The sequence below is a fragment of the Hymenobacter sp. 5317J-9 genome (assembly GCF_022921075.1).
Lineage (GTDB): Bacteria > Bacteroidota > Bacteroidia > Cytophagales > Hymenobacteraceae > Hymenobacter.
The window spans coordinates 3,656,063-3,771,405 of record NZ_CP095050.1; the positions used below are offsets into that span (position 1 = coordinate 3,656,063).

At 63.5% G+C, this 115,343-nt stretch carries 88 protein-coding genes (2 of these 88 running past the window's edge); 62 read left to right on the forward strand and 26 right to left on the reverse strand.

Annotated features, from left to right (window positions below; genetic code table 11):
* The 9 genes from MUN81_RS15535 to MUN81_RS15575 form a co-directional block, all read left to right on the forward strand.
* Nucleotides 1-491, forward strand: partial view of a helix-turn-helix domain-containing protein gene (locus tag MUN81_RS15535; RefSeq protein WP_245111874.1) — the 3' portion only. 100 nt of this gene lie to the left of the window's left edge; the window shows 491 of its 591 coding nt (coding positions 101-591); the start codon falls outside the window, past its left edge; the stop codon is at nt 489-491.
* Entirely contained in the window at nt 491-1,285 is a 795-nt protein-coding gene (locus MUN81_RS15540) for a DUF4468 domain-containing protein (protein WP_245111875.1), read from the forward strand. The genes MUN81_RS15535 and MUN81_RS15540 overlap by 1 nt, the downstream gene beginning before the upstream one ends.
* 143 nt (nt 1,286-1,428) lie before the next feature.
* Nucleotides 1,429-1,656 carry a hypothetical protein gene (locus MUN81_RS15545; protein ID WP_245111877.1) on the forward strand — a complete coding sequence of 76 codons (228 nt, stop codon included), beginning with the start codon at nt 1,429-1,431 and terminating at the stop codon, nt 1,654-1,656.
* A 252-nt stretch (nt 1,657-1,908) separates the two neighbouring features.
* Nucleotides 1,909-3,342 (forward strand): hypothetical protein, encoded by a 1,434-nt coding sequence (locus MUN81_RS15550; protein WP_245111878.1) that lies wholly within the window; start codon nt 1,909-1,911, stop codon nt 3,340-3,342.
* Nucleotides 3,343-3,364: 22 nt separating this feature from the next.
* Entirely contained in the window at nt 3,365-3,604 is a 240-nt protein-coding gene (locus MUN81_RS15555; protein ID WP_245111880.1) for a DUF3606 domain-containing protein, read from the forward strand.
* Nucleotides 3,605-3,653: 49 nt separating this feature from the next.
* Nucleotides 3,654-4,073 (forward strand): hypothetical protein, encoded by a 420-nt coding sequence (locus MUN81_RS15560; RefSeq protein WP_245111882.1) that lies wholly within the window; start codon nt 3,654-3,656, stop codon nt 4,071-4,073.
* 27 nt (nt 4,074-4,100) lie between these two features.
* Nucleotides 4,101-4,559, forward strand: coding sequence for a helix-turn-helix transcriptional regulator (locus tag MUN81_RS15565; RefSeq protein WP_245111891.1), 459 nt, complete (start codon nt 4,101-4,103; stop codon nt 4,557-4,559).
* Entirely contained in the window at nt 4,552-5,085 is a 534-nt protein-coding gene (locus tag MUN81_RS15570; protein WP_245111892.1) for a hypothetical protein, read from the forward strand. Before MUN81_RS15565 ends, MUN81_RS15570 begins: the two co-directional genes overlap by 8 nt.
* 49 nt (nt 5,086-5,134) lie before the next feature.
* The gene (locus MUN81_RS15575) at nt 5,135-6,481 is read left to right on the forward strand and encodes a site-specific integrase (RefSeq protein ID WP_245111894.1); all 1,347 of its coding nucleotides are present in this window, start codon (nt 5,135-5,137) and stop codon (nt 6,479-6,481) included.
* Between the two features lie 506 nt (nt 6,482-6,987).
* Here the strand turns inward: MUN81_RS15575 and MUN81_RS22830 are convergent.
* Entirely contained in the window at nt 6,988-7,191 is a 204-nt protein-coding gene (locus MUN81_RS22830) for a chromate transporter (RefSeq protein ID WP_348533177.1), read from the reverse strand.
* Nucleotides 7,192-7,460: 269 nt separating this feature from the next.
* On the opposite strand from MUN81_RS22830, the gene MUN81_RS15585 reads away from it, so the two are divergent.
* From MUN81_RS15585 to MUN81_RS15635, 11 genes are all read left to right on the forward strand, one after another.
* Complete coding sequence (locus MUN81_RS15585; protein ID WP_245111897.1) at nt 7,461-7,784, forward strand: metalloregulator ArsR/SmtB family transcription factor; 324 nt, start codon at nt 7,461-7,463, stop codon at nt 7,782-7,784.
* Between the two features lie 64 nt (nt 7,785-7,848).
* Entirely contained in the window at nt 7,849-8,667 is an 819-nt protein-coding gene (locus tag MUN81_RS15590; RefSeq protein ID WP_245111899.1) for a sulfite exporter TauE/SafE family protein, read from the forward strand.
* Nucleotides 8,668-8,725: 58 nt separating this feature from the next.
* Nucleotides 8,726-10,081 (forward strand): rhodanese-like domain-containing protein, encoded by a 1,356-nt coding sequence (locus tag MUN81_RS15595; RefSeq protein WP_245111901.1) that lies wholly within the window; start codon nt 8,726-8,728, stop codon nt 10,079-10,081.
* Between the two features lie 63 nt (nt 10,082-10,144).
* Nucleotides 10,145-10,525, forward strand: a complete 381-nt coding sequence (locus MUN81_RS15600; RefSeq protein WP_245111902.1) for a rhodanese-like domain-containing protein — start codon at nt 10,145-10,147, stop codon at nt 10,523-10,525.
* Between the two features lie 28 nt (nt 10,526-10,553).
* Nucleotides 10,554-11,114 (forward strand): YeeE/YedE thiosulfate transporter family protein, encoded by a 561-nt coding sequence (locus MUN81_RS15605; RefSeq protein WP_245111904.1) that lies wholly within the window; start codon nt 10,554-10,556, stop codon nt 11,112-11,114.
* A gap of 9 nt (nt 11,115-11,123) precedes the next feature.
* Entirely contained in the window at nt 11,124-11,534 is a 411-nt protein-coding gene (locus MUN81_RS15610; RefSeq protein ID WP_245111906.1) for a DUF6691 family protein, read from the forward strand.
* A gap of 27 nt (nt 11,535-11,561) precedes the next feature.
* Nucleotides 11,562-12,617 (forward strand): c-type cytochrome, encoded by a 1,056-nt coding sequence (locus MUN81_RS15615; RefSeq protein ID WP_245111908.1) that lies wholly within the window; start codon nt 11,562-11,564, stop codon nt 12,615-12,617.
* Between the two features lie 11 nt (nt 12,618-12,628).
* Complete coding sequence (locus tag MUN81_RS15620) at nt 12,629-14,083, forward strand: OprD family outer membrane porin (protein ID WP_245111910.1); 1,455 nt, start codon at nt 12,629-12,631, stop codon at nt 14,081-14,083.
* Nucleotides 14,084-14,370: 287 nt separating this feature from the next.
* Complete coding sequence (locus MUN81_RS15625; protein WP_245111911.1) at nt 14,371-14,649, forward strand: DsrE family protein; 279 nt, start codon at nt 14,371-14,373, stop codon at nt 14,647-14,649.
* Nucleotides 14,650-14,701: 52 nt separating this feature from the next.
* Entirely contained in the window at nt 14,702-15,934 is a 1,233-nt protein-coding gene (locus tag MUN81_RS15630; RefSeq protein WP_348533140.1) for an MFS transporter, read from the forward strand.
* Nucleotides 15,935-16,492: 558 nt separating this feature from the next.
* Nucleotides 16,493-19,165, forward strand: coding sequence for a PAS domain-containing hybrid sensor histidine kinase/response regulator (locus MUN81_RS15635; RefSeq protein WP_245111913.1), 2,673 nt, complete (start codon nt 16,493-16,495; stop codon nt 19,163-19,165).
* Here MUN81_RS15635 and MUN81_RS15640 read toward each other — a convergent pair.
* Nucleotides 19,149-19,901, reverse strand: a complete 753-nt coding sequence (locus tag MUN81_RS15640) for a LytTR family DNA-binding domain-containing protein (protein WP_245111915.1) — start codon at nt 19,899-19,901, stop codon at nt 19,149-19,151. The genes MUN81_RS15635 and MUN81_RS15640 overlap by 17 nt on opposite strands.
* Before the next feature lie 336 nt (nt 19,902-20,237).
* Between MUN81_RS15640 and MUN81_RS15645 the strand changes: the two genes are divergently transcribed.
* The 24 genes from MUN81_RS15645 to MUN81_RS15760 all read left to right on the forward strand — a co-directional run bounded on the left by MUN81_RS15645 (nt 20,238) and on the right by MUN81_RS15760 (nt 55,708).
* A complete protein-coding gene (locus MUN81_RS15645; protein ID WP_245111917.1) occupies nt 20,238-21,020 on the forward strand; it encodes a polysaccharide biosynthesis/export family protein in 783 nt (260 codons plus the stop codon).
* Between the two features lie 49 nt (nt 21,021-21,069).
* Nucleotides 21,070-23,460, forward strand: coding sequence for a polysaccharide biosynthesis tyrosine autokinase (locus tag MUN81_RS15650; protein ID WP_245111919.1), 2,391 nt, complete (start codon nt 21,070-21,072; stop codon nt 23,458-23,460).
* A gap of 12 nt (nt 23,461-23,472) precedes the next feature.
* On the forward strand, nt 23,473-25,059 hold the full coding sequence (locus MUN81_RS15655) for a lipopolysaccharide biosynthesis protein (protein WP_245111920.1): 1,587 nt from the start codon (nt 23,473-23,475) through the stop codon (nt 25,057-25,059).
* Nucleotides 25,056-26,258, forward strand: coding sequence for a glycosyltransferase family 4 protein (locus MUN81_RS15660; RefSeq protein ID WP_245111922.1), 1,203 nt, complete (start codon nt 25,056-25,058; stop codon nt 26,256-26,258). The genes MUN81_RS15655 and MUN81_RS15660 overlap by 4 nt, the downstream gene beginning before the upstream one ends.
* A gap of 16 nt (nt 26,259-26,274) precedes the next feature.
* Nucleotides 26,275-27,642, forward strand: a complete 1,368-nt coding sequence (locus tag MUN81_RS15665; protein ID WP_245111924.1) for an O-antigen ligase family protein — start codon at nt 26,275-26,277, stop codon at nt 27,640-27,642.
* Complete coding sequence (locus tag MUN81_RS15670; protein WP_245111926.1) at nt 27,639-28,892, forward strand: glycosyltransferase family 4 protein; 1,254 nt, start codon at nt 27,639-27,641, stop codon at nt 28,890-28,892. The genes MUN81_RS15665 and MUN81_RS15670 overlap by 4 nt, the downstream gene beginning before the upstream one ends.
* Nucleotides 28,893-28,929: 37 nt before the next feature.
* Entirely contained in the window at nt 28,930-29,907 is a 978-nt protein-coding gene (locus tag MUN81_RS15675; RefSeq protein WP_245111927.1) for a nucleotide-diphospho-sugar transferase, read from the forward strand.
* Nucleotides 29,904-31,190, forward strand: a complete 1,287-nt coding sequence (locus MUN81_RS15680) for a glycosyltransferase family 4 protein (RefSeq protein WP_245111929.1) — start codon at nt 29,904-29,906, stop codon at nt 31,188-31,190. Before MUN81_RS15675 ends, MUN81_RS15680 begins: the two co-directional genes overlap by 4 nt.
* Nucleotides 31,191-31,235: 45 nt before the next feature.
* Nucleotides 31,236-32,087 (forward strand): glycosyltransferase family 2 protein, encoded by an 852-nt coding sequence (locus tag MUN81_RS15685; RefSeq protein ID WP_245111931.1) that lies wholly within the window; start codon nt 31,236-31,238, stop codon nt 32,085-32,087.
* 130 nt (nt 32,088-32,217) lie between these two features.
* Nucleotides 32,218-33,117 carry a hypothetical protein gene (locus MUN81_RS15690; RefSeq protein WP_245111932.1) on the forward strand — a complete coding sequence of 300 codons (900 nt, stop codon included), beginning with the start codon at nt 32,218-32,220 and terminating at the stop codon, nt 33,115-33,117.
* A 701-nt stretch (nt 33,118-33,818) separates the two neighbouring features.
* Nucleotides 33,819-36,848 (forward strand): Ig-like domain-containing protein, encoded by a 3,030-nt coding sequence (locus MUN81_RS15695; protein WP_245111933.1) that lies wholly within the window; start codon nt 33,819-33,821, stop codon nt 36,846-36,848.
* A gap of 438 nt (nt 36,849-37,286) precedes the next feature.
* Nucleotides 37,287-38,684 carry an exopolysaccharide biosynthesis polyprenyl glycosylphosphotransferase gene (locus tag MUN81_RS15700; RefSeq protein ID WP_245111941.1) on the forward strand — a complete coding sequence of 466 codons (1,398 nt, stop codon included), beginning with the start codon at nt 37,287-37,289 and terminating at the stop codon, nt 38,682-38,684.
* A gap of 160 nt (nt 38,685-38,844) precedes the next feature.
* Nucleotides 38,845-39,711: a WecB/TagA/CpsF family glycosyltransferase gene (locus MUN81_RS15705; RefSeq protein ID WP_245111943.1), complete on the forward strand. Its 867-nt coding sequence runs from the start codon at nt 38,845-38,847 to the stop codon at nt 39,709-39,711.
* 10 nt (nt 39,712-39,721) lie between these two features.
* Complete coding sequence (gene rfbF / locus MUN81_RS15710; protein WP_348533141.1) at nt 39,722-40,642, forward strand: glucose-1-phosphate cytidylyltransferase; 921 nt, start codon at nt 39,722-39,724, stop codon at nt 40,640-40,642.
* Nucleotides 40,643-40,704: 62 nt separating this feature from the next.
* The gene (locus MUN81_RS15715; protein ID WP_245111945.1) at nt 40,705-41,805 is read left to right on the forward strand and encodes an SDR family oxidoreductase; all 1,101 of its coding nucleotides are present in this window, start codon (nt 40,705-40,707) and stop codon (nt 41,803-41,805) included.
* 67 nt (nt 41,806-41,872) lie between these two features.
* The gene (rfbC, locus tag MUN81_RS15720) at nt 41,873-42,457 is read left to right on the forward strand and encodes a dTDP-4-dehydrorhamnose 3,5-epimerase (protein WP_245111946.1); all 585 of its coding nucleotides are present in this window, start codon (nt 41,873-41,875) and stop codon (nt 42,455-42,457) included.
* Between the two features lie 60 nt (nt 42,458-42,517).
* The gene (locus MUN81_RS15725) at nt 42,518-43,168 is read left to right on the forward strand and encodes a hypothetical protein (protein WP_245111948.1); all 651 of its coding nucleotides are present in this window, start codon (nt 42,518-42,520) and stop codon (nt 43,166-43,168) included.
* Nucleotides 43,169-43,224: 56 nt separating this feature from the next.
* Nucleotides 43,225-44,547 carry a class I SAM-dependent methyltransferase gene (locus tag MUN81_RS15730; protein ID WP_245111950.1) on the forward strand — a complete coding sequence of 441 codons (1,323 nt, stop codon included), beginning with the start codon at nt 43,225-43,227 and terminating at the stop codon, nt 44,545-44,547.
* Nucleotides 44,548-44,594: 47 nt separating this feature from the next.
* Nucleotides 44,595-45,938, forward strand: a complete 1,344-nt coding sequence (locus MUN81_RS15735; RefSeq protein WP_245111952.1) for a DUF4910 domain-containing protein — start codon at nt 44,595-44,597, stop codon at nt 45,936-45,938.
* Nucleotides 45,935-47,308, forward strand: coding sequence for a glutamate-1-semialdehyde 2,1-aminomutase (locus tag MUN81_RS15740; protein ID WP_245111953.1), 1,374 nt, complete (start codon nt 45,935-45,937; stop codon nt 47,306-47,308). The genes MUN81_RS15735 and MUN81_RS15740 overlap by 4 nt, the downstream gene beginning before the upstream one ends.
* Before the next feature lie 15 nt (nt 47,309-47,323).
* Nucleotides 47,324-48,178 (forward strand): class I SAM-dependent methyltransferase, encoded by an 855-nt coding sequence (locus MUN81_RS15745; RefSeq protein WP_245111960.1) that lies wholly within the window; start codon nt 47,324-47,326, stop codon nt 48,176-48,178.
* Nucleotides 48,179-48,350: 172 nt separating this feature from the next.
* On the forward strand, nt 48,351-49,460 hold the full coding sequence (locus MUN81_RS15750; protein ID WP_245111962.1) for an ATP-grasp domain-containing protein: 1,110 nt from the start codon (nt 48,351-48,353) through the stop codon (nt 49,458-49,460).
* A 292-nt stretch (nt 49,461-49,752) separates the two neighbouring features.
* Nucleotides 49,753-54,192 (forward strand): PQQ-dependent sugar dehydrogenase, encoded by a 4,440-nt coding sequence (locus MUN81_RS15755; RefSeq protein ID WP_245111964.1) that lies wholly within the window; start codon nt 49,753-49,755, stop codon nt 54,190-54,192.
* Nucleotides 54,193-54,250: 58 nt separating this feature from the next.
* On the forward strand, nt 54,251-55,708 hold the full coding sequence (locus tag MUN81_RS15760; RefSeq protein WP_245111966.1) for a DUF4886 domain-containing protein: 1,458 nt from the start codon (nt 54,251-54,253) through the stop codon (nt 55,706-55,708).
* A gap of 5 nt (nt 55,709-55,713) precedes the next feature.
* On the opposite strand, the gene MUN81_RS15765 is transcribed toward MUN81_RS15760, so the two are convergent.
* The 3 genes from MUN81_RS15765 to MUN81_RS15775 all read right to left on the reverse strand — a co-directional run bounded on the left by MUN81_RS15765 (nt 55,714) and on the right by MUN81_RS15775 (nt 59,495).
* Nucleotides 55,714-57,066 (reverse strand): T9SS type A sorting domain-containing protein, encoded by a 1,353-nt coding sequence (locus MUN81_RS15765; RefSeq protein WP_245111968.1) that lies wholly within the window; start codon nt 57,064-57,066, stop codon nt 55,714-55,716.
* Nucleotides 57,067-57,215: 149 nt separating this feature from the next.
* The gene (locus MUN81_RS15770) at nt 57,216-58,226 is read right to left on the reverse strand and encodes a glycosyltransferase (RefSeq protein ID WP_245111969.1); all 1,011 of its coding nucleotides are present in this window, start codon (nt 58,224-58,226) and stop codon (nt 57,216-57,218) included.
* A gap of 27 nt (nt 58,227-58,253) precedes the next feature.
* The gene (locus MUN81_RS15775) at nt 58,254-59,495 is read right to left on the reverse strand and encodes a glycosyltransferase family 61 protein (RefSeq protein ID WP_245111971.1); all 1,242 of its coding nucleotides are present in this window, start codon (nt 59,493-59,495) and stop codon (nt 58,254-58,256) included.
* Between the two features lie 270 nt (nt 59,496-59,765).
* Between MUN81_RS15775 and MUN81_RS15780 the strand changes: the two genes are divergently transcribed.
* Nucleotides 59,766-59,924 carry a hypothetical protein gene (locus tag MUN81_RS15780; protein WP_245111972.1) on the forward strand — a complete coding sequence of 53 codons (159 nt, stop codon included), beginning with the start codon at nt 59,766-59,768 and terminating at the stop codon, nt 59,922-59,924.
* A 141-nt stretch (nt 59,925-60,065) separates the two neighbouring features.
* Here the strand turns inward: MUN81_RS15780 and MUN81_RS15785 are convergent, their stop codons facing one another.
* Nucleotides 60,066-60,812 (reverse strand): LuxR C-terminal-related transcriptional regulator, encoded by a 747-nt coding sequence (locus MUN81_RS15785; RefSeq protein ID WP_245111974.1) that lies wholly within the window; start codon nt 60,810-60,812, stop codon nt 60,066-60,068.
* Nucleotides 60,813-61,127: 315 nt separating this feature from the next.
* Here MUN81_RS15785 and MUN81_RS15790 point away from each other — a divergent pair, with 315 nt between their 5' ends.
* Nucleotides 61,128-61,886 (forward strand): universal stress protein, encoded by a 759-nt coding sequence (locus MUN81_RS15790; RefSeq protein WP_245111976.1) that lies wholly within the window; start codon nt 61,128-61,130, stop codon nt 61,884-61,886.
* An 8-nt stretch (nt 61,887-61,894) separates the two neighbouring features.
* On the opposite strand, the gene MUN81_RS15795 is transcribed toward MUN81_RS15790, so the two are convergent.
* The 5 genes from MUN81_RS15795 to MUN81_RS15815 all read right to left on the reverse strand — a co-directional run bounded on the left by MUN81_RS15795 (nt 61,895) and on the right by MUN81_RS15815 (nt 66,955).
* Nucleotides 61,895-62,602 (reverse strand): Crp/Fnr family transcriptional regulator, encoded by a 708-nt coding sequence (locus MUN81_RS15795; protein WP_245111978.1) that lies wholly within the window; start codon nt 62,600-62,602, stop codon nt 61,895-61,897.
* Nucleotides 62,603-62,674: 72 nt separating this feature from the next.
* Nucleotides 62,675-62,911, reverse strand: coding sequence for a hypothetical protein (locus MUN81_RS15800; protein WP_245111979.1), 237 nt, complete (start codon nt 62,909-62,911; stop codon nt 62,675-62,677).
* A 342-nt stretch (nt 62,912-63,253) separates the two neighbouring features.
* A complete protein-coding gene (locus MUN81_RS15805) occupies nt 63,254-63,724 on the reverse strand; it encodes a hypothetical protein (RefSeq protein ID WP_245111981.1) in 471 nt (156 codons plus the stop codon).
* A 387-nt stretch (nt 63,725-64,111) separates the two neighbouring features.
* On the reverse strand, nt 64,112-65,224 hold the full coding sequence (gene gmd, locus MUN81_RS15810) for a GDP-mannose 4,6-dehydratase (protein WP_245111983.1): 1,113 nt from the start codon (nt 65,222-65,224) through the stop codon (nt 64,112-64,114).
* Nucleotides 65,225-65,395: 171 nt separating this feature from the next.
* Nucleotides 65,396-66,955, reverse strand: a complete 1,560-nt coding sequence (locus tag MUN81_RS15815) for a glycoside hydrolase 43 family protein (protein WP_245111984.1) — start codon at nt 66,953-66,955, stop codon at nt 65,396-65,398.
* A gap of 330 nt (nt 66,956-67,285) precedes the next feature.
* On the opposite strand from MUN81_RS15815, the gene MUN81_RS15820 reads away from it, so the two are divergent.
* Nucleotides 67,286-68,299, forward strand: a complete 1,014-nt coding sequence (locus MUN81_RS15820) for a pectinesterase family protein (RefSeq protein WP_245111992.1) — start codon at nt 67,286-67,288, stop codon at nt 68,297-68,299.
* 24 nt (nt 68,300-68,323) lie between these two features.
* On the opposite strand, the gene MUN81_RS15825 is transcribed toward MUN81_RS15820, so the two are convergent.
* From MUN81_RS15825 to MUN81_RS15895, 15 genes are all read right to left on the reverse strand, one after another.
* Nucleotides 68,324-69,241, reverse strand: a complete 918-nt coding sequence (locus MUN81_RS15825) for an alpha/beta hydrolase (protein WP_245111993.1) — start codon at nt 69,239-69,241, stop codon at nt 68,324-68,326.
* 253 nt (nt 69,242-69,494) lie between these two features.
* A complete protein-coding gene (locus MUN81_RS15830) occupies nt 69,495-70,250 on the reverse strand; it encodes an SH3 domain-containing protein (RefSeq protein ID WP_245112003.1) in 756 nt (251 codons plus the stop codon).
* Nucleotides 70,210-71,676 (reverse strand): hypothetical protein, encoded by a 1,467-nt coding sequence (locus tag MUN81_RS15835; protein WP_245112004.1) that lies wholly within the window; start codon nt 71,674-71,676, stop codon nt 70,210-70,212. The genes MUN81_RS15830 and MUN81_RS15835 overlap by 41 nt, the downstream gene beginning before the upstream one ends.
* A 10-nt stretch (nt 71,677-71,686) precedes the next feature.
* Complete coding sequence (locus tag MUN81_RS15840) at nt 71,687-72,403, reverse strand: tetratricopeptide repeat protein (RefSeq protein WP_245112006.1); 717 nt, start codon at nt 72,401-72,403, stop codon at nt 71,687-71,689.
* Nucleotides 72,404-72,406: 3 nt separating this feature from the next.
* On the reverse strand, nt 72,407-73,390 hold the full coding sequence (locus tag MUN81_RS15845) for a VWA domain-containing protein (RefSeq protein ID WP_245112007.1): 984 nt from the start codon (nt 73,388-73,390) through the stop codon (nt 72,407-72,409).
* The gene (locus MUN81_RS15850) at nt 73,391-74,386 is read right to left on the reverse strand and encodes a VWA domain-containing protein (RefSeq protein WP_245112018.1); all 996 of its coding nucleotides are present in this window, start codon (nt 74,384-74,386) and stop codon (nt 73,391-73,393) included.
* On the reverse strand, nt 74,383-75,309 hold the full coding sequence (locus MUN81_RS15855) for a cytochrome c-type biogenesis protein CcmH (protein WP_245112021.1): 927 nt from the start codon (nt 75,307-75,309) through the stop codon (nt 74,383-74,385). The genes MUN81_RS15850 and MUN81_RS15855 overlap by 4 nt, the downstream gene beginning before the upstream one ends.
* Nucleotides 75,306-76,178: a DUF58 domain-containing protein gene (locus MUN81_RS15860; RefSeq protein WP_245112023.1), complete on the reverse strand. Its 873-nt coding sequence runs from the start codon at nt 76,176-76,178 to the stop codon at nt 75,306-75,308. Before MUN81_RS15860 ends, MUN81_RS15855 begins: the two co-directional genes overlap by 4 nt.
* A gap of 22 nt (nt 76,179-76,200) precedes the next feature.
* Nucleotides 76,201-77,205, reverse strand: coding sequence for a MoxR family ATPase (locus MUN81_RS15865; RefSeq protein ID WP_245112025.1), 1,005 nt, complete (start codon nt 77,203-77,205; stop codon nt 76,201-76,203).
* Between the two features lie 59 nt (nt 77,206-77,264).
* The gene (locus tag MUN81_RS15870; protein ID WP_245112027.1) at nt 77,265-80,234 is read right to left on the reverse strand and encodes a tetratricopeptide repeat protein; all 2,970 of its coding nucleotides are present in this window, start codon (nt 80,232-80,234) and stop codon (nt 77,265-77,267) included.
* Nucleotides 80,235-80,256: 22 nt separating this feature from the next.
* Nucleotides 80,257-81,072: a hypothetical protein gene (locus MUN81_RS15875; RefSeq protein WP_245112028.1), complete on the reverse strand. Its 816-nt coding sequence runs from the start codon at nt 81,070-81,072 to the stop codon at nt 80,257-80,259.
* 79 nt (nt 81,073-81,151) lie between these two features.
* Nucleotides 81,152-82,291, reverse strand: a complete 1,140-nt coding sequence (locus MUN81_RS15880) for a hypothetical protein (protein WP_245112041.1) — start codon at nt 82,289-82,291, stop codon at nt 81,152-81,154.
* A gap of 80 nt (nt 82,292-82,371) precedes the next feature.
* Nucleotides 82,372-82,989, reverse strand: a complete 618-nt coding sequence (locus tag MUN81_RS15885; RefSeq protein ID WP_245112043.1) for a hypothetical protein — start codon at nt 82,987-82,989, stop codon at nt 82,372-82,374.
* A 226-nt stretch (nt 82,990-83,215) separates the two neighbouring features.
* Complete coding sequence (locus tag MUN81_RS15890) at nt 83,216-84,520, reverse strand: hypothetical protein (protein WP_245112045.1); 1,305 nt, start codon at nt 84,518-84,520, stop codon at nt 83,216-83,218.
* Between the two features lie 5 nt (nt 84,521-84,525).
* A complete protein-coding gene (locus MUN81_RS15895) occupies nt 84,526-87,414 on the reverse strand; it encodes a hypothetical protein (RefSeq protein WP_245112046.1) in 2,889 nt (962 codons plus the stop codon).
* Between the two features lie 417 nt (nt 87,415-87,831).
* On the opposite strand from MUN81_RS15895, the gene MUN81_RS15900 reads away from it, so the two are divergent.
* The 15 genes from MUN81_RS15900 to MUN81_RS15970 all read left to right on the forward strand — a co-directional run.
* Nucleotides 87,832-88,971, forward strand: a complete 1,140-nt coding sequence (locus tag MUN81_RS15900) for a hypothetical protein (RefSeq protein ID WP_245112048.1) — start codon at nt 87,832-87,834, stop codon at nt 88,969-88,971.
* Nucleotides 88,972-89,408: 437 nt separating this feature from the next.
* On the forward strand, nt 89,409-92,141 hold the full coding sequence (locus MUN81_RS15905; RefSeq protein WP_245112050.1) for a family 78 glycoside hydrolase catalytic domain: 2,733 nt from the start codon (nt 89,409-89,411) through the stop codon (nt 92,139-92,141).
* Between the two features lie 4 nt (nt 92,142-92,145).
* Entirely contained in the window at nt 92,146-93,279 is a 1,134-nt protein-coding gene (locus MUN81_RS15910) for a glycosylase (RefSeq protein WP_245112053.1), read from the forward strand.
* A 125-nt stretch (nt 93,280-93,404) separates the two neighbouring features.
* Complete coding sequence (galB, locus tag MUN81_RS15915; RefSeq protein ID WP_245112054.1) at nt 93,405-95,819, forward strand: beta-galactosidase GalB; 2,415 nt, start codon at nt 93,405-93,407, stop codon at nt 95,817-95,819.
* Nucleotides 95,820-95,923: 104 nt separating this feature from the next.
* A complete protein-coding gene (locus MUN81_RS15920; protein WP_245112058.1) occupies nt 95,924-99,292 on the forward strand; it encodes a glycoside hydrolase family 2 TIM barrel-domain containing protein in 3,369 nt (1,122 codons plus the stop codon).
* A 74-nt stretch (nt 99,293-99,366) separates the two neighbouring features.
* Complete coding sequence (locus MUN81_RS15925) at nt 99,367-100,527, forward strand: extracellular solute-binding protein (protein ID WP_245112059.1); 1,161 nt, start codon at nt 99,367-99,369, stop codon at nt 100,525-100,527.
* A 161-nt stretch (nt 100,528-100,688) separates the two neighbouring features.
* Nucleotides 100,689-103,070 carry a CaiB/BaiF CoA-transferase family protein gene (locus MUN81_RS15930; protein WP_245112061.1) on the forward strand — a complete coding sequence of 794 codons (2,382 nt, stop codon included), beginning with the start codon at nt 100,689-100,691 and terminating at the stop codon, nt 103,068-103,070.
* Between the two features lie 52 nt (nt 103,071-103,122).
* Entirely contained in the window at nt 103,123-104,301 is a 1,179-nt protein-coding gene (locus tag MUN81_RS15935) for a sugar ABC transporter substrate-binding protein (RefSeq protein WP_245112063.1), read from the forward strand.
* Nucleotides 104,294-105,370: a Gfo/Idh/MocA family oxidoreductase gene (locus MUN81_RS15940; RefSeq protein WP_245112065.1), complete on the forward strand. Its 1,077-nt coding sequence runs from the start codon at nt 104,294-104,296 to the stop codon at nt 105,368-105,370. The genes MUN81_RS15935 and MUN81_RS15940 overlap by 8 nt, the downstream gene beginning before the upstream one ends.
* Nucleotides 105,371-105,528: 158 nt before the next feature.
* A complete protein-coding gene (locus MUN81_RS15945; protein WP_245112067.1) occupies nt 105,529-105,984 on the forward strand; it encodes a MaoC/PaaZ C-terminal domain-containing protein in 456 nt (151 codons plus the stop codon).
* Between the two features lie 134 nt (nt 105,985-106,118).
* Nucleotides 106,119-107,423: an L-fucose:H+ symporter permease gene (gene fucP, locus MUN81_RS15950; RefSeq protein ID WP_245112070.1), complete on the forward strand. Its 1,305-nt coding sequence runs from the start codon at nt 106,119-106,121 to the stop codon at nt 107,421-107,423.
* Between the two features lie 145 nt (nt 107,424-107,568).
* Nucleotides 107,569-111,090, forward strand: a complete 3,522-nt coding sequence (locus tag MUN81_RS15955) for a glycosyl hydrolase (RefSeq protein WP_245112072.1) — start codon at nt 107,569-107,571, stop codon at nt 111,088-111,090.
* A 6-nt stretch (nt 111,091-111,096) separates the two neighbouring features.
* The gene (locus MUN81_RS15960; RefSeq protein WP_245112074.1) at nt 111,097-113,148 is read left to right on the forward strand and encodes a glycoside hydrolase family 127 protein; all 2,052 of its coding nucleotides are present in this window, start codon (nt 111,097-111,099) and stop codon (nt 113,146-113,148) included.
* A 152-nt stretch (nt 113,149-113,300) separates the two neighbouring features.
* Nucleotides 113,301-114,737: a sialate O-acetylesterase gene (locus tag MUN81_RS15965; protein ID WP_245112076.1), complete on the forward strand. Its 1,437-nt coding sequence runs from the start codon at nt 113,301-113,303 to the stop codon at nt 114,735-114,737.
* Nucleotides 114,738-114,886: 149 nt separating this feature from the next.
* Nucleotides 114,887-115,343, forward strand: the 5' end (the start) of a protein-coding gene (locus tag MUN81_RS15970) for a DUF5703 domain-containing protein (RefSeq protein WP_245112079.1). It continues 635 nt past the right edge of the window; 457 of the gene's 1,092 nt are visible here — the first part of the coding sequence; the start codon lies at nt 114,887-114,889; the stop codon falls past the right edge of the window.

A 115,343-nucleotide genomic window follows, 5' to 3' on the forward strand; every position in this document is an offset into this window, starting at 1 on the left:
GTAAGTTTTCTACCAAAAAAGATTTCAAAGTGCAGCAACATCCTATAAATGAGCGAATAAGTTTTTTGCTCAAATCGTTAAAACTTAGTGCTCGCGCATTCAGTGAAATGATTGGGGAGAAGCCCACAATCACTCAGAACTACGTTGGCTCAAGAAACTCAATGCCTGGCGCTGACTACTTAGAGAAGGTACTGAAGCACTTTGAAAGCATCAATCCGGCATGGCTTCTCACGGGCGAGGGTGAACCCTTCCTGCCAGGCACGCAGCCTACACAAAATATTTCAACCACAAAAGGCAAAGGCAACATCATAGGCCAGGCCATTGGCACAGCTATTGGCAATATTAACCTCGATGACTGCAAGCGTGAACTGGCCTCCTCCCAAAAGGAACTTGAGCACCTGCGACAGCAACTGGAGCTGAAGGATGCGCTGCTGGCGGCCAAAGACGAAATGCTCACGCTGCTGCGAGGCAGCCACAATAGACCCAATTAATGAAAGCAGCAGTTCTACCCATTGCACTCCTAATTTCTGCCTCTGCGTGTGCCCAAACGCTACTTGCCAACGACCCGCCCAAAACTTATAAAGTTGGGCCAGAGAAGGCTTTCCTATACCGTAGCCCTGCCGACACGGCAAAGCAGTCAAGCAATCAGTATCTCGCGTCCAATTCCGAAGTGACAGTAGTAGGGCGATATTCGCCACGTTGGCTGGTAGTGAAGCGTACTGGATACTTGTATTTAGCACCCAGTGCCAAGCTCACATCACCTGATGCACCTTTCGCGCCGGTCAAGCTACTGGATGGCACTCCCCTGCCCTTTGATGAGCAAACCCACCGCATCTCTTACCAAGGAGTAGTAGAAGTACCCGGTGCCACCAAAGACCAACTGTATGTACGGGCAAACGAATGGGTAGCTAAAGCATACCACTCAGCCAACGCCGTGATTCAGATGCAGGATAAGGAGGCCGGGCGGTTAGTTGTAAAGGGCCTAACGCGTGTGACCCTACACGTAATGGGCATGAATGCGGACGCTGGCGTGATACGCCACACCTTGACTATCTACGTCAAGGATGGCCGCTACAAGTACATACTCAGCGACTTCACCCATGAGGACGTACGCCCCAAAGCCACTTCGGTCGGGCCGCTGGAAGGCCAAGTGCTGCCTTTCGGGATGGGTAAAAAGCAATGGGATGAATTGCGCCGCGAAGCTGACGAAGATGCCAAGCGCCTCATTGCCGAGCTACAGGCGGCCCTGAATGTGAAGGGCGGCAAAGACCCGAGTGACTTCTAATCCAACACATATGGAAGCCAGTGGGGCGCATTGAAGCGTTGCTGGCTGTCTAGCATAACTAATTCTATGCAGAAATGATGTATAGATGCTAAGGATAAGTGTTAACAACCAGTACTGAACAAAATCTGAAATAATCTTACCTCATGGCAAAGCCCACTACCAATACCAAAGGCTTTATTCGGCTCACACTGATGAGTAATAGTGAGCAATTATTTATCGGCATCCATAACATTTCGACTGTTCGGCAAGCAGGCAGTAGCAGCCTGGTCTTGTTGACAAACTCACCCCATATCGCTCACATGGGTTCTCATGAAATACATGCACAGGAAGAGTACGAAGAAGTAATTAGACGCATCAACGAAGCTCAATAACAATGGCAAAACCAGTCAACACTCTAAGGGGGTTCATTGAGATTAAAGTCCGTGAAGCCTCTAATCCAGTGCTCTTACCGCTTCATAATATTGCTGGCGTTAGCCAGAGCAATGGTATTGCGAGGATTACGCTAATGAAGGCTCTGAGCGGATTTGATGTGCATACCAACGCAGCCTATGTGGAGCAGACATATGAAGAAATATTAAAACTCATCAAGGAATCGTCTTACTAGCCTGACTTATATAGCAACCATGACAATCGAAGAAAGAGAACTGTGCATTGTAGCAGGCAACCAAATATTGGCAACTGATTTAGAAAAAGTATCGGCTAATATGTTTCCGGATTTGGAATTACAATCGGTAGTGGTTGGTGGCATTGAACTGCCTTGGTTGTTGACTACCCTTAAAAGAGCTGCCAAACAACTTGTAGCTGAACTCAAAAGCGATAACTGGAGATTTTTGCCTAATGCAGTCAACGACCCTGACACAAACTTAACTGAAGCCCGCAATGGCACTGTGTTATTAACTAGACAAGTAAACTATATCATCCGAGCAATTGAAGATAAAGACCCTTTCGAAAACTGGTTGCCTGAAACGCTCTTCCTTGTCAGATATGAGATGTATTATGGATTCTGGGAACGTTCAAAAACACGCGTACATAATCCAGAAGACCTGAATCTCGCTAAGTCTCGAACGGAAATTGATTTATTAGCCCAGTCCTTGGCTAAGTCGCTTGAAGAAACGGAAAAGACTCGTAAGGTGCTTGCGACTAACATTGAGGAGCTTGATGAATTTGCGACATCGAAGGAACAGCAATTTGCAAGCTTGGAGAAAACGTTAGAATCTGCATTTCAGTCATTGGCTAGTGTCCGCGATTCAGAGAAAGAAGCATCGACTAGCAATGGTAAGATTTCAACCTTGCTTGACCAAACTAATAAGACATTAGATGAATCTCGTAAAAAGATAAGCCAAGACCGCAAAACGTTTGAAGAACTGCGAGGTGAAATTGCCTCAACCCGAAAACAGGTATCCGACGAATTTGACTTGCTTTCTGAGCACCGGAAGGAGTTTGATAACTTAGTTGTTTCAGCCCGCACTGCCGAGTCACATATTTTAGACCAACAAGAGGAGATTATGCGGCTCATCGGCCATGCAGCAGATGGAAGGTTAGCTACTGCTTTTAATGACCGTGAAAAGGCTCTAAGTAGTAGTGTAATGTGGTGGCGCTGGGCGAGCTTAGCAGCAGTATTCGTTGCCATTGGTTGGATTATATTCATATTTTACAAGAATCCCTCCCAAGATGGAATCAGCATTAACTGGCTTATCCTATTAGCCAATGTAATTCGTACCTCACCAGCTTTTCTGCTTGTATTTTTCTGCCAGTCTCAATATACCAAGGAGCGTAACATTCAAGAAGAATATGCATTTAAAGCAGCTGTCTCGAGAACAGTTACAGCTTATGCTGACATGATTGGTACTGGCGAAATAAACGAGCGCGTAAGGATGCTAATGGAGACTATTCAGCGAATCTACATTCCGCCAGTACTTGGCAAACCAATGAAACCTATTTCCTTTCGCACAAAAGATTTAGCAGAGGCAGCTAAGAGCTTAGCAGAAACCACCCAAAATATGAAGTCTGCTGTCACTGATTTTCTAAAATCATCTAAATCAACACCTAACACTTGATGGTGCATCGTGAAATAGGGTTATGAAAATCACCCGCCAGCAGCGCCTCGATACCCTGGCCGCTGACGGCACGGCCCTTATCCCAAATTCTACCATGCCCCTCACTTCAACACCCGCCGACCCCGCCCGCATCAGCCTCCTCTCCACCATCGAGGTGAACTACTGGTGCCAGACCCTGAACTGCACCGAAACCCGCCTGCGCAACGCCATCCACGCCGTGGGCCCGCTCTCGGCCGACGTGCGCGGCTACCTCAGCCGCTGAGGCAACATTGCTGACGATTCCACCGTTGTTTAGCTTGAACTAAACTTTTATGCCTAGATTTGCCTTGAGTGAGTTGGATGGACTTGACCGGCTACCCAATGTTCGCTTCCCCATCTACAAGCTTGAGACAAATGGCACCTGTGAATACGACCAGTGGCGGGAAACCATTAAGGCAGAAGGCACCTATGCCGCCGAACTAAAGACCCTAGACACGCTTATACTTATGCATGCGCAGATGCAACGCCTCTCGCCCAGCAAGTATAAGGAGCTCAGCGGCGGAGGTGACATCAAGGAATTTGAGTTTCGCAGCCGCAACCTACGTATTTACGGTTTCAAGCTTCCCGGTGGCCCTGGCCAGCAGGGCAAGGTCATCTTCATCGGTGGCCACAACGACAAGACGCAGCAGAAGCACGATATAGCTCGTATGCGCCGTACCAAGAAGGAATACTACGACTCGCAATCGAAGTAATCGCCCCTCCCCCACTTCTCTATCCCCATGACTCCTTTCGCAGAACTCGCCGCCAGCCGAGAATATTGGCTCACCAAAACGCAGAATGAGCTTTACGACAACGTAGAGCAGTTTCTTGAGCGAAAAGGCTGGAACAGAAGCCAACTTGCCGAACACCTAGGCGTGACCAAAGGCTATGTGAGCCAAATCCTCAACGGGGATTTTGACCACAAGCTTTCCAAACTGATTGACTTATCGCTGGCCGTCGGTGTAGCACCTAATATCAAGTTTCAACCAGTTGACGAATATGTAGCCGATTATTTAAGTGGCTATGACCATTGTATCAATCAAGATAAAGTCACTGTAAATATTAGCATACAAAATACAGCGGATGCTTACAGAGTAAGCTCTTCCCATGGTGCTATTCAAGTTGACACTAATCATCTTGTTGACGCGGAAAGCTTTATTTCCTATCATCCTTCCCAATCAAAGCTTGTTTATGCCTGAGCTTAAAGTTGACCTTCGCCTTCATAGCATCAAGGAGGACAGATTCTTCATTCAGGCTCTTGGGGGCCTGAATGAAGAATCTGTCCAAACAGCGACTACTTATCACATCCAGTCTACGATTAGCGTAGATTCGGAGACAAATCTTGTAAACGTTCTTTTCGACTTTAAACTTCAGTTGAAAGAACCTGCACAATCAAAAAATGTCCTTCTTCATCTGATTGCGGTCACCACCTTTGAAGTCGTTAACCATTCCGAGGTATTCAAGCCAGTTACAAAAAAGGGCGATGCTGAAGTAAGAGGTATTCCTACAGAGTTAGCCAGCATGCTGACCAGCACTGCCTATTCAACATGCCGGGGGATATTGTATGCTCGCTGTGCAGGCCACGTATTCCAAGCTGCCGTTTTGCCGCTACTAGCGGACCCCTCAGTGTTTCTTCCAAAAGCAGAACCGGTTAAGACTGCTCAAAACGCTGTTAAATCGGCTACTATCAACCACCCTGGTGCCGATTCTATGCCTCGGGGTTAACTAGGAAGCTCATCTATCAATCAGTTGTCTTTATTCTCGGCAACTATCCATGAAAATCACCCGCCAGCTCCGCCTCGATGCCCTGGCCGCTGACGGCACGGCCCCCATCCAGCTCACCATCACCTGGGAGGGCAACCGCCTGCGCGTGGGCACCGGGTCCGTGGTAAAGCCCGAGCACTGGGACGAGAAGCAGCACCAGGTGAAGGTGCAGAAGGGCACCCCGCACGAAACCATCAACCCGCGCCTGAACCGCGCCAGCGAGGCGGCCAGCGACGCCCAGGCCGGGGCCACCCGGCAGGGCCGCCGGCTGCCCAAGGACGAGCTCAAAGCGGCTGTGGAAGCGGCCCTGCGCCTGGAGCCGGTCGTGGCCCCGCCTCCCCCCGGCCCTGAAGGCACGGCCAGCGATGCGGTCAGTGACTTTGAGCGCCTGCAGCGCCAGTGGCTGGCCGAGACCCTGCACCGCCCGCGCAGCGGCTCGGGCAAGCCCATGGCCCAGACCACGCAGGCCGGCTTCGAGGCCACGCTCCAGCGCCTGCTCCAGTACGCCGGGAGCCGCGGCATTGCCCTGGACGTGGAGCGGCTGGATTTGGCCTTCTACCAGGACTTCCGCACCTACGTGCTCGACGAGCTGGGCCAGGGCCTCAACACCTTCGGCAAGCACATCACCCGGCTGAAAACCTTCCTGGCCTGGGTCGAGCTCGAGCTCGACGTGCCCGTGCACCGCCACTACCGCAAGTTCGTGGCCCCGCGCAAGCGCGGCCGCGTCGATGCCCTGACCGAACCCGAGCTGCACCTCCTTGCCGGCCTCAACTTTCAGGACGCCGAAACCCGCGAGCGCCTGCTGGCCCTGCGCGGGCTGGACCACGCGCAGAGCAACCGCCGCGAAGACTGGAGCGCCGAGCGGTGGATAGCCCACGTTGAGCTGGCCCGCGACAAGTTTCTGGAGTGCTGCTACACCGGCCTACGCATTAGCGACGCCAACCGCGCCGCCTGGCAGCACGTGCGCGGCAACCTGCTCGTGCTCGACGGCACGGCCAAGAACGAGGCCACGGTCTACATCCCCTTCTACGACGACGAACTGTTCAAGCCCGTGGCCCTGGCCGCTCGCTACGAGCACCGCTCCCCGCAGGATTTGCTCGTGCCCGACTGCTACCGGGCCAACGAGTTTCTGCGCGTCGTGCAGCGCCTGGCCGGCATCACCCGGCTCAAGCTCACCACCAAGATTGGGCGCAAAACCTTCGTCACCCTCAAGCTCTACCAGGGCGTGCCGGCCCGGCTCATCATGCAGGCCACCGGGCACCAGACCGAGGAAGCCTTCAACCACTACGTGGGCGTGGACGAGCTGCGTCTGGTCGAGGAGTTCATGCGCAAGTCCACCCGGCGGCGGGCGGCGTAGTGTGGCAGAATCTGCGGCAGTTTTTTGGCTATTGGGTGTCAAGCCAGGCTAGGCCCTGCAAGCCAAAACCCGCCTACAGCGCAATCAGGCCACATCCACCGGCCTCCCCTACCCTGGCGTAGCACCCATTTAGTCCCCTACGGACTACACAAAAGGTCCTCACAGCAATGTGAGGACCTTTTTTCATTTGTTGGTGTCAGTTCAAAACGACGAAAGCCGCCACCACTTACTCCTAGTCGATAGGTCTAAAACTTGTACCCAGGTAGATGTGGTAAGGACAGAAGGTCCGTCCAGACCACTACCATTTGCGAAAAAGGTCATTTTCTCCAAGGGAATGGCCTTTTTCCTTTTTAAGCGGGAGAAAGCACTGTTATTTGGGAGGTACAAGACTAGTTGGCTGCGCCCCAAGGTGGAAACTGGACCCCAACTGGCCGGGCTTTTTGGCCACGGATGCGTAGGTCACAATATCGCACAAAACAGAGCAGGAGGGTCTGTCAGTATCTCAGTCACCCAACCTCCTCTATTTTATGAATACAACCGTTACGCACCGCCTCCGCGCCCACCAGCGTGAGCAGGACCGGCGGCACTTGCTTATGGGCCAGCGTGGGCCAATTGCGGCGGCGCACCACTTCCTCTTCCATGAGGGCAACGTGGGCCGCGGGCCCGCCAAAGGCCGTGGAACCCAGGCACAGAAACAGTAGCGCCGGCAGCGGCGTAGGGGTTGGCGACCTCGGGAGGGTTAGCGTGCTAAGGAAGGCCGCAAGGTAGAGGCCGCCCGCCGGTTCGCGGCGTGGCCTCTACCCGCCAAGCTTGCCATTCGCCCTGATGGACGTTACCTTTTGAATAGCAACAGAATTGGCTTAAAAGGCGCCGTGACGCCTCTATGCTTGGACTCCCATGAGAAATTTGTCATGCTCCGGAACCAAAGCAAGAAACGAACTTGTACAAATGAACAACTGTTCATAAGTTTGCACTCGTTATGACATCCACCGCCCCCCCCGCCGCCGTTGACATGGGCCTCTCCGTTGAGAAGATGGAGAAGGTGGCTTTTATTCTCAAGACCACGGCGCACCCTACCCGCATCGCCATCGTGCAGCTGCTGGCCGCCCAGGAAAGCCTGTCGGTTACCGATATCAGCGAGAAGCTGAACGTGGAGCAGAGCCTGCTCTCGCATCACCTCTCGGGCATGAAGCTCAAGGGCATTCTGAGCAGCACCCGCGACGGCAAAAATATCTACTACGCCCTGAAAATGCGCGAAGTCATCGACGTGATTCAGTGCCTGGCCGCGTGCACGTTCCTGTAGGCAGCGCGGCTTTTTTTGCCGCAATACATGAACAACCATTCATAATTTCATACGTTTTTTCCTCATGTTTCACTCCCTTGGCTACTTCGCTGCCATCTTCATTGGCCTTTCGCTCGGCATCATGGGCGGGGGCGGTTCCATCCTCACGGTGCCCGTGCTGGTGTACCTGATGGGCGTGAGCCCGGTGCTGAGCACGGCCTACTCGCTGTTTGTGGTGGGCAGCACCTCGGTGGTGGGGGCTTCGGGCTACTTCCGCAAGGGGCTGGTGTCGCTGAAAACCGCCATCGTGTTTCTGATTCCTTCGCTGCTGGCCGTGTTTGCCGTTCGCAAGGTGCTCATGCCCGCTATTCCGCACGAGTTGTTCACGATGGGCAGCATCGTCTTCACCAAGGATTTGCTGGTGCTGGTGGCCTTTGCGGTGCTGATGGTGGCGGCGGCTACTTCGATGATTCGCAGCAAGCAGGCCGAGGAAGTGCTTGATGAAGAGCTGCACCATAAGCACACATTCAACTATCCGCTCATTCTCACCATCGGCCTAGTGGTGGGCATCCTCACGGGCTTCGTGGGCGCGGGCGGCGGCTTTCTCATCATTCCGGCGCTGGTGCTGGGCGCGCGCCTGCCCATGAAGCTGGCCGTGGGCACCTCCCTGGCCATCATCGCCCTGAATTCGCTCATCGGCTTCAGCGGTGACCTGAGCGCGGGCACGCCCATTGCCTGGTCGTTTCTGCTGGGTTTCCTGGCCTTCGCGCTCGGCGGCATCGTGCTGGGCACCTACCTGGCCCGCTTCATTCCGGGGGCCAAGCTCAAGCCGGCCTTCGGCTGGTTCACGCTCGCTATGGGCACTTTCATTCTTGCCAAGGAGCTGCTGTTCCACCACGCTTAACCAACCACTTCCCGCTTTTCTGCCCCCGTTTCCTTCACCCGTTTTTTCGTTGACAATCATGAAAATCGAACAGTTTGAAGACAAGGGCCTGGCCCACTTCTCCTATGCCGTCCTCAGCGAGTGCGCCCGCGAAATCGTCCTCATCGACCCGGCCCGCAACCCGCAGCCCTACTACGACTACGCCCAGGCCCACGACGCCAACATCGTGGCCGTCATTGAAACGCACCCCCACGCCGACTTCGTCTCGTCGCACCTTGAAATCGCGCAGACTACCGGGGCCGTTATCCGCGTGAGCAAGCTGCTCGGGGCCGACTACGCCCACGAGGGATTCGACGAAGGCCAGGAGTTCACCGTGGGCAAGCTCACGTTCCGCGCGCTGAATACGCCCGGCCACTCGCCGGATTCCATCAGCATTGTGCTCAGTCGCGAGGGCCGGGACGTGGCCGTGTTCACCGGCGACACGCTCTTCATCGGCGACGTGGGCCGGCCCGACCTGCGCGAAAAGGCCGGCAAGCTGACTGCCAAACGCGAAGAGCTGGCCAAGCAGCTGTACCACTCGCTGCGCGAGAAGCTGATGCCGCTGGCCGCCGACGTGCTGGTGTATCCCGCTCACGGCGCGGGCTCGCTCTGCGGCAAGGCCCTGGCCGGGGCCAACAGCAGCAGCATCGGCGCCGAAAAAATTGGCAACCCCATGCTGCGGGATATGAGCGAAGAAGTCTTTGTAAAAGAGCTGCTGGCCGACCAGCCCTTCATTCCCAAATACTTCGGCTACGACGTGGCTCTGAACAAAGCCGGCGCGCCCGCCTACGCCCCGAGCGTGCAGCAGGTGCTGCGCCTGGCCTCCGGCGCAACGCTGGAAGCCAGCGCGGTCATCATCGACACCCGCCCCGAAGCCGAGTTCAAAAAAGGCCACGCAGACGGCGCCATCAACATCCAGCATGGCGGCAAGTTCGAAACCTGGCTGGGCTCTATTGTAGGACCGGAAGAACGGTTCTACCTCCTCGCCGCCGACGAAGCGACGCTGGAAGACCTGATTCAGAAAACCGCCAAAATCGGCTATGAGCCGCTGATAAAGGGCGCGTTGGTGGGCACGCCTTCCACAGAGGCCACCCTGCCCGTGCTCGACGTGCCGGCCTTCCGCGAGCACCCGGAGAACTACACCATCGTGGACATCCGCAACCCGGTGGAGTACCGCGACGAGCCGATTTTCGACGGCGCTATTAACATTCCGCTGCCCGAGCTGCGTGAGCGGGCCGGCGAGATTCCCACGGACAAGCCGGTGGTAGTACACTGCGCCGGCGGCTACCGTTCGGCCGCCGGCAGCAGCATCGTGGCCGATGCCCTGTCCGGCACCGAAGTGCTGGATTTGAGCGAGGCCGTGAAATCGTTTCAGTCGGCCACGGCGGCGCACTAGTTTTTCATTCGGGAAGCGCCGGCCGCTGATTCAGGCGGTGCTTCACCTTCATTTTCTGCTTGCATGATGTTCCCTTCCACTTTCCTACTTCTCATTTTCGCCATGTTTGGTCTGTTTCAAAACCCCGCACCCGCTTATAAGAACCTTACCCCGGCCCAGTTTGCCGCCGCCGTGCGTCAGTCGGGCACGGTGTTGCTGGACGTGCGCCGCCCCGACGAGTTTGCTGCCGGCCACCTGCCCGGGGCCGTCAACATCGACGTGACCGCGCCCGACTTCGGCCAGCGCATCGCGCAGCTCGACAAAACCAAGCCCACCTACGTGTACTGCCGCAGCGGCGCCCGCTCGGCCCGGGCTGCGCAGCAGCTCACGTCCGCGGGCTTCGGGCAGGTATCGAATATGCTGGGTGGCGTGCTCGATTGGAAGGACCCGCTGACTACCAAGTAAATAAACTGTCCTTTCGACTGCTGTTCTCATGTTTGAACTCCTGCAACAACCCTGGCCTTGGTACGTGGCCGGACCCCTCATCGGCCTCACGGTACCGGCGCTGCTGCTCGTGGGCAACAAGGCGCTGGGCATCAGCTCGGCGCTGCGCCACGTGTGCGCGGCCTGCGTGCCGGCCGGCATCCAGTTTCTGACTTACAACTGGCGGGCCGAAATCTGGAACCTGGTGTTCGTGCTCGGCATTGCGCTGGGCGGCTTCATCGGCTACCGGCTCATGGGCCACCCCGACGTCGTCGGCATCTCGGCCGCCACCGTGCGCGACCTCAAAGCCGAGATGCACCTGACCGACTTCACCGGCCTGCTGCCCCGCGAGCTGTTCGCCCTCGACAACCTGGCCAACTGGAAAGGCTGGGTGTTCCTGGTGCTGGGCGGCTTTCTGGTGGGCTTCGGCACGCGCTACGCGGGCGGCTGCACCTCGGGCCACGCCATTTCGGGCCTCTCCAACCTGCAATGGGTGTCGCTGGTGGCCGTCATCGGCTTCTTCGCCGGCGGCCTGCTCATGACCTGGGTCATTTACCCCCTGATGTTTTAATCCGCTGCCATGAAATACCTCAAATATTTGGTGCTGGGCACGTTGTTCGGCATCATCCTCACCAAAAGCGAAGTCATCAGCTGGTTTCGGATTCAGGAGATGTTTCGGTTTCAGGCCTTCCATATGTACGGCGTGATTGGCTCGGCCATTGTGGTGGGCATGCTTTCGATTCAGCTCATCAAGCGCAATCGCCTCAAGTCGATTGACGGGGAGGAAATCAAGCTGGTCGACAAGAAATTCAACCACGGCGTCTGGATTGGGGGCCTCATCTTCGGACTGGGGTGGGCACTGACCGGGGCCTGCCCCGGCCCGCTGTTTGCGCAGCTGGGCAGCGGCATAGGCTCGGCGGCAGTCCTCATTCTGGCGGCCCTGGCCGGCACCTGGACCTACAGCGCCCTGCGCGAAAAGCTTCCTCACTAACCGTTTCACTTGTAACGCCTCCCCGCCATGGAACCCACCGACGAACGGGTGCAGCAGCTGCCACACCTGGCGCGCCTGCTGATGCTGCTGACGGCAGCCGTGGTGCTGGCGCTGGTGGTCGTGGTCACGCAGCTTTATGGGCCGCCGGCCCCGCCTGCACCCGTGGCGGAGGAGGACGAAGCCACGCAGGGGCCGCCCCCGGCCGGCAGCTACCACCGCCCGGCCACTCCGGCCCCCGACACGGCCACCCTGCCGCGCACGGCCGCCGGCCGCCGGATTCGCTACGGACGGGAGCTGATTGCCCACACGGCCCGCTACCTGGGCCCTAACGGCTCGGTGGCCCACCTAACCAACGGCATGAACTGCCAAAATTGCCACCTGCAGGCCGGTACGCAGGGCTTCGCCAATAACTACCTGGCCGTGGCCGCCACCTATCCCAAACTGCGCGCCCGCTCGGGCACGGTGGAAGGCATCGAGAAGCGCGTGGCTGACTGCATGGAGCGCAGCCTGAACGGCCGCGCCGTGCCCGACAGCAGCCGCGAGATGCGCGCCATCGTGGCCTACATCAAGTGGTTGGGCCAGGGCATTCCCAAAGGCAAAAAGGTGTACGGTACGGGCTTCGTGAAGCTGACCTACCTCGACCGGGCGGCCGACCCGGTGATTGGCAAGGCCGTGTTCGCGGCCAAGTGCCAGAGCTGCCACGGCCCCGAGGGACAGGGGCAGCCGCTGGCCGACCATACCGTCTATCAGTACCCTCCGCTGTGGGGACCGCACAGCTACAACGATGGCGCGGGCCTGTTTCGGGTGTCGAATTTTGCCAAATACGTGAAGGCGGCCATGCCCTTCGGGGCCACCTTCGACCACCCGCAGCTCACCGACAAACAGGCCTGGGACGTGGCCGCGTTCGTGAATTCGCAGCCCCGCCCGCACCTAGCCACGCCCCGCGACTGGCCCGACCTCAGCAAAAAGCCGGTGGACCATCCCTTCGGTCCCTACGCTGATGGCTTCTCCGAAAAGCAGCACAAGTACGGGCCCTTTCAGCCCATCGAGGACGCGCACCCGCAGCCCGCCAAAGGCAAGTAACTCCTTCTCTCATGTCTCGCTTCGCCCGATTGCTTGGGGTTGGCTTGCTGCTGGCCCCGGCCGCCGCGTGGGCGCAACAGGCCGAACCGGCCCTGACGCGCCCCGTCACCGGCCGCACTCAGCTCGCGCCCTATCCCGCCCCCGCATCGGCCGATACCGTGCGGGCGCGCACCCTAGCCGAAGCGTTGGGCCGTGGCCGCTGGTACGGTCGTCTGCGCAACAACACCATGGCCACTTGGAACCGGGGCCACGGCCCCGACTATTTTGCCAACGGGCTGGGCACGGGTTTGCGCTTCGAAACGGCCCCGTGGCACGGCGTGCAGGTGGGCGCAGGCGGCTTCGCCTGGGCGAGCGTGGGCTCCGACAACCTGCTGACGGCCGACGCAGCCACCGGGGCCGTGAGCCGCTACGAAGTGGGCTTGTTCGACGTGACCAACCCCAGCCGGCGCCAGCTCGCCGGGCGGGCCGAGGAGTTGTTTGTGCGCTATCGGTTCCGGCAATCGGTCCTCACCTTCGGCCGGCAGCTGCTCAACACCCCGCTGCTCAACGCCCACGACGGCCGCCTGAGTCCCGGCTACGCGCAGGGCCTGTGGCTGGAGTTTCGGGAGCTGCCGGGCACTACCATTACCGGCGGCTGGCTCACGCACATCGGGCCGCGGTCCACGGCCGGCTGGTACTCGGTGGCCAACTCCGTCGGGCTCTACCCGATGGGAGTGACCGACGCCGGCCTGCGCGCCAGCTATGCCGGCCACCTGCGCAGCCGGGGCCTAGGCGTGCTGGCCGTGAGCCGGCAGTGGGGCCCGCGCACCACCGCGCAGGCCTGGAACTACTACGCCGACAACCTCTTCAACGCCGCCTTCGCCGAGCTGACCACCGGCCGGGCCGTGGGCGCGGGCCGGCTCAGCCTGGGCGCGCAGGTCCACTACCAGCGCACGGTGGGCACCGGCGGCAACCCCAACCCACACCTAGCCTACAGCGCCCCCGGCCGCCAGGCCCAGGCCCTGAGCGCCCGCCTGGGCTACCAGCGCGGCCCCTGGAATTTGAGCGCCAACTATACCCGCATCAGCCGCAGCGGGCGCTTCCTGTTTCCGCGCGAGTGGGGCCGCGAGCCGTTCTACACCTTCCTGCCCCGCGAGCGCACCGAGGGCCTGGGCGGCCTGGACGCTGCCGCGCTGCTGGGAAGCTATACCTTCGCCCGGGTGCCGGGCCTGAAGGCGGAAGTGGGCTACGGCCACTACTACCTGCCCGACGTGCGCGACACCCGCCTCAACAAGTACGGCCTGCCCTCCTACCAGCAGCTCAACGCCTCGCTCACCTATCCCTTCGCCGGCTGGGCCCGGGGCCTGCGCGGGCAGCTGCTCTACGTGTACAAGGGGGCGCTGGGCGAAACCTACGGCGAGGCCCGCTACGTGGTGAACAAGGTGGATTTTCAGCAGCTCAACCTCATTCTGAACTACGAATTTTAGGGCTGCCGGCCCACCGCAATTCATATTCAACCCTCCTTCCCCATGACGATTATTCGCCCTCTGCTCACCGCGCTGCTGCTCGCCGGCGCGGCCCTCACCGCCACCGCCCAAACCACGCCCGCCGCCATGCCGACCACGCCCGCCGCCCCGCACTCACGCCTCCCAACGCCGCCTTCGCCGCCAAAGCGGCCAGCTTTACGGGCGCGCCCGCCACGCAGAAGCACTACCGGGCCGTGTATCAGCTCGATAGCAGCGACCCTAAGCTCATCAATCAGACCTTGCACAACATGAAAAACGCCCTCGAAGACCCGCGCCTGAAGGGCAAGCTGGAACTGGAGCTGGTGGTGTTCAGCGGCGGCACGGTCGTCTTCAAAAAGGACCAGCCCTATGAGGCCGACGTGCTGGCGTTGCAGCAGGCGGGAGTCATCCTGGCCCAGTGCGCCAACTCGCTGAAAGCCCACAAGCTAACCAAGGATGACATGCTGCCTTACATCTCGGTGGTGCCTACCGGCAACGGCGAGCTGATTATTCGCCAGACCGAGGGGTGGGTGCTGGTGCACCCCTAGCCCCGACCCGGCCGCCGCTTCCACCCACTTCACTCAGTTCTTCTTCTCCACCATGACGCCTCAACTTGGCTTGCGCGCAAACTGGCGGCAGTTCAGCCTGCTGGTCCTTATCAACGCCTTCGTGGGCGGCATGGTGGGGTTGGAGCGCAGCATTCTGCCCCGGCTGGCTGAGCAGGAATTTCACGTGGTGGCCCGCTCGGCCATTCTCTCGTTCATCGTCGTGTTTGGCCTCACCAGAGCGGTGGCCAACTATTATGCCGGGGCCTGGGCTACCAAGCTTGGGCGCCGCAACCTGCTGCTCATCGGCTGGCTGTTTGGCCTGCCCGTGCCACTCTTGCTGCTCTGGGCCCCGAGCTGGGGCTGGGTTATCGCGGCCAACGTGCTGCTGGGCCTCAACCAAGGCGTGGCCTGGTCGAGCACGGTGGTGATGAAAATTGACCTGGTGGGCCCCAGGCAGCGCGGGCTGGCGATGGGTTTGAACGAGTCGGCCGGCTACCTGGCCGTGGCCGCCACGGCCTTCGCCTCCGGCTGGCTGGCCACCGAATACGGCCTGCGGCCCTACCCGTTTTACCTCGGCATCGGTCTGGCGGGGCTGGGCCTGTTGGGCTCGCTGCTGGTGCGCGACACCCGCCACCACGTAGCCCTAGAAGCCGCGCAGGCCCCGGCTACACCCGCCAGCCCGCCGCTTTCCTTCTGGGACGTGACGTGGCGGCACCCCAACCTGGGCGCCGTCACGCAGGCCGGCCTCGTCAACAACCTCAACGACGGCCTGGTGTGGGGCCTGCTGCCGCTCCTGCTGGCCAGTAAAGGCTTTTCGCTCACGCAAATTGGTACTGTGGCCGCCGTATATCCGGCCGTATGGGGCCTGGGCCAACTCGTCACCGGCCCGTTAGCCGATAAGCTGTGCAAGAAAGACCTGCTGTTTTGGGGCATGTTGCTACAAGGCGCGGTCCTGTTGGCTATGCTGTTTACCTCCACTTACCCGGCGTTTGTGCTGCTGGCGGCGTTGTTGGGGGCCGGCACGGCGCTGGTATACCCCACATTTCTGGCCGCCGTGGCCGAGTACTCGCCCCTGACGCAGCGGGCGCACAGCGTAGGCATCTTCCGCTTCTGGCGCGACGCGGGCTACGCCTTCGGGGCGTTGCTCACCGGTGTGCTGGCTGATGCCTTCGGGCTGGGCGCCGCGCTGGCGGCTATTTGGAGGGGTTACGGTGCTCTCGGCACTCGTGGTACGGTGGCGTATGCATTGCCTGCCAGACACTGCAGAGTCCTGCACTCAGATTGATGGTTCTCACCAGTTGAGGAACTGGTCCAGCAGCTCCAGCCCCTACGGACTACACAAAAGGCGCCTCCAAAGGGCGCCTTTTTCTTTTGCCTCAAGCGGTTATACCCAAGGCGGTGCGGCAGCCTTCCTGATAGAAATCAGGTAACGAGCTGATTGATTTCATAGCACAAATCCGCTCCGCAGCCGAATTTGGCGCTGCAGCCGATGCTCCTGCACAAATTTCGCGCAATTGCACCCGCGGGTGGCGGCGGCGACGTGCTTGGATGCCTTCTGGTGGCGCTGCCGCTTTTGGGCAGTGCCAGCTCTTTCCGGCCATTAGCTCACTGCTTCCGCTTCGCAACCGCCTCCGCCGTTGATTAAACCCACAAGCAAGCCTGAAGTCAAAAGATATATTATTTACTATATTTGTTTTAAGTAGTTATTCTCTGCCATGCGCTCTAAGTAATTAGTCTTTCCGATTAGCAGCATGCTCTTGGCGCCCGCAGTGCCAGTTGTTGGCCCTCGAGCGACGCTGTCGGCGCATCTTTTCGTGCGCTTCACTTCTCAGCACGCATCAGCATGTTCGAAAGCACCACCGACACTACTGCCCTGGACATCCAAACTGAAGTTCGCCCTCCCGACCTGGCGCTTCCGGCGGCCCTCCTCGACCACAACCCGCATCCGGTGCTGTGCTTCGACGCGCACGGCCGGCTGCAGTACGCCAACCCCGCCGCCTGCCGCGTCCGGCAGGCCTTTCAGGACAGCAGCCCCACGGCGTTGTGGCAGGCCCTGTGTGACGCCGTGGAGTGGCTGCGCACGCAGCCCACCGATGAGCCAGCTATACTGGAAGCTGGCGGCCGGTGCTGGCAGGTGAGCAGTGCCAGCGCCGCCAACCAGGAGCGCACGTTTTTTTACCTGGTCGACGTTACTGAATGGCGGGCCACCGAGCAGCAGCTGCGCCACCAGCAGGATTTCCGGCAGCTCATGCTCGACACCAGCTCCACGCTGTTTACGGTGTACGACACGGCCGACCGGCTCGTCTTTTACAACCGGGCCGTGCGCGAGCTGCTGCAGCACCTGCAAGTGTACAGCGGGCCGGCGCACCACGACCCGGCCACCCGCGCCTACCTCGAACGCCGGCGGCGCACCGAAATCAACGAGCAGGTGCGGCAGACCAACGGCGAGGTGCGGGAAGAAATGACGCTGACCCTCGACTCGGGGGAGCGGCGCTGGTACCAAACCGTGCGCTGCCCCCTGCGCAACCCCGACGGCACGGTGTTCGTGCTGGGCGTGACCACCGACATCAGCGACCTCAAGCGCCACGAGCAGACGCTGGCCCTGCGCGAAAAGCAGTACCACGACCTGCTGCGCCACACCCAAACCCTGATTTGCACCCACGACCTGACCGGCCGCCTGCTCACGGTGAACCCGGCCCTGGCCGCGCTGCTACAGCTCCCCGAAGCCGAGCTGGTGGGCCAGCCCCTGGGCCAGCTGCTGCAGCCGGAGCAGCAGGGGGCGCTGGGCCGGTACCTGGCCCGGGTGGCCGCGGCGGGCAGCGCCACGGGCGTGCTGCGGCTGCGGGTGCCCGCGGCGCCCGCACAGGTGCACTACCTGCTGTTTCACAACACCCTGGTGCAGGAACCCGACCAGCCGGCCTACGTCATTGGGCATTCGCACGACATCACGGCGCGCATCGAGGCCGAGCGCGAAGCCCGACGCAGCCGCCAGCAGGCAGCGGCCAGCGCCCGGGCCCGCGAAGTGTTTCTGGCCAGCATCAGCCACGAGGTGCGCACGCCCATTCACGGCATGCTGGGGCTGGCGGCGCAGCTGGGCAAAACTGCCCTGACCGAGCGGCAGCGGCATTTGCTCAACAGCATGCGCCAGGCCGGCGCGCACCTGACCGGCCTGCTCAACGACGTGCTCGACTTGAGCCGCCTCAACAGCGGGGCCATTGAGCTCGAAACCGTGCCGTTTGTGCTGGGCGAATCGGTAGAAGACGTATTGCGGCCGCTGGCGGCGCAGGCCCGGGAGAAGGGGCTGCGGTTTCGGGGGTCCACGGCGGGGCGGCCGTTTCCGCGGCGCTGGGTGCTGGGCGACCCGCTCCGCCTCAACCAGATACTTCTCAACTTGGTGAGCAACGCCCTGAAATTCACCGAGCGCGGCAGCGTGCGCGTGAGCTGCCGGGTGCTGGCCGAGAGCGATGCCAGCCTGCGGGTGCAGTTTCGGGTGGCCGATACCGGCATTGGCATTGCGCCGGAGATGCTGGCCAGCGTGTTCGACGACTTCACCCAGGCCCACACGGCCTCCGGCCGGCACTACGGCGGCGCCGGGCTGGGCCTGAGCATCAGCCGGCGCCTGGCCCGGCAAATGGGCGGCACGCTCGGCGTGACCAGCCAGCCGGGCCGGGGCAGCTGCTTCACGCTGGAGCTGCCCCTGCCCAAAGCCCCGGCCGGAGCCCGGCCGGCGCCGGCCGCAGAGCCGCTGCCCGTGCCCGCCCGCCTGACGGGCCTGCGCGTGCTGCTGGCCGACGACAACGAGATGAACCGCGAGGTGACGCGCCTGACGCTGGCCGACTGGGGCATTCGGCCCACCGAAGCCGCCAGCGGCGCCGAGGCCCTGCGCCTGCTGGCGGCGCAGGACTTCGACGTGGCCCTGCTCGACATTCAGATGCCGGACCTGAGCGGGCTGGAGGTGGTGCGCCGCCTGCGGGCCCTGCCCCACCCGGCGCGGGCCACTACCCCGGTCATTGCCTTCACGGCGGCCGCGCTGCCGCACCCCGACGACTACTACCGGCGCCAGGGCATCATCGGCCGGCTGGCCAAGCCCTTCAGCGAAAACGAGTTGTGCCGGCAGCTGCTGGCCCTGCCCCGGCCCGCGCCTCCCTACAGCCTGGCCAGCCTGCAGCGCTTTGCCAAAGGCGACCACACGCTGGTCGACAAAGTGGTGGCGTCGTTTTTAAACAACGCCCCGGCTGCCCTGGCCAAGCTGGGCGCGGCGGCGGCGGCGGGCGACTGGTGCAGCGCGGCCCAGCAGGTGCACTACCTGCACTTCAATTTGAAGACGCTGGACGTGGGCGGGCTGGAAAGCTGCACCACCACCCTGCTGGCGCCCATTCACGGGCGGGGGCGCGGCCCGGCGGCGGTGGACCCGGCGGCCTTCCGGGCGGCGGCGCAGCAATTCGTGGCCACCGTGGAAGAAGTGGCGCAGGCCCTGCGCCGCGACGCGGACACCCGCCCTACAGGCTCCGAATAGAGCGAAACAGCACATCCTGGTAAGATTTGGCCAGCGGCACTTCGTAGGGCCCCACCACCAGCATGTTGTCCTCGATGCTGTCGATGAGGCGGGTGTTGACGATGTAGGAACGGTGCACGCGCTGGAAGTGCGCAAACGGCAGCCGCTCGGCCAGCTGCTTGAGCGTGGCGTGCACGATGTACTTGTGGTTGGCCATGACCAGCACCGAGTACATCGACATGGCTTCGATGTAGAGCACTTCGTCGAAATTGAGCTTGACGAGTCGGTTGTTGACCTTCACAAACAGTTCCGACCACTCTTCCAGCGCGTCTTTGCGGGTGGCCACGGGCAGCGCGGCGGCGGCTTCGTGGGCCAGCGCGGCCCGCCGGCGGCGCACGGCCACGTCCACGGCCCGCCGAAACCTGGCGAAGTCCAGAGGCTTCACAATGTAGTCGGTGACGTGCAGCGCGAAGGCTTCGATGGCAAAGTCGGTATGCGTGCTGATGAGGATGATTTCGGGATGGGGCTCGGGCAGCAGCTCGACGAGGGCCAGGCCGGTGAGCTCGGGCATTTCGATGTCGAGGAACAGGATGTCGACCGGCGGGTTGGTTTGCAGGAAGCTCAGGGCCTGCACGCCGTCGGGCAGGCTGGCCACCAGCTCCAGCGAATGGGTGAGTCCCACCATGTGCGCCAGCATCAGGCGGCTGGCTTCGTTATCGTCCACGATGAGACAGCGGAAAAGTGCAGGGTCAGCCATGGGAGGGCACTTACAAGCAATGAGGCAGTGACGTCGGCGCGGCGTGTTGAACCCGGCTGACGCCACTGCAATATAGTTAATACAATATATTAACAAGCGTTACGCATGGGTTAATTGGCAATAAGGCCATTGCCGCTGCGGCGCGCAAGTGAGCATCCTCAATTCGGAAATTGATGCTCCTCATTTCGATGGCTGGGGCCGGCGACGAGTTTTGTCAGGCTACTCCCACCGGCTGCTGGCCGGTGCGCAGCGAGAACCCACCACTGCGCCAGCCCCTTCCACCAGCCAGCTCAGGGGACACCACTGCCTGCTCTGACCGCCACTGCTTCCCTTGCCATGCCGTCTCTCCCCTCCTTCTGCTTGCGGTGGCTGCTGCCGGCCCTGACGCTGCTGAGCAGCTGCGTGGCCCAGCGGCAGCTGCCTTACCTGCAAAGCCCCGGCTACTCCACGGCCACGGCCGTGGCCGTGGCCAACACCCGGCCCAGCTACCGCATTCAGCCCAACGACGTGCTGTCCATTCGGGTGCAGAGCCCGCAGCCCGAGTTCAACGAGCTGTTTAACGTGGCCGACGCGCGGGCCATGTTGAACAGCGACCCCGGCGCCATGTTCCTGAGCGGCTACTCCGTGGGCGAGGACGGCCAAATCACCCTGCCTACGGTGGGCGCGCTAAAAGTAGCAGGCCTGGACGTGCCCGCCGCCCAGGCCCTGGTGCAGCAGCGCGTGGCCGGCTTCGTGCGCGGGGCCAACGTGGTGGTGAAGCTGCTGAGCTTCCGGCTGACGGTGCTGGGCGAAGTACGCAACCCCGGCCACTACTTCGTGTACAACGGCCAGGCCACCGTGCTGCAGGGCCTGGGCCTGGCCGGCGACCTCACCGAGTACGGCAACCGCCAGAACGTGAAGCTCATTCGCCAGACGCCCACGGGCTCGCAGGTGGTGCTGCTCGACCTCACCGACCCCGCCCTGCTGGGCTCGCCCTACTACTTCCTGCTGCCCAACGACGCCCTCTACGTGGAGCCGTTGCGGGCCCGCGCCGCCCGCGCCAACGCCAACAACCTCGGCCTGGCCTTCGCGGGCATTTCGGCCGTGGTGCTGCTGCTCAGCTTTCTGAAATCCAACTAACCGCGGACCTGGCGGCGGCTGTGGGCCGCTGCCGGGCCCGCCCCGCCGCATGAAAACCCCTCCCGAACCGGCCGCCGACGAACTGGACCTGAGCCAGCTGTTTTTTAAGCTGCGGCGGCGCTGGCCGCTGTTTGCGGGCGCGCTGCTGCTGGCCGGGGCGCTGGCCTGGGTGTACCTGCAGCTCACGCCGCCGGTGTACGGGCTGCGGGCCACGCTGCTGCTCGGCGACCAGGCCACGGGCTCGAAGCGGGCCCAGGAGTTGCTGCAGATTCTGGAAGTGCACGACAAAGGCCTGAAAATGGAGGACGAAATCGGCCTCATCACCTCGGGGGCCACCGTGCGGCAGGCCGTGCGCCGCCTGCCCTACGCCGTGGCCTACTTCCGCGAGCCCGCCTCCTGGCTAAACCGGCTGCGGCCATTGCTGAAGCGCGAGCAGCCCGCCGACGCCATGCCCTTTCGGGTGCTGCCCAACCTGGCCGTGCCCCAGCTCGCCGACGTGAAAATCTACGTGAGCCCGGCCGGGCCGGGGCGCTACCGCCTGCAAGCCACCGCGCCGCGCGGCCACCTCACCGACCTGCCCACCGGCCAGCCCGTGCGCGAAACCTGGAACGTGCGCCTCGACACCACCCTGACGGCCGGCGACACCCTGCGCCACCCGCTGCTGCAGCTGGCGGTGCTGCCCGTGGCGGGCGTGCCGTGGGAGGCCGGCGCCGGGCGCTACTTCTTCACGCTGCGCGACGTGGACGGGGCCGCCGGCAGCTACGCCGACGGCCTGGCCGTGCGCCCCATCGACCACGACTCGCGCATTGTGGAGCTGCGCCTCAAAAACAGCGTGCCCTCGCAAGGACAGGCTTTTCTCGACACGCTGATGGCCGTGTACATCGCCGCCGACCTGCGCGCCAAAAACCAGACCGGCCGCAAAAGCCTGGCTTTTCTCGATGAGGAAATTGCCAAATTGGCCCGGACGCGGCAGCAGGCCGCGGGGGCGCTGTCGGCGTTCCGGGCCACGCGGGGCGTGGTGGACGTGCAGGCGCAGTCGTCGTCGGAGATTGGCCGGCTGGCCGACCTGGAGGCCGCCCGCGCCCGCGCCGCTACTACGCGCCGCTATTGCGAGAGCCTGCTCGCCTACCTGCAGGCCAACCGCGGCGGCGGCCAGATGGCCTCGCCCAGCAGCGCGGGCATCGACGACGGCGTGCTCAACAGCCTCATCCTGCAGCTCAACGAGCTGAACAGCCGCCGCGCCGCCCTGAGCGTGAACGGCAGCGACGCCAACCCCCTGCTGGTGGTGACCGACGAGCGCATTCGCAGCACCAAGGAAGCCCTCATTCAGACCCTGACCAACATGAGCCGCACCGCCGGCATCGGCCTGCGCGACCTCGACACTCAACTGGCCCGGGTGCGCGGCCAAATCAGCCGCATGCCGGAAAATGAGCGCCAGTTGGCCTCGCTGAAGGGCGAGAGCGACTTCAACGAAAAGAACTACAATTTCCTGGTGGAGAAGCGCAACGAGGCCGCCCTGGCCCTGGCCACCAACACCACCGACAAGCGCGTGGTGGACCGCACCCAGCGCACCAGCCTGGGCCCCGACTCGCCCAACCCCAAGCTGGTGGGACTCATTGCGCTGCTGGCCGGCCTGCTGCTACCCGCCGGCCTGGTGCTGCTGCTGGATAAGGCCAACCAGACCGTGCAGGGCCAGAACGACCTGGCCCGCATGACCAACATTCCGGTGCTAGGCGTGGTGGCCCACGGCACCCCGACCGACGTGAAAGACCTGGCCCATCGCAGCAAAGGCCCCATCGCCGAGTCGTTTCGCTCCATTCGGGTAAACCTGCAGTACCTCACGGCGGGGCCCGACAAGAAGGTACTGGGCGTGACCTCCACGGTGCCCGGCGAGGGCAAAACCTTCTGCGCCGTGAACCTGGCCACGGAGCTGGCCCACTCGGGCCGCCGCGTGATTTTGGTAGAAACCGACCTGCGCCGCCCCACCGTGGCGGCTTACTTCCCGCTGGCGCCCGGCTCACTGCACGGCCTGGCCAGCTACCTCAATGAAGACAGCACCCTCGACGAATGCCGCCACCCCAGCGGCGTGCCCGGCCTCGACCTGATAACCTGCGGCCCCATTCCGGCCCGGCCCACGCAACTGCTCGAAAGCCCACGCATGGCCGCGCTGATGCGGCAGCTGCGCGCCGAATACGATTACGTGGTGCTCGACACGCCGCCGGTGGGTTTTGTGGCCGAATACTTCGTGCTGGTGCAGCACCTCGACGCCACGGTATACGTGGTGCGCCACAACTACACCGACCGCGACCTGGTGGGCCGCATCAACGAGCTGTACCAGGACGAAAAAATCCGGCAGGTGTACCTGCTCATCAACGACGTGCGCTTTGCCGGCAGCTACGAGCACCGGCACCAGCGCCACGCCTACGCCTACTACAAATAAGGCCCTGCCCCTATGGCTTCTGCAAAAAACCTGACTACTTCCACGCTGCACAGCATCAGCTGGAGCACGGCCGCCACGGTGGTGACGGCCGTGCTCCAGCTGGGCTACACCGGCGTGATGGCCCGGCTGCTCACGCCAGCAGCCTTCGGGCTGGTGGCGCTGGCGGGCGTGGTCATTCGCTTCGGTACGTACTTTTCGCAGATTGGGCTGGAGCACGCCTTGGTGCAAAAGCCCGACATGACCGACGAAGACGTGCGCGCGGCTTTCACCTCGGCGGCGCTGCTGGGCGGGGTGTGCGCGCTGGCGCTGGCCGTGGGCGCCCCGCTGGCGCGGCTGGTGTTCGACGAGCCGGCCGTGGTGCCGCTGGTGCGCCTCATGGGCCTGGGCTTGCTCTTCAACGGGCTGTCGGCCACGGCGCTGAGCATTTTGCGGCGCCGCATGGCCTTCCGCGCCCTGGCCATCATCGAAACCAGCGCTTACGTGCTGGCCTACGGCGTGCTGGGCATTGGCATGGCCTGGCGCGGCTGGGGCGTGTGGAGCCTGGTGGTGGCCAACCTGGCCCAGGGCCTGCTGGTGGCGCTGCTGGCCTACGCCGTGACCCGGCACAGTCTGCGGCTGTACTTCCGCTGGGCGCACTACCGGCCGCTGCTGGCCTACGGCACGCGCATCACCTTCACCAGCTTCATCGAATTCATCACCAGCTCGCTCGACACGCTGCTGATTGGGCGGCTGCTGGGCGCCGCGCTGCTCGGCATCTACAACCGGGCTTCGATGCTAATTACGCTGCCCTTGTACTTGCTCACGCGCAGCGTATCGCGGGTCATTTTCCCGGCCTTCAGCCAGGTGCAGGCCGACCGCGCCAAGCTGGGCGGCGTGTACCTGGGCAGCATCACGCTGGTGGCGGCGGGCATTCTGCCGCTGGGGGCGGGCGTGGCGGTGGCCGCGCCGGTGCTGGTGCGCGCCGTGCTGGGGCCAGGCTGGGAGGCCGCCGTGCCGGTGCTGCGCATTCTGTGCGCCGCCGTGCCGCTGAGTCTGATTACCATGTTTGCCGGCATTGTGTGCGATGCGCGGGCGGCCCTCACGGCCAAAATCAACGCCAACCTACTGGCCCTTTGCAGCTTGGTATTGTTCTTCTTTTTTCTGCGTGGCTACGGCCTGGCGGGCTTCGCCGGCGCTCTGGTATTGAATGAGCTGGTGCGCACGGCCTTGTTCCTACGGCTGATGCACCACGAGTTGGCCCTGCCCTACCCGCGTCTGCTGGCCGCCTACGGGCCGGGCTTGTTCCACGCGGCGGCGCTGGGCGCCTTGCTGGGCCTGCTGCACCTGGCGCTGCGCCCGCTGGGCTGGCCCGCCCCCGCCGCCCTGACGCTGCTGATGCTGGCCGGCGCCCTGGGCCTGGGTGGGCTGATGCTGCTGCGCCCGCGCCCGTCCCTGCGCGAGGAACTGCTCCGCTTTTTGGGGCGCTTGCGGCCGGGCAATTCGGCTAGCACCGGGGCCCGATTCCTGGCCGGCTACCTGCGTTTTTTGGAGCGGCAGGTGCCGCTTACGTCGTCCTACACGCCCGGCTTCGGGCCGCAGCCATCGCCGCTTCAGCCATGAACATTCTGCTGGTCTCGTTTCTGAAGCCCGACGCGCCCTCCGGGGTGCGGGTGCACTACGTGCGTCTGGCCGAGCAGCTGCGCCAGCGCGGCCACCGCGTCGACGTAGTGACGCCCGCCACCCTCACGGGCGCGCGGCGGCACCTAGTGGCGGGGCTGCGCCACCTGCTGCGGCGCCTAGGTCCGGTGCCCCGCGCCCTGGCCAACACCGTAGCCTACTACCTGCACATTCGCTGGGGCATAGCCCCCGACCAGCACTATGATGTGGTAAACGCCCAGGACCTGGGCAGCGGCGTAGCCGCCCGCCACGCCCTGGGCGGCCGCGTGCCGGTGGTGGTGACGGGCCACTTCAACGCCCACCCGGCCGCCGACGAGCTGCGCCAAAAGCCGCGCGGCCCGGCCGCGGCCCGGGCCATCGAGCGCTGGTACGCCTACCTGCTGGCCCGTACCAACTACTTCATCGGCGTGTCGCGCTTCGGCCTGGAGGCGGTGCGGGCCGCGCTGCCGCCCCACTGCGAGCGCCGCGTGGTGCCCAACGGCATCGACCTAGCCGCCGGACACGCCGCCGCGCCCGACGCCGAGCTGCACCGGCGCGCGGCCGGCCGCCACGTGCTGCTCAACATCGGCCACCTCGAAAGCCGCAAAAACCAGCTGCTGCTGGTGCGCGCCGCCCACGCGCTGCGCCAGTTCCGGCAGGATTTTGTGGTGGGCCTGGTGGGCAAAGGCGAAGACGAACCGCTGCTGCGCCAGCACATTGCCGAGCTGGGGCTGGAAGACGTGGTGCTGCTGCTGGGCTACCGCGAGCAGGAGCAAGTGCTGCCATTGCTGCGCGCCGCCGCCCTGTACGTGCACGTGGCCACGCACGAAACCTTCGGGCTGGTGCTGGTGGAGGCCATGGCGGCCGGCGTGCCCGCGCTGGCTCTGGGCGTGGGCGGCGTGCCCGAGGTGCTGCGCGCCACTCCCGCGGCCCTGCTGCCGCCCGACATTACCCCCGCCGGCCTGGCCGCCGTGCTGCACAGCTGGCTGAACGCCCCGGCCCTGCGCCGGCAGCTCAGCCGCGAGCAGGCCGCCTACGCCGCCGCCCACTTCGCCGTGGAGCAGATGGTGGACGCCACCCTCGACTTCTACGACCACGCCCGGCAGCACTTCCGGGCGCCCCAGGCCGCGGCCTTGGCTGAACTCGTGCTGACCATGCCCTAAAGAGCTTTCGCGCGCCATGAAACTCAACCTGCGCTTTCTGTACCTGCTGCCGCTGCTGGCGGTGCTGTTCACCAACCCGGCCTTCAACGCCTTCTTTTTTGGGAAGGCCGACGAGGCAGGGCTGGGTCTGCGCTACGAGTACGCCCTGACGGGGCTGGCGCTGCTGGCCGCGGTGCGCTACTACCGCTACTTCCAGCCCGTGGTGCAGGTGTGGCTGTGGGTGCTGCTGGGCAGCATGGTGGGGTTGGCGCTGGAATCGTACGCGCTGTGGCATTCCTGGGCCAAGTACCCGCACGTGTTCAGTAAGCTCACGGCGGTGCTGCCGCTGTTTGGGGTGTATGCGTTTTACCGGCGCTTTCCGGCGCCGCCCTACCGGCCGCTGGCCAGCCTGATGCTGGTGACGCTGCTGCTGAGCCTGGTCATTGTGTACCCCGAGGCGCTGACGCTGGGCTCTTTTCTGGAAACCGAGCGGGGGTTTAGCGTCACATCGGCCTACCTGCTGCTGCCGGTGCTGCTGCTCTGCCTCAACTTTTATATCTCCTCCAACAACCTTGTCTATGGGTTGGCTAGCCTGCTGTGTTTGGCCCTGATAGTGTTTTTGCAGCACCGCACGGTGTGGGTCTGTACTTCATTGGCGCTGGCCATCGACCTGGGTTTGCTGGCCCTGCGAGTTCCGCAGGCGCGGGCCTGGGGCACCCGGCTGAGTGTGCTGGCGGCCCTAGGTGTGGGGCTGGCGCTGGCCAGCGGCCTGGCCGTGGTGCTCGACAACCCGGACGTGGTGCAGAAGCTGGCCAAAAGCATCAGCGACATCCAACACCCCACCACGCAGGGCACCGGCACGTTCCGCATGCAGCAGTACGAGGCCTACCTGCCGCTGGTGCGCGAGCGGCCCCTGGCGGGCTGGCGGCTGCAGGGCTTCGAGGTACCCATTCAGTTTTACAGCGACGACTCCGGCAAACCGGTGTGGCCCGACTTCACCGGCCACCATTTCCACAGCTTCTACCTCGACCGGCTGTTCTACTTCGGCTGGCTGGGGGTGCTGCTGGTGCTGGGCGTGCCGGTGGTGCTGCTGGGCCGCTGCCTGCTCAGCCTGGCGCCCCTGGGCGAGGGCCCGGCGGCGCTGCTGGCGTTTGTGGCCACGTTTCCGGTGTTCGGGCTTTCCTACGACTGGCCCAACTACGCCTATGGCTTCATCGGCCTGCTGCTGGCCATCACCAGCAGAGCCTCAGCCGGGGCCGAGCGGCCGACGCCCCAACCGGTGCGGCCAAAAGCAACGCCGCTCACCCGAGCCGAGCCGGCTGTTTTTCAGCTGAATGCCCACGTAACGGCGCCTCTGTCGCCCGGCCTTGCTCATTCCGAGTCTTTTAACTCCTCCCGGCCATGAAAATCCTGTGGCTTGCGGCCTACCCCTCGCCGCGCATCACCCGCGAACACCCCGTGCCCTGGCTCGTGACGCTGGCCAGCCTGCTCAGCCGGCACCCGCGCGTGCAGCTCACCATTTTGAACTGGAATGCCCAGCAGGAAAAGCCGGTGCAAGAGCTCGAGCACGAAGGCATTCGCTTCATTTCGCTGCGCGTGCCGGGCTTTCGGCAAGACTTGTTCACGCTCTACCAGCAGCGCATCGGCATCACGGCGCGCTACCTGCGCCAGAACGCCCACCGCTACGACCTGCTGCACCTGCACGGCTCGGAGCTGCAGTTTCCGGCCGCCGCCGCGGGGCTTGATATGCCGCTGCTGCTCTCGATGCAGGGGCTGGTGTCGGAATGCGTGAAGTGCGTGCCAGGGCTGCTGTCGTGGCGCAAGGTGCTCTGGACACTGGCCGGCTATTACGAGCGCAAGTATCTGCCGCTCATTCCCAACTTCTCGTGCCGCACGCACTGGGACGCCGGCCACGCGGCCCGCTTCAACCCCAAAGCCCGCATCTATCACAACTGGGAGGCCCTGCGCGAGCCGTTTTTTCGGGCCGCGCACGAGCCGCGCGCCGCGCCCGCCGGCGGCCGGCCGGTGCTGCTGTTCATGGGGGGCTCGCAGGTGATGAAGGGCTACCAGGAAACCCTGGCGGCCTTCGACATTCTTCGCCAAACCACCGACTTCAAGCTGGTGATTGCCGGCGGGCACTACCCCAACGAGGTGGCCGACGCCTACCGCCGCTACCCGCTGCGCCACCTGCGCCCCGATGACGTGGAGTACCGCGGCTACCAGAACGCCGGGCAGCTGGCCCGGCTCTGCCGCGAGGCCGAGTGCCTCATCCACCCTTCCTACCTCGACAACAGCCCCAACAGCGTGTGCGAGGCGCAGGTGGCCGGCCTGCCCGTGGTGGCCACCAACGTGGGCGGCGTGAGCTCTCTCATCGAGGACGGCGAAACCGGCCTCTTTGCCGAGCTCTCGCCCGAAAGCCTGGCCGCCAAGGTGCTGTGCCTGCACCACGACCCCGCCCTGCGCGCCCGCCTGGCCCGCCAGGCCCAGGCCGTGGCCCTGGCCCGCCACGACCCCGCCACGGTGCTGAGCCGCACGTTCGAAATATACCAGGCCGTCCGATACGGGCTGGAAATCAGCCCGCTGGCTACCGCTTCTTTTAGTCACTCCGCAAGCCTTATGCCCCATGATACCCTCGCCCCCACTTCCGCCAACTGACCAGCCCCCCGTTCGGCTCCGCTGCGAGACGCCGGTTTTGTTTCTGGTTTTCAACCGCCCCGACGCCACGGCCCAGGTGCTGAACCGGCTGATGGCGGCCGGGGTGCACCGGCTGTACGTGGCCGCCGACGGCGCCCGCCCCGGCCACCCCGCCGACGAGGCCCTCTGCGCCCAGGTGCGGGCCGTGGTGATGCAGATTACGGCCCGCTGGAACTGCGAGGTGCACACGCTCTTCCGCGTCAACAACCTGGGCTGCAGCGTGGCCGTGTCCGAATCCATCAACTGGTTTTTTGCCCACGAAACCGAGGGCATCATCGTGGAAGACGACTGCCTGCCCGCGCCCGATTTCATTCCGTTCTGCACCGAGCTGCTGGCCCGCTACCGCCACGACACCCGCGTGATGCACATCGGGGGCAACCATTTTGGCCCCGACGCCGGCAGCACGCTGGGGCCCAAAACCGACTCCTACTACTTCTCGCAGCAGGTGCACACCTGGGGCTGGGCCACTTGGCGCCGCGCCTGGCAGCTCTACGACCTGCACCTGCACGCCCTGCCCACCCTGGCCGCCCACGGCCGCCTGCGCGGCAGCTTCAGCAGCCAGCTCGAAAGCCAGTATTTCCTGCGCAAGTTCTGGGACCTGTACCACGGGCCGCGCCCCTTCACCACCTGGGACTACCAGTGGCATTTTGCCCGGGCGGCCCACGCCGGCCTCACCATCATGCCCAGCGTGAACCTGGTCACCAACATCGGCTTCGGCCACGAAGAGGCCACCCACACCCAGGACGCCACCGACCCCCACGCCGCCCTGCCCACGGGCCAGCTGCACTGGCCGCTGCGCCACCCCAGCCGCGTGCTCAACGACCGGCCGCGTGACCGGCAGCAGTTTCGCGCTTTTTTGGGCGGGCGGCTGCGGGCCAAGCTGCGGGGCCTGCTGCGCCCGGCCCGCCCGGCGGTGACGGCTGAAGCCACGGCCCCCGCCTTTTCCTCCGTCACCGTCGAAGCTGCTCCGCGATGAAAATTTTGCTTTCGGCGTATGCCTGCGACCCGACTCACGGCGGCGAGGGCGGCAATGGCTTCAACTGGGCCTGGGAGATGGCCAACCTCGGCCACGAGGTGTGGTGCCTCACCACGCCTTGGGGGAAAGACGCCATTGAGGCCGAAATGCACGCCCGCGCGGCCAATCCGGCGGCCCAGCGCCTACACTTTGTGTTCGTGCCCGTGCCGGGGTGGGTGGAGTTTCTGTACCGTTGGCAGTTTGGCGTGTACCTGCACTACATGGTGTGGCAATACCGCGCCTGGCGGCTGGCCCGGCCCCTCGACCAGCGCGTGTGCTTCGACTTGGTGCACCACGTCACCTTTGGCAGCCTGCAGTTTGCCTCCTGGCTGTGGCGGCTGGGCCGGCCGCTCATTTTTGGGCCCGTGGGCGGAGGGCAGCAAGCCCCCAAGCTGCTGCGCCGCTACCTGCCCGACTGGTTCAAGACCGAAACCCTGCGCAACCTGGTGAGCTGGCTGCTGGTCACCTTCGACCCCAACGTGCGCCAGACGCTGCGCCACGCCGCCCTGGTGTTTGCGGCCAACCGCGAAACCGCCCAGCTGGCCTGGGAGCTGGGCGCCCGCCACGTGGAGCTGGCCATGAGCACGGCGTTGCCCCTGAGCTTCTTCCCGGCCGAATACCCGGTGCGCGAGCCCCTGGCCGGGCGGGAGCTGCACATTCTGTGGCTGGCGCGGCTGTTTCCGCGCAAGGGCCTGCACCTGGTGCTGGAGGCCCTGGGCCAGGTGCACCCGCGGGTGAAATTCCACCTCAACATTTACGGCGACGGGCCGGTGGCGCCGCTGCTGCCCGGCTGGATAGAGGCCGCCGGCCTACGTCACCGCGTGACCTGGCACGGCAACGCGCCCTACGCCACGGTGCGGTCGGCCTTCCTGGCCCACGACCTGTTCATGCTCTGCAGCCTGCGCGACAGCTACGCGGCCCAGTACCTGGAGTCGATGGCCATGGGCCTGCCCATTCTGACGCTAGACCACCACGGCGCCACCGACTTCATTCCCAACGACGCCGGGCTGAAAGTGCCGGTGCAGTCGCCCGAGGCCACGGCCGCTGCCCTGGCCCGCGCCGTGGAGCACCTCTACGACCACCCCGAGGAGTTGGAAAGCCGCGGCCGGGCCAGCCACGCCTACGCCCGGGAGCAGAGCTGGCCGGCGCTGGTGGCCCGCCTGTTGCTGCGCGCCGCCGACGCCGCCCACGTGCTCTCGGACCTGGTGCCGGTGCACGCCCCCGCCCCGGCCGAAATGGCCTAGCCGCGGCGGGCCACGTCCGCCATTCGTCAGCCTCCCTTCCATTTTTTGTTTCCGGCCGTGCTCTACGTCATCATTCCCGTTTTCAACCGCTGGCACTTCACGCGGGCCTGCCTGGAGTCGCTGCAGGCGCAAAGGGTGCAACATTTTCGGGTCGTCGTCGTCGACGACGGCTCCACCGATGGCACCGCCGAGCACCTGGCCCGCGACTTTCCGGCGGTGGAGGTGCTGGCCGGCTCCGGCCAGCTTTTCTGGACGGCCGCCGTAAACCTGGGCATTCGCCACGCCCTGGCCCACGGCGCCGACCGCGTCATGACGCTCAACAACGACGTGGTGGCCCCGCCCGATTTCATCGAAAACGCCCTGCGCTGGGCCCGGCGCCAACCCAGCGCCCTGCTGGGCCCCGTGGAGCTGGACGCCACCACCGGCCAGCCCGTGTTCGGCGGCGAAACCTTCAGCTTTCTGACCCACCAGCGCCACAACCTGCTGGCTTCGCTGCCGCCTGAAGACCAGTGCGGGCTGCACCCCGTCACCTACCTGCCCGGCCGCGGCCTGCTCATTCCGGCCGCGGTGTTCGTCACGCAGGGCCTGTTTGATGAGCGCCACCTGCCCCACTACCTGGCCGACTATGACTTCACCAGCCAGGCCCGGCGAGCCGGGTTCCCGGTCTATGTGAACTACGACACCCACCTGCTCACCTACCCCGACGACAGCGGCCAGGTCCAGACCCGGCAGCGGCGCAGCCTGCGCGGCTACTACCAGCACCTGTTCGGCATTCGGGGCGGCGGCAACCTGCGCAATTTCACCTACTTCGCCCTCAAAAACGCGCCTATTTTCTTTTTGCCCTTTTTCCTGCTCAACGGCTACCTGCGCCGGCTGCTGGGCTACTTTCTGCATTAAAACCGGGGCAGAGACGCAAAATATTGCGTCTCGTCAGCCGCGCCGTTTGAATAGCGTTTTAGCGTCACCGTTCGGGCGTCTTCGTTCAACGACGAGACGCAAAATATTGCGTCTCTACCCCTACCATCTCATGGTCATTCTGGTAAAACGCTTCGGCCAGTTGGGCAACCGGCTGTTTCTCTTTGCCCACCTCGTGGCCAATGCCGCCGAGCACGGCTATGCCGTGGCCAACCCCAGCTTCGCGGCCTACGCGCGTTTTTTTGAGGCTCCGGCGGCCGATGACTTTGGCGCGCTGCCGGTGCGGCTGGCCCTGCTGCCCCAGCGGTGGCTGGCCCGCGCCCTGGAGCGCCTGCTGGGCCTGGTGCAGCGGCCGCAGGTGTTTCGGGGGCTGGCCGCCGTGCGGCGCTGGCTGCCGGCCTGGGCGGGCCTGCCGCAGCTGCTCTACCTCGACGACAGCGCCGGCACTTTCGATTTGAACACGGCGCCCTACCTCGCTGCGGTGCGCCAGCGGGTGGTGCTGCTGCACGGCTGGTGCTTCCGCGACCGGCCCAGCTTTGCCCGGCACGCGGGCCTCATCCGTCGGCTGTTTGCGCTGGTGCCGCCGCACCGCGAGGCCGTGCAGGCCGTGCTGGCCCGCTGCCGCCGCACGGCCGAGGTATTGGTTGGCGTGCACATCCGGCGCGGCGATTACGCCACCTTTGCCAACGGGCAATACTACTTCGGCAACGACGTGTATGCCCGCCAGATGCGGGCCCTGCGGGCGCAGTTTGCGCCCGGCCAGCGCGTCGAGTTTTTGCTTTGCTCCGATGAGGCCCTGAACCCGGCCGACTTTGCCGGCCTGCCCGTGCACCGCGGCAGCGGCCACTTCGTGGAAGACCTCTACGCCCTGGCCGGCTGCGACTATTTGCTGGGACCGCCCAGCTCCTACTCCATGTGGGCGTCGTTTTACGGCGAAGTGCCGCTATGCCACCTGCACGAGGCCAGCCAGCCGGTGCAACTGGCCGACTTTGCCGTGTTCCTCGACCAATAGCCGCCCCAGTTGCAAGGCAAGCCCAGTACCTGGGCGCCTTGCTCCACCAAAACTGCCGCGAAGGGCAGCTCCAATTCACTGATAGCGTGAGTTGAAGCTGCCCTTTTCAACTTTTTTTTGCTCCAAACTGCCCACAAATACCTCCGTGCTAAGTATCGATAAATGAGGCAGTAAAGTGAAAATATTCAATTTTGATTTTCTATTGTTTGCATACTTTCACAATAGTGCAAGTTCCCCGAGATGAACCAAATCTCCCTTCGGTTTGTAGATTTGCCACGAAGAGCAAGTCTTGATGTATCACTTTTACAAGATAAACATTAAGAAGGCTCGTCGGGTTACGAGGTGAGTCTTTCCCAAAGAAGGAATTTTCTGCGGAAGCTGACGAACCAAACAATGACGGCCAAGGGGCCGTCGGCCGAGGGTGTTGGAGTTGTGTTGTTGAAGTAAAAGCTTGAATCACTTGCTTAAGTCAATTTAACAAAGGGGATTTCCGCGTTTATCGCGGCAAAACCGGTGCCGTGTTGGCCGCTGGCCACAGTCCGGAATGGGGCTGGCAAACAACACGGAGGCGAATTGACCCGGGCATTGCAGGCCACGGCGATAATTGAACAAAAACAACCTGGGTGATTTATTTCATTGATGGCGTTTTTCAATCCGCAAGGATTGATTCCGGCGCTGTTGCTTAAACCAGAACAACCAGTTTGAAAGTCCATTCTAAGAATAATCGCATTTTGTCGTTGCTGCGTGCCGCTTGGCTGAGTCTGGCCCTGGCTCCGGCACTGGCCCAGGCCCAAAACGTTCCGAACGTGACGTATCAGGGCCCCATCACCATCACTCAGGGCGGTACCTACACCGGTAACTACAAGAGTACCGACTCGAACACGCCGGCCGTAACCATCGCCACGTCGTCGCCCGTGACGCTGCAGGGCTGCATATTGGTGGGCCCCGGCGACCTGATTCAGGCCAACGGCACGCCCGGCGACATCACCGTGCTCAACAGCCAAGCCTACGGCACCACGCCCACGCAGGACGACCGATACCGCGGCCGCTTCATTGCCGCCACCAACGCCCGGAACATCCGGGCCGAAAACAACTACCTGGAGCACACCACGGGCTTCACCATCTACCAGTTCAGCGGCGACGGGTCAGCCAGCCAGACGGTGCGCATTTTGCGCAACAAGGTGCTCGACATCGACGGCCGCACCCGCAACGGCGGGCGCAACCTGGCCAACTTCATCGGCCTGAACACGGTGCGCAACATCGCCAACATCGAAATTGCCTGGAACCAGGTGATTAACGAGCCCAACCTGTCGTCGGTGGAAGACAACATCAACTTCTACAACTCGGGCGGCACCTCGCAGAGCCCCGCCCGCGTGCACGACAACTACGTGCAGGGCGCCTACCCCTTCCCGGCCACCAGCAGCACCTACTCGGGCACGGGCATGACCACCGACGGCGACGGCACCACCGTGAGCACCGTCCCTTCCTTCCTGGAAGCGTACGACAACCAGTTTGTGTCGACCTGCAACGCGGGCATGAACATCGCCGCCGGCCACGACATCAAGTACTACAACAACCGCATTGTGACCAGCGCCTACCTGCCCGATGGCTCGCCGCTGCCGGCCGTGTACGCGGGCACCGCGGTATTCAACGGTCATCAGGTGTCGAGCAGCGTGTTCTACAACAACACCATTCAGAACAACACCATCGGCTACCGCAACCCGGGCTACACCATTCCTTTCCAGGACCGCCACGACCTCTCGAACGGCGCCTGCGCCACCTGCACCGGCACCAACCACCTGCCCAACCCCATCACGCTGAGCACGGAGCAGAACGAGCTGACGCTCTGGCAGCAGAAGCTGGCCCAGAACAACGTGACGCTGGGCCCGGGCGGCTCCGGCGGCAGCGGCACCACGCCCACCAACACGCCGCCGACGGTGAGCCTGAGCGCGCCCTCGACGGGCACGGTGGGCACGGCCCTGACGCTGACGGCCACGGCCGCCGACGCCAACGGCACGGTGAGCAAAGTAGAGTTCTTCAACGGCGCCACCAAGCTCGGCGAGGACCTGACCGCGCCCTATACCTACAGCTACACCCCCACCGCCGCCGGCACGCTCAGCCTCACGGCCCGCGCCACCGACAACGCCGGCGCTAGCACGACTTCGAACACGGCCAGTGTCACGGTGGGCACCAGCACCACCACGCCGCCCACGACCACCGCGGGCGACCCGGCTAATTCGACCTTCTTCCGCGCCTTCAACCTGGGCGGTTCGGCCGCAACCATCGACGGGCGCAACTGGGAAGCCAGCAGCGGCGCGGCCAACTTCAGCACCAATGCCTCGGGCTGGTCCAGCCCCGGCGCTTCGCTGAACCCGGCCACGGACGCGGCGCGCGCCGGCATGATTACCTCGGCTTTGTTTGGCACGGGCCCCACGCTGGCCGTGAGCGGCGTGGCCAGCGGCACGTACTCGGTGTACCTCTACATCTGGGAGGATAACTCGGCCGAAACGCTGAACATCCAGCTCGAGGGCCAGACCGTGCGCTCGGGCTACAGCACCGGCTCGGCCGGGCACTGGGAGCGGGTGGGCCCCTTCACGGCCAACGTGACCGACGGCACCATCAACGTGGGCACCACCGGCGGCAACGCCAACCTCTCGGGCCTCGAAATCTTCAAGCAAAATACCACTACCACCGCCCCCACCAACACGCCACCGACGGTGAGCCTGAGCGCTCCCTCGACGGGCACGGTGGGCACGTCCCTGACGCTGACGGCCACGGCTACTGACGCCGACGGTACGGTGAACAAGGTAGAGTTCTTCAACGGCGCCACCAAGCTCGGCGAAGACCTGACCGCGCCTTACTCGCTGAACTACACGCCCTCCGCGGCCGGCACGCTCAGCTTCACGGCCCGCGCCACCGACAACGCCGGCGCATCGGCAACTTCGACGGCTAAAAGCGTCACCGTGAGTGCGCCCACCAACCCCTTGGCCACCGGCCCCGCCAACGCCACTTTCTACCGGGCGTTTAACCTGGGCGGTTCGGCCGCGACCATCGACGGGCGCAACTGGGAAGCCAGCGGCACGGCCACCAACTTCCGTACCAACGCTTCGGGCTGGTCCAGCCCCGGCGCTTCGCTGAATCCGACGACCGACGCGGCCCGTGCTGGCATGATTACCTCGGCGCTATTCGGTACGGGCCCCACGCTGGCCGTGAGCGGCGTGGCCAGCGGCACGTACTCGGTGTACCTCTACATCTGGGAGGATAACTCGGCCGAAACGCTGAACATCCAGCTCGAGGGCCAGACCGTGCGCTCGGGCTACAGCACCGGCTCGGCCGGGCACTGGGAGCGGGTGGGCCCCTTCACGGCCAACGTGACCGACGGCACCATCAACGTGGGCACCACCGGCGGCAACGTTAACCTCTCGGGCCTCGAAATCTGGAAGCACAACTCCACGGCAATGCGCGGCATTGCGCCCAGCACGAACGGCTTCGGCCTGTTCCCGGCCGCGGGCCGCGCCGATGCACAAGCGCAACTGGCCACGGCCGCTGCTAAAGCAGACCTAGGCCTTACAAGTGCCCACGCGGCCCCTGTGCAAGGCTACCGTTTCGCCTTCGGCCCTGCTACCCCTGGCGTGGCCGTGCTGACTGACGACCAATTGACCGGCGACCACCGCCAGCTTTCCCTAAGCAGCCCGCAAACCGGCTTCATGCCGGCCCTGCGCACCATTTAGGCTGCTCCTGTTAAGCACTTACTTCTTACCACTACTGCTGAAAAGCCTGGCCAGATTGGTCAGGCTTTTTTGTTGCCCGCGCGGCACGGGGCGTTGCACTGAGCAGCAGGCAACCAAAAAGCGACGCGGCAATGGACGCTTTCGGCCAGCCTCGGCAGTAGGAAATCGCCAGCAACTACCTCGTTTTCCTAATAAAAGCAAAAATACTCCCAGGGTAGTACCATAAAAATAAGTTGGCCTTTTTCCGGTAGATGCTAGCCTAATGCATCGGGAGCGGCTTTAAATATATTATTTTTTCTATTCAACTTCTTACCCCCATAAAAGGAGGTCAATTAAATCATTGATTAGTGGAAATAGCTTCTTTTCCTTCACCAAATCATCTCCACACCCTCTGCCCGGCAGCTCCATTCACATGCGTCACTCTTACTCCTCAAGCTTATGGAACGATACGCGCACTACACCGATTCGACTCGGTTTATCCTGCCGCTGCTGGATGTTGCCATCATCTTTGGAGCCTTTCGCCTGGCCGGCTTTCTGGTGTGGCACAGCTGGGAGTTTACCGGCTACGCGCCGTTCCTGTTCATCATTTTCGCGCTGCTCTGGTGGACGCTCTCGCGGCAGTACGCCAACATCTTCCGCCTCGACCGTCTGATAACCTACGCCGAGAAGCTGGGCTACCTGCTGCGCACTTTTCTGATGCACGGGCTGCTGCTGCTGGGCACGGCACTGCTGCTCGACGTGCAGCAGCTGCCGCTGAAGGAGCTGCTGCTGGTGTACGGGCTGTCCATCACGGGCGTGGTGCTGGGGCGCTTCGTGCTGGCGTTCTGCTACCGGGCCTACCGGCGCTACTTCGGCGAGCCCCACAGCCGCTACGTGATAGTGGGGGCCAGCGAAAGCGGCCAGCGCCTCTACCACTTTCTGGCCGCCCACGACCCGGCCGGCACGCAGTTCAAGGGCTTTTTTGCCGATGAGCCGGTGACCCCGGCCCTGCGCCCGCTGGTGCGCGGGGCGGTGGCGGAGGTGAAAACCTACTGCCTGCACACGCCGGTCGACGAAATCTACTTCGCCCTGCCCTTCGACAACCACCAGCTCATCCGCGAGCTGTCGGACTTTGCCATCAACAACTTCCTCTCGTTTCGCATCGTGCCCGACTACCCCGGCACCATGCGCCAGGACGTGAGCGTGTACCACTACGACCACCTGCCCATTCTCACGGTGCGGCGCGAGCCGCTGGCCATCTGGGCCAACCGCCTGCTCAAGCGCAGCTTCGACGTGGTGTTTTCGGGCTTGGTCATCGGGCTCTTGTTTCCGCTGCTGATGCCGGTGCTGGCGCTGGTCATCAAGCTCGATTCGCCGGGGCCGGTGTTCTTCAAGCAGATGCGGCCGGGGCGGCGCAACCGGCTGTTTCCGTGCTACAAGCTGCGCACCATGCACACGGGCCACGGCCAGACCGAGCTGCAGGCCCGCAAGGGCGACCCCCGGGTGACGCGCGTGGGCTACTACCTGCGCAAGTACAACCTCGACGAGCTGCCGCAATTCTTCAACGTGCTGCTGGGGCACATGTCGGTGGTGGGGCCGCGGCCCAACATGCTCTCGCAGCTGCAGGAATATTCCCAGCGCATGAACACCTACCAGCTGCGCCACGCCGTGACGCCCGGCATCACGGGCTACGCCCAGGTGAACGGCTGCCGCGGCGAAACCCGCGCCCCCAACGCCATGGAGAAGCGCGTGGAATACGACCTCAAGTACCTGGAAAACTGGTCCTTCATTCTGGATTTGAAAATCATCGGCCAAACCGTGGTCAACATGGTTCGCGGCGAAGAAAACGCCTACTGAGCTGCCCGGCCCGGTCCGACCGCCCTAGGCGGTCCGACCGGTTGAAGCAGCGACGTCCCGATAACCAACGACGACCGGTCGGACCGCCTAGGGCGGTCCGACCGGGGCTCTCGCCGCAAGAATTGCCTCACTCCTTTCCCGCCATCACCTTTCCCTGCTTATGTCAACCCTGCTACTGAAACGCCCCGTGCTGGACGCCCGCATCTCAACCGGGGCCGTGCCCGAGTTCATCGACACCATTTTGCGGCTGGGGGCGGCCCGCGCCTCGGCCTACGTGTGCTGCGCCAACGCCCACATGCTGGTGGAGGCCCACCAGGACCCGCAGTTTCGGCGCGTGCTGGACCAGGCCAGCGTGGTGACGCCCGACGGCAGCCCCGTGGCCGCGGCCTTGGGCTGGCTGCACGGCCAGCCGCAGCCCCGCGTGGCCGGCATGGACCTGCTGCCCGCGCTGCTGGCCGAGGCCGCCGCCCGCGGGCAGTCGGTGTATTTCTACGGCACCACCGAGGCGGTGCTCACGGCCATTGTGGACCGGGCCCGGCGCGAGCTGCCCGCGCTGCGGGTGGCCGGCTGGCAGGCCCCGCCCTTCCGCCCGCTCACGCCGGCCGAGGACGACGCGGCCGTGGCCGCCATCAACGCCGCCGACCCCGACCTGGTGTTTGTGGCGCTGGGCTGCCCCCGGCAGGAGCGCTGGATGGCCGAGCACCGCGGCCGGGTGCGGGCCTGCATGGTGGGCGTGGGCCAGGCCTTCATGGTGTATGCCGGCCTGGAGCGGCGCCTGCCGGAGTGGGCCCGCGGGCTGTGGCTGGAATGGGCCTACCGCCTCTGGCTGGAGCCCCGCCGCCTGGCCCGCCGCTACCTCGTCACCAACACATGGTTTGTGTGGCTGCTGGCCCGCCATCTGCTCACGCGCTGGCAGGCCCAGGCACTACCGGCCCGGCCCAGCACCCGGCGGGGCCTGCGCACCAGCCTGCGCCACGGCGCCCTGAAGCTTCGGCGTGCCGACGCCCTTTCCACCGTTCATTCCTAGCCTTTTGCATATGAAAGCAGTGATTCTGGCGGGGGGCTACGGCACCCGCATCAGCGAGGAAAGCGGGCTGCGGCCCAAGCCCATGGTGGAAATTGGCGGCCAGCCCATTCTCTGGCACATCATGAAAATCTACGCCCACCACGGCATCACCGATTTCGTGATTTGCTGCGGCTACAAGGGCCACCTCATCAAGCAGTACTTCGCCAACTACTTCCTGCACAACTCGGACGTGACGTTTCGCATGGACCGCAACGAGATGCAGGTGCGCTACCAGCGCGCCGAGCCCTGGACCGTGACGCTGGTGGACACCGGCCAGGAAACCATGACCGGCGGCCGCCTGCGCCGCGTGCGCCACTACCTGGACGAGGGCGAAACCTTCTGCCTGACCTACGGCGACGGCGTGGGTGACGTCGACATTGCGGCCAGCATTGCCTTTCACCGGCGGCAGGGGCTGCTGGCCACGCTCACGGCAGTGCGCCAGCCGGGCCGCTTCGGGGTGTTCAACCTGGGCGAGGAAGACGCCCGCATCAACAGCTTCAGCGAGAAGCCCGACGGCGGGCTGATGCCCTGGGTGAATGGCGGCTTCTTTGTGCTGGAGCCGGCCGTGCTCGACTACATCGGCGGCGACGCCACGGTGTGGGAGCGCGACCCGCTCGAACGCCTCGCCGCCGAAGGCCAGCTGGCCGCCTACCGCCACCCCGGCTTCTGGCAGCCCATGGATACGCTGCGCGACCGCAACCTGCTGGAGGACCTCTGGCAGCGCGGCCAGGCCGCCTGGAAAGTGTGGGAGCCCGCCCCCGATGCCACTCCGGCGCCGGCCCCGGCAGCCCCCGCGCCAGCGGCAGTCCGGCGGCGCCTCCCTTCGCCGCTGGCGGGCGCCCGGCGCCTGCCCAGCTACCTGGTGGCCACCGGCCAAATCCCCACCGACTGACCCCTGCCCGCTAATTCGCTTCCTCCACCGGTGCCCGCGCGGCACCTCTCCCGCTTTGCGTCATGGATTCTCCTCGCATTCTGATAACCGGCAACCTGGGCTACGTGGGCCCCGGCGTGGTGCGCCAGCTCCGGCAGGCTTTTCCCGACGCCGAACTCATTGGGTTCGACCTGGGCCTGTTTGCCCACTGCCTCACCGGCCCGGCCCCGCTGCCCGAAGTGTGCCTCGACCGCCAGGTGTTCGGCGACGTGCGCCACCTGCCTTCCGGCCTGCTCACGGGCGTGAACGTGGTGGTGCACCTGGCCGCCATTTCCAACGACCCCATGGGCACCGCCTACGAAGACGTGACCATGGCCGTGAACCACGACGCCAGCGTGCACCTGGCGCGCGTGGCCAAGGCCCATGGCGCCCGCGCGTTTGTGTTTGCCAGTTCGTGCAGCGTGTATGGCCTGGGCGGCGACGAACAGAAGTCGGAAGACGCGGCCCTGAACCCGCTCACGGCCTACGCCCGCTCCAAGGTGGCCACCGAGCGTGACCTGACCGCGCTGGCCGACGACAAGTTTCGGGTGACCTGCCTGCGCTTTGCCACGGCCTGCGGCTGGAGCGAGCGGCTGCGCCTCGACCTGGTGCTCAACGACTTTGTGGCCAGCGCCGTGGCCACCGGCGAACTCACCATTCTGAGCGACGGCACGCCCTGGCGCCCGCTCATCCACGTGCGCGACATGGCCCGCGCGGTGCTGTGGGCCACCCACCGCCCGCTGGGTGGTCCGTTTCTGGCCCTGAACGTGGGCAGCAACGCCTGGAACTACCGCGTGCGCGAGCTGGCCGAGGCCGTGGCCCGCAACCGCCCCGATACGAAGGTGAAAATCAGCCCCACGGGCGCCCCCGACCGCCGCTCCTACCGCGTCGACTTCGACCTGTTTCGGCAGCTGGCCCCCGAGCACCAGCCCCTGATGAGCCTCGACGCCACCATTGCCGAGCTCACCAGCAAGCTGCTGGAAATGTGGTTCATCGACCCCGATTTCCGCACTTCGCGGCTGATGCGCCTGCGGGTGCTGAAGGCCCTGGTGGAGCAGGGCGACCTAACCCCCGACCTGACCTGGGCGCCGCTGCCCCGCCCGGCGCCGGCCAGCCCCCGCCCCGCCGTGCCGGTGCTGGCCTGAAGCCGCTTCGCCGTTTCGTTTTTCTCACCCCGCAGCCGGCCCGGCTGCGCCAGCTTTCGCGTTTGCCATGCAACTCACCGCCACCAAATTGCCGGGTGTTTTCCTCGTCGACGTGGACCGCCTGGAAGACGAACGGGGCTTTTTTGCCCGCACCTGGTGCACCCGGGAGCTGGCCGAGCACGGCATCAGCATGACGGTGGCGCAGGCCAATGTGTCGGCCAATCCGCGGCCGGGCACGCTGCGCGGGCTGCACTACCAGGCCGCGCCCCACGAAGAAACCAAGCTGGTGCGCTGCACCCGGGGCGCCATTTATGACGTGGTGGTGGACCTGCGGCCCGACTCGCCCACTTGCGGGCAGTGGCTGGGCGTGGAGCTGTGGGCCGCCAGCTACCAGCAGCTGCTGGTGCCGGGCGGCTGCGCCCACGGCTTCCTCACCCTGGCCCCCCACACCGACGTGAGCTACCTGATGTCGGCCTGCTACGAGCCCAGCGCCGCCCGCGGCCTGCGCTGGAACGACCCCGCCATTGGGGTGCGCTGGCCGGTGCGGCCCCAGCTCATATCGGCCAAAGACCTGAACTACCCCGACTGGCAGCCGCCCGCAACCCGGCGCCCCGCGCTGCCCGCCGAGCTGCTGAGCGCCAGCGTCCACTAAGCCGCCCGAGCCCCGGGCCGCCCTCATTTTTTCATTGTCGGACTTTAACACAGACTTCCTATGAAACCGCTGTTGTGCTGCTGGATGGGATTGATTGGACTGACCGCAACGGCTTGCGTGTCGGCGGGGCCGGCGCTGTGGCAAGTGCCGCCAGCGGCCAATGCCCACCGCCTGCCGCCCCTGGAGGCCGTGGCCGAGCTGGGCGCACTGGCCCGCACCGACGCCACGCAGCCCGCCGAGCTGCTGCAGCTGTGGAAAAGCGAGCTGCACGCCAACCTGGCCGAAACCGCCATCCCGCAGGCCTTCGGCTACGCCCGCCTGCAAGTGACGCGGGCCAACGTGCGGCGCACCGGCCGCGCCCTGCAAACCCTGCAGATGCTCACGCTACTCACGCCCAGCCTGCTGGGCGTGCCCCTCGAAACCTACCGCACCACCCTCACCGCGCAGCTGCAGGTGCTGGACGCCGACGGCAACGTGCTGGGCGAGTACGAGGGCACCGGCACCTCGGCCGTGAAAGTGGCCATGTACCACGGCTACTCCCAGGCCGAGGCCCCAGCGCTGTCCGACGCCGAGGCCCTGCGCATGGCCCTGGCCCAGATTCGGGCGCAGGTCGACACGGCGGCCGACCGCCTGCGGCCACGGCTGCTGGCCGGTGGGCCGTTGCCCCTGCCCGAGCCGGTGGCGTCGCCTTCGGTAGCCCAAAAACAATAGTCCGGCCCGCGCGGGGCCTTCCGCTTTTCTCCCTTCGCTCACCTTTCCCTTACTCCATGAAAACCTCCTTTGCAGCCTCTTCTCTGCCATTGTCGCCGGTAGCAGCCAGTGCGCCCGAAACCGCCGTGGCGCCCGGCCCGGCCGGCTACTGCCGGTTTTGCGGCACGCCGCTGCGCCACACGTTTGTCGATTTGGGCACCTCGCCGCTGTGCCAAGACCACGTGACGCCCGAGCGGTTTGCGCACGCCGAAGCCTTCTACCCGCTGCACGCCTACGTGTGCGAGGAGTGTTTTCTGGTGCAGGTGGGCGAGTTTGTGGAGCCCGACGAGGTGTTCCGGCAGGACTACGCCTATTTCTCGTCCTACTCCACGTCGTGGCTGGAGCACGCCCGGCAGTATTGCGCCATGGCCACCGAGCGGTTTGGCCTGAACGAAAGCAGCCTGGTGGTGGAAGTGGCCAGCAACGACGGCTACCTGCTGCAGTACTTTCTGGAAAAAAACATCCCGGTGCTGGGCGTGGAGCCGGCCGGCAACGTGGCCCGCGCGGCCGAGGAAAAGGGCGTGCCCACGATGCGCCGCTTTTTCGGCAGCGCCACGGCCCGCGAGCTCACCGATGGCTGCGGCGCGGCCGACCTACTCATCGGCAACAACGTGCTGGCCCACGTGCCCAACCTCAACAACTTCGTGGACGGCCTGCGCCTGGCCCTGAAGCCCGAGGGCGTCATCACGATGGAGTTTCCGCACCTGCTGCGGCTCATCGAAGGGCGGCAGTTCGACACCATTTACCACGAGCATTTCAGCTACTTCTCCTTCTTCACGGTGGAGCGCGTGTTTGCCGCCCACGGCCTCACCCTCTTCGACGTGGAGGAGCTGCCCACCCACGGCGGCTCGCTGCGCATCTACGCCCGGCACGCGGCGGCCACCGCCCCGCACCTGGCCGTGACCCCAGCCGTGGCCGACCTGCGCAACCGCGAAATGGCCGCCGGCGTGTGCGACCTGGGCTTCTACGCCGACTTTGCCGAGCAGGTGCGCGAAACCAAGCGCAAGCTCCTCGAATTCCTCATCGAGGCCAAGCGCGCCGGCAAAACGGTGGCCGGCTACGGGGCTCCCGGCAAGGGCAACACCTTGCTCAACTACTGCGGCATCCGGACCGATTTTCTGGACTATACCGTGGACTTGAACCCGCACAAGCAGGGCAATTTCCTGCCCGGCACCCGCATCCCCATCCTCGACCCCAGCCACGTCCTGGAAACGCGCCCCGACTACCTGCTGATTCTGCCCTGGAACCTGCGCGAAGAAATCATGGCCCAGATGGCCGTCATCCGCGAGTGGGGCGGGCAGTTTGTGGTGCCCATTCCCGAGCCCCGGGTTTTCGCTTAAATCCGGATAGTTGCCCCGCTGCTTTTCTCGCCTTTTTTCTGCTTGCCATGAGTCTGCTTGCCGATGTTCTTGCACCCGCGCCCGCCGCGCCGCCGCCCGCCGTCCGCGGCGAGGACCTGCACGCGCTGGTGCGCCGGCTCTACCCCATTTGCCGGAGCATCACGGGCGATGGCGTGCGCGAAACGCTGGCCATCCTGCAGGAATACCTGCCCGAGCTGGAAGTGCACGAGGTGCCCACCGGCACGCCCGTGCTCGACTGGGAGGTGCCCCGCGAGTGGAACATCCGCGATGCCTGGATAAAAAATGCGCGGGGCAAGCGGGTGGTGGATTTCCGGCGGCACAACTTGCACGTGGTGGGCTACAGCGTGCCGGTGCAGGGGATTTTTACGCTTGAAGCGCTGAAAAAACACCTGCACACGCTGCCCGAACAGCCGCAGCTCATCCCCTACCGCACGGCCTACTACGCCGAAACATGGGGCTTCTGCCTGGCGCACGAGCAGCTGGAAGCCCTCAACGAGCCACACTACGAAGTGTGCATCGACAGCACGCTGGCGCCCGGCGCCCTCACCTACGGCGAGCTGCTGCTGCCCGGCGAAACCGACGAGGAAATTCTGATTTCCAGCCACGTGTGCCACCCCTCGCTGGCCAACGACAACCTCTCCGGCATAGCCGTAGCGGTGTTTCTGGCCCGGCAGCTGCAGGAGCGGCCGCGGCGCTACAGCTACCGGTTTGTGTTTGCGCCCGGCACCATCGGGGCCATCACCTGGCTGAGCCGCAACGCCGAGGCCGTGGCCCGCATCCGGCACGGCTTGGTGCTGAGCCTGCTGGGCGAGCCGGGCGCTTTCACCTACAAGAAATCGCGCCGCGGCACCGCCGACGTAGACCGCGCCGTGGCGCTGGCACTGCGCGAGGCGGCGGTGCCGCACCGCGTGGTGGAGTTTGAGCCCTACGGCTACGACGAGCGGCAGTACTGCTCGCCGGGCTTCAACCTGCCGGTGGGCGGCCTCTCGCGCACGCCCTACGGCCAGTTTCCGGAGTACCACACCTCGGCCGACAACCTGGATTTTGTGCAGCCCGAGGCGCTGCTCGACTCGCTGCTGCTGGCCCAGTCGGCGCTGAGCCTGCTCGATGCCAACCGCCGCTACCAGAACCTGAGCCCCTACGGCGAGCCCGCCCTGGGCCGGCGCGGCCTCTACCACGCAGTGAGCGGCCACCCCGACGCCGCCCGCGCGCAGCTGGCCCTGCTCTGGGTGCTCAACCTCTCCGACGGGCAGCACAGCCTGCTCGACATCGCCGAGCGCGCCAGCCTGCCCTTCGCCCAGGTGCAGCACGCCGCCGAGCTGCTGCTGGCCCACGACCTGCTCCTGCCTCTTCCCGACCCCGCGCCATGACCGCTGCCTCCCCTCCCCCGCTCCACGCCTTGCCCGTGGACCAACCCCAACTCTTGACGCCCAACGACTTTCGGGGGTCGCGCCTGCTGCAGGAGCGGCTGCACGCGGCCATTCCGGGCGGCAGCCACACCTACGCCAAAGGCGACGACCAGTTTCCCGAATTCATGGCTCCCTACCTGGTGCGCGGGCGCGGCTGCCGGGTGTGGGATGTCGATGACAACGAGTTCATTGAGTACGGCATGGGCCTGCGGGCCGTGACGCTGGGCCACGCCTACGCGCCGGTGGTGCAGGCCGCCCACCGCGCCATGACGCGCGGCACCAACCTGGGCCGGCCCACCACCCTGGAGCTGAGCACGGCCGAAGAATTCCTGGCCTTTACGCAGGCCGGCGAGATGGTGAAGTTTGCCAAAAACGGCTCCGACGTGACCACGGCGGCCATCAAGCTGGCCCGCGCCTATACCGGGCGCGACCTGGTGGCGTGCTGCGCCGACCACCCGTTTTTCTCCACCGACGACTGGTTTATGGGCACCACGCCGGTGGCGGCGGGCGTGCCGGCGGCCGTGCGCGCCCTCACGCTGCGCTTTCGCTACAACGACCTGGCCGGCGTGGAGCAGCTGTTTGCCGAGCACCCGCGCCAGCTGGCCGCCCTCATTCTGGAAGTGGAGCGCGACACCCCGCCCGCGCCCGGCTTCCTGGCCGGCCTGCGCCGCCTCTGCGACCAGGAAGGCACGGTGCTCATCTTCGACGAAATCATCACCGGTTTCCGCTGGCACCACGGCGGGGCCCAGGCCGTGCACGGCGTGCGGCCCGACCTCAGCACTTTTGCCAAGGCCCTGGGCAACGGCTTTGCCATTGCGGCCCTCACCGGCCGGCGCGAGCTGATGGAGCTGGGCGGCCTGCAGCACCAGCGCGAGCGGGTGTTTCTGCTCTCGACCACCTACGGGGCCGAAACCCACGCCCTGGCCGTGGCCCGCGCCGTGATGCGCACCTACACCCTGGAGCCCGTGGTGGCCCACCTGCACGAGCAGGGCCGCCGCCTGCGCGAGGGCCTCGAAGCCGCCGCCCGCGACCAGGACGTGGCCCCCTATTTCCAGGTGATGGGCTCGCCCTGCTGCCTGGCCTACGGCACCCGCGACACCGACGGGCAGCCCTCGCAGGGCTTCCGGACTTTGTTTTTGCAGGAAACCCTGCGGCGCGGGCTGCTGCTGCCCTCCTTCGTCATCAGCTACGCCCACACGGCCAGCATCGTGGACCAGACCGTGGCCCGCGTGCACGAGGCCCTGGGCGTGTACCGCCGCGCCCTCGACGAGGGCCTCGACCGTTACTTATTGGGCCGCCCCGTGCAGCCCGTGTACCGCCCTTACAACTAACCATTTGGCGCCCCCATGAACCCACTCTTACGCAAGCCCTTCTGGCTGTCCGTGCCCTCCCTCATCATGCACCGTTACATCGAGCGGATAATCCGCGTCAGCCGCCGGCTGCTGGACAACTACGCGGGCCTCCGCGAGCCGGAAGACAAGATTATTGCCGACTCGCAGGCTTTCTGGAACGGCCTTTCGAACCAGGGCCGCGACGGCGGGCCGGCCCACTTCCGCGGCCAAAGCATCTTCGCCGACGACTCGCGCTGGGTGGGCCTGGGGCAGAACAGCCTGCGCATCTTTTACCGGCTGGCAGGCGAGGACTGGCTGAGCCGAAAGCCACGCCGCATTCTGGACTGGGGCTGCGGCGGGGGCACCTGCGCGGTGCATTTCGCCCCCGGCGCGGCCTGCTACTACGGCGTCGACATTACCGAAGCCAGCCTGGCCGAATGCAACCGACAGGTAGCCGCCCTAGGCCTGCACAATTTCGAGCCGGTGCTCTTCCAGGCGCCCGAACCCGAGCGGGTGGCCCGCCTCATCGACAAGCCCTGCGACCTGGTGCTCTCGACTTACGTGTTTGAGCTCCTGCCTTCTAAGGAGTACGGGCGGCGGGTGCTGCGCACCATTCACGAGTTGCTGGCCGATGAAGGCCTGGCCTACATTCAGATTAAATACAGCACGCACAAGCTCAACAGCATGTCGTACCGCTGGGGCTATTCCAAAAACCTGGGCAACATGACCACCTACTTCATTGAGGAGTTCTGGACCATGGCCCGCGAGTGCGGCTTCGAGCCCCAATTGCTCTACCTGGAGCCGGTGCAGCCCCTCAACAACGACCACCACTTCGCCTACTTCCTGATGGAGAAGGCGAAGGGCAGCTGAACACAGTCGAAGCCTCGCTACCGCTTTGTTAGGCTCCCCTCTCCTGTGGGAGAGGGGTCGGGGGTGAGGCGCCACGCCAGCCCGCCAACGAAGCGAGCGAGATGCTTCGACTGCGCTCAGCATGACGGTCTACTTCATTGAAAGACTCCTCCCAAAATTCCCACAATCCCCCATGGAAAAGCTCATCGTATTGGTGCTGGAGGGCGAATACCGACTGACGGCGGCCGTGTTGTTTTGCCTGAGTCGGGACGAGCGGATGGTCGTCCACATGGTGTCGCGCGATGCCACGAGCCCGTTTCGCTACTCGCGCTACGTGCGCTCGCACCACCGCCAGCCCCAAGGCGAGTTCGACGCCGACTTTGTGCCCTTTGTGCAGGAGGTGGCCACGCGCACGGCAGCCCAGGTGCTGCTGCCCATCGACGTGGAGGGTATGCGCTTTTGCATTGCCCACCACCCAGCGCTGGAAACGGCCGTGCGCGTGCTGCCCCTGCCCAGCGCCCACGCCTACGAAATAGCGGCCGACAAAAGCTGGCTGGCCGGCTTCATGCGCCGCCACGATATCCCCGGCCCGGTCACCATCACCAACATCGGCCAGCACCTGCCCGAACAGCTAGCGGCCCTGCGCTTCCCGGTGCTGCTGAAGCCCACGGGCGGCGAGGGCGGCCTCGGCATCGAGCTGTTTCGGGAGGCCGGGCCGCTGCTCGAACGCATTGCCGGGCTGCCGCAGGGCGCCAAATACATCATCCAGACCTACCTGGAGGGCTACGACATTGACTGCAACGTGCTCTACAAAGACGGGCAGCTGCTGGCCTACTCCGTGCAACGCGGGCTGCTGCCGGCGGCCAACGCCTACGCGCCCACCCAGGCCATCGAGTTTGTGCACAACGAAGCCGTGCTGGCCGTGGTCGACCGCCTGATGACGGCCCTGCGCTGGAACGGCGTGGCCCACCTCGACCTGCGCTACGACGCCGACAGCGGGGCCATCAACGTCATCGAAATCAACCCGCGCTTCTGGCTCACGGTGGTGGGCTCGGCCGTCACGGCCAAGGTCAATTTCCCGGTGCTGGCCTGCCTGGCGGCCCTCAACCGGCCGGTGGCGGCGCGGCCGTTTGCACTGGGCCGCTACATTCCCTTCAACAACTTCCTGAAGTACAAGTACCTGTCGCGGCTCCGCGATAAGGTGCGCTTCACCTTCGGCAACACCAGCCTGATGAGCTTTCTGGGCGACCCGCTGCCCAAGCTTTTCTGCCTGTTCAATCGGCACAGCGTGCGCATTGAATAAAGGGCAGGCTACTCGCGAGGGGCCGTTCTGACGGGCGCCTCACCCCCCGGCCCCCTCTCCTCAGGGAGAGGGGGAGCCACGGCGGCGCGGGGTCTTTAGGTAGTTGGGACACAAGCCAGCCGGAAAGAGATTTTTTAACTGCCTCCTGGCTCCCCCTCTCCTTTGGGAGAGGGGGCCGGGGGGTGAGGCGCCCACCAGAACGGCCCCTCGCGAGATGCCTCGGCTGCGCTCGGCATGACCGCCCAAACAGAAGTTCTACCGCTTCCCCTTCCCACTCCTTTCCACTTCTGCAATGAAAACGACTCTACTCCTTCTCCTGGTACTCTTGTTCAGCGGCGCTCTGCCGGCCCAAACGCCGCCGGCCGGCTTCACGTCCAGCGTTGTGTCGGCGGGCTGGGACGAGGCGGTGGGGCTGACCTTCAATAGCACGGGCAGCCGCATGTTTGTGTGGGAGCGGCCCGGCCGGGTGTGGACGGTGGCCAACGGCCAGCGCCAGCTGCTCATCGACATTCGGGAGGAAGTGGGCGCTTGGGAAGACCACGGCCTGCTGGGCTTCGCCCTCGACCCCAATTTCGACACCAACGGCTACTTCTACCTGCTGTATGTGGTAGACCGCCACTACCTGCTCAATTTCGGCACGGCCAGCTACAGCGCCACCACCAACGACTACTACAGCGCCACCATCGGGCGGCTCACGCGCTACACGGCCGTGCCCAGTGGCTCCGGCTACACCGTGAACCCGGCTACCCGCCTAGTGCTGCTGGGCGCCACCAAAACCACCGGCATCCCCTCCACCTTCGACGGGCACGTGACGGCCGCGCTGGCGTTTGGCACCGATGGCACGCTGCTGGTGGCCACCGGCGACGGCGCCCACCCCTACCAGGACATGGGCAACTACAACCTGAGCTACGCCGCCCAGGCCCTGGCCGATGGCATCATCTCGGCCAAGGAAAACGTGGGTTCGCTGCGCGCCCAGCTGGTGGATTGCCTCAATGGCAAGATTCTGCGCCTGAACCCGGCCACCGGCGCCGGTGTGCCCAGCAACCCCTTTTATGACGCCGCCAACCCCAACGCGCCGCGCTCGAAAGTGTGGGCGCTGGGCTTCCGCAACCCCTTCCGGATGACGATGAAGCCCGGCACCGGCAGCACCGACCCCGCGGCCGGCAACCCCGGCACCATCTATCTCGGCGATGTGGGCGCGGCCAGCTGGGAGGAAGTGGACGTGGTGGACCGGCCCCGGCAGAACTTTGGCTGGCCGCTGTTTGAGGGGCTGACGCCGTTCACCGTGTTCCAAAGCGCCAGCGTGGCCAACCGCGACGCGCCCAACCCGCTCTACGGCACGGGCGGCTGCACCCAGCAGTATTTCACCTTCCAGAACCTGATAACGCAGGCCACGCCGACCGGCACGGCCACCTTTCCCAATCCCTGCAACTCGGCCCAGACGGTGCCGGCCTCGGTGCCCACCTTCGTGCACACCCGGCCGCTCATCGACTGGAACCACAACACCGCGGGGCCTGCGCGCACGGGCATTTTCAGCGGCAGCACGGCGGCCACGGTGAACATCGGGGCGGCGGGCTCGCCGGTGAGCGGGTCGCAGTTTGGGGGCAGCGCGGCCACGGGCGGCGTGTTTTACCCCTATACTGACTGGCCGGCGCAGTACCGCAACACCTACTTTTTTGGCGACTACGTGGGCGGCTGGGTGCGCAGCCTCACCGTGAGCGGCACCAACCAGCCCAGCGCCGTCAACGACTTTGTGCCCAGCGGGGCGGTGCCGGTGGCCTTCGCCACCAGCCCCGGCGAGACCGGCCTGTTCTACGTCAACTTCTACCCTTCCGAGATTCGCAAAATCAGCTACGGCACCACCGGCGCGCCGCCCGTGGCCGTGGCTTCCGTCAACAAAACCTACGGGCCCAGCCCGCTGGCGGTGCAGTTTACGGGCAGCAATTCCACCGACCCGGCCGGCAGCGCGCTCACCTACCTCTGGAATTTTGGCGACGGCACCACCAGCACGGCCACCAACCCAGCGCACACCTTCACCACGTCCACGGCGGCGCCCACGGCCTATTCCGTGACGCTCACCGTGACCAATGCCCAGGGCCTGAGCAACCAGGCCACGGTGCTGGTATCGGCCAACAACACGCCGCCGCAGGTCACCATCACCAGCCCGGCGGCGGGCACGCGCTACCCCCTCACAGCCAACACCGTGTACCAGCAGGTGGCCGCCGTGACCGATGCCGAGCACAGCGGCCACCTGCTGAGCTACCGCTGGCAAACCATTCTGCACCACGCCACCCACGAGCACCCCGACGCCATCGACACCACCCGCCAGACCAGCACCACCATCGTGCCCTACGGCTGCGGCGCCGAGACCTACTACTACCGCATCGTGCTCACCGTCACCGACGCGGCCGGCCTCAGCACCACCCAGGAAGTGCGCCTCGACCCCGACTGCAACGCCACCAGCTTCACGCTGGTGAACGCCGACGACGACACCGACATTCAGGCGCTGGTGAATGGCGCCACCCTCAACCTGGCTACCCTGCCCACCCGCAACCTCAACATCAGGGCCAACGCCAACCCGGCCACCACGGCCAGCGTGGTGTTCAGCCTCAGCGGCGCGGCCACCCAGAATGCTACCGAAAACGTGGCGCCCTATGCCCTGTTTTCGGACGATGGCGGCAATTATTTTCCCTGGACGCCGCCCGTGGGCAACTACGTTCTCGCGGCCACGCCCTACTCGGCCGCGGCCGGCACCGGCACGCCCGGCCAGGCCCTGACCATCAATTTTTCGGTAACGGACAGCGGGGCCACCGGGCCATTCACGCTCAGCACCAGCACCGTGGGCAGCGGCAGCGTGGGCGTGAGTCCCAGCCAGGCCACCTATCCCAGCGGCACCTCCGTGACGCTCACGGCCACGCCGGCCACGGGTTACGCCTTCAGCGGCTGGAGCGGGGCGGCCACCGGCACCACCAACCCGCTGACCATTACGATGAACACCAATAAGGCCATTACAGCTACGTTCACGGCCACTGCGTCGGCTCAAAGTGTGGTGAGCTATACCCTGGTGAATGCCACTACGGGGGCCGACATCCAGACCCTGGCCGCCGGGGCGGTGCTGAACCTGGCCACGCTGCCGAGCCGCAACCTGAACATCCGGGCCAACACCAATCCCGCCGCCGTGGGCAGCGTGGTCTTCGCCCTGAGCGGCACGCAAAGCCGCAGCCAGACCGAGTCGGTGGCGCCCTACGCTTTGTTTTCGGACGATGCGGCCGGCAACTATTACCCCTGGACGCCGGCCGTGGGCAGCTATACGCTGCTGGCCACGCCCTACACCGCCGGAGGCGGCACTGGCACGGCGGGCACGGCCTTGAGCGTCGGCTTCAGCGTGATAGACCAAGCGCCGGGGCCGTTCACCCTCACCACCAGCGTAGTGGGTAGCGGCAGCATCGCGAAAAGCCCCAACCAGACCAGCTACGCCGGCGGTACCTCCGTCACACTCACGGCCACGCCGGCCGCCGGCTTTGCCTTCAGCGGCTGGAGCGGGGCGGCCACCGGCACCACCAACCCGCTGACGGTGGTAATGACGGCCAACAAAACCATCACGGCCACCTTCGTGGCCCAGTACACCCTCACGGTGAGCACCGTGGGCAGTGGCACCGTCACGAAAAACCCCAACCAGACGGCTTACGCCAGCGGCACAAGCGTCACGCTGACGGCCGCGCCGGCGGCGGGCTACGCCTTTAGCGGGTGGAGCGGGGCGGCCACCGGCACCACCAACCCACTGACCGTGACGATGAATGCCAATAAGGCCATTACGGCCACCTTCACGGCAACAACCACGCGCTACACCCTCACCACTACCATTGTGGGCAGCGGAACGGTCACGAAGAGCCCGAACTCCTCAAACTACCTCAGCGGCAGCACCGTGACGCTCACGGCCACCCCGGCCACGGGCTTCCGGTTCACGGGCTGGAGCGGCGGGGCCACCGGCACCACCAACCCGCTCGCGGTGCTGATGACGGCCAACAAGACCGTCACGGCCACTTTCACGCCGCAGCAGGTCACGGGCTTTGTGCTGGTGAACGCCGACACCGACCTCGACCTGCAGCCCCTGGCCAACGGCGCCGCGCTCAACCTGGCTGCGCTGCCCACCCGCAACCTGGGCGTTCGGGCCGTCACCAACCCCGCCACCGTGGGCAGCGTCACCTTCCTGCTCACGGGAGCACAGGCCATTACCCACACCGAAAACCTGGTACCTTACTCGCTGCTGGCCGATTCGGGCGGCGACTACCCGGCCTGGACGCCGCCCGTGGGTAGCTACACTCTCAAAGCCACGCCCTACTCGGGCTCCGATGCCTCGGGCGTAGCCGGCACGGCGCTCAGCATCAGCTTCAGCGTGACCGATGTGGCCGCCCCACCGGCTGCCCGCCAGGCCCTGGCCGCTGGCAGCTTGGCGCCGCCGCCCTCTCAGCCCCTGGCCTATCCCAATCCCTCGGCCGATGGGCGCTACTGGCTGGTGCTGCCGGCCGGGTGGCAGGGGCCCGTTCGCTACCAGCTGCTGTCAGCGCTGGGGGCCACGGTGGCCTCGGGCGAGCTGATGGCCGATGTCAGCGGCGCCCCGCTGCGCCTGGCGCCCGAGCCCGATGCCGCCGGCCTCTACCTGCTGGTGCTGGAATGCCAGTCCCCGGGCCAGCCGCGCGCCACGGCCCGGCTGCGGCTGCTGCGGCAGTAGCCCCACCCCGACCGCCTTCTTTTTTCGCTTTCAGCTTATGTTTTATCGGTGTGGTTCTTTGCGTGCCGCCGGCCGGCGGCTCCTGCTGCGGGGCGGCCTGGCGGCGGCCCTAGCGGGCGGTTGTGTAGGAGTAGCCCGGGGCCAGGTGCGGGTGCTGTTTGTGGGCAATAGCTTCACGCACGGCGCCTACGACCCGGTGCTGACCTACAACCGGACGGCCATCACCGACGAAAACGCGGGCCTGCCGCCCGGCCACCCGCGCTACGAAGACCCCACCAGCAGCGCGCCCGGCCCGTGGAGCGGCGTGGCGGGCATCTTTCAGAAATTCACCGCCCAGGCCGGCCTCAACTACGAGGTGCACCTGGAGGCCATCAACGAAGTCACCCTGCAATACCACTACGCCAACGCGCTGTCCGTCATAGCCCAAAGCAAGTGGGACTGCGTGGTGCTACAGGAGCAAAGCATTTTGCCGCTGCCGGTGGCGCGGGGCGGCCAGCCCACCGTGTTTGCCGACTACGCTACGCGGCTCGAACAGGCCGTGCACGCCGCCAACCCGGCTGCTCAGCTCTACTTGTTCCAAACCTGGGCCCGCGCCGATTTGGTGGAATTCCCAAACCAACCTTACTCGGGCTCCAGCGTGGACGTGATGACCCAGGACCTGCACGCCAGCTATTACCAGGTAGCGGCCACCAACGGACGCTTTGCGGGCGTGGCCCCGGCCGGCGATGCCTGGCTGCGGGCCATGCAGGCCGGCGTGGCCCTGCGCGACCCCTTCAGCCCGCCAGCGGGCCGGCTCAACCTGTGGGCCTTCGACAACTTCCACCCCAGCAAGTGGGGCTCGTACCTGAACGCCTGCGTGTTGTTTGCGCGCCTCACTGGCCGCGACCCGCGCACGCTGGGCGCCGCCGAGCAGGCCGCCGCCGACCTCGACATCACCCCGCCCGCCGCCACGGCCCTGCAGGCCATTGCCTATCAGCAAGTCATCGGTAGCACGCCGCTGCCCGTCACGCTCACGGCCTTTGCGGCGCAGCGCCAGCCCGCGGGGGTGCAGGTGCGCTGGGCCACCGCTAGCGAGAACAACAATTCCCATTTCGACGTGCAGCGCAGCACCGACGGTACCCGTTTCGAAACCGTGGCCACGGTGCCGGGCCGGGGCACCACCGCGCAGCCGGCCACCTACACCACCCTCGACGCGGCCACCCCGCCCGGGCCGCTCTACTACCGCCTGCAGCAGGTAGACGCGGGCGGCGCCCGCAGCTTTTCGCCGGTGGTGACCGTGGGCGAGGCCAGCCGCGGGCCGGGCGTGTTTCCCAACCCCGCCCGCGAGCAGGTGCTGCTGTCGGCGCCCACGGCCACGGCCTACCGCGTGCGCTGCGCCCGGGGCCAGCTGGTGGCGCAGGGCACCCTGATGGGGGGCGGGGCCACGGTGGGGCTCAGCGGGCTGGCACCGGGCATTTACCTGGTCGAGTTTCAGGAAGGCAACCGGTGGGTGCGCCGCCGGCTCTGCAAGCAATGACGCCGCTACGGCACCACAAAGCGGCCCGAATACGTTCCCTGGGCGCTGCCCATCCGCAGCACATACACCCCGGCCGCCAGGCCCGCCGTTGGCACCGTGCCCGCGCCGCCAGCCGCCACCGGAAACTGCCCCAACCCCTGCCCCAGCAGGTTGTAGAGCTGCAGTTGCTCGTCGCCGACGAGTGGGCCCGAGAAGCTGTAGCGCACGGCCTCGGCGGGCAGCAGCGGCGAGTACAGCCGCAGCTCGGCCGCGGCGCGGCGCAGGGCCACCACCTGCACCGGCGAAAACGCGGACGTGCCATCGGTATCGACCTGGCGCAGGCGGTAGTAGAGCGTGGCGGCTTGCCCGGGCAGCTCATGGTCGGAGTAGGCATACGCCTGGGCCACGGTGGTGGTGCCGTGCCCGGCGGCCCGGCCCACGGTCGCAAACTGCCGCCCGTCGAGGCTGCGCTGCACCTCAAACTCCCGGCAGTTGTGCTCGGAGGCCGTGGCCCAGCGCAGTTGTACTTCGCTGGCCGCCACCGCCATGGCCACAAACGACGTGAGTTGCACCGGCAGCGGGCTGGCGGAGACGCTAAACGTGAGCGTGAGCGGGGTGCCGGCAGCGCCGGTGCCGTTGGCCGTCGCGTAGGGCGTGGCCGTGAGCGTGTAGCTGCCCGGCGTGGGAAACCAGGCAAAATAGTCGCCCGCCACGTCGCTGAACAGCGCATAGGGCGGCACGTTTTCGGTGGCCACCTGCGTCTGTGCCCCACTCAGGCTGAACTCCACGCTGCCGGCGGCCGGCAGCTGCACATTGGCCCGGATGTTCAGGCCATTGGCCGGCAGCTCGCCCAGGTGCAGGACCATGCCGTTGGTCAGGGGAATGAGGTCGAGGTCGGTGTCGGCGTTCACCAGCGTGAAGCTCGTCACGGCCACGCCCGAGTCAACCACCGAGAAGCTCAGGGTGAGCGGCGTGCCGGCGGCGCCGGTGCCGCTACCGCCGTCGTAGGGCGTGGCCGTGAGCGTGTAGCTGCCCAGCAGGGGCGTCCAGGCAAAGTAGTCGCCCGCCACGTCGCTAAACAGCGCGTACGGCGGCACGTTTTCGGTGGCGACCTGTGCCTGCGCCCCGCTGAGTTCGAACGTAACGCTACCCACTGGGCTGGTGTCGACATCGGCCCGAATGTTCAGGTTGCGCGTGGGCAGGGTGTTCAAGTCCACCGTCATGCCCGGCGTGAGGGCAAAGATATCCAGGTCGGTGTCGGCGTTCACCAGCACAAAGCCCGTGACCGTGGCGGCGCGGGCGCTGCCCCCGGCATTCAATAGCAACGGGCCCCAGCAGGCACCCAGCAGCAACAGCAGCGTGTAAAGCTTGGTTTTCATAATACTGGCTGATTTAGAAGTGAAGAATTCGGTGAATTTTCCTTCAGCGCCCAGCCAACTACACGGCGCCGCCCGGGTCCGGGCAACGCATCCTTCTCACAGTGGCGCTTGTTACAATCTTGTTCGGTTCGCGCACGCGGCGCCCGGCCTCAGGCCGTGATTTCCGCTTCGGCGGGCTGTGGCACGGCGGCCGGGCGGGCGGCGCGGGCCAGCGGCCCCGGCTGCGCCGCCCGCGCCTGAATGAGTCGCCGGCTGGCCCAAATGGCCGCCCGGTGCTGCCACACGTAGCGGTAGGCCCGCAGCGAGGCCCGCTCCAGCAGCAGCGCATACAGCATAATGCCCAGCTGCCGGGGCAGCGCCCGCAGCCAGTAGCCGGCCAGCTGCCGCCCCGTGGGGTTCTTGAGCAGCAGCAGCCATTGGTTTTTCACGGCGTCGGCTTTAATGGCGCCGCTCAGGCGGCGGCGCAGGCGCAAGTCGGCGGGCCGAAACTGGCGCGGGTGAAGGGCCCGGCACGCGGGCTCGCACACGGTGCGCCAGCCGTAGAGCTGCCCGCGCCAGGCAATGTCCCAGTCTTCCTTGTGAGCAAAAAAACGCTCGTCGAAAAACTGCCCTTCCACCCGCAAATCGTCAATAAACGCGCGCCGGTACAGCGGCAGGGCGCCATCGGCACCGTCCACGGGGCCGGCCGTTAGCGGCGTCTCGTGCAGGTAGCGGCCGTGGTGGCGCAGGGCAAATCGGCCGTCGGGCAGGCGCACCAGGCCGGCGCTGTCGATGCGCGGCTGCGCGCCGGTGCTTTGCAGCAGCAGGCCGCACACGGTGCCAACGGCGGGGTCGGCGTCCAGCACGGCCAGGGCGCGGGCCAGGTAGTCGGGGGCCATTTCAATGTCGGGGTTCACGAGCAGCACGGCGGCCGACTGGCTGCGGTCGAGGGCGTAGTTGTGGCCGCCGCAGAAGCCGGTGTTGCGCGGCAGCGGGTGCAGCTGCACGCGGGCGTCGCGGGCGGCCACGGCGGCCACCCGGGCGCGGGTGTCGTCGGCCGAGGCGTTGTCGACCACCCACACCTCGAAATCAGGGTAGGTTTGGGCCAGCACCGACGCCAGGCACGCCTCGATGACGTCGGCGCTGTTCCAGGTCACGATTGAGAGTACCACGTGAGGCATAAGGCGGAGGGTTGAAGGGTGAAGGGATTACACCTTGCCGGCCTGGCGCAGCATGCGGCGCACGGCGTGCAGCAGCTCGCGGGGGTCCACAAACAGGTCGAGGTGGCGGGCGTGGTAGTAGGACGTGCTGCGCTCCGAGCTGGGCTGGCACGTGAGCCAGTAGTAGGGCAGCCCCACCCGATAGGCCGTGTCCATCGACTCAGGCTCGACGAAGGTGTGCGGGTGCAGCTCGAGCACCGGCGTGCCGGGCGTGGCAAACATGAGGTTGGCCATGCCCGCGCCCACCGTGGCCACAATGGCCTCGGCCCCGCTGAACAGCGCCACCTTTTCGATAAACGACAAGTCACTGAGCACGTAGGTTTTGAACCCCAACCCGGCCAGTATCTGCTCGGCCTCGGCCTCGTTGAGCACGCGCCGCATGCTGGCGTCGCGCCGGCTGATGTAGACGCGGGGCGCAAACCGGCGCGTGGCGGCCGGCACCGGCAGGTAGGCCTGCTGCAAAAACGTGCGCACCCACGGCGGCGAGTGCCGCCCCCCGGCGCGCACCGGCGAGGTCACCAGCAGGCGCTCGGCCTGCAGGTGGCGGTGGGTGGTCACGTCCACGATGCGCGCGTCGGCAATGCCCAGGTGCAGGAGCGAGTCCAGCACGAACTGGTTTTTGCGGTCATACACCAGGAAGTAGTCGATTTCGTCGAACAGGCCGGCTTCGCGCAGCAGGTGCAGGCGCGGCAGCGAGTCGATGAGCCAGTGGTAGTAGTTGCCCATGGCCGCGCCCCCGCCCGAGAGCAGGCTCAGCACCGTGCCCGGCACCCGCACGGGCTCCAGGAAGTAGCGCTGGTCAAAGATGTTGTTGGCCTCGGGCGCCGTCAGCGTCCAGCCCAGCCGGTTGTGCTGAAACGACACGTCGCCCACCAGATAATTGTCGGGCGCAATCACGGCCACGCTGTCCCAGTTGTCAGCATACAGCCGGCCGCCCAGCAGCTCCAGCACGAAGGCTTCGGGCATGGCCTCTTCGGCGCGGGGCTTGCCGTGGGCCGTGCTTTCGTACACCGACACGGCCTTGTAGAAGCCCTCCGGTATCACCAGGCGCGAGGTGAAGGCCGGCACCACCGGCCGGTAGCGCACGGCCTCGGTAGTAGCGGCCAGGGCACGGCTGCTGGCGTGCACGCCCAAGGGGCGGTAGTGGTCGTTGTGGGGCAGCAGCTCGCGCAGCAGGCGGCCGGCACGCCGTTGGGCGCGCCCCAGTATCTCGGGCATGGTCAGGAGCACAGGGAAAGGGGGGTTGAGATGGGTAGATAAATCCGGAGCCGTCAAGCAGTCTGCCACATCGCCTCCTGGGCCCCGCAACGGGGCAAGCCGCGCCATCAGCGTTTTGATTACCAATAGCTTGTTCAAATATTAAAGCCAGTGCGAGTGCCTGAAATGAGCAGCCTCACCGGCAAAATTGATATCGGTCATTTACAAACCGCCGCCCCAAACTCCACCTTTACCTCACTCCCCGCAGGCACTCACACGGCCCGGTCCGTCCGCCTTCCCGCCATGAAATACACGCTCCTTTTTCTGCTGTTGCTGCTGGGCAGGCTGCACCTGGAGCAGTCGCCGAGACCGGCGCACACGGCTGGCCCCCTGCCCCACCGCCCTTCCCTGGCGGCCCTGGCGCCTTTTCAAGCGGCGCTGCTGCCGCCGCACGCACGCTAAACGCGGCCGCGCCTTCCCCGGCAACGTGCTTGTAGCCCGCCGCGCAGGGCGCTGCCGTCTCCGGCTTTTGCCCCAAGCGGCTCCTGCGCTCGGCAGGGGCCGCTTTTGTGCGTAGGGATGGAGGCCTACCGGGGCAAGTGCCTACGCCAGCAGCTGCACCATGTCGGCGTCGAGGTGGGCCAGACGGCCGCCGTTCGCCTTCATTTTGCGCAGGATGTTGCGCCGATGCGTTTTGACGGTGAAGTAGCTGATGAACAAGCTGTCGGCGATGGCGGCGGTGCTTTCGCCGGCCAGCATGCGCGCCAGAATCTCCTGTTCCCGGATGCTGAGCTCGTCGCCGGTGCGCTCGCGCTCGCCCTTGCGGGTGCGCAGCCAGTGGGCAAAATCGGGGTGGTCGAGGCTGAAGCGCACGTCGAGGGTGGTTTTGTGGCCCGTGATGTCGGTGAAGAGGCTGCCCGTCACGAGCGGATGCCCCGAATCCGAGTGGGTCAGCACGAAATTGTGGCGCAGCACCCGCCGGTACTGCCCGTTGCGGCAGCGCAGCCGGTAGTCGATGCTGAAGCCGATGGTGAACGGCGACAGCGAGGCGTCGGCGGGCCCATCAGTCGCCGGCTGCCCCGTGAGCTGCATAAATTCCATGGCCAGCTCCGACGCGCGCGTGACGAGCGGCAGGTCGTCGGGGTGGATGGCGTCGTAGAGCAGGCCCAGGCTCATTTCCTGGCTCGGGTAGCCCAGCAGGGTTTCGGCTTGGGGGCTGGCGTAGCAGCAGCGCTGCTGCCACAGGTCGAAGGCCACCAGGAACTGGCCGGGCAGCAGGCAGCCGGCCAGGCGCACGGCTTCCGGCGGCGTGGCAGTGGCGGGCACAATGGGGTCGGCGGCAAAGGCCATGGCAAACAGCGCTACTAAACGAATAAATAACCGCGTTGGCCGGAGCCGCACGCCGTGCAGTAAAAGTGGCCGCGCCACCGTCAGGCACGCATTGACCCGCGTCATTCCGAAAAGTGAGCCCCGTCATGGCGGCGCTTATCCGGCGCTACCCCGCACCGGCCACCGAATTGACCAAGCTCATTTACAGCATTATGCCCGGTCATTTTGGTGCGTTGGGCAGCCCTATACTTTTGCTCGCATCCTGCCGCTGCCGTGGCGCGGCCGGCGGGCGGCGCCCTTCGCGCCGGCTTTCACCCTTCCGTTTCCGCCCATCGCATGCAAGCTTCCATCGTTATGCTCGGCAGCCCGCCCACCCACGAAGCCACGCAATACGCGGCCTCGCTGGCCCAGCTCCTGGCCGCGCGGCTGTTGCCGGGCACCCTCGCCGACGGGCCCGCCGGCAGCACCGCGCCGCCGCGGCTGGCCGTGCAGTGCCCCGGCACCCTGGCGGGCGGCACCCGCCCGCTGCCGGCCTGCGAAGCGTCTTCGGCCTCGGGGGCGCTGCTGCTGGTGCTGCCGCGCCCGCCCGCCGAGCAGCTGGCGCGCCAGGCCCAGCGCATGCTGCAGGCCAGCACGCTCCCGGTGCTGATGGTGCCCTCGCCCGACGCCGGCCGCATGCCGCCCCGCCGCATTGCGCTGGCGGCCGAGGGCGAGCCTTTTGTGCTGGCCCAAGGCCTGCGCACCATGCACGCGCTGCTGCTCACGCTGCCCACACGGCTCACGGTGCTGCACGCCCAGCGGCCCCACGCCCTCTATTCCGGCGCCGATGCCCTGCACGCGGTGCAGTCGTGCGGGCTCGCGCTGCGCCACCTCACCATCGACGCCTGCGACGTGCCCGCCCCCGACCCGGCCACCGGCATCTTGGCGGGCGTGCAGCAGGTGGGCGCCGACCTGCTGGTGGTGCCCGTGCGGGCCCGCAGCCGGTGGGGGCCCGGCTTTGCCGGCAGCGTCACGGCGCGGGTGCTGGCCCAGAGCCCGGTGCCGGTGCTGCTGCTGCCGGTGAGCTCGCCGCACGAAGAGCGCCAGGTGGCGTAAGATTAGACTTAGTCGTAGAGGGTGGCAATTTCCACCAGCCGCACCGGCGACAGGATGGTGATGGCGCTGCCCCGGGTGGTGAGGATGCCTTCGTTTTTGAACTCGGACAGCATGCGCGTGGTGGTTTCTTTGGTGGTGCCCATCAGGGCGCCCAGGTCGTCGCGCGAGATGGCCAGCGTGAAAGGCTGCAGGTCGCCTTCGGTGCGGAAGGTGCGCATGAGCAGCAGCAGGGCTTCGGCCAGGCGCTCGCGCACGGGCTTGTAAGCCAGGTGCAGCATGCGGCTTTCGGCTTCGCTGAGCACCGTGGCAAGCAGCTGAATGAGGGCGCCCGAAAAATTGGCGTTGGTGTTCAGTTGCTGAAAAAAGTCCTGCTTCGATACCAGGCACACGGTGCAATCGTCGAGGGCCACCGCCGAGGCCGAGTGCGGCGTGCCCGTCACCAGGCCGCGGTAGCCCAAGGTGTCGCCGCTTTTGGCCAGGCGAATAATCTGTTCCTTGCCGTCGCCGCCGGTTTTGGTGATTTTGATTTTGCCTTCGTGCACGCAGTAGAGGCCCAGCGCGCGGCTGCCTTCCTGAAAAATGACCTGCCCGGCCGAGTACTGGTGGCTGGTTTTGCCCAGCGACATCATTTCCAGGTCGGCGTCGGCGCAGCAGCGCAGCAGCGAGTTGTGCCGGCTGGGGCAACCCTGGCATTGCGGAGATACAAATCGGTTCATAGCGTAAGGGAAAGAGGTGAGGCAACCAACTTCAGCAAACCATAACCTATTGATAAAAAGCGAGCTATTGCCTCAAGCGGCGTTGTAGAACTCCCGAAAGACTTCGGCGCGGGACAGCTCCCCGTTGAGGTAGCGCTGCAGCAGCTCGTAGTCGCTGGGCAGCACCGCCCGGCCGCCAAATGCGCGGCACAGCAGTTTGGTCTCTATTTCGTGCAGGCGCCGGGCGTAGGCCGCGGCTTCTTCCTGCGAGCGGTGGGCGGCCGACGACAAGTCGACCTGTAGCGAAGACCGGAGAAAGGAAAGTGTCATATGGTATAGCCGTGAAAAGTGGAAAGGCAAACACGGGCAGGGCGTCGGGGCGGAGCCCGGCGGGACCAACCAAAGCGCAACAGCCTGCTGCAGTGCACCGCCGGCCGCGAACAGCCCGAACCTGTATATGATGAAAGTTAAATTTTAAATATCCAAAATGCCACACCCTCTTAGCGAACGGAGCTTTTTGCTATCCGAATGCGGCAAGGCAATAGCCGAACATATAGCGAAATATATATGATTGAGACGTGGCTGCGGGCGGCCTACCAACAAAAAGGCCCGGCTAGTACTAGCCGGGCCTTTTTGCTTGCGAACAGTTGGGCTGGGTATGGGGTAGGGTGCTCAGTGGGAATACACCGAGGTGTAGGTGGAGACGGCGCCGTTCACGGCGGCGTCGGTGAAAGTCAGGCGCAAGCTGGTGGGGCTGAGCTCGGTCACGGCCAGCCGGCGCACCTGGCCGGGCAAGGTCACGATGACGGAGTCGCTGGCGGCGTTGAACTGCCAACGGCCCGCGAGGGGACCGGCGGCACCGCCTTTAAGCACCGTGTACACACCGCCGGCTTGGAACGTGACCGACTGGTCGAGCATGCCGGGGCTTACGTGCGAAAACAAGTCGGCGGTTACGGCTTTGTCGCCGCTCACGGTGTTCACCGTGAGGCCGGTCTGGTGCCAGTCTCGGGCAGCCAGTTGGTCGGCGCGGCTGGCATTGGCAGCCACGGCCTGGGGGGTGGGGGTATCTTCGAGGTCTTTTTGGCAAGCGGGGAGGCTGCATACGGCAGCCGCCAGGCCCAGCATCAGGGGTACTTTCTTCATAAACACGTTTTGGGGGGGTTCAACTTCACGCACTATTGCGTAGTTCTTCTGCACTTACTCCACTACACTACTACTTCGTCTCCAACTGCTCGCCACGACCCACTACCTGTCGTAGCGCTTCCAACCACAAGTTCAGCAGCGCAGTTCACATTATCGAGAAAAAATCCTATTATTATAATTTTAAAATAAAAAAGTACTGTTTTCAGCTATCAATCAGGCGGTTTCGGATAGGTCTACCTCCCAAACAGTCCAATTGCGCTGCCCTTGCTTCGTTTGCCCGGCGCAGCGGGCACGAAGGCAAACGCCCCGCAACCGGCTCACAAGAAGCCGGTTGCGGGGCGTTGAGAAGAAGCGGCGGGCCGGGGCGCAGTCCCGGGCGGGTCGCGGCTATTCGTAGGTCTGGAGCACGGCGTGGCCGCCGGCCTGCAGGTAGGCGTCGCGCTGAAACAGCCGCAAGTCGGCCTGCACCATTTCCTGCACCAGCGCGGCCAGGTCGTAGCGGGGCTCCCAGCCGAGTTTGGTTTTGGCCTTGGTGGGGTCGCCAATCAGCAGCTCCACCTCGGTGGGGCGGAAGTAGCGCTCATCAACCTGCACCACTTCCTGGCCCGTGGGCACCTGAAATTCGGGGTAGTGGCAGGCCACCACGATGCCCTTTTCGTCGGCGCCCTCGCCGGTGAAGGCCACCTCGATGCCGAGCTCGGCAAAGGCCAGGCGCACGAACTCGCGCACGGTAGTCGTCACGCCCGTGGCGATAACGAAATCCTCGGGCTGGTCCTGCTGCAGCATGCGCCACATGGCTTCCACGTAGTCTTTGGCGTGGCCCCAGTCGCGCCGGGCGTCGAGGTTGCCCAACGACAGCACAGGCTGCAGGCCCAGGGCAATGCGGGCCGCCGCCCGGGTGATTTTGCGGGTCACGAAGGTCTCGCCGCGCAGGGGGCTTTCGTGGTTGAACAGGATGCCGTTGCAGGCGTAGAGGCCGTAGGCTTCGCGGTAGTTCACCGTAATCCAGTAGCCGTAGAGCTTGGCCACGGCGTAGGGCGAGCGCGGGTAAAAAGGCGTGGTTTCGCGCTGCGGCACTTCCTGCACCAGGCCGTAGAGCTCGGAGGTGCTGGCCTGGTAGATGCGGGTTTTCTTTTCCAGGCCGAGGATGCGCACGGCTTCGAGCAGGCGCAGGGTGCCCACGCCGTCCACGTCGGCCACGTACTCGGGCGTGTCGAAGCTCACCTTCACGTGCGACATGGCGCCGAGGTTGTAAATCTCGTCGGGCTGCACCTGCTGCACGATGCGAATCAGGTTGGTGGAGTCAGTCAGGTCGCCGTAGTGCAGCACGAGGCGCACGTTTTTTTCGTGCGGGTCCTGGTAAAGGTGGTCGATGCGGTCGGTGTTGAGGAGCGACGAGCGGCGCTTGATGCCGTGCACCTCGTAGCCCTTGCTGAGCAGGAGCTCGGCCAGATAAGCCCCGTCCTGCCCCGTGATTCCGGTAATGATTGCGCGCTTCATAAGCATACAGTGTTGAATGAAACCTGAAAAATGCCCGTGTCCGGCCTGCGCGAAGCGGCCGGCAAAAGGCGCTGCTCCGGCAAAGGGGAAAATTAGGCGGGCCCGGCTCCCTTCAAAAATGACGCAGGTCACGGCGCGGCTTGCTCTTGGTCAATTATCCGCGCCCGCCGCCTACTCGATGCGAAACCAGTCAACATCGGCGCTGCCGGCGTCGTTGAACTTAGCCGTGCGCGAGCAGAACAAGCCCACTTTGGCCCCAATCCACTTGCCCTCGCGGGCGGTGAACTCGGCGCCCAGCGGCTGGAAGGTGCGCCCGTCGAAGCTGTAGCTGAACTGGCATTTGGCGCCGGTTTTCACGGCCACGCGCAGGTAGATGGGCTGGGCGGCCTGCGCGGCCGGTACTTCCACCGGGGCCGAGGTGGTTTCGGGCGAGAGCTTGTCGGCGTCCTTGCACACCGTTTGGCTGAGCTGCAGTTTGCCGCCCTGGTTGGCCAGCGAGAGGTAGGCATAATCGAGCCCCATCATCATCAGACCCACTTTTTCGCCGTCGAGGCGGGAGCTGAAGGTGAGCTTGGCGGTGGCCGTGAAAACCTCGGCGGGCAGCTTTTGCAACAGCAGGTTGGGCACCTGCCAGTAGTTTTTGAAGCCCTCGGGCAGCGGCACCGCGTAGAGGCGCAGGCAGCCCTGGGCAGGAAACAGGTAAGCCCAATAATCCTGCGGATTGGCGTGCCACTGCCACTGCCGGCCCAGCGCCGCGGCGCCAAACTCGTCGGAAGTAGGCGGCGTGGCCAGGGGCTGGGCGGGACTCTTGATGCGGGGCTTGCGGTGGGTGCGCACGGGCTGGCCCTTGCCGTCGCCGTCGGGGTCTTCGCCGATGACGGGCCAGTCGTTTTTCCACGCCATGGGCTCGAGGTGCACCACCCGGCCGTAGGCGCCCTGGTCCTGGAAGTGCAGGAACCAGTCTTCGCCGGTGTCGGTATCCACCCACGCGCCCTGGTGCGGGCCGTTGACGGCGGTTTTGCCCTGGTCCATCACAATCTTCTCCTCATACGGCCCATACACGCTTTTGGAGCGCAGCACCAGCTGCCAGCCGGTGGGCACGCCCCCGGCCGGGGCAAAAATGTAGTAGTAGCCGTTGCGCTTGTAGAACTTGGGGCCTTCCAGCGTGGGATGGGCGGCGTGCCCGTCGAACACCAGCACGTCGGGGCCGGTGAGGCGCTGGCCGTCAGTACTCATCGGGCTCACCGCCAGCACGGTTTTGATGCCGGCGCGCGAGCCCGCGAAGCCGTGCACGAGGTAGGCACGGCCGTCGGCGTCCCAGAGCGGGCAGGGGTCAATCCAACCCTTGGCTTCCTTCACGCACACCGGTTTCGACCAGGGGCCGGCCGGGTTTTTGGCCTTCGTCACGAAGATGCCCAGGTCGGGGTCGGGGTAATAGATGTAGAACTCCTGGTTGTGGTAGCGGATGGCCGGGGCCCACACGCCGTTGCCATGCTGGGGCAGGGCGTAGCGGGCCAGCGGTGGCTGCTCGTTGAACACGGCCCCGATGATGGACCAGTTCACCAAGTCCTTGGAATGCAGTATTTGCAGGCCGGGCACGGCGTTGAAGCTCGACGAGGTGAGGTAGAAGTCGCTGCCCACCCGCACCACGTCGGGGTCGGAGTAATCGGCGTAGAGCACCGGGTTTTTGTAGGTCCCGTTGCCGAGGTCGGGCACCCACACCTTCGACACGCTGGTGCTCTGGGCCGCTGTTGGGCCCCCGACAAACCGAGGGCAAATGCCACCCACAGCGCACGCAAGACCGCAGGCACCAGCCGCGACGCCCCTAACAACTCAACAAATAGCTTCATAGAACAAAGGCAATGGAAAACCCGCCGGCAAACACCGCCAGGCAGAGTAAAGAACGACGGCGTAGCAGACAAGTCCTACCTGTACTTGCCGGTGCGGCCTTGCCAGGAGTGGTTTTTCGGGCAAAAACCATAGGTTCTCCTAAAACTTGTTGGCACCTTTACGGCCCGCCCCGTCCACGAACTTTTCCGGGACTTTTCGATTCGTTGCCTTATGGTTTTTCGCCCCCTATTACTTGCCAGCGGGCTGTTGCTGGCGTCTTCGGCCCTGCGCGCCCAGGTGACGCCGCCCGCCGCCTCTACCCCACCCCAAGCCAAGAAAGAAACCTTCCTCGTGCCCATTCGCCTGACCGTGGCAGCCGATGGCACCGGCGACTACCGCACCATTCAGGAGGCGGTGATGGCCGTGCGCGACTTCATGCAGGTGACGGCCACCATTTTTGTCAAAAACGGCACCTACCACGAAAAGCTGCTGATTCCGCCGCAGAAAACCAACATTACGCTGCTGGGCGAAAGCGCCACGGGCACCATCATTACCTACGGCGACTATTCCGGTGATGCCGCCCAGCACAGCACCTACACCTCGGCCACGGTGCGGGTGGAAGCCAACGACTTCACCGCCGAAAACATCACCTTCGAGAACTCGGCCGGGCGCGTGGGCCAGGCCGTGGCCCTGCACGTGGAAGGCGACCGCGCCACCTTCCGCCGCTGCCGGTTGCTGGGCAACCAGGACACCCTATTTCTGGCCGTGGAAAACAGCCGGCAATACTATCAGGACTGCTACATCGAAGGCACGACGGACTTCATTTTCGGTTCCAGCACAGCGGTGTTCGACGGCTGCACCATCCTCAGCAAGACCGATTCCTACATCACGGCCGCCTCTACCTGGCCGCGGCAGGCTTTCGGGCTGGTGTTTCTGAACTGCAAGCTCACGGCCGGCCCCGAAGCCACCAAGGTATACCTGGGCCGGCCCTGGCGCCCGCATGCCCGCACGGTGTTTCTCAACACTGAGATGGGCGCCCACATCCGCCCCGAGGGCTGGGACAACTGGCGCAGCCCCGACAACGAAAAGACGGCCTACTACGCCGAATTCAACTCCCTCGGACCCGGCGCCAAGCCCAGTGGCCGCGTGAAATGGTCCCGCCAGCTCACGGCCAAGCAGGCCAAGCAGTATACCCTAAGCACCATTTTCGCCGGCAGCACCGGCTGGGTTCCGGCGCGCAAGTAAGCCAGCCTCGCCCCTGCCGCCAGCTTATTTGAAAACGCGCTGCAGGAATGCCGCCGTGTAGTTCAGCGTGGGCTCAAACCACGGGTTGAACAGTGGAAACGGGTGCGGCGCGTCGGGAAAAGCGTGCGTTTCGTGGTAGATGTGTAAGGCGTCGAGCTGCCGGGTCATGTCGTCGCGGCCGGCGTGCATGCGCGCCACCGAGCTGTTGAGGAACAGGATGGGCGGCGTCTGGGCCGAGACGTGGCTGAGCGCGCCGGCCTGCAGCCACAGCTCCGGCTTCTCGGTTTTGGGCGCGCCAAACCAGTAGGTGGCGGCCGAGGTACCCTTGCTGTCGTTGCCTTCGCCCGACTCGGGGTGGATGAACGCGAGCGTGCCATCCACGTCCACAATGGCCTGCACGCGGCTGGAGTGGCTGGTGTGGCAGGCGGTGCCTTCCAGCTGCGGGTCGCCGTTGGTGGTGCCCAGCAAAGCCGCCAGCTGCCCGCCGGCCGAAAAGCCCCACACGGCCACTTTGGCGGTGTCAATCTGGTAAGTCGCCGCGTTGGCGCGCAGCCAGCGAATGGCGGCCTTGAGGTCGTGCACGGCCGCGGGGTACAGGGCTTCGGTGGAGAGGCGGTACTCGGCCGTGGCCGTGACGTAGCCCTTGGCGGCCAGCTGCTGGGCCATGGCCACGTGCTGCGACCGGTCGCCGGAGCGCCACCCGCCCCCGTGAATGAACAGCACCGCCGGGTAGCCCCGCTTGCGCCTGGCTTTGGGGTAAAACACGTCCAGCTGCAGTGCCCGGCTGCCCAGGGTGCAATAGGTCTGGTTCAATCGGGCCTGAATGGTGGCCGGCATCGGCGGCCGGGCAATGCTGATGCCGGGATTGGTTTTCAGAGCTTTGACGAAAGCGCTGTGCACCGTGAACGACGTATCGCGCGGCGCCGGCGCCTGCTGCGCCATTGCCCCCCGCCCGGCAGCACGAGCAAGCCTCCTCCCAGCGCCTGCCACGCAAACCGGCCCATCGCACGTCGAACGATTATCATAGAAAGCAGAAAAAGTAATTCTGGACGCGCAAAGGTGCAGCGGCCGGCGCAACCCACGCCTGGGAACCGGACGCTGACTCCTCCAAAATGATTTCCTTGCCACACCCTTGCCATGGTGTTATGCCAGCACCGCCCCACTCCGCGGCCCTGGTTCGCGAGATGGCCAAACGCTATTGGGGCCGCAGTACGGCCACTGCCGGGGCCGGCGCCCAGGCGGTTTCGCCACTCGCGCGCCTGATTTTCAGCCACCCCTGGTAGTGGTTTTCAATGGTCACTTTCTCACCGGGCCGCAGGGCAAAAACCAACCGGGCCGCGCTGCTGGGCCCGTTGCGGCCGCCGTCCTTGGCCCCTACCACAATGCCGTGGCGCGCAACATCCAGCCGTCCTGCCAAGGTCAGTAGAAACAGCCCGCCCGCCGCCCAGAGCGAAGCCCGCGCCCCCTGCATCAGCCTGGGCGTGTGCGCACTGCGCCGGCCAAATCCCGCCAGCAGCAACAGGGCCCCGCTGAGCAACAAGCTAGTTACAGCTGCTTTGGCGCAGGCATCGGCCGCCAGCACAGCCGTAGCTGAGCCTGGCGCAAACGACGCGCCTGGGCCAGCCGGCAACCCGGCTTTGCGCAGGGCAACGCGCCGGCTGGCTGCTAGTTGGGCATTGGCCGGAGCGAGCTGTGCCCCCTGCTCGTAGTAGTACACGGCCCAGCCAAGCTGCCCCGATTTGTAGTAGGCATCGCCCAAGTTGCAAAACAGCTCGGAGCGGCGCACGCCCCGCTGCTCCAACTGCTGATACTGGCGAATGGCACCCGCATAATCTGCCTTTGCCAGCCGCTCGTTGCCTTTCTCAAAGGCCGTGGCGGCATCATCGGGCAGCGCGGCGCAGCCTGCGAGGCTACCGAGCAACAGGAACCAGCGTAGTAGGTATTTCGTCATGGGAGCAGGCATCGAGCCGCGTGATGAGGGCAATCAGTTCGTCGGTGGCGACGCTGCGGGCCGAGCCGATGGGCGGGCCGCCGGAAAATCGGATTTTGGTTAGTGTGCGCAGGAAGTCGGCCGTTTGGTGTTGCAGCACGGCGGGCACGCCCCGCGCTTGCAGCCGGGCCGGGAGGTCGCGCAGAGAGAAGTTGGCTTCGTCGAGGTCAAACCGGGCGCACAGGTAGCCCAGCAAGATTTCGCCCAGGTTTTTATAGTGCGCATCCGTCGGCGACGCCCGGGGCAGGGCGATGCGCCGAAGGGCTTTGAGCGCCCTGCTTTTGGCCGTTCGGGCTTTGTAGCGGCGGGGGTTGGCGGCCCGGCGCTTCAGGCGCTCGGCCTGCGCCACGCCCGCCAGCAGCAGCCCCGCCGCCACCAGCAGGCACCCGTAGTAGGTGCGCGAGCCAAAGAAAAGCTGTTTGTCTTCGTCCTGAAACAACGTCGTTTTGGCTTGCCAGGCCCGGGGGGCGGCCTGCACTACGGCTGGCTTGGCGGCCTCGGGCGCCGGGGCCACGGGGCCTTTGTCGACGCGCCAAGTATAAGCCGGGGCCCGGTAGGCACTGTATTTTTCCTGCTTCGGGTCGAAGCTCAGCACGCGGATGCCGGGGAGGACGTACGTGCCTTGGTAGTTGGCCAGCACGTCGTAGGAATACGTGTACTCGGCACGCAGGCCTTGCGCGGTTAGGACGTGCTTTTCTTCGCCGGCGATGTTGAATACATCGACGCCCGCGGGCATGACAGCCGGCAGCAGCTTCGCCTTCTTCAGATTGCCGGCCCCGGTGATTTTCAGCCGAAAAGTGAGCAGATTGGCCGACTTGCGGGACACCGTGTAGGAAGGCCGAAACCGAAACTGCCCCAGCATGTTGGCAAATGCCAGCGAGTCGGGCGCCGGGGGCAGCGGCCGGACGGGCACCTTCACGGTCCCGGAGCGAATGGTTTTCGACACGATTTTCGGCTCCCCGAAAAAGTCTTCCGGCGACGGCGGCGCCCTGAAGCTGTACTGCCGCGTGAGCACCGGCAGCGTCAACGTTCCTTCCAGCTCCGGCACCACGTGGTACTGCTTCAGCACCCGCACCTGGTAGGTTTTGCCGGCCAGGGTTTCGCGCCGCTCCCGCGCGGTGGCCGGGTACTCTTCCACCTCGCAGTTCTTGAATTTCAGGTCGATGTCGGCATCGGGGTCGATGACCGGAACGGCGTAGTACAGGAGGTAGCTCACCGTCAGGGCCTGCCCCGCATAAGCCGCCTTGCTGCTGGGCACCGCCTTCATAAATACATCCTCGCCCGGGCCGGATGGCCGGCCGACCGGCGCCTCGACTTGCTGCGCCCGGGCCGCGAGGCCGCTGGCCAGCATCAGCCACAGGCCCCAACGCCCGACGCGCCTTCGCAAGCAAACCGGATTAGTAGTCTTTTTCATCCGAAGCCGTTTTTCGTCCTTGCTGGCCGGGGCCGCTCATCTTGTTTCTGACGTGGTTCTCGTTGTCGTTGAGCTGGCCCAGCAGTTCCTCCATCTTTTTGGCCGAAAGCGTTTGCTCGGCCGCGCCCTGCTGCTGGCCGGCGTCTTCGTTCTTGTCGTCATCGCCTTTGCGGCTTTCGGGCTGCTGTTGGTCCTGCGCCGGCTGGCCTTTTTTCGCCGGCTGCCGGCTTTTTTGCTGCCGTTGCAGGGCTGCCTGCACAAAAAGAAAGTCCTGCCGAGCCTGGTCGTCGGTCGGGCGCAGCAGCAGCGCGCGGCGAAACGCTGCCAGGCTGTGCGACAAATCCCCCACCTGGTAATAGCTTTTGCCCAGGTTGGCCCAGGCTAGCGCCTGGACCTCAGGTGCAGGGGCGTGCAGCGCGGTCTGGTACTGCCCGATTGCTTCGGCGTAGCGCCCCTGCTGGTAGAGCGCGTTGCCCAGATTGTAGCGCGGCGCCAGTAGCAGCGCCTGCCCTTGCACGGCTTGCCGCCAGTGAACTTCGGCGTCGCCATACTGAGCCGCGGCGTAGGCCTCATTGCCTCCGGCTAAATGCCATACGCGGGCGGCCAGGCTGCCCGGCCGGGTATTTGCCCACAGCCCCCCGCAGGCCACAACGACCAGCATGGCACCCAGCAGCAGCCTATTTCTGTTAGATAGTGCCATGGCCTACGAGGGAATTCGGTGGAAAAGCGGCACCAGAAACTCCACCAGCAGCAGTATAAACGCCGCCAGCAGAAACCATTGGAAGTACTCCGCGGGCCCCGCGCTCTGGAGCTGGTTAGTGCCCGGGTTCAGGTTGTGGAGTGCCTGCAGCAGGCGGGCGGTGGTGCTTCGCCAGTTGTCGAGCCGCAGGTAGCGCTCGGGGCGGCCCTGCGCAATGCGCTGCAGGCTGGCCTCCTGAAACCGCGAAAGGATGGGCTGCCCCTGCCGGTCGCGCTTCACGGTGGGTTCGCCGCCCGCAGAGTTTTTCACGAACATGGCCGCCCCCTCGGGCGTGCCGACGCCGATGGCAAAGATGTCCATCCCAGCTTTGCTCAGCGAGTCGGCCAGTGCCTCGAAGCGCGGGGTGTGGTTTTCACCGTCTGAGAGCACGCAGGCCACCTGCCGATGCTGCGGCGTGGGCTTGAGCACCAGCGCGGCCAATGTCAGCGCCTCGACCAACGAGGTACCCTGGCGCGGCACTAGGCCCGGCGTGATGGTGGCGCAGGCCCGGCTCACCACTTCATAGTCGGTCGTAAGGGGCAGAAACACCTGGGCGTTGCCGGCAAAAACTACCACGCCCACCTCCTGTCCCGGCAGCCCGCGCACGGCCTCGGCCACCACTTTTTTGGCTTGGGTGAGGCGGTCCGGCAGCACATCGGCCGCCAGCATGCTGGTCGACACATCCACCAGAAACACCACCCGGCGCGGGCCCTGGGCCGGTTCCGGGGTCTGGGCTGGCGTCTGCGGCAGTGGTTTGCCGAGGGCTACTACCAGCGTCCCCAAGGCCAGCAGTCGCAGCCCTTGGCGCAGCCGCACACCGGTGCGACTGCGGCCCTGCAGCGGCTCGCCGGTGCGCAGGGCAGCGCGCCGGCGCAGCCAGTAGCCGGCTGCCAGCACGGGCAATGCCACGGCCAGGCACAAATAAGCGGGTTCTTCGAAGCTCATCATTTAGCCCAGGCTGCGCAACACGGTAAGAAGCAGGCCTTCGCCCAGCACGAAAAAAAACAAGGCCGCCCCGAGAAACCACCGGTACTGCGCCGTGTGCTGCACCTGCGTGCGGTAGCCGGTGGGCGACTGCTCCATGCCGTCGATTTCGGCGTAAATCCGGCGCAGGGTAGCGGCGTCCTTGGCCCGAAAAAACTTGCCGCCGGTTTGCTGAGCGATGCTCCGCAGGGCAGGCTCGTCGATTTTTACGGGCACGTAGTGGTAGGTTTTCCGGCCGTTGAGGTCGTAGAGGGGCAGCGGCGCCGTGCCCGTGGTGCCAATGCCGATGGTGTACACTTTGATGCGGTGCTTGCGGGCCAGCTGCGCGGCCGTGACGGGCTCAATGAACCCGGTGTTGTTCTCGCCATCGGTGAGCAGGATGATGACCTTGCTTTTGGCTTGGCTGGTCCGCAGCGCGTTCACGGCCGACGCCAGGCCCAGCCCGATGGCGGTGCCATCGGCCAGCGTGGGCTGGTCGAGCTGGTTGAGCTGCCGCAGCAGAAAGCCGTAGTCTTTGGTGAGCGGGCACCAGTTGAGGCTCTCGCCGGCGTACACCACCAGGCCCAGCCGGTCATCGGTGCGGCCGGCCACAAACCGCGAAATCACGGTTTTCAGCCCTTCCAGACGGTTGGGCTTTATGTCCTCAATCTGCATGCTGGCCGAAATGTCCATGGCCAGCACCAGGTCGATGCCCTGCGCTGCCACCTTCTGCTTGCTGACCGTGGCCGTTTGGACGTTGGCCAGGGCCAGAACAATGCCGGCCAGACTCAGCAGGCGCAGGGCAAACAGCACATCCGGCGGCGTAATGAGTTGCCGGGTGGCCTGCAGTTGGCCTGGCAGGCTGGCCAGCGTAAGCAGCGGCTGGCGCCGCCGCCAATAGCGCACGTGCAGCCACAGCAGCACCGGAAATACCAGAAACAGCAGCAGCCAGCCCGGGTCGTGAAAAGCGGCTTGTTTCATTGGGCAGCGCTTTCAGTTTGCGTGAGTTCCACTTCGCTTTCACCCAACACCAATTCTCTGGCCACGGCCAGCAGCCGGGCCTGGCTGGCGGCGTCGAGGCGCCCGGGCGCAAACCGGGCCCGGTTCAGGTCAGCCAGGCCGACGGTTAACAAATCCTGCCCGCCAGATGCTTCTGCGCATACTTCCGCCGCGGACTCCGTCGTCAGCCCTCCCCTTTTTATTTCGGCCCTTTGCTTCAGATACTCGCGCACAATGCTGAGCAGTTCCTCGGGCATACCCGCTTCAGCGCGCCGCGCTGCATGGCTTTCCAAAGCCTCAATCCTCAGCAGCGCCGCCTGGCGGGCTTGTTCCAGAGAATCCAACGGCTGGGCCGCTAATGGCAGCGGTTGCCGCTTGCGCAACAGCTGCCACGCGCCCGCACCAGCCCCCACCAGCACGAGGCCAGTGGCCAGCAACGTCCACATGTAGCGCCCTGCCACACCTTTCCATACCGGCATTACAGGCCGCAGGGCATGCAGCCCCGGCCGCAAAGGCTCCGGTTGAAACTGCACCGCAACGGCTGGCGCATACAAAGTATCGACCCCGGCACGGCCCTTCGCCACCACCGGAAAAGGCCCCGATTGCCAGCGCCCGCCCTGCGTGGCCGTGAACATAACCTGATGCTGCACCAGCGCATCGTCGATGACACGCGTTCGGGCCTTCAGCAGCAAGGCACCTTTGCTTGCAACCGCTTTATCGGCCAAATCCCAGAGCAACTGCTCACCCGCCTGCCTGGAAACGCGCAGGGTGAGCGTGACCGGGCGCCCGATTTTGCAGGCCCGCACATCTACCTCTGCCTGCACCGGGCGTACGGGCGTGGCCGCCACCGCGGCCCAGTCGGCCAGCAGCAAGGTTCCCCAGAAAGCACGTCGAAATAGCCTCATTTAGCGTGCTGCAAAAACCCGATTAACTCCTCTAAATGCTTGCCTGCAGTGCCCACGGTCAGGCTCCTGACCGCCGTGGGACCGTACGCTTCCTCAAACCGGCCCGCCACCTGCTCGTGGTGCTGCTCCAGGCGCTGGTGGAAGCCAGCCGCGGAGGTATTCTGCCAGCGCGTGCGGCCGGTTTCGGCATCGCGCAGCTGCACCCAGCCCAGCTTCGGCACCTGTGCCTCGCGCTCCTCGGCCACCCGAATGGCCACTAGTTCGTGCTGCTGCGCCAGCACCTGCGAAGCCGTGGCGTAGTCCTCGGACACGAAATCTGACACCAGAAAAACCACGCTGCTTTTGGCGTGGCTGTTGATGAGAAACTGCAGCGCCGCCGCCACGCTGGTGGCCCGGCTTGCGGGCCGCGCCGCCACCAGCTCTTTGGCAATGCGCCAGAAATGCACCTTGCCCCGGGCCGCGGGCACCACGTGCTCCACCTTGTCGCTAAAGAACACCACGCCCACCTGGTCCTGGCTTTCGATGGCGCTGAAGGCCAGCGCGGCGCTTATTTCCAGCGCCACTTCGTATTTGCCCCGGCCCTGGCCCGGCGCGGCGGGCAGCATGGAGCGGCTCACGTCCACCAGCAGCCAGACCAGCCGCTCTTTTTCCTGGGTAAAGGTTTTCACGAATGTTTCGCGGAAACGCGCCGTCACGTTCCACTCAATGTCCTTGATGTTGTCGCCCACCTCGTACTTGCGAATGTGGTCGATGCTCCAGCCGCGCCCCTTAAACGAGCTGTTGAATAGCCCCGCCAGCTTCTGCTGCGTCAGCCGCTGGCAGAGCAGCTCGAATTTCTGCACCGTCTGAATGAGTTCCTGGAGTTCCATGCGGGCGCGCCGGCGGCGCTGATTAGGGCGTGGGCACGCCGCCGATGATGTGCCGCAGAATGGTGTCAGACGTCATGTTTTCGGCCCGGGCCGCGTAGGTCAGGCCCACGCGGTGGCGCAGCACGTCGTAGGCCACGTGGCGCACGTCTTCGGGCGTCACGTAGGCCCGCTTTTGCAAAAACGCGTACGCCCGCGCCGCCAGCGCCAGGTTGATGCTGCCCCGGGGCGACGACCCAAACCGAATGAGCGGCTGCAACTGCGCCAGCCCGTACCGTTCCGGAAAGCGCGTGCAAAACACCAGGTTCAGAATATAGTCCTCCACCTTCTCGCTGATGTAAATGCGTTTCACCAGTTCCTGCACCCGCAGCACGTTTTCCAGCGTGAACGGCGCTTCTACCACCGGCTTTTCCTCCGCCAGGTTGCGCCGCACAATGATGCGCTCCTCTTCCAGCGACGGGTACGAAATCACCAGCTTCAGCATGAAACGGTCCATCTGCGCCTCGGGCAGCTCGTAGGTGCCGCCCTGCTCGATGGGGTTTTGGGTGGCCAGTACCAGAAAGGGCGGCGCCAGCGGATAGGTGCTGCCCCCTATCGTTACCTGGTGTTCCTGCATCACTTCGAGCAGGGCACTCTGCACCTTTTCCGGCGCCCGGTTGATTTCATCAGCCAGCACGAAATTCGAAAATATCGGCCCCTTCTTCACACTGAATTCGTTGGTGTGAAGGTTGAAAATCATGGTGCCGAGCACGTCGGCCGGCAGCAGGTCGGGCGTGAACTGGATGCGGTTGAATTGCGCACTAATGGCCTGCGCCAGTGCTTTCACGGTCAGGGTTTTGGCCAGGCCAGGCACGCCTTCCAGCAGGATGTGCCCGTTGCCAAACAAGCCCACCAGCAGTTTTTCCAGCAAATCTTCCTGGCCCACAATGGTCTGCTTCAGCAGGGCGCGCAGGCCGTCGACCACGGCGCTTTCCTGTTCTATTTCCAGCTCCAACTGCTCCCAAACACTGGCTTCTGCTACCTCGCTCATAGTCAATAGTTAATTCCGCCCTGCACTCTCAAAAAAGAATAGTTCATCCACCGTGCATCCTACTGCGGGGCGGGCAAATAGGTCTTTTTCAGCTGCGCATATTGCGTTTTGTGCGCTTTCACTTTATTCAATTCCACCAGGAAGGTTTCTTCCTCCAGCTTGATGTCTTCCTTTCTCAATTGGCGGGTTTGGTAGGCCTGTTCAAACTGTTGCATGGCTTTGTCGAACTGTCCGGCTTTGGCATATGCGCAGCCCAGGCCATATAGCGCCAGCGGGTGGTTAGGCTTGGCGGTGAGGGTGCGTTTGAAATTGTCGATGGCCGCCGCGTCGTGGTTCAGATGCAGGTTCAGCAGGCCAAAATCGGTATAAAACGAGCTGTCCGTTTTTTCCACCGACTTTTCATATTCGGTAAAGTCCTTAAAGGCAGGCTCCAACATCCGGCTTTTGAAATAGCTGAGGCCGCGCAAATACCGGCTTTGCTTTATCACCGGCAACGTATCCAGCTTAATGGCCGCATTGAAATTTGCAATGGCCTGCTCGTATTTATCGGCCTGCAGCGAAGCACTGCCGTTGGCATAATAATACCGGAAGTCAGGTGCGTATTTAATGGCTTCCGAATACGCCTTCAGCGCCTTGGGCAGGTCGTGTACCGCCTGGTAAGACAGGCCCTGGTAATACAACGCTTCCGAATTTTTCGGATTCACTTCCAACGCTTTGTCGCCCAGCAGCACGGCTTTGGTATAATCGTTTTTCAAATACCAGGCCTTGCCCATCAACTGATAAGCCTGCGATAAATCGTTGCTTATCGTCAGCGCCATTTCTTTCTGGCTGTCTTTTTTGGCGGCCTGCAACTTGTTTTGCAGCAGCGTAGTGGCCCGCGAATAGTCAGCAATAGCCTTGGCATATTGCTTCGTGTCGAGATGGGTATTGCCGCGGCCCATGTAAGCCAGCACGCTGGTGGCGTCGCTCTTGATGGCGTCGGAATAGCTGTCGAGCGCCGCGGTGTATTCTGCTATTTTCTGATACGCCAGCCCTTTCTTGTACTGCGCGTCCGAATACGTCGGGGTGCAGGCAATAGCTTTCTGGTACAGTTCAATGGCCGTCTGATAGCTGCTTTTGGAAGCCGCGTTGCGCTTGCGGGCCTGCTCGTCGCCGGCGGCCAGCGCTATTTCGGCTTTGCCGTGCCAGGCCTTGGCGTTGCAGCGCCGCACGGCCAGGGCGTTGTCGTACAGGCTGTCGGCTTGGTCCGTTTTTTTCGCCTTGAAAGCCGCCAGCGCCGCCTCAAAATAGCCCGTGCTGATGGCCTCCACCTTTTTCAGCTGGTCGGGCTCCAGGCCAAGGGCTTCGGCAGCGCCAAAATCCTTGCCCGCAGCGGGCACGTCGCGCAGGCCGATGTAGTTCAGGCCCCGGTAGTAAAACGCTTTGCCGTTTTTCGGTTCCAGCTCAAGCACGGTATTGAAGCTCACCAGCGCCTCCGGGTGGCGCTGCAGGCGATACAGCAGCTCGGCCAGGTCGAAGTGCGCCGCTGCATTTTCCGGGCTCAGGGCAATGGCCTTCCCGTAGTCTTCCAGCGCACCCGAATAGTTTTTCAGCTGGTTCTTCCAGCCGCCTTTCACCAAAAAGTATTTCGGCTTTTCGGGCGCGTCGTCCAGCGCATTCGCCGTCAACACATCATAATCGGTGACGGCGCTCACGTAATCGTGCTTGTGCTTCACATAAAAAGTGGCACGGGCCAGGCGGGCGCTGGTGTAGTTGGGGTAATACTGCAGCGCCATGGTGTAGTTCTCCAGCGCACGGTCCAGCGAGCGGGTGTCGCCGGGCTGCTTTTCCGCCAGTTGCTGGTAGGCCTGTGCCTTGATGAAAAACAGCTCCGGAAAATCGTTCTTGGCCTTTTTGTTCTCCTTCAGAATATTATCGCAGGCATCAATGGCCCCCTGCAGGTCGTTGGCTTCGAGCTTGTTTTTCGGCAGCGCTATTTCATCCAGTTTTTTGGTGAGCTGGGCCATTTCCGCTTCCATGGCCGCGCGCGCTTCGGGCTTAATGGCAAGCGCCTGCTTATACAACCGCAACGCGTCGCCGTGGCGCCGCTCGCTCTTGGCCTGCTCGGCTTTGTTTTTCAGGCTTTCAAAGGTGTTTTCGGCAATGAGTCGCTTGGTGTCCAGTATTTTCTTGTCCAGTGCCGGCACCAGCGCACGCAGTTCCTTGGCTTTGCTGTAGAACTCCAGCGCGTCTTTGTATTGCTTGCTGGCCACGTAGTTGTTGCCCTGCGTCACGTACTCATCGTAGGCAATTTGCTTGCGCTTTTCTTCCTGCTGTTTGCCCAGCACGAAATCGTCTTTCTCCCGCACAAAGTCTTCCTGCGTCACCAACGCCGATTCAGCCGATGCATCGGTGGTAATGGGAAGTTCGTTATCGGTTAGTTCAATGGGCTGCGCCGGGTTGTGGAAGCTCAGCCCCACAATCAGGGCCTGCCACTTGTTGCCGCCCAGGCTGTTGAGGCGTACGAGGGCTTCGCGCTGCCGCGTTGGGTAAGGCGTGCCGCTGGCTTTTTCTTTGCTGGCAAACGCTTCGTCGAAACGCACCTTCACGTACAGGTAATCCTTTTTCTTGATTTTAGAAATCACCAGGTTCGTAAAAGCAACGCTGGCATCCGCCGTTTTTTCGTACTGCACGTCAAGGGCGTCGAGGTACTTTTCAACCGGCAGGTCCTTGGTTTTGCCCAAGCCGGAGGCGGGGTTCACGTCGTCTTCCACGATGACGTCTTTGCTCAGAAAAATCTGGTTGCGCGAGGGCTTATAGCTGCTGCTGATTACCTCGGCCAGCTCGCTGGGCGCATTGTCGTTGAAGGTGACATAATTCAGCAGGTTCTGCAACTCCTCCACGGTCGACTGCGCCTGGTAAGTCATTTCCTTGGCGTCTTTCAACGACACCTTGTCCTGCGCCAGGGCCGGCCGCAGCGTCAGGAATAGTAACCCCAGCCCCCACGCCAGCCAGCGGGCGGGTGAGATATAAAAAGCAACGGAATGCATGTGCTGTTACGAATAATTTACGTCAGGAAAGCTTCACCAATTTGCTGATTAGCCAGCCCGAATTGAGCGACTGGCGGTGAAATTGCTTCACCTCAATTTGCCAGCCTTTTATTTGGAGAAACGTGTAGCTAATGGACGTGGCGCGCACCACTTTCAGCTGGTTTTTCAGGCACGCGCCCACAAACCAATCGAGGCTGCGGCTGCGGTCGGGCGCATCGTCAACGAAATTCTCAATGTTCTCCGGCTTCTTGGTCACCAGGTCGATGTTCATGAAATCGATGGCGTGACTCATCGGGTTCAGCGAGGCTTTGGCGTCCGCCGGCTTGGGGCCGCGCACGCGGGGGCCCGCGTTAGCAGCGGCCGGCGCGCTCGCCTGCCCCGGCAAGCTTACATCAGCAATTACCCATTTAGAGCTACCGTCGGGCAGCGTGGCTATTTTGAGTTTTAGCAACGCTTTTTCGGGCTTGCCGTGGTTGGTCACCAAGCACTGCACGTTGGCGTACCAATTGCTGCTATCTAAATCAAGATATTGTGGTTTCTCCGCATTATTAACTTGCTTAATGAAAGCCGTTATTTCGTTGTAATTCCAATTTGTACCCTTGGCGTTAAACAGGCTTTTCAGCATGCGCTCGCGGGTGAGCGCGGACGTGGACTCGTTCTTCTTCAGGTATTCCCGAATGAAAGAAAATTCGTCGTTGTTGAAGCGTTCAATAAATTCGTCAACCTGCTTCACCTCCCATGCGAAGGCCACACCGAATTCCTTCTCATAGCTCTGCCCGAACCCCAGCATCGGCCAAAGCAGCATGACTGCCAACAGCCAGGTTTTGTAACTCATCATGGAAGTCTACCAGTAAGATGCGCTTGGAATGCGTGCCACCATCTGCCCCGTGCAGCCGGGCAGCGTGCACTAGACAAGGCTATATTTTCTTGGTTTCCACCACGCCTACGTCGTCCAGAAAAACGTCCCAGGCCGCTACATACTCGCCATCAACCGCTTTTTCGTATGGTTTTAGCACTACGGTCACGTTGCGCTTGGTCACGTCGCCATACACCACTTTGTCGTCGACAAACCCCCGGAACGTTTGCACAAAAGTGACCACGCCGTAGTAATTGCCATCGGCGCCTTTTTTGAATTTAGAAGCGTAATTGACGTTGGCGTATTCAATTTGCACTTTGTCGAATTGCCCACTCCGTAGCATCAGCCGGTTTAGGTATTCGCGAATCTTGTATTTGTTGCGAACGTCAGTGTTCACGTTCGAGACTTCCACCCGCGAATCGTCGTTCAGGAAGAGCGCGCAGGCCAGGTTAATGCCTTTTTTGGCAGCTTCCTTATTGGTATTCACCGTGACTATCATTTTCATGTAGCCGGTGAATTCCTCTGTTTTTTCCAGCGCTTTGCGGTTAAACAGCTTCATGTCCATTGGCGCTGCTACCGCGCCCCCGGTTGCCGTTGCACCGACTTCGCTGCCGCTGGCACGCATCGACGCGCCGGCGAGCGGGGCTCCGGCATCGGCGGCGGGCGCGGCCTTGGCCGCTGGTGGCAACGCGCTGCTTATTTTACCCATGCTGGCCAACAAAATGGGCGCGGCCTGCTCGGCGCTGCCAAAGACCTGGTGGCTGCCGTCGCGCCGAATCAGAAACGCCAGCGACGACTTCGCCACCTTCGATTCCGCGCCCTTGTTATTGCAGAGGATATCCGCGTCGGTTTCGCTGGCAATAATGGTGGAGGTAACTGCGCCTTTGGTATCGACGAGGGCGTCGAGAAAGCGCGTTTTGGGGTCACCAGCCAGGAATGCATCCCGCTCCTTTTCCGTGAAGGGCTTCTCCTTGGAAAAGACCAGGTAGTCGCCCGCTGCATTGAACACAAACGACACCTTATCGGGCGTGCGGCTATACGTCGGGCCGGTCGGATTAGCCATGTTCTTAAACTTGACCTTTTCGGCCGTTATCTCGGTTACTTTCCCCGGTAGCTTGGTGCCATCGGTGAGGTAAATCAGGTCCTGCGCGGCTAGTTTCGTGCTGATGGTGACGAGCAGCAGTAGGTATAGGTGTTTCATCGGGAAGCGTTGACGACTTAGAACAAAATGGGAAGAGACCGGCCTGTTTTCGGTCACGTGTTTTTCAGCATAAATGCCGCCTATAATTTGATTTCTAACACCTGGTTATCCTCCCGCCACAGCACATAGAGGCTTTTCCGGTACCGGCGCAATTTCCCGTGGATGGTGTAAGCAACAATTTCGGCGTCGTCGACCATTTCGGGCGATAAATAATGCAGGATACCTTTCTCTGTCGAAACGAACAGGGTACCGTCGGGGCTAACCGCCAGCCCGTCCAACTCCGCATCCATTTTAATTATTTCTTTGGGCGCGTGGGTAACGCCCAGCGTGATTACGGAGCGGCTCGTGGCCACCACCACGTTGTCCTCGTTTATCGGGGCAATGTCGCGGATGACCTGCTTCATTTTGTACACCAGCTTCAACTGAGTGCCGTCGTGGCGCCAGATGCACCAAGATTCGCCCTGTTGGCCCCAAACCCAGATGGCTTTTGGCGAAACGACCTTCAGACTGTAAATCCCCACCGGCATTTCCAGCACCTTGACATAGGGGCTCTGCTCGTTATCGGTCAGTTTGAGCAGTACGCTTTGGGTTTTGTTGGTTGTGAAAAAGTAAAAGCTCATGTCGGCCTCGCAGTAGTCGATTGCGAACGTGAGGTTTTGCTTGGATGGCGCCAGGAACCACTTATTCCAGCCGGCCATGTATACCCCCCGCCGGCAGGCACCAGGGGTACCCCCGGATACATAACGGCAAAATTGGGGATGTTTTTTACGGCCGGATACGGGTTCTGCTCATAGCCTTTCTTCGACACCACAAGCCTTTCAACGTCCGGGTTTTGTGCCTTGCCCGGCAATACAAGCAAACCGGCCACGCACCACGCGCCAACGGCATTGCGCACATAGCGCAGTAAATTCATCACGGCGCTCATTATTTGAATGTGAAGAAGCCAGCTAAATCTTTAACCAGCGCCTTGCTGGGCCCGGGCAAATAATACCGCGGAACGCCCACCCAATAGCGCTTGGGGGTTTTGTCCCAGAACTCCTTTTGCATCTGTTCGACCTCCTCGCTGCTTGCGCCGCTAACGATGGCGTTTAATTGCTTGAAAACGCTGCTCGACGCTTCGGAAAAAGCATTTGGCAAAGAGATTGGCTCATACTTTTCGTACTCGTCAACAGCCTCCTGATACTTACGGTCCAATTCCTTTATAGTCGGGCCGCTCGATTGCACGAATTTGTTTTTCAAATAATGGATGGCATCGGACTTAATCTCGCTTTTTATGTCCACGTTGGGCGCATACTCTCCGTCGTCGTCGTCGTCCTGGTCAAATAGCTGGTTGAGTTTTTTCTCGGCGTAATCCGTGGTGACTTTGTTGAAGTAAGAGTCGCGTTTTTCCCGGATGTAGTCGGCCGCTTGCGACAGATACCCGCCACTACCGTCGCCCATGGCCTGCCGGCGCAGGGTGCCACTGTTGGTGCCATCCACGGTGTTGCGGGCGTTGCGGCGGCTGTCGTCGCTGTATTGGTTAATGCCGTTGAGGTTGCCGTTGCGGCGGGCTTCTTCCAGCTTGGCTTGGGTGATGGCGTTGTTATCGCGCATCTGCTCTTCAAAGCGCAGGTAATTGGCGGCTAGTTGAGCCTGGCGCAGGCGTTCGGCTTCCTCGCGGCGGCGCTGCTCTTCTAGGCGGGCCTGGCGTTCTTCTTCCTCTTTTTGCTTTTGCGCCGCCAGTGCCTTTTGCTGCTCGTCGGCGGCGTGCTGGGCGCGCGCGTCTGCGTCGCGCTGGGCGTCCTGCTGGGCTCGGTCCTGGGCCGATTTATACGCTTTCTGGTAGTCCATCGACACCCGCTCACAGTCCAGCCGCTTGGAGTCGACGTCCACTTCCAGGTTGTGAATCTTGTCCTGGAATTCGTTCTGGTTTTGGGCAATTTCGGCCTGGGTGGCCGCTACCCGCTCGCCCTTTACCCGGCCTAAGTGGGCTTCAAAGTTTTCGCCCCCTTTTTCAATGGTTGTTTTGCTGTGCTTGCATTTGCTGCAGAAATAGCCCTGCTGCAGCTCGCGCAAAGCGGTTTGCTTTTCGGCGCGCAGGGCGTCGAGCTTGCCAGCCAACCGCTGGCGCTCGGCGTCGCAGTTGTTGAACCGTTGCTGATACTCGGCGCGGTCGGGCCCTTGGGCCTGGGCCGGGCGGGTAGCCGCGCAACAGAAGCCAAACGCAATGAGGGTAGCGAGTTTTTTCATAGCTGCTAGTTAGCCGCGAGTTGGGTGGCTTGCGCTTTCAGGTTCGAGATGTCGTTTTTCAGCCGCACGTTTTGCGACTTGTACTTCTCCGACTTGTCTTCTTTGGCCGAGGAGGCCGCGCTGCCGAAAATGCTGAGCACGGCGCCCACCGCGGCCGCCGCCTCGCTGTTGTCGACCACGGCGTCGTTCATGATTTTCTCGCCGCCGGCCGACAGGTTCTGCATGTCGCCCGAGCCCTGAATGAGGCGCTCAATCTCAGCCGTGTTGCGCTCGAAAATCTTCTCCAGATTCTCGGCAATCTCGTTGCAAATGATGCTGGCACGGGCCGAAGCTTTCTTCTGCGCCTGCCGGGCCACGGCATCGCGCGGGTTGACGCGGGTGATGGCCAGGTAAGATTGGAAGGCCTTGTTGTTGGCCGAGGTGTTGAGGTAGTCGTCGTAGTCGGTGTAGCGCTTGCGCTTGTAGGGCGAGGTATAGGGCTTCACGTTGTCGACGTCGTCGTAGATTTCGGCGATGCTGAGCAGGCAGGCCACCGATTTGCCGGTGCCTTCCAGTTGCGGGTTGGCGGTTACCACCTGGTAAGCTTTCAGGGCCAGGCCGTAGTCTTTCGAAGTATTGAAGAAGTCGCCCAGTTCCACGTAGGCGCCCGGATTGCCTTGGTCGCAAGCCGCAAACAACCGCTTAAATCCCGCCAGCTTATTGGCCGGCAAAGGCGCGCTGGTGAAGTTCAGACCAAAGTCGCCGTCGTAGTACTCAATCTGGGCCGCGGGCAGCGAGCGGCGCAAGGCGAGCAACGAATTGCCTTCAACCGGCGAGTCGGTGAGGTTGAGGTTTTCTAGGGAGTTGAGTTCGGCTACCGACTTCGACACCTGCGTGATTTTGTTGTTGCTCAGGTCGAGTACTTTCAGGCGGGGCAGGGTGAAGAGTTCCTCCGGGAGCGTGCTGAGCCGGCAATTGCTCAGGTACAGGTTTTCGAGGCGGCGGAGCTTGGCAATTTCGCTGGGCAGGGTTTTGATGTCGGCCCCGGACAGGTCCAGGGTACGCAGGCGCTGGCAGCTCAGTACCGCCGCCGGAAACTGTTGGATTTTGCTGTAGGCCGAAGAGTTGTTGATGCGCAGCTCGCTGAGCAGCTTGAGGCGGCCAAAATCGGCGGGGAAGGTGGCGAAGGTGCCTGGCAGCACCAGCACTTTGAGGTGCGACAGCTTCGACACCGAATCGGGCAGGGAAGTGAGCTGTGTCTGGTTCAGGTCCACTTCCTCAATGGCCGAAAGCTGGTAGAACTGCGGCGTAATCTTCTTGAGCGGGTTGCTGTTCAGCTTCAGCGACTTCAGGGTTTTGAACCCGACCGTTTCCTTGTCTAGCGACTTGATGTTGTTGTTCGACAGGCTCAACTCCGTGAGCGAAGGCAGGTCTTTGAGCTCGACGGGCAGGCTGCTCAGGCGGTTGCTCTCGAAATTGATGGACTGCAGGTACGACTTGCTCAGGTCGGTTTTCTTGTCCCAGGTGATGCCGCTAATCTGGTTGTTGTTCAGCTTGAGCTCCTGCAGGTTGGCCAGCCCAAACACCGACGAGCTAATCCGCGTCAGGTGGTTGCTTTTGGCCGAGATGAACACGATGTTGGATTTCTTGAGCTTTTCCAGCTGGTCGCTGTCGAAGCTCAGGCTCTGCAGGCCGGTTTCGTCGAGCCACACGTACTGCAGGTTGGGCAGGTCGAGCAGTTCCATCGGGAACTTGCGCAGGTTGTTCTTGCTCAAATTAATGCCCACCAGGTTTTTGAAGTTCTTCACCTCGGCCGGCAGGGCCTTCAGGTTGTTGCTGCGCAGGTCCAGGTACTCCACGCTCATCGGCTCATAAGCCGCCTTTTGCAGGTTGTTGAAAGCCGGCCTCTTAAACAACTCCTCCAGCGGGATGACGGCCAGGCTTTGGGGCGCCAGCGGAGCAGCCGCGGGAGCGGCGTCGGCCACAGGCTTCTTTTCTGCCGGCTCTTTCTTGGGCGCGGCTTTGGCAATTTTCTCTTTCTCGGGCTTGGGCTCCTTTACTTTTTCCGGCTTGGCTTCCGCCACTTTCACGGGCTTGGACTCGGTCACCTTGGCCGGTTTGGGGGCGGGCTCCTCCGCGGGCTCTTCTTTGGCCAGCGCCTTTTTGCTCACGGTGTAGGTTTCCTCGTATCCATTGGCATACAGCACCTTAAACACCTTCTCCAATGCCAGGGCTTCGCGCTTGCCGGGGTCGGCGGCGTCGACGGGAGTGTAGTAGATGTTGAGCTCATCGACCTCCTGAATCCGGGCTTTGATTTCCTTGCCGTTGTCGAGCTTGATAACGTCGGGGTTGAGCGCCGCGCTGGCTTTTTGCGAGGCGGCCGCCAGCGCTTGGGCGGCCGCCTTCTCCTTGAGGGCAGCCGGCGCATTGTAGGCTTCCTCGAAGCCGTTGGCGTAGCGGATGCCGATGAGGCGGTCGGTGGCAATTTTGTCGACCGTTTTGGAATTCAGCAGGCTGTAGGTCACGCTTGTTTCGTCCACTTCCAGCACCTTGGCCTTCAGCTCGCTGCCCGACACCGTGTAGATGACGTCGAAAGCCAGGGCGCTGGTCACCGTGCGCCCGCTCGAGAGCGTGGTGCTTTCAAACAGCTCCACATACCCGTTGGCGTACTTGATTTTGGTAACCTCCTTCACGCTCAGCTTGCGCCGCATGCTGCCCTTGGTTGTGGGCACGTTGAAGTAGAGCACCTCGTCGTCGTTCACTTCATCCACGGAGCTGACGATGGAATCGCCGGCGGCTTTGTAGATGATGTCTTGGGCCCGCAACGGCTGTGCGCCCACCAGAAGCAGGCCCGACACTACACAGAGCGCCGTCCATTTTTTCTGAAAAAGGCAGTGGGTAAATTTTTTTTCCATTTAGCGACGAAAGAGTGGCCGGCAGTCAAAGAATTATATAGGCCAATATACTAAATTATATGTCATGTATTGACTAGCTGAAGAGCAGGCAAACGCTCATCAATTTCAATTGGGCCCTTTTATCCCATTAGCAAAGTAAGCACACTGGCATGGAATATTCAACATTCTTCACCCAGTACTACCATGTCATTTAGCTTGCAACATTGACTGCACAAGCGCAACATTCTTGTGATTTAAATTTTGCTCAACAGGCACTTAACTACGATAATATCACGCAAATTTGAGTGAATTTTTGACCAAAAACGCGAGAATATATTATTATTCAGCAACATTATCAGTTAACATTATTTAGATTGAATAATACCATACTCCCTCATATCGTTGTGCCCGGCATATGCATATCTCACTTTTGAGTTCATGAATCGCCAGGTTGCCCTCACTTTGCTGTTGCTCCTTGTGCTGCGTGCCGAGGCAGAGCGCCTTCCCTATCTCAGCCTTGCAGATGCTGCCGCGCAACGCACGGTAGCCGTATCGGCGTGGGCCCAAGGCCTGGGTCCCGACAACCTGCTCTGCACCCTCACCAACCTGACCGACCAGCCCCTGGGGGTGCGCGTGCCGCCCGGCCTGCACTTCGCCGCCGGCAACCCGGACCTGCAGGACCTCCTCACGTTTCAGGAAAAAATGCTGGTGCTGGCGCCGCACGCCCGCAGCACCGTGCGCCTGTGGGGCTTCTGCATGGAGCAACACGACCACGCACCCTCCGGCAACGCGGCGTATGCCTTGCGCGGCGCGGCGGGCCGGGACCTGCAGCCGCTCGGCGACTCGCTCCAGAAATACCCGGGCCTGGCCAGCTACTACGGCCAAATGTTTGTGTGGTCGGTAACGGACCACGAGGAGCTGCGCGACATCAGCGTGGAGCCAGCTTTGGTGCGCGGCGCCACCAACATCATGCGCTACCTGAGCCGGGTGACGGGCCGGGCGGCGGGCCGCGTCAAAAGCTCGCTCGACCACCGGCCCTCGGTGCGCACGTTCACGAAGCGGGTGTTCGTGACCTACCACAGCCCGGTGAGCCAGGTCACCTCGCTCAAGGTGTTCGGGGCCGACGGGTGCGAGCGCTACACCGTGGCCCCGCGCTGGGTGCTGGCGCCGGGGGTGATGCGCTACGCCATCGGCCTGAACGCCATCGTGGGCATTGATGAGCAGCCCAGCTTCTTGGTGCGGCTGCTGGACCAGCACGGCCAGGTGCTGCAGGAAACCCAGGTGACCGACGCCACGCCGGAAATAGACGTGGCGCCCACCAGGCAGGCTTTTGCTTTCACCTTCAGCCTCGACAAGCCCGTGCGAAATGCTTACCTGCGCATGCGCCTGCCCGACGGCACACTGGTGGAAGAGCTCAAAAAGCTGCCGTTTTTGCCTGCGGGCAACCACCAGTACAACTGGACGTTTTTCCACGTGCGGCCGGCGGGCACGCCCTTCGTGGCCCGCCTCGAAACCGCCGATGGCGCCCTGCTGCGCGAGCAGGCTTTGCCCGCAGTAACGCCTCCTCCGGCACGGTAGCGGGGCAGCCGTCACGCTTGGTACCGTGGCAGAATACGCCGAGACGAAGCAGGCCACCAGGCCGTGGCCACCAGCTGCGCACGAACTCTTCAAAGCATTCCGGCGCTGTCTGGGCCTCGAAATAGCTGGCCAAAGCGCCGGCCATCCTATGCTAAGATGCTACAGAAAGTTGCCAAAGTGTGGGACACGCGGCTGACCGTAAACTCTACATTTGTAAAGAGCCGGCCTGCTTTTTTCATTCCTATTATTCAATTGACAATAAATAGCTTGCGCCGGCGCCACCTGATTTAATCATCCACTTACGAGTGGTTTGGCGAGCCTCAGGCTGCCAGGCCATGGTAAGGCACGGCGCAATGAGAAGTAGCGGTTTTGTACGTTTTAATCTTTGCTTCTGGGCCGCGCTGCTGTGCTGTGCCGGCGCCTCCGGGAAGCATCCGATGGCGGCCCCAGCCCTGCGCGTGCTCAACCTGACGTGCGAGTACCAGCGCCACCCGCTGGGCGTGCAAACCCGCGCACCGGCATTGAGCTGGGAGCTACGCTCAGACCGCCGCAACGTGCGGCAAACCGCCTACCGCATTCTGGTTTCGGACGACCCGAAGCAGCTCAGTCAAAACGTTGGCCGCCTGTGGGATTCCGGCAAAACGACCTCCGATGCGTCCATTCAGGTAAGCTACGCCGGCCAGGCTTTGCGCCCAGCCAGAACCTATTTCTGGAAGGTAAAAACCTGGGATAACCAGGGCGGCGCGTCGGAGTGGTCGGCGGCAAGCGCGTGGCAAATGGGCCTGCTGGCACCACAGGACTGGAAGGGCGCCGCCTGGATAGCCTACGACCAGCTGCCCGCCGACCGCGTGAACGTACTGCCCGTGGACGGGGCCAAGGACACCTACCGCGACAACAATACCTTGCCCCTGCTGCGCAAAGCCTTCACCGCCCACCAGCAGCCGGCCCGAGCCACGCTCTTCATCAGCGGGTTGGGCCAGTTTGAAGCGGCGTTAAATGGGCAGAAAGTTGGCAACCACTTCCTTGACCCCGGCTGGACGAAGTACGACCAGCTGGCCCAGTACGTGACATTTGATGTAACGAATCTGGTCAAAAGCGGGCCCAATGCGCTGGGCGTCATGCTTGGCAATGGCTTCTACTACGTGCCGGCAGTGAAGGAGCGCTACCGGAAATTAAAGTCGGCTTTTGGGCACCCGAAGCTGATTTGCCGGCTAGCCCTGACGTACGCCGACGGCTCGCACGAAGATGTGGTGAGCGACTTGTCGTGGCGCACCGCCGCTAGCCCCATTACTTTCAGCAGCATTTACGGCGGCGAGGACTACAACGCGGGCCTGGAGCAGAGCGGCTGGGCCACGGCCGGTTTCAATGACCGGAAATGGCGGCCTGTGGTGGCCGTGAGTGGCCCGCCCGCGCTGGTAGCCCAGCAGCAGGAGCCGCTGAAGGTATTCGACACCTTCGCGCCCAAAAGCACGACGGCAGCCCAGCCGGGCAAGTGGGTGTACGATTTCGGCCAGAACGCCTCGGGCATCATCGAGTTGCAGGTAAAAGGCCAGCGCGGCGACACCGTTCGCATCACGCCAGCCGAACTGCTAAGCACTGACCACACCGTAACCCAGAAAAACACCGGGCGCGGCTTTTACTTCACCTATGTGCTGAAAGGCAGCGGCGTAGAAACCTGGCGGCCGCGCTTCACCTACTACGGCTTCCGCTATGCGCAGGTGGAAGGCGGCGTGCCCCGCGGCGAAGCCAATCCCAAAGGCCGGCCCGAAATTCTGAATCTGACGGCGCTGCACACCCGCAACGCGGCGGCCAGCGCCGGCTCGTTTTCGTGCTCCAACGACTTGCTCAACCGCACGAATACGCTGATTGACTGGGCCATCAAAAGCAACCTGGCCAGCGTGATGACCGACTGCCCGCACCGCGAAAAGCTGGGCTGGCTGGAACAAACGCACCTGATGGGCGGCTCGCTGCGCTACGGCTACGACATAGCCACGCTCTGCCGCAAGACCCTGGCCGACATGCGCGCCTCGCAAACGGCCGAGGGGTTGGTGCCGGAAATCGCGCCGGAGTTTGTGAAGTTTGAGTGGGGCGGCGACATGTTTCGCGACTCGCCGGAGTGGGGCAGCGCCACCATCATCCTGCCCTGGTACGTGTACCAGTGGTACGGCGACCGGCAGGTGCTGGCCGAGAACTACGCTATGATGCAGCGCTATGTGGCCTACCTCGGCACGAAGGCGAACGGGCACATTCTCAGTCAGGGCCTGGGCGATTGGTACGACCTCGGCCCCAAGCCGCCGGGCGTGTCGCAGCTCACGCCAATGGGCGTAACCGGCACGGCTACCTATTATTACGACCTCACCATCCTCGCCCAAATTGCCCATCTGCTGGGCAAAACCGATGAGGCGAAGACTTACGAGCAGCTGGGCGCCGAAGTAAAAACTGCCTTCAACGCGAAGTTCTTCAACCCCCAGACCAGGCAGTACGCCACCGGCAGCCAAACCGCCAACGCCATGGCCGTGTACATGGGCCTGGTCGCGCCGGCCGACAAGGCCGCAGTAATCGAGAACATCGTGCAGGACCTGCGCACCCGCAACAACGCCCTGACGGCCGGCGACATCGGCTACCGCTACCTGCTGCGCGTGCTGGAAGACGCCGGCCGCTCCGACGTGATTTTTGCGATGAACAGCCGCACCGACGTGCCCGGCTACGGCTACCAGCTGGCCCACGGCGCCACGGCCCTCACCGAGTCGTGGGCCGCGCTGCCCACGGTGTCGAACAACCATTTGATGCTGGGGCATTTGACGGAGTGGTTTTACAGCGGCCTGGCGGGTATTCGGCCGGCTGACGGGTCGGTGGCCTTCAATAGAATTGACATCCGGCCCGAGCCGGTGGGCGATGTGACCAGTGCCAAAACCAGCCACCTGTCGCCCTACGGCCTCATTGCCACGGACTGGAAAAAATCTGCCACCAGCTTCGAACTGACGGTGACCATTCCCGCCAATACCACGGCCACCATTTACCTGCCGGCCCCTGCTTCGGCGCGCATCACCGAAGGCGGACAGCCGCTGGAGAAGCACCCGGAACTAGAATCGCTGGGCTTTGCGGAGGGGCGCGCACGCATCAAGGCCGGTTCGGGGACTTACCATTTTGAGGTTGGCTCAACCTTGTAATTGCATGAAAATTCAACTCGCTTCTCTCTTGCTGCTTAGCGGCCTTGGCCAACCGGCCTGGGCGCAAAAAGCGCTGCCAACCGCCGTGCCCGCCGCCGAGATGAAGAAGGTGTATGAGGAGGTAAAAACCCCCTATAAGTACGGTCTGGTACTCGTCACCGACGACAACAAGAAGAAGATGGACTGCCCCAGCGTATTCCGCAAAAACGGGCAATGGTGGATGACCTACATCATCTACGACGGGCGCGGCTACGAAACCTGGCTGGCCCAGAGCAAGGACCTGCTGAAGTGGGAAACCAAGGGCAAAATCCTGTCTTTCACCGACACTACCGATTGGGACACCAACCAGAAAGCTGGCTACGTGGCCCTGCAAGCCCCCAAGTGGGGCGGCAGCTACGAGTGGCAGCCCTACCAGGGCCGGTACTGGCTGTCGTACTTCGGCGGCAACTCGCGGGGGTATGAAAAGGGCCTGCTGTCCATCAGCCTGGCCTCGACGGACCAAGACCCCACCACCCTGCCCACCTGGCAGCGCCTGGCCAAACCCGTGCTGCGCCCCGACGACAAGGACGTGCGCTGGTGGGAAAACCACACCATCTACAAAAGCTCGGTGGTATGGGATAAAAGTCGGCTTACCGGCCATCCCTTTGTGATGTACTACAACGCCAACGGCGACAGCCTCAACGCCAAGCGCGGCGCCGAGCGCATTGGCATGGCCGTGAGCGACGACATGACGCACTGGACGCGCTACCTGCGCAACCCCGTGCTGAACCACCACACCGGCATCACCGGCGACGCTTACTTGCAGAAGATGGACAACGGCCTGTGGACGATGTTCTACTTCGGGGCCTTCTATCCCGGCGTGAAGGGCGCCGTGAACCGCTTCGCCTGCTCCTATGACCTCACCCATTGGACCGACTGGACCGGCGCGAATTTAATTGAGCCTTCCGAGCCATATGATGAGCTATTTGCCCACAAGTCCTTCGTGCTGAAATACAAAGGCGTGGTGTACCACTACTACTGCGCCGTGAACAAGCCCGACCAGCGCGGCATTGCGGTGGCCACGTCCAAGGATTTGGGCAAGAGTACGGTGGCCTTCATTGCGCCGCCGGTGAAGAAACCGAAAGAGAACAAAAAATAAGACGTCATGCAGAGCGCAGCGAAGCATCTCTACTGCGCAAGTAATTCAATCAAAACAACGAAGCGGTAGAGATGCTTCGGCTACGCTCAGCATGACGTCCTAAGAGAACCTGTTAATCCCACCCAATGCTTCGCCTACTCTTTTCTCTGCTGCTATTACTCAGCGCCCAAAGCATCTTTGGGGCGCAGCCGGGCACGCGGGTAGTGGCCAATTTCAACAAAGACTGGAAGTTCTACCTCGGCGACGAAGCCGGCGCGAAAGAGGCTGCCTTCGATGACGCTGCGTGGCGCAAGCTCACGCTACCGCACGACTGGAGCATCGAAGGCGAATTTGACGAAAAGAACCCCGCCAAACCCGAGGGCGGCGGCCTGCCCACCGGCATCGGCTGGTACCGCAAGACGTTTACGCTGCCGGCCACCACGGGGCGTAACGTGTTTATCGAGTTTGATGGGGTGTACAAACGCAGCGAAGTGTGGCTGAATGGGCATTCGCTGGGACAGCGACCGAATGGCTACATTTCCTTCCGCTACGAGCTGACACGCTATTTGCAGCCGGCGGGCAAAGAGAATGTGCTGGCCGTGCGGGTCGATAACTCGGCCCAGCCGGACTCGCGCTGGTACACCGGCTCGGGCATTTACCGCAACGTGCGGCTGGTGACCACCCACGCGGTGGCCGTGGACGAGTGGGGCACCTTCGTGACCACGCCCGCCGTGAGCGCGCAGGCCGCCACCGTGGCCGTGCAAACCCAGCTGCGCAACGCCACCGGCCAGCCCCGCTCCGTGAGCCTGCAAACGGTGCTGCTGGACCAAAGCGGCCGGGAAGTGGCCCGGCAGCTAACCCCGGGCGTGAAACTCAGCGGCACAGCGGCCACGGTTTCGCAGAAACTCACCCTGAAAAACCCGCACCGCTGGTCGGTGACGACGCCTTATCTGTACCGGGTGAAAACCACGGTGCTGGCCGGCCAGGTAATGGAGGACGAGTACGAAACGCCGCTGGGCATGCGTACCTGCGTGTTCGACGGCCAGCGCGGCTTTCTGCTAAACGGGCAGCCGCTGCGCATTCAGGGCGTGAACCAGCATCACGACCTGGGGGCGCTGGGGGCGGCGTTCAACGAGCGGGCGGCCGAGCGGCAGCTGCAGATGCTGCGCGCCATGGGCTGCAACGCCATTCGGATGTCGCACAACCCACCCGCGCCGCAGCTGCTGGATTTGTGCGACCGCATGGGCTTTCTGGTGCTAAATGAGGCGTTTGACATGTGGCAGAAAAAGAAGAACGGCCAGGACTACCACCTCGATTTTAAGGAATGGCATCGGCGCGATTTGGAAGACCAAATCCGGCGCGACCGCAACCACCCGAGCGTGTTTCTGTGGAGCATCGGCAACGAAATCCGCGAGCAATTCGACAGCACCGGCACGCGCCTGACCCGCGAGCTGACCGCCACCGTGAAGCGCCTAGACCCCACCCGGCCCGTCACCTCGGCTCTCACGGAGCAGGAGCCGGCCAAGAACTTCATCAGCCAAGCCGGCGTGTTCGACGTGCTGAGCTTCAACTACAAGCACGCCGACTACCCCAAGCTGCCCATCAGTTTCCCCGGCCAGCATTTCCTGGCTACTGAAATCGCGGCGGCCTACGAAACGCGCGGCCATTACGACCTGCCTTCCGACAGCCTGCGCATCTGGCCCAAGGACGGCAAAACCAAGCTCACCACCGGCAACGCCGACTTCACCGCTTCCAGCTACGACCACGCCGCGCCCTACTGGGGCGCCACCCACGAAGCCGCCTGGCGGGCCGTCCGCAACAGCCCGTTTATCAGCGGGGCCTTTGTGTGGAGCGGCTTCGACTACCTGGGCGAGCCCCTGCCCTACCCCTGGCCAGCGCGCAGCTCCTACTTCGGGGTTATCGACCTGGCCGGCTTCCCCAAAGACGCTTACTACCTCTACCAAAGCGAGTGGACCAGCAAGCCCGTGCTGCACCTGCTGCCGCACTGGAACTGGCGCCCCGGCCAAACCGTGGACGTGTGGGCCTACTACAGCCAGGCCGATGAAGTGGAACTTTTCCTGAACGGCAAGTCGCTGGGAATTAAAAAGAAAAACCCCGACGACCTGCACGTGATGTGGCGCGTGCCCTACGCCCCCGGCACCCTGCAAGCCATCTCGCGCCGCGCCAGCCAAACCGTGCTCACCAGCACCATCAAAACTGCCGGGCCGGCCGCCAAAATCGAGCTAACCGCTGACCGCAGCAAGCTGCGCGCCGATGCCAAAGACCTGTCCTTTATCACGGTGCGCGTGCTGGACGCAGCGGGCAATCTGGTGCCTGACGCGGCCAATTTGGTGAAGTTTTCGGTGAGCGGGCCGGGCTTTGTGGCGGGCGTGGATAACGGGTATCAGGCCAGCATGGAGTCGTTTAAAAAGCCGGAACGCAAGGCCTACAATGGGATGGCGCTGGCGATTATTCAGACCAAGGAGCAAGCAGGAGCCATTACCATTAAGGCCACGGCCGACGGGTTAACGCCGGCTTCCGTGACGCTCACCAGCAACTAATTCGCCTCATGTTTTTAGCTCGAAATATCTTACACAAATGCCTGCCCGGTGGTAGAGACGCGACACTTCGCGTCTCCCGTCGGAACGAATACAATCGCGCAGGTTTGGCAACGCCGAGACGCGAAGTGTCGCGTCTCTACCTGGTTCTGGTTGGCTTTTTCTTAGCCCTAAATGCCCACGCCCAGGAAGCCAGCGTGTACTTCTTCCCCGGCGTTTCCAACCCACCCAAAATCTACGACGGACCCGTGGGCAACGCCTGGGAGATTCCGCAGATTACGGAGCTGAACCGCGATAAATCGCGGGCCACGGCTTACTCCTTTGCCACTGAAAAGGACGCGCTGACGGGCAACCGCGACAGGACACCGCGCCTGCTGTCGCTCAACGGTTTGTGGGATTTCAACTTTGCGATAAAACCCGCCGATGCGCCCAAGGATTTCTACAAAAGCCGCGTGAGTGGCTGGAAGCAGTTGGCCGTGCCGTCGAACTGGGAGATGAATGGCTACGACCTGCCCATTTACAAGAGCGCCAAGTACCCGTTTCGGCCCGTGAACCCGCCGCTGGTGCCGCAGGATTACAACGGCGTGGGCTCGTACCAGCGCACGTTTTCGGTGCCGGCCGGGTGGCAAAATCAGAACGTGACGCTGCATTTCGGGGGCGTCAGCTCGGCGTTTAAGGTGTGGGTGAACGGGAAGTTTCTGGGCTACGGCGAGGACAGCTGTTTGCCGTCGGAATTTAACGTGACGCCGTATCTGCAAAGCGGCGAAAACGTGGTGTCGGTGCAGGTAATGCGCTGGTCGGATGGCTCCTACCTCGAAGACCAGGACCACTGGCGGCTGAGCGGCATCTTCCGCGAGGTGCTGCTGCTGGCAGAGCCCAAGCTGCGCATCGCCGACTTTCACTGGCAGGCCAAGCTCGACAAGCAGTACCGGGACGCCGTGCTGAGCATCCGCCCGCGCCTCGAAAACCTGACCGGCAACAACGACATTTCCGGCTACCAAGTGCGGGCCCAGCTCTTCGACAAAACGGGCGCACCGGTGTTGGAGAAACCCTTGCAGCGCACCGCCGAGAGCATCATCAACGAGCCCTATCCCCGCCTCGACAACGCCAAGTTCGGCCTGCTCGAAACCACCGTGCGCAACCCGCTGAAGTGGAGCGACGAGGCCCCCAACCTCTACACGCTGGTGCTCACGCTGACCGACCAGACCGGCGCGGTGCTGGAGGCCAAGAGCTGCAAGGTGGGCTTCCGCAGCATCGAGTTTTCGAAGGACAACGGCAAGCTGCTCATCAACGGCAAGCTGACCTACCTCTACGGCGTGAACCGCCACGACCACCACCCCACCAAGGGCATGGCCGTGAGCCGCGACGACATCCGGCAGGACGTGCGCACGCTCAAGCAGTTCAATTTCAACTGCATCCGCACCAGCCACTACCCCAACGACCCGTACTTCTACGACCTCTGCGACGAATACGGCATCCTGGTCATCGACGAAGCTAACCTCGAAACCCACGGCCTGGGCTCCAAGCTCAGCAACGACCCGGCCTGGACCACCGCCTACCAGGAGCGCAGCATGCGCATGGCCCTGCGCGACAAAAACCACCCCAGCATCATCTTCTGGAGCCTTGGAAATGAGAGCGGCCGCGGCCCCAACCACGCCGCCATGGCCGCCTGGCTGCACGATTTTGACATCACCCGGCCCATCCACTACGAGCCCGCCATGGGCGACCCGCACCTCGACGGCTACATCGACCCCAACGACCCGAACTACCCCAAAAACCACGCCTACCGCATCCAGGTGCCGCGCGACCAGGCTTACGTGGACATGGTGAGCCGCATGTACCCCGGCCTGTTTACGGCCGAGCTGCTGGCCAACCAGCAAAACGGCGACAACCGGCCCATTTTCTTCTGCGAATACGCCCATTCGATGGGCAACGCCACCGGCAACATGAAGGAATTCTGGGACATCTGGCGGCGCACCAAGCGCATCATCGGCGGCTGCATCTGGGAGTTTAAAGACCAGGGCCTGTTGAAGAAAGACTCCACGGGCACGGCGTTTTACGCCTACGGCGGCGACTTCAAGGAGAAGTACTACGACGACTTCACCATCAAGGGCATCGTGGCCTCGGATGGCCGGCCGCACGCGGCCATTTACGAGTGCAAGCGCGTGTACCAGCCCGCCGAATGCACGCTGACGGATGCGGCCCGAGGCTTGATTAAGGTTGAAAACCGCCACGCCAGCAAGTCGCTGGCCGACTACGCCACGACTTTGGTGGTGCGCGAGGACGGCCGCGTTATTTCGACCAAGCTGCTGCCGCGCCTGCGGCTGGCCGCCGGGCGCGACACGGTTATTTCGCTCAAGCCTTACTTGCCCAACATGAAGGCGGGCGCGGAGTATCTGGCCACCATTTCCTTCGCGCTGCCGCAGGCCACGGCCTGGGCCGCGCAGGGCCACGAAGTAGCCAGCAACCAGTTTGCGCTTACCGGCTTGGCTGAGGCGCCGAAAGCTGCCAAAACCTACCCGGCCGTGGCCGTGCGTGACGACGCCGCCGCCTACGTGCTCAGCGGCAAGGACTTTCAGGTGAGCATTGCCAAAGCCACCGGCGCGCTCACCTCCTACCGCTACCAGGGCACCGAGCAGCTGGCCGTTCCGCTCCTGCCCCACTTCACCCGCCCCCTCACCGACAACGACCGCCGCGGCTGGAAGGCCGACAAGAAGCTGAAGGAGTGGTTTACGGCCGCCCCCAAGCTGCAAAGCCTGACGCTGGATAAGTCGCAACCCAGCCGGCCCAGCCTCACCAGTACCTACACCCTCATCGAGGACAAAACCACCGTGCGCGTGACCTACACCCTGAACGGCGACGGCACGCTACGCGTGATGTACGCCCTCACGCCTGCCGCCGGCCTGCCCAACATCCCGCGCGTGGGCATGCAAATGGGCATCAAGCGCGCCTACGATAACGTCAGCTACTATGGCCGCGGCCCGATGGAGAATTACATCGACCGCCGCTACGGCTTCGACGCAGGCATCTACACCCAGCCGCTGGCCGAGTTTGCCGAGTCCTACGTGGTGCCGATGGAGTACGCCAACCGCACCGACGTGCGCTGGATGCAGCTCGCCGACCAGCAAAAAACCGGCCTGCTCGTGGTGGCCGACAGCCTGCTGAGCATGAACGCCTGGCCCCACACCGAGCAGAACATTCAGACGGCCCGCCACACCAACAAGCTGAAAGACGCCGGTTTCCTCACCCTCAACATCGACCTAGCCCAAATGGGTGTGGGCGGCAACACCAGCTGGGACGCCCAGGCCGCCCCGATTGAGAAATACCAGTTGCCCTCGAAACCCTACAGCTACAGTTTCTACCTGCTGCCCGTGAACGGGAAAACGGACGCGAGCAGGTTGGCGCGGAGTGTTCGGTTTGATAGCCAATTAGGCCGTCATGCAGAGCGCAGCGAAGCATCTCGCGTGCTGAAATAATCAACTACCAATTGCAACGAAGCGAGCGAGATGCTTCGCTGCGCTCTGCATGACGTTCAACAACCCACCCCAAAATGCCCTCCGAACCCATCCACCTCAAAGGCATCACCTGGAACCACAGCCGCGGCTTCGTGCCGATGGCCGCCACTGCCCAGCGCTTCGCCGAGCTGAACCCCAACGTCCACATCACTTGGGAGAAACGCTCGTTGCAGCAGTTTGCTGATGAGTCGATTCAGCAGCTGGCCGAGCGGTTCGATTTGCTCGTAATTGACCACCCGTGGGCCGGATTTGCGGCGCGCACCGGCTCCATCCTGCCGCTGGATGAGTACCTGCCCGCCGAGTTCTTGGCTGACCAGCAGGCCAACACCGTGGGCCATTCCTTCGAGAGCTACAGCTTCAACGGCCACCAGTGGGCCCTGCCCATCGACGCGGCCACGCCCGTGGCCGCCAGCCGCCCCGACCTGCTGGCCCGGCACGGCCTCGCCCTGCCCGACACCTTCGCCGACCTGCTGGCCCTGGCCGACCGCGGCCTTGTCGCCTTCTCGCTCATCCCCATCGACACGCTGATGAGCTTCTATATGTTCTGCTGCTCGCTGGGCGAAGACCCCTGCCAGCGCGAAAACGAGGTGGTGAGCGAAGCTGTAGGCATTCAGGTCCTGCAGATGTTCCGCGAACTGGCCAGCAAAGTGGACCCGGCCTGCTTCCACCGCAACCCCATTCAAGTGTACGAGGCCATGACGCAGACCGACGCCTTGGCCTACTGTCCCTTTGCCTACGGCTACTCCAACTACGCCCGCCGCGGCTACGCCCGCCGTCTGCTGCATTTCCACGACATGGTGGCCCTCACGCCCGGCGGCCCGCGCCTGCGCAGCACCCTCGGCGGCACCGGCCTGGCCATTTCAGCCAAATGCAGCGAGGCAGCAACCGCCGTGCGCTACGCCGAATTCGTGGCCTCGCCCACCTGCCAGCAAACGCTGTATTTCGACAACGGCGGCCAGCCCGGCCACCTTAGCGCCTGGCAGGATGAGCAGGTGAATGCACAGTCCAGCAACTACTTCAGCGCCACGCTTCCGGCCTTGCAGCGCGCCTTTTTGCGCCCGCGCTACCACGGCCACATGTTCTTCCAGGACCACGCCGGCGAGCCCGTGCGGCAGTATTTGATGAATGGCGGCGATGAGCGGGCGCTGTTGCGCGAGCTGAACGAGTTATATGTGAAATCCCGAACGATGGCGTGAATCACACGAATCATGTGATTCAAAAGAACGTCAACACCCAGCTCGTCATGCTGAGCGCAGTCGAAGCATCTCTACCGTTTCGTCTAAGTCGTTCAACGAAGCGGTAGAGATGCTTCGACTGCGCTCAGCATGACGTCCTGAAACAGTATCAAAACAAGTATATGTCCCTCCCCCTCTCCGGCCTGTTAGTCATCGAGTTCAGCCAGTTTCTGGCCGCTCCCTCGGCAGGCCTGCGGCTGGCCGACCTCGGCGCGCGCGTCATCAAAATTGAGCGGCCGGGCACCGGCGAGGCCGGCCGGCAGATTGCCATCAAAAACCTGTTTGTGGAAGGCAGCAGCCTGGTTTTTCACACCATCAACCGCAATAAGGAATCCTACGCCGCCGACCTGAAAAACCCCGACGACCTGGCGCAGGTGAAGCAGCTGCTGGCGCAGGCCGATATCATGACCCACAACTTCCGGCCGGGCATCATGGAGAAAATCGGTCTCGACTATGCCGCCGTACGAGCCCTGAACCCGCGCATCATCTACGGCGTGGTGACGGGCTACGGCCCCACCGGCCCCTGGGCCAGCAAGCCGGGGCAGGATTTGCTTATCCAGTCGATGTCGGGCCTCACCTACCTATCGGGCACGAAGCACAACGGCCCCACGCCCTTTGGCATCGCGGTGGCCGATATCATCTGCGGCTCGCACTTCGCGCAGGGGCTGCTGGCGGCCGTGCTCAGGCGCGGCACCACCGGCCAGGGCGCGCTGGTGGAAGTGAGTCTACTCGAATCGGTGCTCGACATGCAATTTGAGTTGCTGACCACTCACCTGAACGACGGCGGCCAGCTGCCCCAGCGCGGCGCGGCCCGTGGCACCGCCCACGCCTACCTCAGCGCGCCCTACGGCATCTACCAAACCCAGGACGGCTACCTGGCCCTGGCCATGGGCAATCTGGATAAACTCGATGCCAAACTGAGCACGGGCATTCTGGCCGACTACCCCACCGCCAGTTCCTGGTTCGATGGCCGCGACGACATCGCCGCCCGCCTCGCCGCCGCCCTGCGCGAACAACCCACCGCCGAGTGGCTAGAGCAGCTGGAGCCGCTGGGCATCTGGTGCGCCGAGGTGCTGAACTACCAGCAAGCCACCAGCAGCCCCGGCTACGAGGTGCTGGGAATGCAGCAGCTGGTGAAGCTGAGCGACGGGCAGCACCTAGCTACTACGCGCTGCCCCATTCGGATTGATGGTAAAAAGCTGTATTCGACCAAAGCGGCGCCTACGCCAGGGCGGCACACAGAGGCGATTAAGGAAGAATTTAGCTTAGCTACTGCTGGTACCATCTCCCCGGTCTCCTTCGAAAAAGCGGATGCAAAAACTGTGGTTCAGGCAGAAAAAAGGCCTCTCGAAGGCCTGCTGGTTGTCGATTTCAGCCAGTTCCTTTCCGGCCCTTCGGCCGCCCTACGTCTGGCCGACCTGGGCGCCCGCGTCATCAAGATTGAACGGCCCGAAACGGGCGACATCTGCCGGCACCTCTACACCTCGAACGTCATCATGAATGGCGAATCGTCGGTGTTTCACGCCATCAACCGCAACAAGGAGAGTTTCGCGGCCGACCTCAAAAACGCCGCCGACCGCGAGCAGGTGTGGGAGCTGGTGCGCCGGGCCGATGTGGTGATGCACAACTACCGCCCCGGCGTGATGGAGCGCCTGGGCTTCGACTACGCCCGCGTGAAAGCGCAGAATCCCAACATGGTATACGGTGAGATTTCCGGCTACGGCCCCGAAGGCCCCTGGCGCGACAAGCCCGGCCAGGACCTGCTGCTGCAATCCGTATCGGGCCTGACCTGGCTGAGCGGCAACGCCGAGGCCGGCCCGGTGCCCATGGGCCTGTCCATCGTGGACATGCTGGCCGGCGCGCACCTCGCGCAAGGCCTACTGGCCTGCCTGGTGCGCCAGGGCCGCAGCGGCGAGGGCGGCCTGGTGCAGGTGAGCATGCTGGAATCAGCGTTCGATTTCCAGTTCGAAACCATCACCACTTTCTTCAACGACGGCGGCGCGCTGCCCGAGCGCACCCGGCACAACAACGCCCATGCCTACCTCGGCGCCCCCTACGGCATCTACCAGACCAGCAACGGTTTTCTGGCCCTGGCCATGGGCTCGATTCCGAAGCTGAGCCAGCTGCTTAGCTGCCCCGCACTGCTGGCCTACCCCAAACCTGCCCAGGCCTTCACCCAGCGCGACGCCATAAAAGCCACGCTCGCCGAGCACCTGCGTACCGACACGACCGAAGCCTGGCTGGCCATCCTGGAGCCCGCCGATATCTGGTGCGCCAACGTGCTGACCTGGGATAAGCTGCTGGCTCACGAAGGCTTCCAAGCGCTGAACATGGTGCAGGAGGTGACGATGGCCGACGGCTACGCTTACCGCACCACCCGCTGCCCCATCCGCCTCGACGGCGAACTGCTGACGTCGCCCAAAGGCTCCCCGCAGCTGGGCCAGGACAACGCCGCCCTGCTGCGTGAAATCACCACCCCGCAAGCCCTCCGCCATGATGCCTGAGCAGCCTCCATTTCGAATTGCCGTGCGGCAGTTTGGCCCTTTCGAGAGTGCTATGGCGAAGCTGTGGGCTGGCTTTTGTGAGGAAACCGGCTGCGAACTAGCCGTTGAAATGGTGCCGATGGACTTGCACCAGCTCTACGCCAGCCTGCTCACCGAAAAGGGCTTGCTGAAGGGCGACTGGGACGTGGCCCACATCAACACCGACTGGCTGCCGGAAGCCGCCAGCACCGGTGCGCTCGAAGACCTCGCCCCCTACCTCCGGCAGAACCCGCCCGCCGATTTTCCCATCGGCTGGAGCCCCTCGCTGCTGGCCATGCAGCAGATGGGCGACGCCACCGTGGGCCTGCCATTTCACGACGGGCCGGAGTGCCTCATCTACCGCAAAGACCTGTTTGAGAACCCGCAAGAGCAGGCGCGTTTCCAGCAACTGCACGGCCGGCCGCTGCAGGTGCCCGAAACCTGGAACGACTTCCAGACGGTAGCCCGCTTCTTCCAGCGGCCGGCCGACAACCTGTTCGGCTTCGTGGCCGCCGGCTTCCCCGACGGCCACAACACGGTGTTCGACTTCTGCCTGCACCTCTGGACGCGGGGCGGCCGGCTGATGGATGCGCAGGGCCAAGTCCGCATCGACAGCGCGGCGGCGGCCGACGGCCTCGCCTTCTACCGCCAGCTGCTGCGCGACCAGGCCGCCGGGCACCCGCAGACCATGCAGTACGAGTCGGTGGCGGCCGGGCAGGCGTTTGCGCGGGGCGAAGCGGCGATGATGGTGAATTGGTTTGGCTTTGCGGCCGTGTGCGATGTGGACGCAACCTGCCCGGTGCGCGGCCGCGTCGATATTGCCCGCATTCCGCACGGCGCGGGCGGGCAGTCGGCGTCGCTGAACGTGTACTGGCTCTACGCCATCGGGGCGGGCAGCCGACACAAGGACGTGGCCTACGACTTCCTCCGCTTCGCCACGCGCCCCGAAAATGACAAGCTGCTGACGCTGGAAGGCGGCATTGGCTGCCGCCTCTCCACCTGGCACGACCCGGAAATCAACGCCCTCGTGCCCTACTACCACAAGCTCGAAATGCTGCACCAGCAGGCCCAAAGCCTCCCGCCCAAAGCCAACTGGGCCCAGCTTGCCAACATCATCGACGAGGTGGTGCTGCAGGCCATCAACACCGATGCGCCGGTAGCGGAACTGCTTGCCGCCGGCCAACAGAAAATTAACGCGCTCGACCATGTTTAAGCTGGAAAACACTGAGATTCCCTACCTGCCCGTGCTGCCCCAGCGGCCGTTGCCCATCGTCATCATCGGGGCGGGCGGCATTGTGAATGACGCGCATTTGCCGGCCTACCGCAAGGCCGGTTTTGAGGTCGTCGGCATCACCAACCGCACCCGGGCGCGGGCCGAAAAGCTGGCCACCGCCTGGGGCATCCCACACGTGTACGACTCGGTGGCCGACGCCGTGGCCCACGCGCCCGCCGAGGCCGTGTACGACGTCACCATCATGCCCGAGCAGTTTGTAGAAACGCTGAACCAGCTGCCCGACGGAGCGGGCGTACTGATTCAGAAGCCGATGGGCGACTATTTCTGGCAGAGCCAGGAGATACTGGAGGTGTGCCGCCGCAAGAACCTGGCCGCCGCTATCAATTGCCAGCTGCGTTTTGCGCCCTATGTTGCCGCCGCCCGCGAAATGCTGCGCCAGGGCCTCATCGGCGAGCTATACGACATGGAAGTGCGCGTGACGCTGGAAACGCCTTGGGAGCTGTTCCCGCACGTGATGGTCCACCCGCGCCTCGAAATCCAGTACCACAGCATCCACTACATCGACCTGATTCGCAGCTTTCTGGGCGAGCCGCGCCGCGTGCTGGCCAAAACTTTGCGGCATCCGGCTAAGGCGTTGTCGTCGTCGCGCTCCACCATTCTGTTTGACTACGGCGACACCATGCACGCCGTCATCAACACCAACCACGACCACTCCTTCGGCCCCGAAAACCAGGAGAGCTTCATCAAGTGGGAGGGCACGAAAGGCGCCATCAAAGCCCGCATGGGCCTGCTGATGAACTACCCCCACGGGGTGCCCGACAAGTTTGAATATTGCCTCATGCGCGAAGGCGAAAAGCCGGTGTGGCACACCGTGGCGCTGGAAGGCTCGTGGTTTCCGGACGCCTTCATGGGCACAATGGGCAGCCTGATGCGGTTCAAAAACGGAGAGACTGACGTGCTGCCGACCAGTGTGGAGAATGTCATTAAGACGATGGCCGTGGTGGAGGCGGCTTATGCATCGAGCGACGGCGAAACCGCAGCAACATAAAATAACTGTCATGCTTAGCGCAGCCGAAGCATCTCTACCGCTTCGTTGCTAGCGTCAGGGGTTAGTTCATCAGTAGAGATGCTTCGACTTCGCTCCGCTGCGCTCAGCATGACATCCTTATTAACTGGCCCTGACAACACCCGACTGACAACCAACCTATGTATTTCAAATCCACCTTTTTCGAAGACTATACCCTTGGTGAGAAACGCGTGACCCTCGGCCGCACCGTCACCGAAACCGACTTCGTGGTCCACGCCGGACACACCGGCGACTTCTTCCCGCATCACCTCGACGCGGAGTGGTGCAAAACCCAGCCCTTCGGCCAGCGCATCGCGCACGGCACCATGATTTTCAGCATCGGCATCGGCCTCACCGCTTCCGAAATTAACCCCGAAGCCTTCTCCAAAGGCTACGACCGGCTGCGCTTCATCAAGCCTGTGTTCATCGGCAATACCATCCATTCCGAAGTCACAATTTCGGCCAAAGAAGAAGGCAAAAAGCCGGGCTACGGCACCGTGACCGAGCACGTGCAAGTCATCAACGAGCACGGCGAAGTGGTGCTGGCCTGCGACCATTTGCTGGTGGTGAAATTGCGCGCTTCGGACAACCAATGAAACGGTCATGCTGAGCGCAGCCGAAGCACCTCTACTGCATTAGCAATCAAATCGAAGTAGCGAAGCGGTAGTGATGCTTCGACTACGCTCAGCATGACGTTATTTTTTCAATTTCTGTAACTCAATCCCACCCAATGGCCCTTGCTCCCGCTTCCATTCCGCCACCTGTTGCCACGGGCGGCCCCGTCAGTGCTCGCACCTATTTGCTGCCGTTTAGCTTGGTGGTGGGCGTGTTCTTCCTGTGGGGCATGGCGCACAGCCTCGATTCTATCCTGATTCCGCACCTCCAGAAAGCCTGCCAACTCAACAACCGGCAGTCCACCTTCGTGGATACGGCCGTGTTTCTGGCTTACTTCCTGATGGCCATTCCGGCCGGAGTCCTGCTCAAGCGGCTGGGCTATAAGACGACCATTATCCTGGGATTGTTGGCCTTCGCGGGCGGAGCCTTTCTGTTCGTGCCCGCCGCCGATGCCCGCTCCTACGGCCTGTTTCTGACCGCGCTGTTCATCATCGGCTGCGGCCTAACGACGCTGGAAACTGCCGCCAACCCCTACGCCGCCGTGCTCGGCCCGCCCGAATCGTCGACGAGCCGGCTGAACCTGGCAGCCTCGTTCAATGGGCTGGCGGTTTTTGTGGCCCCTATCATCGGCGCCAACCTGATTTTGTCGGGCAAGGAGTACACCAAGGCCCAGCTGGCCGCCATGCCCGAGGCCATCCGCAGCACCTACCTCAACCACGAAGCCGCGGCCGTGAAGCTGCCGTACATCGTGCTGGGCTGCGTGCTGGTAGCCGTGGCAGTGCTGTTCTTTTTCAGCAAGCTGCCCGAGGTGCGGGCCGCCGAAGCCGAGCCCTCGGAAGGCGGCGGCTTCTTCGCGGTGCTGAAACACCGGCACCTCACCTGGGCCGTGGTGGCGCAGTTTTTCTACGTGGGGGCACAGGTGTGCGTCACGAGTTTCTTCATCCGGATGGCCAAGCAGGGCGCCGGCGTGGATGAGAAAACGGCCGGCTACTACCTGGCCGTGTACGGCCTACTGTTTATGGTGGGCCGTTTCATTGGCACCGCTTTGCTGAAGTACATCGCCTCGCAGCGGCTGCTGTCGATTTATGCCGTGGTCGCCATGGCGCTGTGCGCAGTGGCCGTGTTCGGCGACGGGGCCTACGTCATTTACGCGCTAGGCGGACTGGGCTTTTTCATGAGCATTATGTTCCCCACCATCTTCGCCCTGGGCATCGCCGGCCTCGGCGACGACACCAAGCCCGGCTCGTCGTGGCTGGTGATGTCCATCGTGGGCGGCGCCATCATGCCTCCCCTCATGGGCACGCTCATCGATATGCGCGGCGACAACATCCAAATTGGCTACCTCATCCCGATGGTTTGCTACCTGGTGATTCTGCTGTTTGGCATGTACGGCTACCGGGTGAAGGGGCGGCTGGTATAGGCCGTCTGCGCAACCTAATACGTCATGCTGAGCGCAGTCGAAGCATCTCTACCGCAGCAGCAATCAATTCCATCAAAAGGGCAACGAAGCGGTAGAGATGCTTCGACTGCGCTCAGCATGACGACCTAACAAATTCAACGTCACAATGAAAACCCGCTTGCTCCCCAAGACGCTCCTGCTGCTCGCGCTGCCGACGCTCGGCCTGCTGCCGGCCCCGGTGCGCGCCCAGCAAGCGCCCGATTTGGAAGCCTTGTTCAAGTCCCCGCCCGAGGCGGCGCGGCCGTGGGTGTTCTGGTATTGGATGAATGGGGCCGTGACGCCGGCGGGCATCACCGCCGATTTGGCGGCCATGAAGGAAGCCGGCATCGGCGGGGCGTATTTGATGCCGATAAAGGACGTGGAGAACCCGCCGGCCATCTCGCCGCCGGCGCGGCAGCTGTCGCCGCAGTGGTGGGCGATGGTGAAACACTCGATGCAGGAAGCCGACCGGCTGGGGTTGAAGCTAGCCATGCACGTGAGCGACGGCTTTGCGCTGGCGGGCGGGCCGTGGATTACGCCGGAGCTGTCGATGCAGCACGTGGTATCGACCCAAACGCCGGTGGCGGGCGGTAAAAAGCTGGCTATCAACCTGCCCCGGCCGGCCGCCGTGCAGGGCTACTACCGCGACATTGCCGTGTACGCCTACCCCACGCCCACCGGCAGCGGCGTTTCCACGGCCAGCCTCAAGCCGCAGATTACCAGCAGCCTAACCAGCGAAAACATCGACTTGCTGGCGACCCAAGGCAACAAAAAAGGCTTCAAAACCAATGAGCCGGGCTGGATTCAATACGCGTTCGACCAGCCGTTTACCTGCCGCAGCATCCGCATCCGCTCCAACGGCTATAACTACCAGGCCAACCGCTTGCAGGTGGCCGTGAGCGACGACGGCCGCACCTTCCGGCCGCTCACGCGCCTGCAGCCGCCCCGCAGCGGCTGGCAGGACAGTAGCGCCGTTACGCACGCGCTGCCCGCCACCACGGCCCGGTTTTTCCGCTTCACCTACGACCCCGCCGGCTCGGAGCCGGGCGCCGAGGACCTCGACGCAGCCAAGTGGAAGCAGAGCCTGAAAGTGTCGGAAATCCAGCTATCCGGCGAGGCGCGCATCCACCAGTTCGAGGGCAAAAACGGCGATGTGTGGCGCGTGAGCGAGCGCACCACGCCCGCCCAGCTGCCCGACGCGCAGTGCGTGCCGCTGGGCCGCGTCCTCAACCTCACCGACAAGCTCGACGCCAGCGGCCGCCTCACCTGGCAGGCCCCGGCCGGCCGCTGGACCATCCTGCGCATGGGCCACACCAGCACCGGCCAAATCAACACCACCGGCGGCGGCGGGCGCGGGCTGGAGTGCGATAAATTCAACCCAGAAGCCGTTGGGCTGCAGTTTGATAAGTGGTTTGGCGAGGCCGTGCGGCAGGGCGGGCCGGAGCTGGCGGCGCGGGTGCTCAAGGTCTTCCACGTCGATAGCTGGGAGTGCGGCTCGCAGAACTGGTCGGGGAATTTTGCGGCGGAGTTTCGGGCGAGACGCGGCTATGACCTGTTGCCCTACCTGCCCGTAATGGCCGGCGTACCGCTGCAAAGCGCCGACCAGTCGGAGCGGGTGCTATTCGATGTGCGCCAGACCATTGCGGAGCTGGTGAACGACAAATTTTACGTGACGCTGCGCGACCTGGCGCACGCCAAAGGCTGCACGTTTTCGGCCGAGGCCATCGCGCCCACGATGGTGAGCGACGGCATGCTGCACTACCAGAACGCCGACGTGCCGATGGGCGAATTCTGGCTGCGCAGCCCCACCCACGACAAGCCCAACGACATGCTCGACGCCATTTCAGGGGCGCACATCTACGGCAAGAATATCATTGGGGCCGAGTCGTTTACGGAGTTGAAGCTGGCCTGGGACGAGCACCCCGGCATGCTGAAGGCCCTGCAGGACCGTAATTACGCGCTGGGCGTCAATCGCCTGGTGTATCACGTGTTCACGCACAACCCCTGGCTCGACCGCAAGCCGGGCATGACGCTGAGCAGCATCGGCCTGTTTTTCCAGCGCGACCAAACCTGGTGGAAGCCCGGCCGCGCCTGGGTGGACTACGCCCGCCGCTGCCAGGCGCTGCTGCAGCTTGGCCGGCCGGTGGTGGATGTGGCCGTGTTCACGGGTGAGGAAACGCCGCGCCGGGCCATCCTGCCCAATCGGCTGGTGAACGACCTGCCCGGCATTTTCGGCCCGCAGGCCGTGGCCGCCGAGCAAAAGCGCCTCGCCAACGCGGGCCTACCCATGCGCGAGCAGCCGGAGAAAATCTCCGCTTCGGCCAACATGGAAACCGCCGACATGCTGGTGGACCCGTTGCACGGCTACGCCTACGATTCCTTTAACAAGGACGCACTGCTGCGGCTGGCAAAGGTGGAAAACGGCCGCATCGTGCTGCCAGGCGGCGCCAGCTACGGCCTGCTGGTGGTGCCGGGGGCACTGAAAATGAGTCCGGACAGCAGCAGTATGTCGCCGGAAGTGGCGAAGAAGTTGCGGGAGTTGGCGCAGGCTGGGGCCACTATTTTGCTCAACCGGCAGACCAGCCACTCTCCATCACTAAGTGGCTTTCCGGATGCAGACAAGCAAGTGCAACAAGTGGCGAAAGAATTGATAGTCACTTCAATTCCTATAGCGACTTACAACACTCCAACAGGCCCAATTCAAGTATTATCTAACCATTATAAAATAGGCAATTCTACCGCTGATTTAAAACCAATGAATGTGTTGCCTGGACCTTACAAAGCCGACTCTTTCATTGTGTTCGGTTTGGAGCCAGATGTCACTTCCAGAAACGCCAGCGGCCAGCGTGCAAAGGGCATCGCCTGGACACACCGCACCGACACGCAATTCGACATTTATTTCATTTCAAATCAGCTCGACTCGGCCCGCACCATTGACTTGAGTCTGCGTGTGGCGGGCCGCAAGCCGGAACTGTGGGATGCCGTAACCGGCGAAATTCGCCCGGCTACCAACTGGAAAATCGAAAACGGCCGCACGCTGCTGCCGCTTCGCCTGGACCGAAACGGCTCAGTTTTCGTGGTTTTCCGTGAACCGGCTACGCAATCCGGCGCTTACACGGGCCTGAACTGGCTGGAAACGCGACCAGTGCAGACGCTAAACGGGTCTTGGCAGGTGCGCTTCGACTCCAAAATGGGCGGGCCGGCGCAGCCGGTGGCTTTCACCCAGCTTACCGATTGGAGCAAGCACCCGGATGCGACTATCAGCCATTATTCCGGCACTGCCGAGTACAGCCAAAATTTCAAGTGGAAGCCGGCCAAAGGGCCGCAGCAGCGCGTGTGGCTGGAACTAGGCCAGCTCGCCAACCTCGCCGAAGTGCAGGTGAACGGCAAGCCCTGCGGCATTGCCTGGACCGCTCCCTACCGCCTCGACATCACCGACGCCATTCGGAAAGGCGACAACCAACTCCGCATCCTCGTCACCAACACCTGGGCCAACCGCCTCATCGGCGACCAAAGCCTGCCGCCCGAAAAACGACTCACCCAAACCACGGCCGCTTCGCCGGCCGCCAACAAGCCGCTGCTGCCGGCCGGCCTGCTGGGGCCCGTGCGCCTCAGCACCAGCCCACTTCCTGACTCGCAACCTCATTAATCCGTTATGAACGTGTCAAATTCTGTAATTCGCCTGGGCCTTCTTGGGCTCGTGCTGGCCCTGGCAGCTGTGCCCGCGCAAGCCCAGCAAAAGGCCCTCGTAAACACGTCGACCAGCACCCACGCCAAGCTCAGCAGCGTGGACATGGGCAGCGTGCAGTGGACCAACGGCTTCTGGGCCGAGCGCTTTGACGTGTGCCAGAAGTCGATGATTCCGACCATGTGGGCGCTCTACCACTCCGACCGCAACCATGCTTACAAGAACTTCGAGATTGCCGCCGGGCTGGAGAAAGGCGAGCACAAGGGCCCGCCCTTCCACGACGGCGACTTCTTTAAGCTGTTGGAGGCGCTGTCGGCCTCTTACGCGGTGACGCACGACCCCAAGCTCGACCAGCAGCTCGACGAAGCCATTGCTTTGATTGTGAAAGTGCAGCGGCCCGATGGCTACATCAGCACTCAGAGCACCATTGCGGAGCTGAACAACCCGAGCCAGAAGGCCGCCTTCAAAAACCGGCTGAATTTCGAGACCTACAACCTGGGCCACCTGATGACGGCCGGCTGCGTGCACTACCGCGCCACGGGCAAGACCACGCTGCTGAATGCCGCGAAGAAAGCCACGGATTACCTGTATAACTTCTACAAAACGGCCTCGCCCGAGCTGGCGCGCAACGCCATCTGTCCGGCGCACTACATGGGCGTGGTGGAGATGTACCGCACCACCCGCGACCCGCGCTACCTGGAGCTGGCCAAAAGCCTGATTGACATCCGCGGGCTGGCCGCCGACATCGGCACCGATGACAACCAGGACCGCATTCCGTTCCGCCAGATGCAGAAGGCGGGCGGCCACGCCGTGCGGGCCAATTACCTCTTTGCCGGCGCGGCCGACGTGTACGCCGAAACCGGCGACGCGACCCTGCTCACGACCCTCAACAAAATGTGGGACGACGTGACGCAGCACAAAATGTACGTGACCGGGGCCTGCGGGGCGCTCTACGACGGCGTGTCGCCCGACGGCACGGCCTACAAGCCCGACACGGTGCAGAAAATCCACCAGGCTTACGGCCGCGACTACCAATTGCCCAACTTCACGGCCCACGGCGAAACCTGCGCCAACATCGGCAACGTGCTCTGGAACTGGCGCATGCTCCAGGTAACCGGCGACGCCAAGTACGCCGACGTGCTGGAAACCGCCCTCTACAACAGCGTGCTCTCCGGCATCAGCCTCGATGGCCAGCGCTTTCTCTACACCAACCCGCTGGCGTATTCCGACGCGCTGCCCTTCCACCAGCGCTGGTCCAAGGACCGGGTCGACTACATCAGCCTCTCCAACTGCTGCCCGCCCAACGTGGTGCGCACCATTGCCGAGGTGAACAACTACGTGTACAGCACTTCCGACAAAGGCCTGTGGGTGAACCTCTACGGTGGCAGCACGCTGAACACCAAGCTGAAGAACGGCGCGCCGCTGAAGCTGCGCCAGGAAACGAATTACCCCTGGGACGGCGCCGTGAAGCTCACCCTGGACCAAGCGCCCAAGAAGGCATTTTCGGTGTTTTTGCGGGTGCCGGGCTGGTGCGAAGGCGCCACGGTGCTCGTCAACGGCAAGCCCGTGGCGGCCACCCTCACGCCCGGCAGCTACGCCGAAATCAACCGCCAGTGGAAAGCCGGTGACCGGGTGGAGCTGAGCCTGCCCATGCCCGCCCAACTGGTGGAAGCCAACCCTTTGGTGGAGGAAACCCGCAACCAGGTAGCCGTGAAGCGCGGCCCCATCGTGTACTGCCTCGAGAACAAGGACCTTACGGCCGGCCAGAAGCTTTCGGGCCTCGTCATTCCCGCTGGCACCAGCTTCACGCCGCAGCACAAACAGGTGGAAAACAGCGACGTTGTATTCCTTACCGGCCAGGCCACGCTCATGCCCGAAGCAGCGCAGTGGGGCTCGCAGCTCTACCGCAAGCTGCCCGCCGAAAAGCCCACCACGGTCCCGGTCACGCTCATCCCCTACTACGCCTGGGGCAACCGCGGCCACGCCGATATGGAGGTATGGATTCCGGTGAGTCGTTAGAAATCAGTTTATAATCAACAGCTTATTGCCGTCATGCAGCGCGCAGCGAAGCATCTTGCTCGCCACCACTAATTATACTGATTAAGTTACTGCTGCACACGAGATGCTTCGCTGCGCGCTGCATGACAGGAAACTTTTACCTGATGTTACTTATGAAGCTCAAGCCTCTTTTTCTCTTTTGCCTCACGCTATTTCTCCCGCTGTTCACCCACGCCCAGCTCCGCCTGGCCTCGCTGTTCACCGACAACATGGTGATGCAGCAGCAGGCCGACTGCGCTGTGTGGGGCTGGGCCAAGGCCGGCAACACCATCACCGTCAGTCCTTCATGGAGCAAGCAGAAATACACGGCCCAAGTCGACGCGGCCGGCAAGTGGCGGCTGAAAGTAAAAACGCCGGCCGCGAGCTATACCCCCTACACGCTGAGCATCAGCGGCGACGGCCCGGCCGTGCAGCTCAAAAACGTGCTGGTGGGCGAAGTGTGGCTCTGCGGCGGGCAGTCGAACATGGAAATGCCGATGAAGGGCTTCAAAGGCCAGCCTGTGCTGGGCTCGAATGAGGCAATTATTCATTCCAAAAACGAACAGCTGCGCCTCTACACCGTGCCCCGCTCCTCGGTAACCGAGCCGCAGGAAAACAGCAAGCCCTCGCCCTGGCGCTTGTCCGAGCCCGAGGCCGTGGGCAACTTCAGCGCCACGGCCTACTACTTCGGGCGGCTGTTGCAGGAGCAACTGCGGGTGCCGGTGGGCCTGCTGCACTGCAGCTACAGCGGCTCCTTCATCGAGGCCTGGATGGACGCGGAGAACCTGCGGCAGTTTGCCGGCGTGAAGATTCCGGCCAAGGGCGACACCATCAAGCTGGTGAGCCGCACGGCTACCACGCTCTACAACGGCATGCTGCACCCCATTGAGGGCTACGGCATCAAGGGCGCCATCTGGTACCAGGGTGAGTCGAACTACGACCGGCCCGACGAGTACGCACAGCTGTTCGCCGCCATGGTGAAGCAGTGGCGCACCAAGTGGGGCATGGGCGACTTCCCGTTCTACTACGCCCAGATTGCGCCCTTCGACTACACCCGCACCTCCAAAAACAAGGGCGGCAAATACAACTCGGCCTTCATTCGCGACACCCAGCGCAAGCTGCAGGACCAGGTGCCCAACACCGGTATGGCTGTCTTGCTTGACGTGGGCGAGGAAACCAGCATCCACCCCATGCGCAAGGAGCCCGGCGGCACGCGCCTGGCGTTGCTGGCCCTGGCCCAAACCTACGGCCTGAAAGGCTTCGGCGCCCTCAGCCCGAGCTACGAATCGTTGACGGTGAAAGACAACACGGCCACCGTGCGCTTCAAGAATTCGCCGATGGGCATGACCACCTTCGGGCAGGAATTGACCGGCTTCGAAATAGCCGGCGCCGACCAGAAATGGTACCCGGCCAAAGCCAGCATCAGCGGCAGCAGCATCACCGTTTCGGCCGAGGCAGTGAAGGCGCCGGTGGCGGTGCGCTACGCGTTTCAGGACTTCACCAAGGCCACGCTGTTCAGCAACGAAGGCCTGCCAGTGTCGTCGTTCCGCACGGATGATTGGGCGCAATGAGGGCAGAAAATAATACTTTGACTGTCATGCAGAGCGCAGCGAAGCATCTCGCTTGTGGTAGTAACTCAATCGCAAGGAAAGAATTAGTGACGGCACGCGAGATGCTTCGCTGCGCTCTGCATGACGGCCGGGTATTCCTTATGCTGCTGATGCGGCATGTATTTCTGCTGTTTTCGCTGCTTCCGCTTATCTCCCACGCCCAAAGCCCCGAACTCGCCACCAACAACATCACCTGGACCAGCCCCAGCAAAAACGCGGGCGAATCGATGCCCTGCGGCGGCGGCGACATCGGCCTGAACGTGTGGGCCGAAAACGGCGACGTGCTGTTTTATATCGCCCGCAGCGGCACCTTTGATGAGAATAACTCGCTGCTGAAGCTGGGCCGCGTGCGCCTGCACCTCACGCCCAACCCCTTCGACCAGGGCACTTTCAAACAGGAATTAGCCCTGCAAACCGGCGACGTGACGCTCACCGGCAAAGCGGGCCAAACCACGGCCCAGGTGCATGTGTGGGTCGAGGTGCATAGGCCCGTCGTGCATGTCGAAATCAGCAGCAATGCCCGGCTGAGTGCCGAAGCCACCTATGAGAGCTGGCGCTTTGCCGACC

What these genes read in the sequence shown, in the direction of transcription:
- MUN81_RS15540 (WP_245111875.1), top strand. Translation starts at nt 491, where the DNA reads ATGAAAGCAGCAGTTCTACCCATTGCACTCCTAATTTCTGCCTCTGCG.
- MUN81_RS15545 (WP_245111877.1), top strand. Translation starts at nt 1,429, where the DNA reads ATGGCAAAGCCCACTACCAATACCAAAGGCTTTATTCGGCTCACACTG.
- MUN81_RS15550 (WP_245111878.1), top strand. Translation starts at nt 1,909, where the DNA reads ATGACAATCGAAGAAAGAGAACTGTGCATTGTAGCAGGCAACCAAATA.
- MUN81_RS15555 (WP_245111880.1), top strand. Translation starts at nt 3,365, where the DNA reads ATGAAAATCACCCGCCAGCAGCGCCTCGATACCCTGGCCGCTGACGGC.
- MUN81_RS15560 (WP_245111882.1), top strand. Translation starts at nt 3,654, where the DNA reads ATGCCTAGATTTGCCTTGAGTGAGTTGGATGGACTTGACCGGCTACCC.
- MUN81_RS15565 (WP_245111891.1), top strand. Translation starts at nt 4,101, where the DNA reads ATGACTCCTTTCGCAGAACTCGCCGCCAGCCGAGAATATTGGCTCACC.
- MUN81_RS15570 (WP_245111892.1), top strand. Translation starts at nt 4,552, where the DNA reads ATGCCTGAGCTTAAAGTTGACCTTCGCCTTCATAGCATCAAGGAGGAC.
- MUN81_RS15575 (WP_245111894.1), top strand. Translation starts at nt 5,135, where the DNA reads ATGAAAATCACCCGCCAGCTCCGCCTCGATGCCCTGGCCGCTGACGGC.
- MUN81_RS15585 (WP_245111897.1), top strand. Translation starts at nt 7,461, where the DNA reads ATGACATCCACCGCCCCCCCCGCCGCCGTTGACATGGGCCTCTCCGTT.
- MUN81_RS15590 (WP_245111899.1), top strand. Translation starts at nt 7,849, where the DNA reads ATGTTTCACTCCCTTGGCTACTTCGCTGCCATCTTCATTGGCCTTTCG.
- MUN81_RS15595 (WP_245111901.1), top strand. Translation starts at nt 8,726, where the DNA reads ATGAAAATCGAACAGTTTGAAGACAAGGGCCTGGCCCACTTCTCCTAT.
- MUN81_RS15600 (WP_245111902.1), top strand. Translation starts at nt 10,145, where the DNA reads ATGATGTTCCCTTCCACTTTCCTACTTCTCATTTTCGCCATGTTTGGT.
- MUN81_RS15605 (WP_245111904.1), top strand. Translation starts at nt 10,554, where the DNA reads ATGTTTGAACTCCTGCAACAACCCTGGCCTTGGTACGTGGCCGGACCC.
- MUN81_RS15610 (WP_245111906.1), top strand. Translation starts at nt 11,124, where the DNA reads ATGAAATACCTCAAATATTTGGTGCTGGGCACGTTGTTCGGCATCATC.
- MUN81_RS15615 (WP_245111908.1), top strand. Translation starts at nt 11,562, where the DNA reads ATGGAACCCACCGACGAACGGGTGCAGCAGCTGCCACACCTGGCGCGC.
- MUN81_RS15620 (WP_245111910.1), top strand. Translation starts at nt 12,629, where the DNA reads ATGTCTCGCTTCGCCCGATTGCTTGGGGTTGGCTTGCTGCTGGCCCCG.
- MUN81_RS15625 (WP_245111911.1), top strand. Translation starts at nt 14,371, where the DNA reads ATGAAAAACGCCCTCGAAGACCCGCGCCTGAAGGGCAAGCTGGAACTG.
- MUN81_RS15630 (WP_348533140.1), top strand. Translation starts at nt 14,702, where the DNA reads ATGACGCCTCAACTTGGCTTGCGCGCAAACTGGCGGCAGTTCAGCCTG.
- MUN81_RS15635 (WP_245111913.1), top strand. Translation starts at nt 16,493, where the DNA reads ATGTTCGAAAGCACCACCGACACTACTGCCCTGGACATCCAAACTGAA.
- MUN81_RS15640 (WP_245111915.1), bottom strand. Translation starts at nt 19,901, where the DNA reads ATGGCTGACCCTGCACTTTTCCGCTGTCTCATCGTGGACGATAACGAA.
- MUN81_RS15645 (WP_245111917.1), top strand. Translation starts at nt 20,238, where the DNA reads ATGCCGTCTCTCCCCTCCTTCTGCTTGCGGTGGCTGCTGCCGGCCCTG.
- MUN81_RS15650 (WP_245111919.1), top strand. Translation starts at nt 21,070, where the DNA reads ATGAAAACCCCTCCCGAACCGGCCGCCGACGAACTGGACCTGAGCCAG.
- MUN81_RS15655 (WP_245111920.1), top strand. Translation starts at nt 23,473, where the DNA reads ATGGCTTCTGCAAAAAACCTGACTACTTCCACGCTGCACAGCATCAGC.
- MUN81_RS15660 (WP_245111922.1), top strand. Translation starts at nt 25,056, where the DNA reads ATGAACATTCTGCTGGTCTCGTTTCTGAAGCCCGACGCGCCCTCCGGG.
- MUN81_RS15665 (WP_245111924.1), top strand. Translation starts at nt 26,275, where the DNA reads ATGAAACTCAACCTGCGCTTTCTGTACCTGCTGCCGCTGCTGGCGGTG.
- MUN81_RS15670 (WP_245111926.1), top strand. Translation starts at nt 27,639, where the DNA reads ATGAAAATCCTGTGGCTTGCGGCCTACCCCTCGCCGCGCATCACCCGC.
- MUN81_RS15680 (WP_245111929.1), top strand. Translation starts at nt 29,904, where the DNA reads ATGAAAATTTTGCTTTCGGCGTATGCCTGCGACCCGACTCACGGCGGC.
- MUN81_RS15690 (WP_245111932.1), top strand. Translation starts at nt 32,218, where the DNA reads ATGGTCATTCTGGTAAAACGCTTCGGCCAGTTGGGCAACCGGCTGTTT.
- MUN81_RS15700 (WP_245111941.1), top strand. Translation starts at nt 37,287, where the DNA reads ATGGAACGATACGCGCACTACACCGATTCGACTCGGTTTATCCTGCCG.
- MUN81_RS15705 (WP_245111943.1), top strand. Translation starts at nt 38,845, where the DNA reads ATGTCAACCCTGCTACTGAAACGCCCCGTGCTGGACGCCCGCATCTCA.
- rfbF (WP_348533141.1), top strand. Translation starts at nt 39,722, where the DNA reads ATGAAAGCAGTGATTCTGGCGGGGGGCTACGGCACCCGCATCAGCGAG.
- MUN81_RS15715 (WP_245111945.1), top strand. Translation starts at nt 40,705, where the DNA reads ATGGATTCTCCTCGCATTCTGATAACCGGCAACCTGGGCTACGTGGGC.
- rfbC (WP_245111946.1), top strand. Translation starts at nt 41,873, where the DNA reads ATGCAACTCACCGCCACCAAATTGCCGGGTGTTTTCCTCGTCGACGTG.
- MUN81_RS15725 (WP_245111948.1), top strand. Translation starts at nt 42,518, where the DNA reads ATGAAACCGCTGTTGTGCTGCTGGATGGGATTGATTGGACTGACCGCA.
- MUN81_RS15730 (WP_245111950.1), top strand. Translation starts at nt 43,225, where the DNA reads ATGAAAACCTCCTTTGCAGCCTCTTCTCTGCCATTGTCGCCGGTAGCA.
- MUN81_RS15735 (WP_245111952.1), top strand. Translation starts at nt 44,595, where the DNA reads ATGAGTCTGCTTGCCGATGTTCTTGCACCCGCGCCCGCCGCGCCGCCG.
- MUN81_RS15740 (WP_245111953.1), top strand. Translation starts at nt 45,935, where the DNA reads ATGACCGCTGCCTCCCCTCCCCCGCTCCACGCCTTGCCCGTGGACCAA.
- MUN81_RS15745 (WP_245111960.1), top strand. Translation starts at nt 47,324, where the DNA reads ATGAACCCACTCTTACGCAAGCCCTTCTGGCTGTCCGTGCCCTCCCTC.
- MUN81_RS15750 (WP_245111962.1), top strand. Translation starts at nt 48,351, where the DNA reads ATGGAAAAGCTCATCGTATTGGTGCTGGAGGGCGAATACCGACTGACG.
- MUN81_RS15755 (WP_245111964.1), top strand. Translation starts at nt 49,753, where the DNA reads ATGAAAACGACTCTACTCCTTCTCCTGGTACTCTTGTTCAGCGGCGCT.
- MUN81_RS15765 (WP_245111968.1), bottom strand. Translation starts at nt 57,066, where the DNA reads ATGAAAACCAAGCTTTACACGCTGCTGTTGCTGCTGGGTGCCTGCTGG.
- MUN81_RS15770 (WP_245111969.1), bottom strand. Translation starts at nt 58,226, where the DNA reads ATGCCTCACGTGGTACTCTCAATCGTGACCTGGAACAGCGCCGACGTC.
- MUN81_RS15780 (WP_245111972.1), top strand. Translation starts at nt 59,766, where the DNA reads ATGAAATACACGCTCCTTTTTCTGCTGTTGCTGCTGGGCAGGCTGCAC.
- MUN81_RS15785 (WP_245111974.1), bottom strand. Translation starts at nt 60,812, where the DNA reads ATGGCCTTTGCCGCCGACCCCATTGTGCCCGCCACTGCCACGCCGCCG.
- MUN81_RS15790 (WP_245111976.1), top strand. Translation starts at nt 61,128, where the DNA reads ATGCAAGCTTCCATCGTTATGCTCGGCAGCCCGCCCACCCACGAAGCC.
- MUN81_RS15795 (WP_245111978.1), bottom strand. Translation starts at nt 62,602, where the DNA reads ATGAACCGATTTGTATCTCCGCAATGCCAGGGTTGCCCCAGCCGGCAC.
- MUN81_RS15800 (WP_245111979.1), bottom strand. Translation starts at nt 62,911, where the DNA reads ATGACACTTTCCTTTCTCCGGTCTTCGCTACAGGTCGACTTGTCGTCG.
- MUN81_RS15805 (WP_245111981.1), bottom strand. Translation starts at nt 63,724, where the DNA reads ATGAAGAAAGTACCCCTGATGCTGGGCCTGGCGGCTGCCGTATGCAGC.
- gmd (WP_245111983.1), bottom strand. Translation starts at nt 65,224, where the DNA reads ATGAAGCGCGCAATCATTACCGGAATCACGGGGCAGGACGGGGCTTAT.
- MUN81_RS15820 (WP_245111992.1), top strand. Translation starts at nt 67,286, where the DNA reads ATGGTTTTTCGCCCCCTATTACTTGCCAGCGGGCTGTTGCTGGCGTCT.
- MUN81_RS15825 (WP_245111993.1), bottom strand. Translation starts at nt 69,241, where the DNA reads ATGGCGCAGCAGGCGCCGGCGCCGCGCGATACGTCGTTCACGGTGCAC.
- MUN81_RS15830 (WP_245112003.1), bottom strand. Translation starts at nt 70,250, where the DNA reads ATGACGAAATACCTACTACGCTGGTTCCTGTTGCTCGGTAGCCTCGCA.
- MUN81_RS15840 (WP_245112006.1), bottom strand. Translation starts at nt 72,403, where the DNA reads ATGGCACTATCTAACAGAAATAGGCTGCTGCTGGGTGCCATGCTGGTC.
- MUN81_RS15845 (WP_245112007.1), bottom strand. Translation starts at nt 73,390, where the DNA reads ATGATGAGCTTCGAAGAACCCGCTTATTTGTGCCTGGCCGTGGCATTG.
- MUN81_RS15850 (WP_245112018.1), bottom strand. Translation starts at nt 74,386, where the DNA reads ATGAAACAAGCCGCTTTTCACGACCCGGGCTGGCTGCTGCTGTTTCTG.
- MUN81_RS15855 (WP_245112021.1), bottom strand. Translation starts at nt 75,309, where the DNA reads ATGAGGCTATTTCGACGTGCTTTCTGGGGAACCTTGCTGCTGGCCGAC.
- MUN81_RS15860 (WP_245112023.1), bottom strand. Translation starts at nt 76,178, where the DNA reads ATGGAACTCCAGGAACTCATTCAGACGGTGCAGAAATTCGAGCTGCTC.
- MUN81_RS15865 (WP_245112025.1), bottom strand. Translation starts at nt 77,205, where the DNA reads ATGAGCGAGGTAGCAGAAGCCAGTGTTTGGGAGCAGTTGGAGCTGGAA.
- MUN81_RS15870 (WP_245112027.1), bottom strand. Translation starts at nt 80,234, where the DNA reads ATGCATTCCGTTGCTTTTTATATCTCACCCGCCCGCTGGCTGGCGTGG.
- MUN81_RS15875 (WP_245112028.1), bottom strand. Translation starts at nt 81,072, where the DNA reads ATGATGAGTTACAAAACCTGGCTGTTGGCAGTCATGCTGCTTTGGCCG.
- MUN81_RS15880 (WP_245112041.1), bottom strand. Translation starts at nt 82,291, where the DNA reads ATGAAACACCTATACCTACTGCTGCTCGTCACCATCAGCACGAAACTA.
- MUN81_RS15885 (WP_245112043.1), bottom strand. Translation starts at nt 82,989, where the DNA reads ATGGCCGGCTGGAATAAGTGGTTCCTGGCGCCATCCAAGCAAAACCTC.
- MUN81_RS15890 (WP_245112045.1), bottom strand. Translation starts at nt 84,520, where the DNA reads ATGAAAAAACTCGCTACCCTCATTGCGTTTGGCTTCTGTTGCGCGGCT.
- MUN81_RS15895 (WP_245112046.1), bottom strand. Translation starts at nt 87,414, where the DNA reads ATGGAAAAAAAATTTACCCACTGCCTTTTTCAGAAAAAATGGACGGCG.
- MUN81_RS15900 (WP_245112048.1), top strand. Translation starts at nt 87,832, where the DNA reads ATGAATCGCCAGGTTGCCCTCACTTTGCTGTTGCTCCTTGTGCTGCGT.
- MUN81_RS15905 (WP_245112050.1), top strand. Translation starts at nt 89,409, where the DNA reads ATGGCGGCCCCAGCCCTGCGCGTGCTCAACCTGACGTGCGAGTACCAG.
- MUN81_RS15910 (WP_245112053.1), top strand. Translation starts at nt 92,146, where the DNA reads ATGAAAATTCAACTCGCTTCTCTCTTGCTGCTTAGCGGCCTTGGCCAA.
- galB (WP_245112054.1), top strand. Translation starts at nt 93,405, where the DNA reads ATGCTTCGCCTACTCTTTTCTCTGCTGCTATTACTCAGCGCCCAAAGC.
- MUN81_RS15925 (WP_245112059.1), top strand. Translation starts at nt 99,367, where the DNA reads ATGCCCTCCGAACCCATCCACCTCAAAGGCATCACCTGGAACCACAGC.
- MUN81_RS15930 (WP_245112061.1), top strand. Translation starts at nt 100,689, where the DNA reads ATGTCCCTCCCCCTCTCCGGCCTGTTAGTCATCGAGTTCAGCCAGTTT.
- MUN81_RS15935 (WP_245112063.1), top strand. Translation starts at nt 103,123, where the DNA reads ATGGCGAAGCTGTGGGCTGGCTTTTGTGAGGAAACCGGCTGCGAACTA.
- MUN81_RS15940 (WP_245112065.1), top strand. Translation starts at nt 104,294, where the DNA reads ATGTTTAAGCTGGAAAACACTGAGATTCCCTACCTGCCCGTGCTGCCC.
- MUN81_RS15945 (WP_245112067.1), top strand. Translation starts at nt 105,529, where the DNA reads ATGTATTTCAAATCCACCTTTTTCGAAGACTATACCCTTGGTGAGAAA.
- fucP (WP_245112070.1), top strand. Translation starts at nt 106,119, where the DNA reads ATGGCCCTTGCTCCCGCTTCCATTCCGCCACCTGTTGCCACGGGCGGC.
- MUN81_RS15955 (WP_245112072.1), top strand. Translation starts at nt 107,569, where the DNA reads ATGAAAACCCGCTTGCTCCCCAAGACGCTCCTGCTGCTCGCGCTGCCG.
- MUN81_RS15960 (WP_245112074.1), top strand. Translation starts at nt 111,097, where the DNA reads ATGAACGTGTCAAATTCTGTAATTCGCCTGGGCCTTCTTGGGCTCGTG.
- MUN81_RS15965 (WP_245112076.1), top strand. Translation starts at nt 113,301, where the DNA reads ATGAAGCTCAAGCCTCTTTTTCTCTTTTGCCTCACGCTATTTCTCCCG.